This is a genomic window from Shewanella xiamenensis, from assembly GCF_024971755.1.
GTDB lineage: Bacteria > Pseudomonadota > Gammaproteobacteria > Enterobacterales > Shewanellaceae > Shewanella > Shewanella xiamenensis.
This window is the reverse complement of record NZ_CP079718.1, coordinates 346,030-461,372: the sequence shown is the minus strand read 5'-3', so window position 1 is coordinate 461,372 and position 115,343 is coordinate 346,030. Positions and strand designations below refer to the sequence as shown.

Below are 115,343 nucleotides of genomic sequence, written 5' to 3'. Positions count from 1 at the left end.
TCGCTCGCGAAGCCGCCACCACGATTTGGCGCTCACGCGAACACGCAAATTTTGGAGTTTATTATGAAAACGACCTTATTTAGTAAAATTTTCGTTGGCGTTACATTCGTCATCAGTACTATTGCTATCAGCATGACGGCGAGTGCTGCGACCTTGAAAGGCACTGATACACTCAATGTGGTCAGCATTAATGGCCAAGCTACTAAATCCTTTAAACCAGTACAACTACCTGAAGGTAAAGTGCTAATTGAAGTAAAATATCAAGATCTATTCAGTTATCGCGCCGATGATAGTGGCACTTGGGTGAAGTCTGAGCCTCTATTCTTTACCCTAGATGTTGCACCACAGTCGAATTACCAGATCAGCACTCCAACATTAACTAGCGAGGCTGATGCCAAACGTTTTATCAATAACCCTCGTATACAGCTCAGTGTAGATGGTGCCACACCACTGCCACTCGTCTTGCAAAATCACAGTCAGTTAATGGCAGAGATCTTGCGAAATCAGGTCGCTAGATAATCCAACCTTAGGAGCGATGAGCTGAGGCATTAACTAAAATGTGAGTTAACGCATTGCAGCATAATGCCTCTGTGCTAGAATCCAAGCGTTCATTATCTGGAATTATTATGCATCAAACACTTAGTCGTTATTTATTAGTCATATTCACTTTACTCGCATTGGTCGGGCAAGGTGTTGTGTCTAATGGACACGCTATGGTGATGCGCTCAATGGAAATGGGCGCTATGCAAGGAATGGATCACGCGGCAATGATGCAAATGAACACCGAGCACCACGCTGACGCCAGTGCAATGGCCAATACAAATTGCTGTAACGATCAAATGCTTCCCGGCGCAAAACAGCATTGTTGTAATGGCACCACGTCCTGTCTTAACGATTGTGGACATTGCTTGACGATCTCAGTTGCTGGTACGCTTTTCAGTCCACATCTTTGGCCCAGTGTGAGTCTGAGTGATACCCCTATGGCCACTCCTATGCCTCATTTCCACTCTATCTCTTTATCGTCGGCCTTCAAGCCACCGATAGCCTAGTCCTAGCCTCATTGTGCCCTTTTTTCAGGGCGAACCAAGCTAACTATTTATTTTGCCGTTTATTGTGGTGCCCTCTTCTCAAGCACCCAGAGTAAAGCTAAAACGTTGACTGTGCGCGATGCTACTCATTGCATCAATTTTGAGTATGCACTCAAGAAATAAGCTCAATCACGTTTTATGCTCTCATATTCGGCCCTAAAACCCGATGGAGTGAATAATATGAAAACCTTAACTAATCTTGCCTTAGTTGCATTTTTAATGACCAGCACCAGTGTGTTTGCTACAGCAACACCCCATGAGCATCACCACAACAATGCCGCGCCACAGGAACAAGCTGTAGCCTATGTCTGCCCAATGCATCCCGAAGTTACAGGTAACAAAGACGATACTTGCCCTAAATGTGGCATGAATTTAGAGCCTAAAGCGACGACAGAAAAAATGGCTGACGGTGCAATGCACAAAGATCACGCGCACCACTAAGCTAGGCTGGAGATGAGGCATATGAACCAATTTTACAAAGTAAAAAAACCGTGCACTAAGGCTGTGTTGATACTCAGTAGCCTTCTGCTGGGCACACCTTGGTTAACCCAGGCTCAGCTTGCTGATCCTGCGGCTCAATCAGAGGCGGGGCATCAGCATAACAGCAATAGCGCCAATCAAGTCAAAACATATACTTGCCCTATGCACCCTGAAGTAGAAAGCCATGAACCCGGCCGCTGCCCTAAGTGCAATATGTTCCTCGTTGAGAAGGAAGAAACAAGCAATACTGCACAACATGAGGAACATCAATCACATACACAAAATACCAACGCGGCTCAAGTGTTTGATACTCCAACGCCTAAAGCCAATAACTTAGTCAAAAATCAAAATTCTGGCGCAACGATTAAGTATGTATGCCCAATGCATGCCCACATCATTAGTGATTTTCCAGGCACTTGCCCTATTTGTGGGATGAATTTAGAGAAGGTCGAAACAGGCGGCAATACGCAGGAAATTAACATTAATGTCTCTGGCGGTATGCAACAAGCACTTGCCCTTAAAGTCGCCAACGTTGAGCGCGATACCCTATGGAAGTTTGTCGAAACCGTGGGTCAAATAGACTATGACGAGAGCCAGATCAGCCATATTCATGCCCGCGTTACTGGCTGGGTTGAAAAGCTAATGGTTAAATCCATGGGGGATACCGTCAAAAAGGGGCAGCTACTTTATGAGATCTACTCACCCGATTTAGTCAATGCTCAGGATGATTATCTGCTCGCCTTAGATACAGCGAAAACCTCCGGTAGCCAAAGATACCAAGATCTGGTTCGCAGGGCAGGCTTAAGGCTGTCGTTCTTAGGGTTTAACGAACAACAAATCAAACAATTAGCCAGCTCACGCCAAACCCAATATCGAGTACCGTTTTACGCGCAACAGGAAGGTGTTGTCGAAACACTCTCCATCCGTGACGGTATGTATATTGAGCCTTCTACTGAAGTCATGTCATTGGTCGATCTTTCTAAGGTATGGGTCATCGCCGATGTGTTTGAAAATGAACAAAGCTGGATTAGGGTTGGGCAAAAAGCCGAAGTCTCTGTGCCCGCGATGAATATCAACGGTATAGAAGGCACGGTTGACTATATCTATCCCGAGCTAGACCCTGTTACCCGTAGTTTGAGAGTGCGCGTGGTACTAAATAATACCGATGTCTCTTTAAGACCCAAGACACTCGCTAAGGTTTCGCTCTTTGGCGGCCCAAATAAGGATGTACTCGTGATCCCACAGGAAGCGCTCATCCAAACGGGTAAAGAAAACCGCGTAATAGTCAAACAAGCCGATGACAGCTTTATCGCAAAAGCTGTCACTGTAGGCATGATGAGCCAAGGCAAGGCCGAGATAGTCTCGGGCCTAAGCGAAGGTGAACGTGTCGTCACCTCAGGGCAATTCCTGCTCGACTCCGAGGCCAGCCTCAAGGGCAGCCTGATGCGTTTAAGCAGCGGTCATCAGCACTAGGAGCGCATTATGTTGAAATATATTATCGAGTCCTCGATCAGACAAAGACTTATGGTGTTAATTATCGCCATCATGGTTACTGTCTGGGGCGTGCAGGAGTTGCGTAAAACGCCACTCGATGCCCTGCCGGATTTATCCGACGTGCAGGTGATCATTAAGACCCCTTATCCAGGGCAAGCACCAAAACTGGTTGAAGAACAAGTGACTTACCCATTATCGACCGCCATGCTAGCCGTCCCCGGTGCAAAAACCGTGCGGGGTTTCTCGATGTTTGGTGACTCTTATGTGTATGTGATCTTCGAGGATGGCACCGACATCTATTGGGCACGTTCGCGGGTGTTGGAGTATTTAAGCCAGATCAGCAGTCGCTTACCTCAAGGGGTACAACCCTCACTCGGCCCTGATGCCTCAGGTGTGGGCTGGGTGTTTGAGTACGCGCTGGTCGATCGCTCCGGCAACTTAGACCTCTCGCAACTTAAAAGCCTACAGGATTGGTATCTCAAACTCGAGTTGCAAAGTGTTGCCGGTGTCTCCGAAGTCGCAACCGTCGGCGGTATGGAGCAGACCTATCAGATCGTGCTCGAGCCAGACAATATGGCGATCTATAAACTCGATATCGCCACCGTCAAAGAGGCGATAGAAAGAGCCAATAGCGAAGCTGGTGGTTCAGTGGTCGAAATGGCCGAAGCCGAATATATGGTGCGCGCCAAGGGTTATCGTCAAACATTAGCTGATTTTCGTGAAATCCCATTAGGGATTACTAGCCCTTCCGGAACAGCTTTACTACTCAAAGATGTCGCTACCGTGCGCAAAGGCCCCGCTGCTCGCCGCGGTATTGCCGAGCTTGATGGCGAAGGCGAAGTCGTGGGCGGCATTGTGGTGATGCGGTACGGTGAAAACGCGCTTTCCACTATCGATGCGGTTAAAGCTAAACTGGAAGAGTTAAAAACAGGTCTGCCTGAAGGGGTGGAAATCATTCCAACCTATGACCGCTCTCAATTAATTCAAAAGTCTGTCGACAACCTATTCAGCAAAGTCATTGAAGAAATGTTGGTAGTGGGCTTGGTTTGCCTATTATTTTTACTGCATGCACGCTCAACATTGGTCGCGGTGATTACTTTACCGCTGTCGATTCTTATTGCCTTTATTGTGATGAATAAAATGGGGGTGAATGCCAATATTATGAGTCTTGGTGGCATCGCTATTGCCATCGGTGCTGTAGTGGATGGTGCGATCGTCATGATCGAAAACCTACACAAACATTTAGAGCACTTTAAAACCGAACATCAACGCGAACCGTCGGTTAAAGAACACTGGGAAATTGTTAGCGCAGCTTCTATCGAAGTGGGCCCTGCACTGTTTTTCTCACTGATTATTATCACCTTAAGTTTTGTACCCGTATTTGCGCTAGAAGCGCAGGAAGGACGCTTATTTGCGCCACTGGCTTACACTAAAACCTTTGCCATGGCGGCAGCGGCATTATTATCCATTACGCTAGTGCCAATTCTGATGGGTTACTTTATTCGTGGAAAAATTCCTAGCGAGCGCAGTAATCCCATCAGCCGAGTGCTAATTGCCCTGTATCAACCGTCGTTGAAACTGGTGTTGAAGTTTCCAAAAGTAACCCTACTACTTGCTTTAATGGCACTGGCCAGTGCTTGGTATCCCATGACTCGTATGGGTAGCGAGTTTATGCCTGCGCTTGAAGAAGGCGATTTACTCTATATGCCAACGTCATTGCCAGGCATTAGCGCCAGCAAAGCCGCCGAAGTGCTACAACAGACGGATCGTTTGATTAAAACCGTCCCTGAAGTCGCTCGCGTATTTGGTAAAGTGGGGCGGGCCGAAACGGCGACAGATCCTGCGCCACTCACCATGCTCGAAACCACAATCATGCTAAAACCCCACAACGAATGGCGTGAAGGCATGACCTTAGATGGCATCATTAATCAGTTACAGCAGACGGTAAAAGTGCCTGGCCTCACAAACGCTTGGGTACAACCGATTAAGACACGTATCGATATGCTATCAACGGGCATTAAAACCCCCGTGGGCATTAAAATTACCGGTGCAGATGTCAATGAGCTGCAAGCCCTAGGCACCAAAATTGAGGCTATCTTAAGCAAGGTCCCACACACTAAATCGGCCTATGCAGAACGGAGTGGTGGTGGACGCTACATCGATATCACGCCAAAACTGGATGTTGCCGCTCGTTATGGTATGTCATTACAAGATATTCAGGATGTAGTGCGTTACGCCATCGGTGGTATGGATATTGGCGAGTCCGTACAAGGTGCTGAGCGTTACCCTATTAACCTGCGCTATCCAAGAGAGCTGCGTGACAATATCGAGAAACTACGTGAATTACCTGTGATCACTAAATCGGGAAATTACTTACCACTTCGCAATTTAGCCGATATCGAAATCACCGATGGTGCACCAATGCTCACCAGCGAAAACGGGCGCTTAATCTCTTGGGTATTTATCGATATTGAGGGCACTTCTATTGGGGAATACATTAACACCGCGAAGCAAGCTTTAAATGCCGAACTCAAAATGCCGCCCCGTTATAGCTACAGCTTTGCGGGCCAGTACGAGTATATGCAACGGGTCGATGCCAAACTAAAGCAAGTCATCCCAATGGCATTAGGAGTCATCTTTATCCTACTGATGATGACCTTTGGCTCTACCATGCAAGCGAGCATGATCATGCTGAGTCTACCCTTTGCCTTAGTCGGCAGCACTTGGCTATTGTATCTACTGGATTACAACATCTCTGTTGCCGTCGCTGTTGGTATGATTGCCCTTGCTGGGGTAGCAGCAGAATTTGGGGTGATTATGTTGGTCTATTTAAATAACGCCATCAAACATCGACAGGAGAAAAACCTTTACCACAGCGTTGAAGACTTAAAAGAAGCCTTGATAGAAGGTGCGGTCATGCGGATACGTCCTAAAGCGATGACAGTTGCCACCATCTTCTTCGGCCTACTCCCCATTATGTGGGGCGCAGGTTCGGGTAACGATGTGATGCAAAAAATCGCCGCCCCTATGGTCGGTGGAATGGTGACAGCACCAATACTGTCGTTGTTTGTACTGCCGGCACTGTATCTTCTCATTTACTCGCGTAAATTAAAGCAAGACGCAGTTCACTGATAGTACAGGCATAAAAAATCCCCCAAACCATAATAGTCTGGGGGATTTTTATTCAACCGCATTTAAAAGGGGTTATTGAACCGTGTTAACAAACACAGGGTTAGAATAGAACCACAGGTCGTTATAGTTACGATCATTAATCTTGTTATACCAAGACTGTACCGATTCACCTTCAGCTTGATTAATCACAGCTGACTTCAAAGGATTACCTCTTTCCGTCAGATTAGCTTGGTTATAATCTAAATTAGTCCCACGCAGACGGAAATATTGATGCCGATCCGCGATAAAACTGTAACTCATACTGTAGTAGCTATCGGCATCTTTATGCCAGTCGGCACGAGTAAAGGTTTTAACGACTAAGGTTGAATCGTTTGTTTCTTTTCTGTAAGCCGCGGTCCCAGGCTCAGCACGCTGACCCACGTTACCCGCAATCAAGTCTATGTGGTTTACACCAGGGTTAATTCCAGCATAAATTTCATTACCTATATCGGACTCTTTATTATTCAACGCCGGACTTTTAAAGCGGATAGTGAGTGTTAACTTATCGCCAGGTTTAGCCACTAAAGTTTGTCCCATGGTAACGCTATTCTTATTGCCATTTTCAAGCTTAAAATCCAAGGCATCGATCAAGTCACCAAACACAGAAAAGCTATTGCCCGAGCGTAATCCCTTCAAAAGCGCTGTAGTATCTTTGCCATCGACCCAAGTGTAACTTTTCGCATATTCACCGGGATAATAACTACTGGCGTAGGGAGTACGTGTTTTGAAGTGGATATCCGAGTTACCCATGTTCCAAATTCGACGACCTTCACCCAATAATGCATCCCACCAGCCACCAACCTCAGCAACAACCGGATCGACGCCGCCGTACACACCACTACTACGCTCACCATAGTCACCACGGTTACCACTGAACTGGCCACCGACAAGACCCTCAACCATAAAGAAAACATTCGGAGCAACATCGTTCAGCTCTCTAACATCTTGAATCGTATAACTGGATAAATAACGACGAGGATGATTTAGCATCCCGTAGCTGCTGTCTGGATAATGAGTCTCTAACCACTTCAAAGCAGCAATAGCATCCTCGTGAGTCTTATTTTGACGGGTATCCCCCGCAGCCGTCCATGCAGCAACATCTTTGGGATCAAAGTTCGTAATATCATTTTTACTACTAAATCGGTACTCAAAGGTCTTAACCGCAGACAGAACTTTGGCTTCATCACCTAAAATACCAATGTTAAAGTGCTCATGGGTTGGCATATCCCACTCAAAACTTGAATAAGCAATCTTGCCCTCATAGTTAGGCATGTTCTTCTTTAAACCGGGAATTTCATACTGAGTTAACGCATCGTAAAACAGTAATCCACCGACGTCGTTATCATCATTATCTTGACTGTTGTTACGCATATGATTTGATAATGAAACATAGTCTAAACCGAAGTCACCAAAGGCCCATTTCAAAATATCAGACTGGGTTTCACGAGCATCCTGCGAAACCGCAGTGTGAACGTGTAAGTCACCTTTTAGCCAACGCCCACTGGGCTCAATGGGTGTAGGATCAGTCTTATCAGAGTCAGAATTACAACCAGATAGCACTACTAGAGACGATAATAAAACAACATTGAGATTTATGACCTTATGCATGAATAACCTCTTTATATTCAAAAGTTTTAGCAATAAAACCCGAATATAAGTCGAATGCATGACACCCTAATGACACTGATGTTTGCGATCCATAAAATAAGCCTCTCTGTTTACAACGCTTATATGTACCATTAACGCAGCGCACCACAGAATTGACTCGACTCACTGCTGTAGAAAGGATGCCATCACATGACTAAGCCATCTTGTTTAATCATCAGCCAAATATGGCCACAAAGACTTTTCCTTAAAAAACGATTACATGTTTTACTCGCTTCGTTCAGTTTATGCTCTGCACTAATCATGTCAGCAGCACCCGCATATGCCGCCCCCGCCACAGGGGAGTTTATTGCCAATAAACGCTGTGAGTTGTTTCAGTCTAAAAATAAACAAACCAATCCCGATAATTGGCAGAGCAATATAGGGGAACGTTATCCCGTTACGGAGATTTTAGGAAACAGCGTCAATCCTGACTGGATTCGCGTCCGCACCAATGCCATCAGTTCACCGTTACGCTGGATTAAAGGTGATTGTGGACAATACAATACCAATGTAGCGGCGGCAGAGACTTATCAGCCAAACTCAACCAAAGAGCCTGCGCAAACCACTACAGCCTCTGATATCAAAGCCATCAATCGTGAAAGCCTAAAAGAACGAGGTACGCCGGAAAAACGCCAAGGCCATGTGTGTCAAATCGAGGATAATTACGACTCCCATGTGCTTGCCTTAAGTTGGCAAAGCACCTTTTGTGAACTCTATGGCAGTCGTAAAGCAGAATGCCGCGCCTTAAGCCAAACCAGTGATGCGCCTCAATGGCAACACTTTAGCCTGCATGGCCTCTGGCCTAATCGCCAGCAATGTGGCACTCGTTACGGCTTTTGCAGCAGCGTAAAACAACAACCAAGTGATTTTTGCGATTATCCTGAAGTACCACTCAATGCCTCTGTGCAAAAGAATCTGGAAGAAGTGATGCCAAGTGCTCGCTACGGCACCTGTTTAGAACGCCATGAATGGTGGAAGCACGGTACCTGTCGTAATCAAGACCCCAATGACTATTTTTTACTGGCGACTCAGCTGACGCAGGAAGTCAATGCCTCGACATGGGTACAACAATTTATCCATGAAAGAATTGGTAAAAAAGTCACACAACAAGAGTTGAATCAAAGCTTTGATACTAGCTTCGGTAAAGGTGCACACACTAAGATCACGCTTGATTGCGCCAAGGGACTCTTAAGCGAAATCCGGATTAATCTTCCACAAGAGATCAAGCTATCAGACTCAATTCCGAGCCTACTTGCTAAAGCACCCAAGGCGAAAAAGACTAACTGTCCGGACCCACTCTCTATCGACAAACCAAACTAACTTAACCTGAACTTGGGGGGTAACGAGTGTCGAAAAAATCTAAATTTAACAAACCAAATTAATAACATAAACCATTGTTTTTAAAATACAATCTTTTCTAGCTGAATGCGCAGATTTTTGTGCATATCAAGGCGCTCTGTCGTATGCCATAGCGAGCTATGGTTAGACAGAGCAACGCAGAGAGGCCCGAAAAGATGCCTATTCAGCGGCGCTACTTATCTCTGCTCAGGTTAACTTATTGGTTTTCATTTTGGGATAGGTGTATTACTGCGAAAGTAGCGCCTTGGGCGTCAGCAATCACCGCAAAACGTCCCACATCAGGGATATCGCTTGGCGGCACGCATAGCTGTGCGCCCAGCCCCTGCGCCTTAACGGCAAAAGCATCACAATCCGCCACCACAAAATAAGGCATCCAATGGGCGGGGATCTCGCCCCATTCCGGCATCATTTTCATCATGCCCCCCATAGACTGACCGTCAATTTGCCACTCGGTGTAATCGATGCCGGGCACATGACTGGGGAGCGCGGCCCAAGGAAACACTTGAGTGTAAAAACTGGCTTCAGCGCTAGGTTCACGGCAAGCCAGCTCCACCCAACACAGGGTATTTTCTTCACCTTGGCGACGTGAGCCCGAGTGGTTTTTCGCTTGCCACAGGGCAAAGCGTGCTCCTTCGGGATCGCTCACCTGCGCCATCACGCCCGCATCCCCCACCACATGCGGTCCCATGTGCAATTGCCCACCCGCAGCCAGGATGGCGGCAACCGTCGCTTCGATATCCTTAACCGCAAAATAGATCCGCCAATGGCTAGGGATCTGTGGTTCCGACTCAGGGATTTGATACATGGCCCCTAAATCGTCCCCCTCCAGATTGAACAGCGAGAAATGACCATTAGGAATTGCCATTTCCACCGCATTCCAACCAAACAGCGCATGGTAAAAACCCTGTGCACCCTGCCAGTCATGGCTCGCCAATTCGACCCAACAGGCCTGTCCCTGTGCGTACTGAGTAATCCTCATTGCAGACTCCAATCAAACAGATAATGTGTTCGAGTTAAGCTGGAGTTTATGCAACTGTCCAGTTTTGGCGGTAAAAAGATGAATACAAAGAAAAAGCCCTCTATTTGAGGGCTTGATTTGCGAGCGAAATACTTAGGAGAACTGTGGTAATAAATTCGCCATCGCGAGTAGATGACAAGCACCCGTCACGACACCAAACAACACCACAAGGATAATTAACGGCGTGCCACCAAAGACCCTAAAACCTTGATGGTTAGGGAAGAGTTGTCTCGACTTGTAGGCCATCAGCGCTGGCACGATAACAGCCCATACGGTTGCCGCTAAGGCTGCAAATCCAATGGCAATTAAAAAGCCATCGGGAAACAGCAAACCAAATATGGTGGGCGGCACAAAGGTGACAATCGCCGTTTTCATCCGGCCAGAGCGCGTATCGTCGAATCCGAATAAATCGGCCAAATAATCGAATAAACCTAAGGTCACACCGAGGAAAGAAGACGCCACAGCTAAATTAGCAAATAGGGTTAACATGCTGTTTAACCAGCTGCTTTCCATTACTTTCGACAAGGCGCCGACTAACACACCCATATTGCCACCCTGGGCAATAATCTCACTAAACTGGCTGCGGGGAATATTGCCCATAGTGGCGACCAACCAGCAGGCATAAATGATCAGCGCGATAAAAGTCCCGACAAAAATGGCTTTGAAAATGGTCGATGAATCTTTGCCATAATACTTCACCAGACTCGGCACATTTCCATGGTAACCAAAACTGGCTAGACCAAATGGCAAAGCCGCCCACAGATAAGGCATAAAGCTTTGCTTTCCATCCGGTTCGAGCAACTTAGTCACATCGATTTCGATCAGCAAATTACCAATCGCGAGGAAGAAAGTAATAATCATCCCGCCGAGCATAATCGTCGTAATACGATCCACCGCCTTGGTACTGATCAACACGATACAGGCGAGCACGACAGCAAATACTAATCCGGCGACACTTTGAGGCAGCTCAATCCCCATACCTTGGAGGCTATGGTTAACAATCGAGCCACCGCCACTGATGTAGGCGTAGGTTAAGATGTAGAGCACGAAGGCAATGGACACCCCATTCACGATGCGCCAAAACTGGCCTAAAGTTTCCTTGGTCAGGGTATCGAAACTCGCTCCCGGCTCGAAATGCAGGTTGGTTTCGAGCAGTAACAGTCCCGACATCAACATGCAAAACCAAATACCGAGTAACATCAGTACCGAGTAACCAAACCACATGCCAGCGCCCACGACAGGCAAAGAAAACATCCCCGCCCCTACTGTGGTACCGGCAATAATCATGGCACCACCGAGCAAAGACTTGCCCACCGGCTTATTCTTCGCCGCATTCATATGGTTAGCCATTAAGCGATATGCTCCGCGGTCACGCTGGCGACAATCGTCTGCCTTACAGAGGCTCTGAGTAAGCTATTAGCTTGATCGCGAATGCGCTCAACATCAGATTTATCTTCCTTACCAGAAAAATAACCTAACTCTTTTAGCTTAACACTCAAGGTGTTATAGAGTTTCTTATCGTAAAATTCTGGTGCGGTAATGCCATGCAGCGCCCCTAAACGTTGGGCAAGCAGATGGCTTTCAGACTCGAGATCCGAACGCTCCATCTTAGGTCTATGGGCCAGCAGATTGAAGATAATGGCATAGCGTTGCAAGGTCTCACTAACGCTGCCAGCCAACAATAACATTTGGCTGGTGTGCTCGGTCACAACCGACAACATATCGCTTTCCTGCACTAGACCTTGCTCAATAAACAGCTCAAGCACTTGATTCACATAGCTTGGGAGATCTTTGATCCCCATAAACAATTCCGCCTTCAATAACGGATAAAAGTCGTTCACTATCCCAAGGATTTGCGCTCTTGAAATCTGTTTATTATTGATTAAACAGCTGGCAATTAATGACGGAATAATAAATAAGTGAATGATATTATTGCGATAGTATGTCATTGACGTCGCTTGTTTTTCATCAATTGACACTATCTCACCCAAAGGATCGGCGTTGATGGAGAACTTGTTCAGCTCTAATCCTTGTTGTACTAAGTGCTTGCCATCACCTTCGGCAACCGACGTAAACGACGTGTAAGGCACACGCTTAAGCAGGGTCAGGTATAAATCTAACTGACGCTCGAGCAAACAACGCTCTAAGGCATTTTGCTCCGACGCCAACAACACTAAACTGGTCAAGGTAATAGAGCTGGCGGCAGCGGCGTCGTTAATCCGCGTCATCACCCGATTTGCTAACACGTTCACCGCTGGGGTTAACCAAGTCGGTTTTTGCTCAGGATCATCAGCCACTTCACTGCGCCAGTTTGGTGCCGTTTCATTCAAGAAATTTTGCAATGTAATCGGCTCACCAAAGTTGACATAACCTTGGCCAAAATTACCTAATTTACGAATAGCACCAAAGACTTGCCATACAGATTCTTTCTGTTTTTTCTTACCGCTTAGCTCTTTGTGATAGGTCGCCACTTCCATCACGTGATCGTAGCCTAAATACACAGGCACTAAGGTGACTGGGCGTTCGATACCACGCAACACACTGTTGATCGTCATAGCGATCATGCCCGTTTTCGGTGCCAATAGACGACCGGTACGAGAACGGCCACCTTCAGAGAAATACTCAACCGAATATCCCTTAGCAAACAGCTGATCGAGGTACTCACGGAACACGGCCGTATAGAGTTTGTTGCCGTTAAAACTACGGCGAATAAAGAAAGCCCCGCCACGGCGGAACAGCGGCCCCGCAGGCCAGAAGTTTAGGTTGATACCCGCAGCAATATGCGGCGGCACCATACCTTGGTAATACAGAATGTAAGATAACAGCAGGTAATCCATATGGCTGCGATGGCAGGGCACATACACAATCTCATGACCATCGTGGTGTAACTGCCGAATATGCTCGGCACCTTTGATGTTAATACCGCTGTAGAGCTTGTTCCATAACCACGTTAAAAAGCGCTCAGCAATACGTACGAGACTATCGGAATAATTCGCCGCAATTTCATCAAGATATTCAATTGCCGTTTCACGCGCTTGGGTTTCAGAAATCTTCTTGTTCGCGGCTTCTTCCTGAATCGCCTTACGTAAGGATTCAGATTTCAGCAAGGAATGGAATAACGCCTGACGATTAGGCAACACAGGCCCCGTCATCACCTTACGTTGGCGGCGGAAATGCACTCTCGCTACTCGAGCCAATTTATGGGCAATGCCCATATCGGTTCCATGTTCGTCGGCCATGTAACGCAGCGATACCGCATTAGAAAATTGCACAAAGTTATGACGACCTAAAAATAAGATCATCAAACACTTGCGTAACCAAGTAGGGTTCTCGCGCTCAAGCACTGCCGCCTTCATGGTGTCGTCTTCTTTACCCGGAGTACGACCCCAATACAGACTCACAGGCACCAGCTGGATATCTAACTCTGGCTTTTCCTTATGGACGGCCAACAAACGCATAAAACATTCGAGGAATGGCTCATTGCTGGCGCGTTCACCAAATAAAGGCTTACGACCTTCAAGGCATACCACCCGTGGCGCCACAACGCCATTCACCACCAGCGGCTCGTAAGGGCTTGGCAAACCAAGTTTCGTGGTGATCTCGCTTAACGCAGCAATATCACTCAGGGATTCTGTTTTCATTACATAAGCAAGCGGTCTGGAGGCATCCAGATTCAGATCGGCAAAGGGATCCTGTGGCACAACAATAGTGTGCACTAAGTGCTTTTGGATCCAACGTAATGATTTCAACCAAAGAGAGTCTTGTTTAGGCATTATTCTTATGCAATGTAAGTACGTTCATTAGCCCCATAGAATACCAGATTCTAGAGAATATACCCAAACAACCTAAAGATGCAGGATTCAGCTGCTGATTTTAATGACTTAGTAACGCACTTTAGGCGACACCATTTATTGATACCGTGCAAATGGCATTCACCCCATAGATGACGATTATGGTTATTTGCAGATCTAGCTGACCAAGTTAAAAGTGGTTAATACTTGCACTACCAATAATACTGTATATACTAACAGTAACTGTATAGAAAAACAGGAAAGACCATGAGACCGTTGACGCCACGCCAAGCCGAAATTTTAGAGCTGATTAAACGTAATATTGCCGAGACTGGCATGCCACCCACTCGGGCCGAAATTGCCACCCGTTTGGGTTTTAAAAGTGCAAATGCCGCAGAAGAACACCTTAAGGCATTGGCGAAAAAAGGCTGCATCGAGATCATGCCTGGTACTTCCCGCGGGATCCGTCTCCCTGTAGAGGAAGAAGATAACCGCGAAACAGGCTTGCCACTTATCGGCCAAGTGGCAGCGGGTGAACCTATTCTCGCCCAAGAGCATGTCGAACAGTATTACCAAGTCGACCCCAGCATGTTCCACCCTGCTGCCGATTTCCTGCTGCGCGTAAAAGGCGACAGTATGAAGAACATCGGCATCCTTGAGGGTGACCTGCTTGCCGTTCATAAAGTACAACAAGCGCGTAATGGACAAGTTGTTGTTGCTCGCGTTGACGATGATGTAACCGTAAAACGCTTTGAAAAAAAAGGTAATTTAGTCTACCTACATGCCGAGAATGAAGACTATTCACCGATTAAAGTCGATTTGAGTTTCCAAAGTCTAACAATTGAAGGGCTCGCCGTAGGGGTGATCCGCAATGGAGATTGGCTATGAACAAACTATTAGGTAATGCCCCGCGTCACCCCGGTTTATGGCTCGATACGGTTCGAGATACAGAGACCGACTGGCAGCATACATCAATAGTCACTATGCCAACTCAGAGCCAAGGGCGCCAAGAGCTGACACAGCTGAGCAAACAACTTGCCCAACTGAGCCAACAGGGAAGATGGATAGTGCTCATCAACCCACCTAGTATTGGCTACAAGCAGCTATTAGCAAACGCAGGTGTGCGTATGGATCGCGTACTATTGGTTCACGCAAAAGATGAGGTCGAAACCCTTTGGGCGATGGAAAAAGCCTTAACCAGTGGCACATCTAGCGCAGTGATTACTTGGATTAACGCCCTAGATACTCGCGATAATCGTCGCCTACAAATTGTAGCAAAGAGCGCACGTGCAATGGGTATCGTGCTTGAAGGTTCAACGAATGACCAACCTTCTAGCACCAATCTCACCCAATCGACTAAATTTACTCAACCCGCATTTTTCAGCTCTGTTCATTAAAAATTTTTCACACCGTATTTAGCCTTGAAAGCCGCCTCACCTGTGAATGTGAGGCTTTTTTTTGGCAATTTTTCAGACAATTAGAAAAAGAAGTGATCTTGATCAATTTTTAAACAGCAAGTATGTTTGATTTAGGCGCACATGATATATGGCCTGTTTAGGCAGAAATATCGCGTTATTTTCGAATATCGCTCGCCCACAAAAATTGAGAATAATGGGTTTATTCAGCAGTATGTGCCAGTGTGGCTAATACCAGCAGTAACAATACTTGATCATAAGTAAGCCGCCAACGCACGTTGAAGTCAGAAACACTTTTTTGGGAACTGAAGAGTTTGCATAGAGTTGAGACTTACTGTGTTGCTCTTCTTTGTAGTTGCTATTTGCAATTAGCAGAGGAGAAGTCTTGTGAAGCAATGGTTGTATTGTTTACTCGTGGTGCTATTCGCCCCACCGTTGGCCGCAGCAGACATGCGGTTCAATATGACGCCTGGCGTAACAGAAATCAGTGGCAAGGTATACCACCTGCACATGACGATTCTGTATATCTGCTGCGCGATAGGCTTAGTGGTTTTTGGCGTGATGATTTATGCCATGATCAACCACAGAAAATCCAAGGGCGCGGTCGCGTCACACTTCCATGAGAGTACAAAAGTTGAGATCGCTTGGACGATAATTCCCTTTATCATTCTGATCTTAATGGCGATTCCGGCAACTAAAACTCTGATTGCCATGGAAGACCCCAGCAATGCCGATCTCACGGTAAAAGTCACAGGATCGCAATGGAAGTGGCATTATAGCTATTTCGATCAAGATATTGAGTTTTACAGTATTCTCGCCACACCAAGACCTCAAATCGAAGGTAGTGAGGCCAAGGGAGAGCACTACTTACTCGAGGTCGATAAGCCCCTTGTCCTGCCTGTAAATAGAAAAATCCGCTTTCTGATGACTTCTGAAGATGTTATCCATTCATGGTGGGTACCAGATTTTGCAGTGAAAAAAGATGCTAACCCAGGGTTTATCAACGAGGCGTGGACCCGTATCGATAAACCCGGCATTTACCGTGGTCAATGTACCGAGCTTTGCGGTAAAGATCATGGATTTATGCCGATAGTGGTTCATGCACTGCCCGAAGCCGAGTTCGATGCTTGGGTTGCAGAACAAAAACAAGCTGCCAATGCCGCAGCGCAAGCCGCACAAGCCGCCTTATCACAAACACTGAGTAAAGAAGAGCTGATGACTCAGGGTGAGCAAGTCTACCTTGGTCACTGCGCAGCCTGCCATCAACCTAATGGCGAAGGTCTCAAAGGCGTATTCCCTCATCTCAAAGGCAGCCCCATCGCTACCGGGCCACTGAGCGGTCATCTTGAAATCGTGCTCAATGGTAAAACGGGTACGGCCATGCAAGCCTTCAGTAAACAATTAACGCCCCAAGAAATTGCCGCAGTGATTACCTATGAGCGTAATGCGTGGGGCAATAACACGGGGGATGCGGTGCAAGCCAAAGACGTTGATTCCCACAAATCCGGTGGCACCAATAGCGAACCAGTAGCAACAACTCCGCCCCCAGCAACCACCGATGCGCCTAGGACATCGACAGAACCCGCCACCAGTATCGACCCCGCGAGTCTTCCCACGCTTAGCCATGATGAACTGATGGCCGAAGGGGAAAAGACCTATGCCACGATTTGCGCCGCCTGCCACCAGCTAACGGGTGCTGGTATGCCACCAGCCTTCCCCGCCCTTGCTGGCAGCGCTATTGCAACGGGTCCGGTCGCCAATCACATCGATATAGTGATGCACGGTAAACCGGGCACGGCGATGCAGGCATTTGGCACACAACTCACGCCACAACAGCTTGCCGCCATCATTACCTATGAGCGCAATGCATGGGGCAACAATACCGGCGATACAGTGCAACCCGCTGATATTGCTCGCCATGGACAGTAGGGGATTAAGATGAGCACACTGACTCAAGATCAAATTGCCGCCCATGATGAACACCATCACGGTGCACCTAAAGGCATCATGCGCTGGTTACTCACCACTAACCACAAGGACATTGGCACCCTGTACCTATGGTTTAGTTTCATTATGTTTTTAACCGGTGGTGCGATGGCCATGGTGATCCGCGCCGAACTCTTTCAGCCCGGATTACAACTCGTTGAGCCTAACTTCTTCAACCAGATGACCACAGTGCATGGGCTAATCATGGTATTCGGCGCCGTGATGCCAGCCTTTACAGGACTGGCTAACTGGTTGATCCCGATGATGATTGGCGCGCCTGATATGGCACTTCCACGGATGAACAACTGGAGTTTCTGGATCCTGCCCTTCGCCTTTACTATTTTATTGAGCTCACTGTTTATGGAAGGCGGCGGCCCTAATTTCGGTTGGACCTTCTACGCACCACTCTCGACCACTTATAGCCCTGACAGCACAGCATTATTTGTATTCTCTATTCATATCATGGGGATAAGTTCGATCATGGGGGCCATCAACGTGATCGTCACCATAGTCAACCTGCGCGCTCCCGGCATGACGTGGATGAAGTTACCGTTGTTTGTCTGGACTTGGCTGATTACCGCCTTCTTGCTGATCGCCGTAATGCCCGTACTCGCGGGCGCCGTTACTATGGTGTTAACCGATAAGTTTTTCGGTACTAGCTTCTTCGAGGCGGCAGGTGGTGGTGATCCTGTGATGTTCCAGCATATCTTCTGGTTCTTCGGTCACCCCGAAGTCTACATCATGATTTTGCCTTCCTTCGGCATTATCTCCGCCATAGTTCCGGCTTTCAGCCGTAAACCATTATTCGGCTATTCATCCATGGTGTATGCCACGGCGAGTATTGCGATTCTGTCCTTCCTCGTGTGGGCGCACCATATGTTCACCACCGGTATGCCTGTGTTTGCTGAGTTGTTTTTTATGTACTGCACTATGCTGATTGCCGTGCCGACTGGGGTAAAAGTGTTTAACTGGGTAGCGACCATGTGGCGCGGCTCATTGAGTTTTGAAACCCCAATGTTGTTCGCGGTGGCCTTTATTATCCTGTTCACTATTGGCGGCTTCTCTGGCCTGATGCTCGCCATCACGCCAGCCGACTTCCAATACCACGATACTTACTTTGTGGTGGCCCACTTTCACTATGTGTTAGTCACTGGTGCGATTTTCTCCATCATGGCGGCGGCCTATTACTGGTTGCCAAAATGGACCGGCCATATGTACAGCGAAAAGCTAGGCCAGTGGCATTTTTGGTGCTCAGTAATTTCGGTCAACGTGTTGTTTTTCCCGATGCATTTCTTAGGTCTTGCGGGTATGCCAAGGCGTATTCCCGATTACTCGATTCAATTTGCCGATGTAAACCAAATCGTGTCGATTGGGGGTTTTGCCTTTGGTCTTTCTCAGCTAATTTTCCTCGTGCTGGTGATTAAGTGCATTCGGGGCGGTGAAAAGGCGCCCGCCAAACCTTGGGAAGGCAGCGAAGGCTTAGAGTGGACCCTACCCAGCCCTGCGCCCTACCACTCTTTCACCACGCCACCCGAGGTGAAATAACATGCAAGGCCAACCCCATCAGCCCAACATCAAGTCCAACCGTAAGCTCATCAGTCTGCTGGTGCTGGGCTGCCTTGGGATGTTTGGCTTTGGGTTCGCCTTAGTGCCGCTCTACGATGTGTTGTGCGAAAAACTGGGTATTAATGGCAAAACCTCTAATACTGCCAGCAGTTATCAAGCGATCACTGTGGACAAGAACCGGGTGGTAACGGTGGAGTTTATCTCGCAGGTGCAGACGGGCATGCCGTGGAAATTTGAGCCACAAACGAAACGGCTCGAAGTGCATCCAGGAGAACTTATTCACACGGCATTTCTGGCGCAAAACGTCTCGAATAGAGCGATCGTGGGCCAGGCGATTCCTTCTATTTCGCCCGGACAAGGCGCGGCTTATTTCAATAAAACCGAATGTTTTTGCTTTAACCAACAACACTTAGCCGCCGCGAGTCGCGCCGAGCTACCGTTGATCTTCTTTGTGGATCCTCAATTACCCGAGTCTATCCACACCTTAACCCTCTCTTACACCCTCTACGACATTACCGACAAGCAGTTAGCGTCTGCCATAGAGCAAGGAGCTGCAAAATGACCACTAAACATGAGACTTACTACGTCCCCGCCCAGAGTGCTTGGCCGATTGTTGGTGCTATCGGCTTGTTTTTAATTGCATTCGGGGCAGGACATTTTGTACATCAACTCAAATCTGGCGCTTCGGGTGGCGGCTATATTCTACTGGTTGGCATAGCCGTCATCCTGTTTATGCTGGTTGGCTGGTTTAGAACCGTGATCAAAGAATCGATGACGGGCCTCTATTCCCATCAAATGGATAGATCGTTTCGCCAAGGCATGAGCTGGTTTATCTTCTCCGAGGTGATGTTCTTTGCCGCCTTCTTCGGCGCCTTATTTTACGCCCGTATGGTCGCAGTGCCTTGGCTCGGCGGTGCCTCCAACAATGCCATGACCCACGAAGTCCTGTGGCCACACTTCGAAGCCGTTTGGCCACTCCTCACCACGCCTGATGGCACCAAAACCGAAGCCATGCCATGGAATGGACTACCGCTAGTCAACACCATTGTGCTGTTAACCTCCTCTGTCACGCTGCATTTTGCCCATATCAGCTTAGAAAAAGGTAAGCGTTCGGCCATCACCCTCTGGCTTGGGCTCACAATTTTGTTGGGAATTAGCTTCCTTGCTTTGCAGGCGGAGGAATATAGCCATGCCTACCATGAGATGGGGCTAACGCTCACCTCGGGCGTGTATGGCAACACCTTTTTCCTGCTGACGGGTTTCCACGGCATGCACGTCACCTTGGGTACTATCTTTCTATTAGTCTTGTTTTTCAGAGTGTTAAAAGGCCACTTTAGTGCGGATAAGCATTTTGCCTTCCAAGCAGGCAGTTGGTACTGGCACTTTGTCGACGTAGTTTGGCTCTGCCTGTTTATCTTTGTTTATGTGCTTTAAATATTCATTGAAACAATAAGTTGAAAGCTTAAGGCGTGGGATTGAGACCAAGTAGTCCAGTCCCCAAAGCCACCAGCAAGAGCAGGATCACTAGTACAGAAAATATCACCCTACGGCCCAAATAGCGGCTCATAGGCACAGGGTGATCAGCGGTTTGATCGTCACCTTTAACCATAATAATTAAGGCTCTGCCTAGGTTAAAAATGATAAACAGTAACAGCAGTACTAAAGCACACTTAAAAATGAACGGGATGTTCATACGCTATCCTTATGTTTTGCTGACCAAATTAATAGGGTTGCCAAGATATATCTGGGTGCATAGGGGAATGTTGTTACTGCTCTTATTGACTGTGGTGGTATTCGTGATTTTGGTCAAGCTGGGTTTGTGGCAAATGGATAGGGCTGCGGAAAAAACCGAACTACTCGCACAAATGGAGGCCAGACAATCCGCTGCCGCACTCAATCCCGAACAGCTCATAGCTGAATTGGCTAAAGGCATCGTTACTGGCTATCGCCTTGAGGTTCAAGCTAGCCCCGTTAATCCACAAATCTGGTTACTCGACAATCAGGTCTATCAAGGGCAAGTGGGCTATCTCGCCTTTCAATTATTGCAAATAACGTCAGAAAATCAGACAAATCATCGCGAGCAACCTTGGCTGTTACTCGAACTCGGCTTTATCGCCGCTAAATCCCACAGAGATGCCTTGCCCGAAGTTAGCCCCATAGTCGGTGAACAGGTTCTTACAGGCCGACTCTATCAAAAACAGATTAATCCCTTGAGCCATCATTTATTAGCAGAACCCTTCACCACGGAACAAGGCGAACGGATTCGGTTTCAAAATCTCAATCTACCCGAGATGGCACAAATGTTAGGGCACCCTATCCTGCCCGTGGTGTTACAACCCGATGCCTTGCCCCAATTACAACCCGCGCAGGCCTTACCCCACCCTTGGCAGCCTTTCCCGCTCTCGGCCCAAAAGCATTGGGGTTATGCATTGCAATGGTTTGCCATGGCAACCGTGTTTGCGGGGCTGATGGGTTGGCAAGCACTGAAATACCTCAAAAAATCACGACAACGGCATCGAGCCGATAAGGAAGCGACTAAAACCGAGTAACAGATACCTGCAAGATGTTAATAAAAAACAATAAAACAAAGCATTAGGGACAATAAGAGGAGCAAATATGGACTCCCAACAAACAGCCAAATACCGCGCATTGGGGTTATTGCTACTGGCCTTTATCGCGCCTGTGGTCATCGCTAAGTTAGTGCTGAGCATGCATTGGTATCAAGGCGGCTCCACCAACCACGGTGAGCTCATCAGCCCAGAAACCAGTTATACCAGTCTTGGCCTTAACAATCCTCAGCCTAAGGAATGGCAACTGCTGTATTTATTGCCCGCAAAGTGCGATGAAGCTTGCCGCGAGCGCTTGTATATATTGCGTCAGAGCCATACCGCCTTAGGGCCCGATCAGGCTCGTGTCGAACCGCTTATTCTTGTGAATCCAGACAGTGACTTAAGTGCATTAAGCAGCTTTAACTTCAACACTCAGCCCGCAAGCCAAAGCCTCATTCAATGGCTTGACCAACAGCAGTTGATTATTGTCGATCCACTCGGCGCACTCGTGCTGCGTTACCCCCAAGTACAAGGCAAGGCGGCACATTTAGCTCAGGGTAAGGCCTTGGTCGCGGATCTGCGTAAGTTATTGAAACTATCGAGGGTAGACTAATGCAACTGACTTGGCTCCTACGCGTCACCATAGTCTTTACCCTGTTAGTGATTTTAATGGGGGCTTACACTCGGCTCTCGGACGCAGGACTTGGCTGCCCAGATTGGCCCGGTTGCTACGGCCATATCAAAGTACCCACCCACGACCATGAGATCTCCCATGCCCAAACCCTGTTTCCTGACCACGATATCCATCCCGAGAAAGCTTGGCTCGAGATGATCCACAGGTATATCGCGGGCGCCTTGGGCATACTAGTGTTACTGATTTTGATCCTTTGCTTGAAAACATCCCAAGCCCCCAAGAAACTGCCCTTTGCCATAGTGCTACTCATCATCTTTCAAGCGGCGTTGGGGATGTGGACTGTGACGATGAAACTAATGCCGATTGTCGTGATGTCCCATTTAATTGGCGGCTTTAGCTTGCTCTCGCTCCTACTCTTACTTTATCTGCGAACACGTCCGAGGCGAATTTTCGAAACCGCTGATATTCGCAGTCAGCGTGGTGCGGGCGCAGGATTTAATGGCGCCCATGGTTCGCGGATAGGCTCGAGCCTTAAATTTCTCGGCCAGAGTAAACACCTGCCGAAACTGGCGCTGTTGAGTCTGCTGGTGCTGATAGGGCAGATCATGCTCGGCGCCTGGACCTCCTCCAACTATGCCGCACTCGCTTGCACGGCTTTGCCGATTTGTGAAGGTAATTGGATGGATAATCTCGCCATTGCCGATGCGTTTTCCCCTTTCCAAGGGCAACACCCAAGCTTTGAATTTGGTGTATTGGATTACCATGCCCGCATGACCATTCATATCGCCCACCGCGTTGGCGCCATTATTACCGCCAGTCTATTGTTGTTGCTCGCCTATCGATTATTTTTCAGCACCCAGCTCAAGGCCCTTAGCCTATTGTTGGTCGCCTTAGTGATACTGCAGGTCAGTTTAGGGATTTCAAACGTGGTGATGCATTTACCACTGGGGATTGCCGTTTCCCACAATGGCGGCGCGGCGTTGCTACTACTCACCTTAGTCGCGATTAACTATTTCCTTTGGCGCAGGGCACCTTAATCATCGGGGGATTTATCATGGCAAAACCACTCTCTATCAGCAGTCACCCCAGTGTCCATTTGGCTTGGCGTGCCTATTTCGAGATGACCAAACCTAAGGTAGTGGCTTTAATGCTGCTCACCGTCTTAGTCGGCATGTGTTTAGCCATGCCCACCATACTGCCAGTCAAACCTTTAGTGGCAGGCTTGCTCGGCATCGCCATGATGGCGGGGTCGGCCGCCGCCTTAAACCATCTGATTGATAGGCGAATCGACGGCATGATGGCACGCACTTATAACCGACCACTGCCCAAGGGCCGAGTCTCAGCAACGAGGGCGTTGTTGTTCGCGGCACTCTTAGGCAGCCTAGGTTTTGTGATTCTGTATCTTTTCACTAATCCGCTCACCGCTTGGCTGACCTTTGCCAGCTTGATTGGTTACGCCTTGATTTATACCGCCTATTTAAAACGGGCCACACCACAAAACATTGTCATTGGCGGTTTAGCGGGCGCGATGCCGCCGCTCTTGGGCTGGACGGCGGTAACGAATCAATTCCATGATCATGCGCTATTGCTCGTCATCATCATATTCCTGTGGACGCCGCCGCATTTTTGGGCACTGGCGATTCACAGACGCGCAGAATATGCCAAAGTGGATATTCCCATGCTGCCCGTGACCCATGGGGTAGAATTTACTAAGACCTGTATCTTGCTCTATACGATTTTGCTGGCGATAGCTTGTCTATTGCCTGTCTTAGTCGGGATGAGTGGACCGCTCTACTTTGTATGCTCAAGTTTGCTCAGCACGGGGTTTATTTATAAAGCGTGGCAGTTAAAGTATCAGGATAGCGAAGGGCTGGCGATGCAGGTGTTTCGTTTTTCGATTTATCATTTAATGTTGTTATTCATGGCATTACTGCTCGACCACTATCTTTGGGCTTAATGTGCAACAAGCGATGGGTCGAGCATGGTCAAAGGACAAAATATGCAAGCAAGAATCTCCAACAAGATCTTAGTGATAGCGATTCTGTTAATAGGATTGGGTGGACTATTTGCAGTGAAGTTCAATCCACCTAAGCCCGTTGAGTTAGAGAGTGGTTTTTTGTTTCCCGAGGCGTTCGAGCTAGCGCCCTTTGAGCTTGTCGATCAACAGCAGAAACCCTTTACTAATGCCAATTTGAAGGATCAATGGAGCCTATTCTTTATCGGCTTTACCTATTGTCCCGATGTCTGTCCGACCACCTTAAACAAGCTCGCCGCCGCCTATCCTGAGCTGAAAAAAATTGCCCCCATTCAAATCGTGTTTTTATCCGTAGATCCGAAGCGGGACACCCCAGAGAAACTCCTCACCTACGTGAATTTCTTTAATCCTGAGTTTAAGGCGGTGACGGGTGAGCAAACCCAAATATTCCCCCTCACCCGCAGCCTAGGGCTCACCTATGCCATGGTAGGCGAAGGGGATAATTATCAAGTCGATCATAGTGCTGGCTATGTACTGGTTTCTCCCCAAGGCACGCGGGTCGCGGTATTTAAACCCACGGCAGCCTTAGGTAAAGCTCCTCAAGTACTCAATCAGGCCTTGATCAGCGACTTCGATAAAATCGTCAAAAGCTACAAACCTAAATAGCCGTCGCTGACGTATTACTCTTTAACCCAAGTGCCGTCGTCTTTGGGTCTCACCCATGCCTGCGAAAACCAGTAATAGCCGTTGCGCGTCTTGCTTGGTGCCGTGCAATTGTAGCGCGAGCGACCCGCTGGCAGGGCTAAATCGGCTTGAATACTAAATTCATTATCACTGCTCCAAGTTGGTGTTTTAGCGCCTTGCCCTTGGATATAACACATGACTTGCTTGGCCGAAATGTCACTCATATCCAGCTTAACCTTAAGCTCTGGGCGCCAATGCCCACCCTTAAGCTCTGGATCGCTAGGCGTTTGCTCAAGCACTGGCATATTGAGGCTGTATAACTTGGCTTTTAGGCTCTTTAGATCCGCATATTGCCCCGCCACAGGGAAGCGCGGCAATGCCGTGAGTGGCGAATAAGGGCCTGCCGCCCCTGACTGTTGGCCAAAGGCAACAAAGCCGTTTTCGGTCAACATGTCTTGAATCGCCTGATTGTATTCACCATAGGGATAGGCCAGCATTTTAAAATTCTGCCCAGTCGCCTCGCGAATCGCATTTTCGGTGTCCTGAATATTGGCCTTAATTCGCGCCAACCATTGGCTTTGAGATTCATTGTCCAGCCTGCGGATCAAATGCTCATGGGCCCAGCTGTGGTTAGCAATATCAGCACCTTCCTTGGAGAGCGTGATGAGCTGCTCCCAAGTCATCATCTCAGTAAACTTTTGTTTAATAGGCTCAATTGCCACAAATAAGGTGTAGGGAAAACCAAATTCCTTTAGGATGGGATGCGCTGTGGTCGCAATGCTGCGATAACCATCATCGAAAGTAATCGCCACCGTTTTGGCGGGTAAATCTTGTTTGTTTTTTATCGCTTCGACCACCTGCGATAACGGAATCACCTTAAAGCCATCATCCGCCAAGAACTGCATTTGCTCACGAAATTGTGCAGGCGTGACGCTCGTCGCCGCCGGCGTGGTTTCTGACACATGGTGATACTGTAAAATGACCACGGCATTGGCCGAAAAAGTCATCAACCCGAAGAGTGCCAATAACGCACGTTTAACCATAATGTGAATACCTCCAATATCAATGACTACTGCAAAATCTACCGCACTCGCGCTGCTGTTTAATGGCGCTAAAAATCGCCAACTGTTCGCGCTTGCACTGCCGATGATCCTCTCCAATATCACGGTTCCGTTATTGGGATTAGTGGATACCGCTGTGATAGGGCATTTGAGTGACGCCTATTATTTAGGGGGCGTCGCACTCGGGTCAACGATTATCACATTAATCATTTGGTTATTAGGCTTTTTACGAATGGCGACCACAGGCTTAGTCGCACAGGCCTATGGCGCAAACGATACCGCGAGCCAATTAAAATTGCTGGTTCAAGGCGCGATGCTGGCGACTGGACTGGGTATCGCGGTGATCCTATTGCAGCTCCCGATATTGAATTTAGCGCTCGGCCTCTCCGAGGCGAGTATGGAAGTGGAGCGTTATTGCCGAGAATATTTTCAAGTCCGCGTTTGGTCGACGCCATTCGCCCTACTCAATTTAGTTATGCTCGGCTGGCTCCTTGGCCGGCAACAACCCAAGGCGGCGATGTGGCAGCTTATCCTCGCCAATTTAGCCAATATTATACTCGATGTACTGTTTGTAATGGGATTCGGCTGGGGCGTAAAAGGCGCAGCACTCGCTTCAGTATGTGCCGACATCACCGCCTTTAGCGTTGCGCTCTACATGGTATTACAACAGCTTAAGCTGTCGTCTCAATTTAAATTTGACCAATTGCGTGTCCATCTGACGTTTGCCGGTTACGGCAAACTGCTCAAACTCAATAGCGATATTTTTATCCGCAGTCTATGCCTGCAAGCTGCCTTCGCCTTTATGACCTTTCACGGTGCAGGCCTTGGGGACAATACCGTCGCAGCCAATGCAGTGTTATTGAATTTACTGCTATTAATCTCCTACGCCCTCGATGGCATCGCCTATTATGCCGAGGCCGAAGTGGGCAAAGCCTATGGTCAAAAGCGTGCGCAGCAATTGCATGAAGCCGTGGTGCTGGCTTGGTGTTGGTCTGCCATCACAGCAGTTGGGTTTACACTGATCTTTAGCCTTTGGGGAAGCCATATTATCGAACTGTTGACCAGTATTGATAAGGTCAGAACCACAGCACAGACTTATCTGATTTGGTTGGTATTGCTACCGCTTTGGTCTTTTAGCTCTTACCTATTCGATGGAGTTTATATCGGTGCGGCGCAGGGTAAAGTGATGCGTAATAGCATGATTATCGCGACATTTGGCGCCTTCTTTCCGACATGGTATTTACTACAATCGCTATTGCCTTCTGAGCAGGCTAACCATGCTCTGTGGGCGGCCATGACGGCCTTTATGTTAATGCGAAGCCTGACCCTTGCTGCACATTATCGCTTTAGTAAGACATTTATTGTTAGTTAACTCAGTAAAGACAGTAGCTTACTTAGGTTTGACCGATTAATATACGCACAACTTTTGTAATATAAATGTGATATAAAATGAAAAGGATTTTACCTCTACTGCTCCTGTGGCTAAGCCTGCCACTGCTTGCCCAAACGGTACCACAACTTCCCGTCGAGGCTTTTGCTAGTATTCCCGATGTCAGCTCTGTGCAATTGTCACCCGATGGTAAAAAAATTGCCTCCATTGTTCGTGTCGAACAACCTAAACTCAAGGGAACCGTTGTCAGCATTCTCGATTTAGAAACGGGTGAAAAAGACGTTGCAGTTCATACTGATAACCAAAAATTTGTAATGCTGTCGTTAAGGTGGGCAAACAATACTACATTGTTAATAAAAGCTCAGTTTCCAGCAAATCGTTATGGAACACCAACAACCGAAACCCGCCTAGTTAAGTACGATTTAACCACTCGAAAGACTTCGAGTGTACTTGCTCCTAGTGTTATCGATCGACTCAGTTGGATCCCCCAACATCAAGGGCAAATTATTGATATGATGCCAGATGACTCGGAACATATTCTGCTATCCCTTGATGGCATGGGCCAAAATGTAGGGGAAGACAGCGTACTCAAAGTCAATCTGTCACAGGGAAAGTCCTCCTACATTCAAAATGCTAAGCGTAATATCATCGGCTGGGTTACCGACAGGCAGCACAAGGTCCGAATTTCCATCTATAACGATGATACTGAATACCGCATCTACGAACAGCCCGAACAAAAAGCAGAGTCTCGCTTGCTTTGGAGCTTTAAAGCTTTCTCTGAAGAGAGTGTCTGGCCACTGGGGTTTGATGCCGACCCGAATATTCTGTACGTACGCGCCTATCACCAAGGATTTGAAGCTATCTTTAAGGTGAATTTAACCGATCCTAAGCTCACCAAGGAGCTGGTGTACGCCAACGAAAATACCGATGTCGAAGGCGATCTCATCTATTCAGAATTAAAGAAAAAAGTTATTGGGATCAGTGAGGGTGATGGCGAAGAGTATACTTTTTGGGATCCTGAATATGCGGGCCTACAAAATGGGCTGAAAGCGGTATTACCCAATGCTCACAACTACATCACCCAATTTAGCGCCAATGAACGCCGCTATATCGTCTACTCCACCAGCTCGACTCAGCCCGGCACCTATTACTTTGGCGATAGGGATGAGAAGGCGCTGTTTCCGATTGCTGAGAGATATAGCAAGCTCAGCAGCGAGCAACTCGCCGACACGCAATACTTAAGCTACGAAGCGCGGGATAAACTCAAAATCGATGCTTACCTGACAGTGCCAAAGGGCCTCGAAGCCAAGCAACTGCCAACCATTATCTTCCCCCACGGCGGCCCCATTAGTTACGACAGTAATGACTTCGATTATTGGGCACAGTTTTTTGCCAACCGTGGCTACGCAGTATTCAGAATGAACTTTCGGGGTTCAGCAGGCTATGGCTATGAGTTTATGAAAGCCGGCCTAAAAAGCTGGGGGCTCGAAATGCAAAACGATGTGGAAGATGGCACGCGTTACCTAATCAATCAAGGGATTAGCGATCCGCAACGTATCTGTATTGTCGGCGCGAGTTATGGTGGTTATGCAGCACTGATGGGCGCCGCAATGACACCCGAACTGTATCGCTGCGCAGTCAGTGTTGCTGGGGTGACAGACGTGGCTTACCTGGTAAAATCCAGTCGCCGTTTTACCAATTATGAAGTCGTCAAAGAACAAATTGGCGATGACTTTAACGTCCTCTATGAACGCTCGCCCATCAGCAAAGCCGATAAGATCACCATCCCAGTATTACTACTGCATGGCGATAAGGACCGAGTGGTCAAGGTACAACACAGCCGCGAAATGTTTGACGAGCTAAAATCTCGTAAGAAAAACGTCGAATATATTGAGCTTGAAAATGGTGACCATTATTTGAGTAACAATGACCACAGATTAACCACCTTTAAGGCGCTGGATAAGTTTTTAGCAGATAACCTAAAAACTCAGTTGTAGCATCAAAGCCAAATATAAAAAACGCGACTCAAGGTCGCGTTTTTTCATTTAGCTCAACTCAAAAGATTAAGCGTAAGAATGCTCACCGTGTTGGTGATCGGTTACGTCACGCACACCCGTTAATTCACCAGGGAACATATCTAACAGTTGTTTTTCGATACCATCCTTTAAGGTGATATCCACTTGCGAACAACCGTTACAACCACCGCCAAACTGCAATACCGCAACGCCTTCTTTGGTGATCTCAACCAACATAATGTTGCCGCCATGGCTAGCTAATTGTGGGTTGATTTCTGATTGAATCACGTATTCGATACGCTCCACTAAAGGCGCATCACCCGCAACTTTACGCATTTTCGCATTTGGCGCTTTAAGGGTTAATTGCGAACCTAATTGATCGGTCACAAAGTCAATTGAGGCTTCTTCTAAGAAAGGTGCACTCTTTTCGTCTACCATAGCGCTAAAGCCATTGAATGCTAATTCAATATCATCGCTTTCAACGGCATCAGGTGGACAGTAAGACACGCCACACTCAGCTTGTGCGGTACCTGGGCTTATCACAAATACACGAATATGAGTGCCTTCAGGTTGATCTGCTAACAACTTTACAAAATGGGCTTGAGCCGCATCGGAAATCGTAATCATGGAAACCAGCTCCGTCAGGGGATACCTGAGTGTTTTAGTAAGAATTAGCCGTATGATACTCCTAGTCACTCGCGCTTTGTAGTCCCCTTGGGCGCAAGTTTATGGATTTTTGCCATAGTGATCACGATTCAAGCCTTATTTAGCAATTTATAAATAACACTTAAACATCAGCATTATGCATGAGTAAACAAGCATTAATAAAAAGAAAAGCGACTCAATTGAGTCGCTAAAAAGATCCTATAAAAGACAAATTATTTTGCGGCTTCTTGTCCGGCGATACGGCCAAAAACAATGATATCTGTATAAGCATTACCACCGAGACGATTGGTTCCATGGGTTAACCCCGTCACTTCACCCGCAGCAAATAAGCCCGGAATGACTTTTCCTTGTTCATCCAGTACACGAGTACGTGTATCAACCACAAGGCCGCCCATCGTATGGTGCACAGAAGGTGTCGCTTTTAAAATCCAATAAGGTCCTTTACTTAAATCGACTAATCCTGAGCGATGATTAAAGGCCTCATCCTTTCCTGTTGCGGCATAGTGATTAACGTCTTTAATCGTTGATAACAGCTTATCTTCAGGAATATTAAAGACTTTAGCGGCTTCTTCTAGGGTATCGACCTTGTACATTAGCCCATCTTTTGTGAATTCCTTCAGTTCACCTTGATGCATTTCAACTGTATGGGCAACGTTTTCAATGTCTTGATTCCAAAGCACATAAGTATAGCGGCCAGGCTGGGCTAGAATGGCATGCGAAATCACATCTCGGCGCTCCAATTCCTCAACAAAACGCTCACCCTTCTGGTTGATTAACACCGCACCAAAAAAACGAGAGTCTGCAATCAAGGCAATCGCGCCGGAGGTTGGGCTACAAATAGGATATGACTGGATATATCCCATGTTTTTAGCCGCTGCGTGAATTTTCTCTGCCATTACAATGCCATCACCAGTGCCGCCCGCATGGCCTGTACTACCATAGCGCTCGTCGAGTTCTGGATTGTATTTCTTACGCATCTCCATATTAGAGGAGAAACCACCCGTCGCAATCACAACACCGCGTTTAGCATGGTAAGTGATGGTTTTGCCATTATGTGTCGCTTCTACACCTACAATGCGACCCGTTTGATCTTGGATTAACTTTTCAGCCTTAGTATTGGTATGGATCGGTAAACCGACTTCATCAGCTTTAATCGAAAACTTACTAATGACCTCAGCCCCAGTATGACCTTTAGGGATTAATGCCCGTTTAACGCTGTGTCCACCAAACTGAAATAATTGATCTGGGTAGAATTCTACTTTGACGTAATCCCTTAGCCATTCAGCTGCGCCGACGGCATTATCGACCATGGTTTTAACCATTTCAGGATCACCTTTGAAATCACCACCTTTCAGCGTGTCGCTGATAAACAGCTCTTTGCTATCGGTAATTCCCATATTTTTTTGCACCCAACTACCGGCCACATTCATCTCAGCGCCAGAGATCAATGAGTTACCACCAATAATTGGCATTTTTTCAATAATAACAGCGGAGCGACCCGCAGCTTTCGCCTCTAAACCAGCGCTAAAACCTGCTCCACCCGAGCCAATAATCACCACATCATAGGTATATTCTGCTGGGGTTAACGCCTCACTTTTCTTAGCAGAAGCCGTTGCAACAAGAGTGACTCCCGCGGCTTCAATACTTTTACCCACGGCTTCTTTGAGCGCTTTAGACGTTACTGTGGCGCCAGCAATACCGTCAACCTCGATAGAGTTATTATCAATAATTGCCTGTTTAACATCTTTAAATACGGCACCAGCAAGGACTTTATTTTCCTTTTGCTTGAGTACATCAATCGCTACAATATGTCCGTCTTTGAATGTGGTTTCGACCTGCACTTCGCCATGCTTACCTTGAGCAGTGCCTTGGCTTTTTACTATTTGATGGGTCACTTGACAGCCGGCAATAATTGCTGTTGCAGTGACAGCAATACCAATAATGGATTTTTTATAATGCATTATAATTCCCTTATTATTTTTGATAAAAAATAGAACAACACCAAATGAAATGAGATTCTACTTATTAAAAATTCAACCTATTTGACAAACCGTTAAAACTGATAACCAATAGATACACCGTATTCAATCCCATCATTATATTGTGATCCCCAGCTATCATAATGAGTGACATATATTTTTGAAAAAATTGAATCAACAAGGTTTGTTTGTAATGTTGTGATTATCTGATGACCATAGCTGTCGTATGAAAATAATGCTTGATGCGCTTTATCCCTATCAATTTGCGCCTCATAATTCAAACTTAAACTATGTTTAAACCCTAGTAACTCAAATGGATACTTTGCATTTAAAACTACAGCATAACCTGATAGGTCGTTAAACTTCTCAGAGGTAGGGGAAAAGCTACCAATGGTATAGTTTAAACCGACCCCATAGTTTAGTGATAACTTTTGAATTTTTACATTGTGGGTAACACCTAAATAAAGATTATCTTCAACCAGCGTTTCACTCGCAGAGATAAAGTTCTGAGTCCAAAAGTTGAACTGCGATTCTCCGAGCTTATTTTCAAGTATTAATAATGACTTAATGGTAGTTTTACCATCAAGATGTTTCTGGTTTTCTGCAATTTCAGCCGGGTTTTCGAGCTTAAGATTAGCAAAGTAAGTCCCCCAGTCAGCAATTCCCAAATGATTCAACTTAACAAAAGGTTGATTAAAAACACCTGGGTTATCATTTTTTGTGTCACCGGTATAAAACTTATAACCTAAATCCACACTCGTTTTATTCACGTCAGCATATACTGAACCACTAAATACTATTGCGCTAACTAAAATAGATGCCACACTTTTTTTACACATAGATCCCCTCTCAACCATGTATTCTAGGAAGTATTTTCAAATACCTACCAACCAGTAAACCTTATATAATAACGTTACTACGAATATCATGATGACTATGTGATCTAAGCCCAACGGCGCTTTTGCATTTTAAAAGTGTGTGGTTTAATGCAGTAAATTTATCGTTTACATTATTTAGCCGTTAGATATTTCCAACCTGGCGGAAAATAAATTATTTGCAGATGAGATAGTAAAAATCCAACCCAATTGATTTGCGAGACGTTTCACCAGTAAAAGTCCTAAACCAAATCCATGCCGGCCATTACTATTGTAGAAATTAGTTATTTCTATACAACAAGCATCTTGAGTAATGCGAATATCCATCCCACCATGTTCAATACTATTCCTTAATAAATTGCTTAATATTATTTTTAGTGGATGAAGCTGAACGGGCAAACAAGTATCGTCAGAAAATAATTGAATTTTTTGCTCATGACCATGAACCCGTTGCTGCTCCTCGATAATACTGGCAAGCAAAGGCGATAACGCTACTTTTTCCTTTTCTAAGCTGGAACACTCTTTATTGGTCAACCACAGTAAGGTTTCAATGAGTGACTTCATTTGATTGGTTGCTTGGGAAGCATACAGCGTTGGTCCTGTAAGCTCACCTTGTTGTAATGTGAGGATTTCGAATGAAGATTGGCATATGGCGACTGGCGTTCTTAACTCATGGCTAGCAAAGCGTAAAAAATTAAGTTCGCGTTGCTGGGCCTCTTGAAGCTGTAAAATCGAGTTATCTAAAGCATCAACAATGGCTTTAAGTTCAGCGTATTCTTGTTGCGGTAAACTCAGTTTGCCTCCGGCTTCCCAATCATGCTGCTTAATCGCATGGCTAATTTGATGCACAGGCGTAATCACTTTACTTTGCATATAAAACGCTAAGCTTGCGCTTGCACAAAAGGTGATCAAGACAAGCAGCAAAATAGCCGTCATATTCTTAGGGGCAAAGTGCAAATCATGGGTAACGCTAAACTGTAGCCAAACGTAAAGCGGCTGGCCAGTTTGGGGGTAGTACACACTTAGCGCGTTAACAATGGGACCTTCTGCATGCTCATAGCGAATTGTGCTCGCATCTGTTAAGACTTCATTGTTATTTAACTTACGAATTTGCAGCGGAATATCTCGCCAATGAGCATAGACAGTTAAGTTATCGGTTTTTAGAATCGGCTGCTGTAATGGTTGCTGAGTTGGCTGTGCCGCCTTCAGTAATGCTTCGGCAGCTTGTCCTGCATTGTGCATTGTGACTTCATGCATAGAAATCATACCTGCACACATCATGCAAAGCGGGATAAAACTATTCACGCCTAAGGTTATTAAAAGAAAAATAACTCCCCACACTTGATAGCTACGCTTAAGGCTAAATTTAGGCGCTTGCATTGATTTCATCCCTAAGGCTTAAGCCAACGCCACGAATTGTATGTAATATTTGCCGCTCAAACGGGCGATCGATCACTCGGCGTAAAAGATGAATATGGCTGCGTAAGCTGTCACTATCTGGTGCACAGTCGGGCCAAAGCATTCGCTCAATCTCTTCTCTAGTCACCGTTTCTGGACTACGACGCGCCAATAAAGCTAGGATCTGCCATCCGGTTTTAGACAAAGCCAGCAGTTGCCCTTGCCGATACACCATGTGGTTTGCAAAATCGATTTCTAGGTCACCAATAATCAACCTTTGGGGTGCGGGACGACGCTGGGCTACCACCTTCAGCCGCGCGACCAGCTCCTCCATCGCAAAGGGTTTTATTAAATAATCGTCTGCACCCACAGTAAACCCACTCAAGCGATCATTCAGACTACTACGTGCAGTTAACATGATTACTGGTGAGGTAATGCACTGTGCTTTCCAGCGTTCACACGCTTCAATGCCATCCCCATCCGGCAAATTTAGATCGAGAATAATAGCGTCAAATTGCTGCTGGCTAATGAGCATCTCTGCTTGCGCTAGGTTGAACGCGTAATCGCACTCTATGCCACTCAATTCAAGATATTGAATGATGTTGTTAGAGAGCAGCCGGTTGTCTTCAACCAGTAATACCAACATATTTAGATCAACTCATATTGATGGGCGAGATGAATTAAGTTTGCTCGATTCGTCGCCCCAAACTTCCTACGCATTGATTCCATATGGTATTCAACTCCCCTAATGCTTATCGGGAGCTGGGTTGAAATTTCGTCATTCTGCAGGCCGTTTGCGACCATAACTAAGATATCTCTCGCATTATCTTTCAGTAGAGAACTTTGAAGAAACGGATTAAACAATGACTTATTACATTCAAATAGCTTGTTTTGGGCATCCTTTAAGGTCGCGCTCAAATCCGTTAATTGGATGTCCGAATCATCCAAATGACTCAGTAGAATAAAGCGACCCGCCCAATGTCGATTGCTATGGCATGCAACGGGCCAACTTAATACGGTTTGAATATGGTGCTTATTAAAAAGTCGGCGAGTCTTGTCACTTTTCTCACACGACAAGCGATACATATAAGATTTTGATGTATCTAACGAAAAACCAAAATTAAAATCACTAGCGGCAATCTGACTTAAATAAAAACGCTGCAATTGGGCAACTTTTGGGGATGAAGCTACGCTGGCAGTGGGTTTACGCAGCGAGGCTTGCGAGAACAAATTGGTTTCTTTTGGGAAGTGATAGTTTTCATACGCACAATGTGCGACCCCTTGAAACCAGAATCCACTAAAACCGTGCGGTTTCAAAGCAGCACTTATCGCCTGAATAACGTCTTGTAATGTCGATGCCATATTGGCATTTGATAGCGCTCGTTTAGCGTCCATAAATACCCCCAAACAAAATATGATTAGAAGGTATCTCAATACAAGTAACAAACAAAATCTATAGATACATATACTTACATTTGATCGCAAAATTAAAAGTTATTTTTTATATTCCATATTTTTGACATAGTTTTGACGTTCGTAACGCTACACTGCAACGATCTTTGTTAACTATAAGTTAGTTATCTCCAACAAGCCTGGCGCTTCGGCTCGTGCAAGACACCATATTTGAACATGCACGTAACGCGCTTCGAATAACTGGGCGATTTCCGCAACCGTCGTGCCTGTCGTCACCACATCATCCACTAATGCAATGCGTTGATAGGCAAAATCAGCATTTAACTCAAAGGCATCCTGTAGATTTCTTCGCCGCTGCGCACCATTGAGTCCAGCCTGTGGGCGGGTATCCTGCCGCCGTGTTAATCCTTGATCAACTAAGGGCAACTGTAAGCGTTGCGATAACTCATGGGCGATTAACCATGCTTGATTAAATCCACGTTGGCGCAGCCGATTAGGGTGTAAAGGGACTGGCACTATGGCCTGCGGTAGCGTGATTAATCCTTGCTGTTCAAGCTGACCAATGCGCGCCACTAAGGCTTGGCACAGAATGGGTAAGGCAGCGAGTTGCCCCTGATATTTAATAGCCGCTATCCAAGGGCCAAAGCCTTGATGATAACTACAGGGTGCGATGACTTTTCGCGGTTGATGACGTTGGCATTCACCGCAATACTCGAGTTCAAGTTGCATGGATTTGCCACAACCTAAGCAAATTGGGCTGTGATACAAACCCGTTTGCAGGCATATCTGGCAAAATCCGGCTTCCGTTGAATTTAGTGATTGGTGGCACAGTAAGCAACGGTTAGGTAAACTGCCTGCCAAGTAACGCTGCCCCCAATACGAAACTAAGCGTAAAAACTTCGCCCCTTGCTGCGACCAAATCCATTTGCTATCGCCTGACATACAACATCCTATTAGAGGTATTTTAGTGAACGCTACAACGTCTGCTCATCATCCACTGCATATCGAAACCATTGGCCAAGGGCCAGATCTGGTGATGATCCACGGTTGGGGGGTTAATAGCGCCGTGTTTACGCCGCTCCATGAGCAACTGTCTGAGTATAGGGTGCACTATGTCGATCTGCCTGGCTTTGGCTTAAGTCAACCAATCGTAGGCGATTTATCGACTTGGGTGGATGCCCTAATCCATGCCTTGCCCGCCAATGCAATTTGGGCTGGCTGGTCACTAGGCGGATTAGTCGCCACTCAAGCCGCCATAAGCTATCCCTCCCATGTCAGAGGATTAATAACTATCGCGTCCTCGCCCTGTTTTATGGCAAGGGAGGAAGAAGCATGGCCCGGTATTCCGCCACAGGTGCTCAGCATGTTTGGCGAGCAGCTTGGGCAAAATTTACCTAAAACGATTGAGCGCTTTTTAGCGATTCAGGCCATGGGCAGCGAAACCGCCAAAGACGATATTAAGCAGCTGCGGGATTTAGTCTTGGCACGCCCGCTACCCAATGCTGCGGCCTTAACTCAAGGTTTGGATATGTTGAATCAAATCGATCTTAGGCCACAGCTGTCGGCGATACAGCAACCTTGGCTACGGATTTGGGGCAGGCTCGATGGACTCGTGCCCAAACGCGTGCAACCTCAAATGCCCACCGCAAGCCATATCACAGATGTGATGCTCGCCAAGGCATCCCACGCACCGTTTGTGTCCCACAGGAAAGAATTCTTGCAAGCAATCACACCTTGGCTGGCGCAATTCAAGGACTAGCGCTTTATCTTTGAGCAATAAATGGCTAGTATTTAACCATTAAGGCTACAAGGAATTTTTCATGCTGCTTGTCAGTAATTACCCCCAAGTTCCGCTAGCGACCACCAATGTCGCGACGGACTCGGCTCGGGTCGACAATCAGCTAAAACCAGTGGTAATCCCACCTCAGGCTGCGACTAAAGGCCATGAAGAACGCGCCTTTAACCCGCAAAATGAACGTACTGCTGACCAAGCTCAGCAACAGGCTCGATTACTTGAGCAAAATCAGCAACAAGTTCAACAAAAGCAGCAGCAACAGCAATCCTCGCAGCAACAGAGTCAACAACAGCAAGAAAAACAAGCTCCAGTTGTGGCTGCTGATCGCGCACTTCCTAAAACGCTTAGGGTGCCAGTCCGAGGTCCTGCGGCCTTGCAACGCAAGGATATTCGCTTAAAGGTTGGCCAAAACAATACTCCGCCAACAAATACTAATGCAAAAACCAATACCAGCGCCGCTCGTCAACCTATACAAGGGGAGTCACCTCAGTTTTATCAACAAGTTGGGCAACGTATTAGCCAATATTATGCACAGCAGACTCAACCAGAGGCCGAGCCCGCCATGTCGTCATGGATTTGATGGGTTATGGCGTGTAGAAATAAAAATGCCGCTGATTAAACGGCATTTTTTATGCGGTTATTTGCTCGAGTTACCCGAGCGATACAGCTCTTGCTGGTAGGCTAGGCTGCCCCACAGAGCCCAACTTAAGGCCTTTTTCTCTAGCGCCTGCGCCGCGGGCGCATAAGGCGTTAAGTGCTCAGTTTTTTCATCATATTGGAAACCTTGCGCCGCTTTCTCTGGCTGCAGGATCACCACATCCTTGCCTTCCATCAACGCAAAATTTTTGTCGTATTGCATCAGTGCACGTCCAGGCCAATCATCGCTGACCTGAGTTAAGTCACGCCCTAACATAGGGTAAGAGTCTGAAATACCAATCAAAGATAACAAGGTTGGCGGTAAGTCGATTTGACTCACGATACGGTGATCGCGTTTTGGTGCAACATTATCCCCAAGGATTAACCCAGGAATACGGAAACGCGATACTGGCACCAGATCCGCACCACCGACTCGACTGTCATGGTCAGCTACCACAATAAAGACTGTGTCCTTCCAGTAGTCGGCATTTTTGGCCAGCTTAAAGAACTCACCAATCGCATAATCGGCATATTTTGCCGCGTTATTACGGGTTTGTTTTGGTTGCTCATACAGCTCAATACGGCCATCGGGGAATTCGAATGGATCGTGGTTACTCGAGCTAAACACTAAACTAAAGAACGGTTTACCTTCGCTATGCAGACGCTCAAACTCACTATTTGCCTTACGCATTAAATCTTCATCAGAAGCACCCCAAGAGCCGACAAACGCAGGAGATTTATAATCCTTCTGATCGATAATGTCGCTAAAACCATTCCCGAGGAAGAAGCTACGCATATTGTCAAAATGGCTCTCACCACCATAGATAAATTGGGTGGTATAGCCGTGATTTTTTAACAATTCAGCGATACTGAAGAAACCCGTCTGGCTCTTGCCTAATTTCACCACCGCACGGGCTGGCGTAGGGGTAAAACCAGTCGTGACAGCTTCGATTCCGCGCACAGAGCGTGTGCCAGTGGCGTAGAGATTATCGAAATACCAGCCTTCCTGTGAGAGGGCATCGATATTCGGCGTTAACGGCAAACCGCCTAAACTCCCCACAAAACGGGCTCCCAGACTTTCTTGCAGCAAGATCACTAAATTTTTAGGCTTTCCGGTATAACTGGCTTGGTTAAAACTCAGAGAGGGAAGTTCATTTGAGGTAAACGCACTCTCAGGGCGACCGCTCTCCTGCCTAATGACCTTGATAATCTCATCTTTGTCCAAGGAGCCATACACCTTAGAAGCATCTTCCTCACTGCCCATTTGTTTGATCGCAAACACTAAAGAATAAGCGGAGTTGATCACTAAGGAGTTTACTAATGGATCATCGGCAAATGCCACCATCGCTGGGTTAATCGGTCTATGACCTAAGGTTGAACGCGCACCCAATAGGGTCAAAACGATAACCAGCACGGCTAACACCGGGCGCCAATACCAACGGGGGAAACGCAGGTTTTTACACAACTTACCGCTCAATACCCAGCCACCCCATAGGGTTGCGATACTCAGCACCACAGAAAAAATCAGCTCAAGCTTGCGTCCCGCCCACAGCATCGACAGCACTTCTTTGGGATAAATCAAATACTCCACATACAAACGATTAGGGCGAATGCCATATTCCTCAATAAAAGCGGGCGTCGACACTTCGAGGAATAAGATAGTCCAGAGGCCTATGGTTAGCCATAAACGCAGAATCCATTGCCATGCTCGGCCAATCAAATGATCGCCCGAAAATATCGCCGTACCTAAAGCAGCCACACCCCATAACCAACATAGGGTTGCAATATCGACACGAATACCTTGCAGCAACAAATGCGACCAACCGTCAACAGCGGCTACACGTTCGCCCTGCCACAGGCCTAAACTGATTCGGCTAGCGGTAGCTATAGCTAGAACTAACAGACTGAAAATAAGAATGACGCGAAAGGGCCCGTGGGCGCCCTTGCGTCCACCAGCAGATAAACCTGACTGCATGTATTACCCCAAAAACATTAAACGCACACTCAGCTTTGGAGTGTCAATTTGAAAAATTACCAGAAGTTGCTATATGACAACCGATCTGGCTTAAGGTTGCATTAAATTGCCGCCTTTATATTACCTGTCGTAGCAAACATGCAACAATTTTGTGATTGAGGGGTAAAAAATGTCGACTCGGGCACATGCTAACACCCGAGTCGCATCGAGATGACTTACTTTTTCAGCTTAGCGAAAGCATCAGCAAAGGCATTGCCCATCGCCGCATTGACAGGGGCTGGCTTGGGTGCTGACCGCCCAGACTGAGGTTGTGATGATTTGTGTTGTGACGCTTTGTGCTGATTCGGCTTGCTACCCTGATGCTTACCCTGCACTGGCGTGCGAGTTTGCGACTTACTCAGATCAATCGCCTCATCCAGACGCATACTCAGGCCAATTCGGCGGCGCTCCACATCCACTTCCATCACCTTCACTTTTACCACATCACCCGCTTTGACCACGGTATGGGGATCGGTAATAAATTTGTCGGTTAATGACGAGATATGCACTAAACCATCTTGGTGCACGCCGATATCCACAAAGGCACCAAAGTTAGTCACGTTGGTGACAACGCCTTCAAGAATCATCTCAGGTTTCAGATCCTTAAGCTCTTCAACCCCATCTTTAAACTTAGCGGTTTTAAACTCGCCACGGGGGTCGCGGCCAGGTTTATCTAGCTCGCTAAGGATGTCGGTCACTGTCGGCAGACCAAACTCAGGAGTCGTAAACTCCTGCGGTTTGATGTTGCGTAATAATTCTGAATTGCCGATAAGGCTCGCCACATCGACTTGTTTGGTCTTGGCAATCGTTTCGACCAACGAATAGGCTTCGGGGTGAACCGCTGACATATCCAATGGATTATCGCCGTCACGAATACGTAAAAAGCCTGCGGCTTGCTCAAAGGCTTTAGGGCCTAAACGCGGCACTTTTAACAGCTCTTTACGATTTTTGAAGGCGCCGTTGGCGTCGCGGTAATCCACCACGTTTTTGGCCAAGGTTTTATTTAAACCTGCAACTTGCGATAGCAAAGGCACAGATGCCATGTTTAAGTCCACGCCCACACCGTTTACGCAATCCTCGACCACGGCCTCGAGCGAGCTAGAAAGCTGGCTTTGACTCACATCGTGTTGATATTGACCAACGCCAATAGACTTAGGCTCAATCTTCACCAGTTCCGCTAATGGGTCCTGTAAACGACGGGCAATTGAGACCGCGCCGCGAATCGAAACGTCTAGCTCAGGGAATTCCAGCGCCGCCAGCTCTGATGCGGAATACACCGAGGCGCCCGCCTCGCTCACCATCACTTTGGTCAGCTGTGGTTGGCTATCCTTGAGGCTGGCGATCAACTCAGCCGCTAATTTATCGGTTTCACGGGAGGCGGTGCCGTTACCAATCGCGATTAACTCTACCTTATGCATTTGCACTAAGTTGGCGAGGGTACGAATCGACTTGTCCCATAAATTCTGTGGTGCATGGGGGAAAATCGTGGTGTGTGCCACCAACTTACCCGTGTTATCCACCACGGCGACTTTAACGCCAGTACGTAGACCTGGGTCTAGGCCCATGGTTGCCTTGGCGCCCGCTGGCGCGGCCATCAGCAAATCACCCAAGTTACGGGCAAATACGTTAATGGCTTCCGCTTCGGCGCGCTCACGCATTTGCGAGATAAACTCGGTTTCCATTTGCAGGGCAATTTTAATTCGCCACGTGGCAGTAACGACCGTTTTGAGCCACTGATCCACACTGCTATCGCCCAGCTTTAAGCCTAAATGCTCACTAATAATGACTTCGCAGTAACTGCCTTGACCCGCCTCTGCGCCAGGATCGGCATTCATCGATAACGACAGGAAGCCTTCATTACGGCCACGGAGCATAGCTAAGGCGCGGTGAGATGGCACTTTGGCCAAAGGTTCGTTGTGCTCGAAATAATCGCGAAACTTCGCGCCTTCCTTCTCTTTGCCGGCAATAACACGGCTCTCTAACACACTGTTTTGGCTTAAATGTTCGCGAACTTTACGCAGTAATTCCGCATCTTCGGCGTAACGCTCCATCAGAATGTAACGGGCGCCTTCCAATACCGCTTTGGTGTCGGCAAAACCCGCTTCCAGATTCAGATAACCCGCAGCCAATGCTTCAATATCGGCATTGCGATCCGCTAACAAGGTTTCGACCAGCGGCTCTAATCCCGCTTCAATGGCAATTTGGCCCTTAGTGCGGCGCTTAGGTTTGAAGGGAAGATACAGATCCTCGAGACGCGTTTTACTATCGGCGCCTTCGATTTCCCGTTGCAGCTCAGGCGTTAACTTACCCTGCGCTTGAATGCTGGATAAAATCACCTGACGTCTGTCATTTAACTCACGCAAATAACCTAAACGGCTGTACAGCGTGCGTAACTGGGTGTCGTCTAAACCACCAGTCGCCTCTTTACGATAACGGGCGACGAAGGGAACAGTGGCACCATTGTCGAGCAAATCTATGGTGGCAGTGACTTGATGCTCACGAACATTGAGTTCCTGAGCAATAATTTGGGCAATAGTCTGCATAAATAAAGTATCGTGCCTAACGGTTTGATTAATCCTAATTGCGCCCAAGATACCACAGGCGCAGTCGTTGTTTCATATGATGCGAGCGATTTGCCGCTGAAAATCGCCGAGAGTTTGATCTCGCGAGGTTTATTCCCCCTCGTCCGCGAGCGACGAGTCAAGCAAGGTGTCGAACGGCGTATAACGGATTTCGTTGATATACCATGTCTTTGGGCCAGAGGGCGTTTGCACCACCACTTCATCATCAACTTGTTTGCCAATAAGCGCCCGCGCCATGGGGGAATCAATAGTGATATAACCCAGTTTAGTATCGAGCTCATCTTTACCGACAATCCGATAACGCACCCGCTCACCCGCGTCGTTTTCAAGCTCAAACCAAGCACCAAAGTAAATTTTGCCTTCCTGCTGCGGAGAATAGTCGACAATTTTGAGTTCTTCGAGACGCTTAACCAAATAGCGAACACGACTATCTATCTGACGCAAAAGCCTTTTATTATAAGTGTAATCCGCATTTTCACTTCGATCGCCCTGCGCGGCGGCCTCTTGCACTTTGAGGGTGATCTGCGGGCGATATTCCTTCCACAGGTATTTTAATTCTTTATCTAAGGTCATCCAGCCTTGGCGGGTGATCAAATGCGCTTTCATGTTAAGACTCTATAGTTAACTAACAACGAGCATAATTTTAAACAGGCATGGCACTGATGATACTCAGAGTCGACGCCAAAGTTAAGGACTAGCAAAAAGCACCGCTGCCAGAAATGCCAATTTAGTTACAATTTCATATGTATAGTGAATATATTCAACGATTCCCATGCAATTTCATTTGCTTAGTATTAACATGAGTTGGCAATTTGTCGCATTCGACCGTGGTTGGCTTACATCATGAGCTAGTCGCTCAGATTGAATCCAGCTATATTAAGCGCATTCTTGGCAGATTCGTTTTCAATTTCAGCCAGTTAATCTTTGTTGTATGACGGCATAAAAAATAAAAGCAATAATCCGAGCAATTTAAGGACATCCCATGGGACAAGAAACCTCGAAAATCCTCGTTGTCGATGATGATATGCGCCTACGAGCACTACTCGAGCGTTACCTGATGGAGCAAGGCTATCAGGTACGCAGTGCGGCCAATGCTGAGCAGATGGACCGTTTACTGGAGCGAGAAAACTTTCATTTGATTGTGCTCGATCTGATGTTGCCCGGGGAAGATGGCTTATCTATCTGCCGTCGTCTGCGCCAACAGGGCAGCACCATTCCGATTGTGATGCTCACCGCCAAAGGCGATGAAGTCGACCGCATTATCGGCTTAGAACTCGGTGCCGATGATTATCTGCCAAAACCTTTTAATCCGCGTGAATTGTTGGCGCGGATTAAAGCGGTGATGCGCCGCCAAATACAGGATGTGCCCGGCGCGCCCGCGCAGCAAGAAGCCGAAATTAGCTTTGGCGAGTTTTCACTCGACCTAGCTACCCGTGAGATGTACCACGGTGATGAAGCCATCGCGCTGACCAGTGGCGAATTTGCGGTATTAAAAGTGTTAGTCACCCATCCACGGGAACCGTTATCGCGGGACAAACTGATGAACCTCGCCCGTGGTCGTGATTATTCGGCGCTCGAGCGCTCGATTGACGTGCAGGTATCGCGTCTACGGCGCTTAATTGAAAAAGACCCCGCTAATCCGCGCTACATTCAAACCGTGTGGGGATTAGGCTATGTATTTGTACCCGACGGTGCCGCCCGTCGATGAGCTGCTTTTGGCCTGTTGTTGACGCTTTTTTGGCACGACTATGAAACTTAAGTGGTGGCAGCGACTCCTTCCGCGCAGCGCCTTTAGTCAAACGGTACTGCTGATTGGTTGTTTGCTGCTGATCAATCAGCTGGTGTCCTATGTCACTGTCGCAGTGTATGTGTTAAAACCCAGCTATCAACAAATCAACCAGTTAATCGCCCGTCAAATCAATCTGTTATTTGTCGATGGTGTCGATATCGGCCGCGAGCATTTAACCATAGTCGATGCACTCAATGCCAAAGTCCGCGACGATGGCATGAAGGTGTATAACCAACAGCAAGCCCGTGAAGCGGGCATCGAACAAGCCACCTACTACGGTTTTTGGTCATCACAGATGTCGGAATATCTCGGTGGCGATGCCGAAGTCCGTGTCACCCACGGCAGTGTTTTGCAAATTTGGATCCGCCCACCGCAGGCGCCGTCTGTGTGGATTAAAGTGCCGCTGATTGGGCAAAATGTTTCCGACTTGTCGCCACTGACCTTGTACTTGATGGTGATCGGCGCACTCAGTGTTGCCGGCGGATGGTGGTTTGCTCGCCAGCAAAACAGACCATTAAGGCGCTTACAAAAAGCCGCGATCTCGGTGTCCCGTGGCGAGTTTCCCGATCCTTTGCCGCTTAAAGGCTCCAGCGAACTGGTGGAAGTGACCAACGCCTTTAACCAGATGGCCCATAGCATGAAGCAGCTAGAGCAAGATCGTGCACTGTTGATGGCGGGAATTTCCCACGATTTGCGCACGCCGCTGACCCGCATCCGCCTTGCCTCTGAGATGATGGTTGAAGAAGATCAATATCTTAAAGACGGTATCGTCAACGATATTGAAGATATGGATGCCATTATCAGCCAATTTATTGCCTATATTCGCCAAGATCAGGAAGCCAGCCGCGAGCCCGGGCAAATCAATAAACTCATTCAAGATATTGCCCAAGCCGAAGCCAACCGCGACGGTGAAATTGAAGTCGTGCTGAGCGATTGCCCCGAGGCCTTATTTCAAGGGCTGGCGATTAAGCGGGTGTTGAGCAACTTAGTTGAAAACGCCTTTCGTTATGGCTCCGGCTGGGTGCGGATAAGCTCGCAATTTGATGGCAAACGCATCGGCTTTAGCGTTGAAGATAATGGCCCAGGGATAGATGAATCACAAATTCCTACACTCTTCCAACCTTTTACCCAAGGTGATATTGCCCGTGGCAGTGTCGGCTCAGGGCTTGGGCTCGCCATCATCAAACGGATTATCGACCGCCACCAAGGCCAAATTACCCTCTCGAATCGCGCCGCAGGCGGTTTAAAAGCCCAAGTTTGGCTACCGCTAGAATAATCCCAAAATCATAATGACAACGCTGACATTTGATTGGTTCTGTCATATTTATGTCACGCGAAATTCATAAACTTTAGGCAGTTAACTTACCTTAAGTTTCCAATGAAGATTGCATCATGAAGATTTCGACCTTGTCACGTACTGCTTCAGCGCTGTTGTTATTGCTTGCGGGATTATTAGCAGCAGTAGTACTTTGGAGTAGCGATCAAAGACAGCAGATTGAGCAACAAACCCAAGTACTCCAAGGCCTGCAACAGGACTTTCTCGTAGGTGTGCGCCGCGATCTTGATGGCTATTTAACCAGCGGCAACGCGACCCAACTCGAAGAAGCCAAAGCCAAGCTGAGCAAAATCAAAAACCAACTCAGCGAACTCAACCTTGCCGCATCAGGTAATGCCGATGAGGAATTACAGGCCGGCCTGAATCAATTCATTCAAGACTTAGACACTAAATACCGCGCGGCGGGCAAACTCGCAGGTAACCCAAGACAACTGCTGGCCCACGCCGAATCCGAAATGCTCGACTATAACCGTAGGCTTGGTAGCTATGCCGACAAAGGCTTAGCCGTTAATGCAGCAATAGCCGAGCAATATTTGCAATTAAGCCGTGACTTTCCCAGCATTGTTTATCAACTGTCGCAGCTTACCGATGGCTATCTCATTGATAAAAATCAGCAACTTAAGAATATTCTCGACAGCACCAGTAAAGCGCTTAACCAATGGCGCGATCAACTCAACACCCTGCCATTAATCGGCGTATATGAACAACAGGAAGCCGATGAATTTGCCCTCGGCGCAAGTGAGCCAGAGCAAATTGAAGTGGGCGAAAATGATCGCAACGAGCTGTTAAGCCTTGCCAATCGATACAATAAAGAAGTCGCCAACACCCACCAATTGCTGCAAGCCAATCAGGAGATGCAAGCGCAATTAATTCAAGCGATTGGCAGAGTTGAACAGCAGCTCATTGCCCTCGGTGAAGCACAGGCCGCCAAAAACCAACAGCTCAAATATGAGTTACAAGTCATTCTTTATGCGATGGTTTCGATTATGGCGCTGTTTGCTATCGGCTATTTAATCCTGCAACAGAACCGCGTGGTTAACCCCCTCAAACGCCTCAATCAAGCCTTTATGCAATTAAGCGAGTCCAACAGCCGTGAACGTTTGGACATCAATCGCCGCTGCGAAACTGGCCAAATTGCAGGGCATTTTAATCAGCTACTGCATCGCTTTGAACAGGAAGATGAACTGCAGCGCCAACAAATGACTAAGGTTTCTCAATCCTTAAGTCAGCTGGTCGCGCGCATTACTCAACTGTCGCAGCACACCGAACACACTCAGACCATAGTCGCCGACACGCAGTCGCAAACCGAGCATATCCGTAGCCTCGCCAATGAGGTCAGCCATACCTCAGCACTGGTTGAACAAAGCGCAGCCGAAACCATGCGCCAAATGCAGTCGAGCCAAACTGAGGCCGAAGCGGTACTGAGTGCCACAGAGCAAACCCAAACGGCGGTTGGCCTTTGCCATGCCTCGCTCGAAAGCCTGAATAACTCAGTGGCAGATGTGGCAAAAATCATTGATGTAATTGGCAATATCGCCGAGCAAACTAATTTACTGGCACTTAATGCCGCCATTGAAGCCGCCCGCGCAGGCGAGCAAGGTCGCGGTTTTGCCGTGGTCGCCGATGAGGTGCGCAGCCTTAGCCAACGTACTCAGGTGTCGTTAAATGAAATTGTGAAAATCCTGCATCAGCTCACCCAATCTAACCTTGCTCTCGGCGAGAGTGTCGATGGCATTGCCCAAGCGACCGATAGCCAAAAACAGCGGGCACAGAGCCTATGGCAAATGGCACAAACCGTACAAAATCAAGCGAGTGAAATGGCCAATACCGCCAAACAAGGCTCGCTCAACGCCAAGGAACAGGTGGATTACCTCGATGAATTTGTTCGCAGCATGGATAACCTGAAAGACCAAGCGCAAACCAGTTCGCAGCAGAGCGAAGTCATCGCCCAAGAAGTGCAGCAAAGCGTGGAAAATATCGAAACCAGTTTAGGTATTGCCGACAGTCGTGTCGTGCCAATGCGCGCGGCTTAAGCTTAAGCACATAAAAATGGCAGCAAGAGATCAATCTCGCTGCCATTTGCAGGGGTCGTTAACAGGCATTAGTCGTCAATGCGACAACTGTGGATTTGCATGCCATCAAACTGACATTCCACATTAACCCATTTACCATCAAAGGTTGCTAATGAGGCATCACTAGCATGGTAACCCCACAGACTGTTCTGGCTCACCTTTCCGGTTAACTCCAGTTCATTACTCTGCTGTTCAAGATCAATTTCCTTCACTAGCCATTGGCCATCGGCTAATTCAACACCTTCAATTTGCAGCCATTTTTGATCAAGGGTTGCAAGGGTTAAGCCATCATCAAACTGGGTTCTCGCGTCGATAATAAAGGTAAAGCCATTGATTTGTAGCTGGTTATTGCTATCGAGCGTAGCTCGCCCTTCAAGCTCAAACTTGTTACCTAAATCGGGTAATGGGCCACCCGCATCTGAACTTTCAAAGTCGACCTCTTTGGCCCACAGGCCCTGCGCAGTAGATTGAATATCCACCTCTAGGCGCTTACCTTCCAGCAAATTGGTGCGATTACCATCTTCAAATTGAGTCTGTTCAGTCACATAGAGTCGTGTGCGGCTATTAAGCTCAAACTGGCTCTTGTCTTGGTTAACCCAAGTTACTGTGCCCTCTAACTCCATCTCGTTGAATGTCGGCACATCACTCGCATCTTCTACGTCGACTTCATGGGCCTTAAATACGGCGCCATCCTGTTGACCTTCAACCTCAACCCACACACCTTCGGCTAACTGCCCTTCTAACTCGGCATTGGCGTAATCGATCAAGGCTGAGCCTAGGCGGAATTGCTGCATAACTGGATCAAGCTCTGTTACTCGACCTTCAATTTCAGCAATTGCGAGATTAGGGAAAAGGTTAATCGACTCTACCTGCCATTGTCCGACCACTGTGGGGTAGCCATTTACCGCTACCCAATCGCCCTTTTTATATTGGCTAGCTGATGCAACGGCTAACTGTATGCTATTGACCGTAATATTATTTTGATTGATGGCACTGATTTCACCAACCAGCGCAGGATCGACCTCAACCGTTTTAGCCTGCTGACCTTGGTTAACCAAATCTAGGCGCATCCCCACTTGAATTGCTTTGGCATCCAGTGGTTGTTGTTGATAACGAATGTCTGCATTGGCGATATTAATCTTGTATCCATTCACAGTGATCTGTTGATGGTCTGCGGACACTTGAGTCACAGTCCCCATCACTTTAGCGGGTAAATTCGCGGGAGGTGGCGTCACATCCGTTGATGAACCGTCGCCACCACAAGCGGTTAATAGTAATGCGCTAATACCTACTAAGTGCTTATTCATTTTTTTCTCCCTTATTTACCTTGTTAAATCAACGGCTGGCATCTTAGTATGGGAAACGTCAAGCAAACGTGAAGAAATGAAGATAACGAATGAAAGTATTAATTGTTGATGACAATCATGATGTTATAGAAACAATCATGGACTATTTAACCCTCGAAGGCATTATTGCTGACTGCGCCTATCACGGTGAAAGCGCCATCAATTTAATACAGCAAAACCATTATGACGTGATCATTATGGATATTATGATGCCCAAATTAGACGGTATTCATACGGTCAAAAAACTGCGCGAAGAGCTGTTTTGTAATACGCCGATTTTGTTTTTAACCGCCAGAGATAGCCTGCAGGACAAAATTGACTCCTTTACCTCGGGCGGTGATGACTTTTTAAATAAACCCTTCGCCATGGAAGAACTATGCCTGCGTCTACGGTCACTGCATAACCGCGGGCCGCGTTTAGATGTAGGTATATTGCGCTTTGGTGAAATCAGCTTAAATGTCGCAACGCAGCAAGTATGCCGCGCGGGTAAGGAAATCAAGCTGAGTAAAATCCAACGCACGATTTTGACGCTACTGCTCAAACATGCCCCCGCTATTGTGAGTAAAGAACAAGTTATCGATGCAGTTTGGGGTGACGAAGCCCCCTGTAGTGACGCGCTTCGTAGCCATATTTACGGCCTGCGCAGTGCATTGGACAAAGGCTTTACAGATTCCAAACTAGAGACAATTCATGGCCAAGGTTACCGACTCCTCCCCTAAGCCATTACCGAGCTTATATAAAAAAATCCGCCTAACGTTTTTAGTGCTCACTAGTCTAATGTTCGCGATTTTCTGGGGTTTGATTTATATCGCCGAAGAACAAATTGAGGTCATTAGCCTTGAACACAAATTGGCGACCGAAACCCGCGAATACCAAAAAAACTATCAACGATTTGGCGATAAAGCTCAGCTCCCCGATATCCACGAACTCACCACCTATTGGAGCAAAGAGTTTGTGCCGCAATGGCTGCAAGCTTATCAACAAACGGGTTTTTATGAGCACCAATTGGGCGCCGAAGATAAGCACTTTTTGATTTCGCCGCACCCATCAGGACAAGGTTTATTGTATGTGGTGTATAAGGATGATGCGGATGACTTTCTCGATGGATATGAGGACAGGCTGCATATTTTGATATCCCTCTTCGGAGTAGGTTTACTGCTGTTCATCATGGCCTATGGCTTATATTTTGTGCGGCTACTATCGGCACCATTTTTTGAAATTGAACGCAAAATCAATGCGCTGACGCCAGAGGAGCCAAGCTTTATCCCTAGCACGCCCTACCGTGAAACCCGCCATATCGAACAAACGCTACTGGAAAATAAAGCCAAAATTGCCGCCTATTTTACTCGGGAGCAGGAGTTTAGCCGCTTTGCCTCCCATGAACTGCGCACGCCCATTATGGTGATCCAAGGCTCGACAGAATTACTTAAAAAACTGCCAAACAACGGGAACGAAGCCCAGCAGCGGATCGCTAACAAAGCCATTGCCCGCATTGATTACGCAAGCCAACAAATGAAAACCCTCACCGAAACCTTTTTGTTATTAGGTAAGGAACAGATTGAATCGCAACACTATGACCAAGTTGATTTAGCCGCACGACTTACGCAGCTATTAAGTGAAATGGCGCAGCATTTTGCCAAACACGAAATCCGCTATCAGCTCAGTGTTAACCAAAATACCGCCATTTGCGCACCGGTGAGTTTTGTGGACATAGTGATAGGCAACTTAATTAAAAATGCCTTTAACTACAGCAGTGGCGATATTGAAATCACGCTGAATAACAATCAACTAACCATAAAAAATCCGCTTAGTCCCCACAGCACCGAGCCCACGGGCTATGGCTGTGGTTTGATCATTATTGAACGGATAAGCGAGCGCATGGGGTGGCACTTTTCGGCCCAAAGTCTAGGGAATGACTATCTGGCAACTATCCAATTTATGGATAACGGCGAGCCACAACAGCATCTAAATGAATCAGCTTAAATTCTTCACAACTGCTTCACGCTCGTCTTGGCATGATACACGCCGCAGATGAGTCGCCCAGCGGCGTAAGATTAGAAAGAGGACATTTAGATGAATAAAATCACCTTAAGTATGTTAGCAATCACATTGTCATTGAGTGCCTTGTGCAGCCAAGCTGGATTTCAACCAACAACGGGCGAACCCCAATTACGTGGCGGCTTTCAAGGCCCTAGTGCACGGCAAATCATTCATGATGTCGTCAGTGCGCTCAATGCCAGCGATGACACTCAAGTGGAGTTAACCGGCCATATCATGTCTTCAATTGGCCACGATGATTATATTTTCCGTGACAGCACGGGCGAGATTAAAATCGAAATTGACGATGATCTGTGGCTCGGACATACCGTCACACCAGAAACCCAAGTCATTATTCGCGGTGAAGTGGATAAGGACTGGTCAGAAGTCACTATCGATGCCGACAGCATTCAACTCGCTCAATAACCGTATAAAAAAGCCCGAATAAAAAAGCCAGCCTCATCTAGGCTGGCTATTGTTCTCGCTCAAGCAAGCGACACATCAGCCCCATAAGTTCAGGGGCATCCGCTTAACATCTTAACTTAAAGCCGCCAACACCACTTCGGCTTTGCTCACTTCAAATGACTTAGGCGCTTCAACATTCAGTAACGTCACCACGCCGTTATCGATAATCATCGCATAACGTTGTGAGCGCACACCGCCAAAGCCTGCGGTATCCATCTCTAATCCGAGCGCCTTAGTAAAGCTGGCATCGCCATCTGCTAACATTAGTAGTTCAGACGCATTTTGCGCTTCGCCCCAAGCTTTCATCACAAAGGCATCGTTTACCGATACACAGGCAATTACATCAACGCCTTTGGCTTTAAACTGATCGGCCAGCACCACATAACCGGGCAAATGTGCTTCAGAACAGGTTGGTGTGAAAGCACCTGGCACTGCAAATAACACCACTTTTTTACCCGCAAACAGCTCAGTAACTTGATGATTTACCATGCCATCTTTTGTTAATTGGCTTAGCGTCGCCGCTGGTAATGTTTGACCTTGAGCAATCATGTCTCTCTTCCTTTAGTTAACGTAACTCGCCCATACTAGCCCGAATCCGACAGGATAAACACCGAGAGAAAAAGGGGGGATTGACCATTGTTACTTCCAACCAGATGATAGATTGATTCTTACCTTCAAATCCTCAAACTGTGACGGAACGCTACCAATATTTATAGTGAGGCTTAGTGAACCAGCATCACTAGCAAAGAAATTAAAATATCGCATACTTTTTGTTTTAGCTGGCATTTCAATTGATGAAAATGGTACAGCTCGATCACTCACATCTTGGTTTTTATAGCAATATCTTCCATTCCACTCATATTCATTAGCCCATGATGCTTCTTTAAGTTCTTGCATCCTTTTGAAATGAGCATTTAAAGGAGATTTCCTGTAAAAAAAGGTAACGCCTAAATCATTTACAATTTTAAGCTCAACTTCGGTATCAAGCTCAGCAAAATCATGTTCATTATCACTGAATAGCTCGATACTTATAGTCGAAGTTTCATGAGACTTATAACCTTTTAAATCAAACTTATGCTTTGATCCAGTCTCAAAAGGAAAATCGGGCAAAGTAAGCTCGTACGTGATAAGTGGCCAATAACCATATGATTTAAAATCTCCATCCCCCTTATATCCGCAAGACATAAGGAAAAAGCACAAAGAGAGTAATATCCATTTTTTAATCAAAGCAAACTCCATGCTTCTAAATTTAACGTCCACCAAAATAAATTAGAGAACCCAAGATAAAACAAAAACATAATGTACTTTAGATTTGCCTACAACTTACTCAGGCTAAAGTGGCTTGAATAGGGCCATTAAAAGCACTTGAGCAGCATCATAAGCAAAAAATCGACGTTTTAGGATAGGTGTACACTTTCTTCGTTTGAGATCACTTCCATGTTATGGGGCCCAACTGAATAAAATTTTCTGGAATATCAACACCGTTAGACAAAAATAGCGCTCTAATTACCTCGCGGGGCGATTGACGCCAGATCCAGAAGGCTTGCTCAAGGCGAGTACCAGGAAACTGTACAATCTTTTCAATACCTTGAAACTTCTTGCATGTTTCAATATACCTATCGCTTAAAAAATAATACTTGTTTGAAAGTATTCCTCGTTCAAAAGCATCTGCTGCTAGATAACCAAGGAGCTCCACCATTAGTTCAATATTTTCTCCACCCTCGGCGTCCATAGGCTGTTGAAGATCTGGCACGCGATTAAAGATTCTGTGAACTTCTTTATGGCAGGATAGACAAAGTGTAATGCCATTTCCCGGTTCGAACCTTGCTCCAGATAGAAAGCTTTTACGGAGAATATGATGCGCCGCCACTCGCTTAGAACTATTACACACCACGCAACGGTTGAGGTCACGGAGACGAATAAAATTACTCCACAAACGATGGCAGTACGCTGTGCTGCACCCTTTTGACACAGCATTACTTAAGCGATGCAAAGCTTTATCCAGCTGTTCAAATTCCATACATTCTCTATCCTTGAATATCTTGCTCAATACGCTCTAACGTCTCAATAATCGGCGCGTATATTTTGCGCGTCCGACACCGAAGGCGCGAAGTTACTTAACTTGTTAATGGGCATACTGCTCGATCTTCGTTATTTTACGGATCCACCAATCAATTGCTTGCTTGAGCACATCTCTACAATCTTCACCTTCATACTCTCCTGACGCAATAGGAGAATATAGGCCTTCGTCAAGTTGACCAAGATAAGTTGAACCACTAACCACACCGAATGAACCTGAGATATAACCAACTTCATACTCTTTAAGGATCAAGTTCCTTTCTTTTTCAATGAATTCGTGAAATATTAAATTATCCTGTCGATTAGCTTTAATTTCACGCCACTGCTCTTCTATCTTTACAGAAAGATCCAGAGACCTTTTTGAATCAATTTTGTTCAGAACTTGACCTACAGACCTACAAAGCGAGATAGCTGCGATCCACATTATCCTGAACTTTTGAGGATCAGATTCTGTTTCCAGCATGTCGTATGCTGAAATGACATCATCCAATACTATTCGAGCAGATAGCTGCATTATAAGTTTCCAATTAACGGCATAAAAATGGCTGAGACACTTGTTAGCTGTTTACACTAGCATAGAATTCATTTTCTATACGATATAAAAATCATTAAATTCCTCGTAAGAAAATTTTATCTCTTCTTTTTTTTGAATAATGTATAACTCATTTCATCGATTAAAAACTTATTATGATCGATTGAATCAAGAATTATTTTAATTTTATTAACACCTCCTTCCAGCTTTATTCCTAAATTCTTATACTCTCCCTTCATAAGAATTAATTGGAGTAACCTATAAATACCAAAACTTTTATTTAATAAAGGTTGAAGCGTTTGAAATCTGCTTTTAAACTCAAGTCGTAGTTCACCTAATGTCATATAATCAGAACGACGATCAAAGGCAGATAACAGAAATTCTACATATTTCAAATGAGCATTTACGTTTAATATATCTTTCACTTTTATCCCTTTCTGCTCTATGACGGCTAACATTTCTATTGTGCGTATACGCCCAATCTCACAGCTGCTCACTTAGCAAAATCACTCACAAGCTGCTGATTTAAAATTTGATTTCCACAATAGCAAAAATCATTCTGGGTAGAAAGTGCGCAAACGCATGATTTCTGCTTGTTTTGCGGTGTGCATTTTGAAATAAAAAAGCAGCGTATCGATGGATACGCTGCCATGTTAAGGTGAGACCGACTTCTTACTCTGCGTGTATAGTCAGTATGGCCTTTGATAAACTCAGTCAAATTGCACATCAAAATCAAATCTTAAATAAACTCTTCACGTTTACGCAGTACAGCCAACAGTCCTAAACCAAGCAGAGCAAAGAAAGAAATAGCGCCGCCTTCTTCGACAATAATTACCTCACCAGAGCTATCGCGGTCACGACTTTCTAGCGGCAAGGCATATAAGCCATCGGTATCATCGGCGCTAATGGTGGCGACAATATCGCTATAACCAACCTCATAGACATCGATTAATACATCGTAGTGATCCGTTTGATAGCCAGTGTAGAGGGTCGTCAGTACTTCGTAATCATCCTGAGTCGAGTCACCGTAGATGGTAAACACGTCCGTGGTGTAGTAATGCACCCAAGGGCCACCGTTACGACTGAGGTATAACTCGGCAAACAGGTCGGCGCGCTCATTAAGATATGCGCCAAACACATCCACATCGAAGGTTACGCTAAAGGTTTGATAAAACCCATCGTAATCAAAGTCTTCAAACAAACGGCTGCTGGCATCAAAAATCGCAAAGCTGTGATAAATAGGGGCGCGATAGGGATCTTCAGTGGCGGCGCTTGAACTGGGGATCGGCTGACTCGTATGTTTGGCGATCACTTGTTCGCGAGTCATGGGGGTTGCACCCATCAATTGTACTCGCTGAACATTCGAACCTTGTGCCGAGAAGGACGGTGCCAGCGATTTAACCGCAGCGGCAGTAGCTTCCGCTACACTTTGGGCGGGAGCCGACTGTTGCAATAGGCTTAAGGCTTGCTGCTCTTGCTTGACGGCTTGCTCGGCATCGGTCTTTTTCATCATACCAATACTTGCTGCACTAAAGGGCGCCAAGTTTGACTCGTCGCTCGGCTGCGCGCTCACCATTGTCGATGCCAGTAATGCACTGGCCAATACTACAGCCTTCACATAAGTCGTGGTTGCGATAACTTGTTGTTTCACTGTGTTCATCTTGAATACCCCATTGGATAATCCGCTCAAATTGGTGACATTAGAGGGCACTCAAGGTGAACATAAGCTGAACATTAAAATCTGCTGTATTTCAGAGCAACACTACTGTTCAGCCTTAATTCATCTGCTGTGGTTAACACTACTAATATGTCACAGGATATGACTCCTGATATGTAAAGAGGTTCGATGAGGATTAACTCGATAAAATCTCACGAATCACAGTGAATTTTAAAGGAATTGTGTTTACCAATTGGCTGATCTCTATGTGTTTGTTATGGTGATGAGGTATTCTTAGTCGACTCGATAAGCTATCAAGCTCGCCACTTACTTAAGATCGCCGAACCTGTACGGGTAACAGATATGAAACTTGGTTTGACACTGACCCTAGTCGCTTGTTTATGTGCCTCCTTTGGTTGCATAGCGGGCAATGATAAACACGATGATCGCAATCAATCGCGCGACCAAGGCGTTAAGAATGAGCAGCGCCGCCTTGTGGTGAATAGTCCAGACCAAGCCGTGGCTATGGCGCAGCGACAATATCGAGGAAAAGTGCTCAGCGTGCAGTCGAGCGGCTCAGGCTATAGAGTCAAAATCCTCAATAATGATGGCCAGGTTTTTTCAGTTTCGGTGGATGCCGCCACAGGACGCGTGTCGAGGAATTAATATGCGACTCTTACTCGTTGAAGACGACGTAGCACTGCAAGCCAACTTAAAACAGCACTTGCTGGATGCCCATTACAGCATTGATGCCGCCAGCGACGGTGAAGAAGGCTTGTTTCAAGCCGTTGAATATAACTATGACGCCGCCATTATCGATGTCGGTTTACCTAAACTCGACGGTATTAGCCTTATCCGCCGCATTCGCCAAAAAGAGCGCGCTTTCCCTATCTTAATTTTAACCGCGCGCGACAGCTGGCAAGATAAAGTCGAAGGCCTCGATGCCGGTGCCGATGATTATCTCACTAAACCGTTTCATCCCGAGGAATTGGTTGCCCGCCTTAAAGCACTGATCCGACGCTCGGCAGGTAAAGCAAGTCCAATCATCACTAACGGTCCCTTTAGTTTAAATACCAGTAGCTTAGAGGTGCGCAAAGGGGATGAACTCGTCACGCTAAGCGGCTCTGAATACAAACTATTTGAGATTTTTATGCTGCATCAAGGCGAAGTGAAATCTAAAACAGCACTCACCGAACATATTTATGATCAGGATTTTGACCTCGACTCTAACGTTATCGAAGTCTTTATCCGCCGTTTACGCAAAAAGCTCGACCCCGATAACCAATACAATCTAATCGAAACCCTGCGCGGCCAAGGCTATCGTTTAAGAGTCATTGCTCCTGAGCAAGGTACTGATGAGTAAACGCGCGCTTGCCTGGCAGTTGCTCAACTCCTTAAAGACTCGGCTCGTCCTTAGCGCGCTGTTGTTTATATTGGTGCTGCTGCCGCTGATTGGGGTCGCCCTCAATGACGCCTTTGCTGAACAGGTAAAGAGTGCCGCTAAAAATGAGCTAAGTGCCTATGTATATTCAGTATTAGCGGTGACTGAAGTCGAAAATAAACGGATTTTTATTCCTGAATTAGTGCTCGAGAACCGCTTTAACCTTATTCAATCAGGCCTCTATGCCATAGCCACCACCGAAGATGCGGAGCATAAACAGAGCATCGTCTGGCATTCGCAATCCTTTATGGGCATCACGCCACCAGCACAGTTCACCATTCCGCCAACGGGCCAAAGTGCCTTCGATCAAATCGACCTCGCGGGCGCGCCACACCTTATCTATAGCTTTAGTGTGAGCTTTGCCAGCCTGAATGAAAATGTGCCGGTGACTATCCATATCATTAAAGATGAACAGGAGTTTCAGCAGCAGATAGCTCAATTTAATCAACAGCTTTGGACTTGGTTACTGATCTTAATTCTCGTGATGCTGATATTTCAGCTGAGTTGGTTGATTTGGACCATTAGACCACTGGCACGCTTTACCCAAGAGCTGCACGATGTGGAACAAGGTAAATCAACCCAGCTGAGCAGCCAGTACCCCAGCGAGTTACAAGCGGTGGCGAGGCAGCTCAATATCTTGCTCAATACCGAACAAACCCAGCGTAAGCGCTACCGCAACGCCCTTGCGGATTTAGCTCATAGTCTCAAAACACCACTGGCGGTGATTAAAAGTCAGGTGGATTTAAGTGAAGCCTCGAGTGAGCAAGTGTCGAACATCAGTCGCATCATCAGCCACCAGCTTAAACGCGCCCAAACTGCGGCGGCCGCCTCATGGCATTTAGGGATTAAGGTTGATGAGGTGGCCAATAAACTGCTACGCACCTTAGCCAAGATTTATCGAGAACCGCAAATTAACCTCGGTGGCGAAATCGCTGAACAAGCGGTTTTTAAGGGCGATGAAGCCGATCTCACCGAGATTTTAGGTAACTTACTCGACAATGCCTGCAAAGCCGCTAAATCAACGGTCAAATTAACCGTCACCGGCGATGCTTATCAATTGCAACTTTGTATCGAAGATGACGGCCCAGGGATCAGCGAACCCCTACAAACGCAAATCTTTGAGCGCGGGATCCGCGCCGATTCCTATCATCAAGGTAACGGCATAGGTTTAGCGATTGTCCGCGATTTAGTGGATAGCTATAACGGTCGAATTTCTGTTTCCCGCTCAGAAAATTTAGGTGGCGCCAAGTTTACCGTTAACTTTACCCATTCTGCTTAATCTTTTATTTTCAATGCCATATATCGTTTTATTGGTAAGAAAATAAATCTACAACACGCTTTTGCCGCACAATATACTTTCAGCTTATGTTCATATTCACGCGCCTATGATGCCAATAACATCCGCAAATAGGATTATTGGAGCGAACCATGAACAGATTATATCGATGGAAATGGCTAGTGTTATCGGCGGCTTTAGTTGCTCTGCCTTTCACCGCGCCGACGCAAGCTGCGGGCGTATCCATTAGCCAAGGTTCAAGTGCTTCATTGAGCCAAGCCGAACTCGAGCAGATGCTTGCGCCTATTGCCCTCTATCCCGATAGTTTGTTGAGCCATATTTTGATCGCCTCAACCTATCCACTCGAAGTAGTACAAGCGCAACGTTGGTTGGAAGATCATCCTAAGTTGTCGACTGATCAAGTGATGTCTCGCACCGAAGACAAGGACTGGGACCCGAGTGTTAAAGCACTAATGGCTTTCCCCAATGTCTTACAGAAAATGAGCGAAGATTTGGATTGGACCCAAAGGCTTGGCGAAGCCTTCTTGGCCGATGAGGCGCAAGTGATGGACGGTATTCAATCACTCAGACAACAGGCGGATAAAGCCAACAGTTTAGCCAGTATGGAGAATATGGCGGTAACTCGCGCCAATAACCAGATCATCATCGAGCCTGTACGCCGCGAAGTGGTATATGTGCCTTATTATGACCCCCGCGTAGTTTACGGTACTTGGCGTTGGGGCGTGGCCTATCCGCCTGTATATTGGGAGTTTGGCGGCTATGTTGGCTACCCTTACCGCCCAAGCCATAGCTACTTTTACTGGTCGCCTGGGATCCATATTTCCTTTAACTACTTCTTTAGCTCATTTCATTGGCATCGCCATAAAGTCGTCGTGATAGATCACCATCACTCCCACCATTATCGTCCACGGGAAAGGTACTCGGTCAGCCATGGCGCTCAACCTTGGAAGCATAAACCCGAGCACAGACGCGGCGTGGTTTACCATAATCCCGTGGTAAAAGAACGCTACTACGCTGACAGCAAGTTCCGTGGCCGCGACTCCCACTCCAGTGGCAGCAGCCAGCACTTTACCAGCCAGTACTCGAAATCAAGGGAACACCAAAACGCACGTTATAACCGAGACAGCAAGGGCTATGATAAAAGCCATGATAAGGATAGAGGCAATAACTTAAGCCGCGACAACAACTATAGCCGCGAGCGGGCGCCCAGCTTTCAGAATACTCAAGCCGAGTTAAAAGAGCGCCGTGTGGCACCGACGAATTCGGCGCAAACCAAAAGGGAAGGTTACCAAAAAGAGCGTAACGACAATGCCCGCAATGATAATCAGGTAAGGCAAATGCAGGCTAAGGCATCGCGGGAACAAGCTAAGGATATCTCGCAAAGGCAGTATCAGAGTCGAGACCAGCAGCCGCGTAACGTCGAGACTCGCTCTCAGCCACAAAGACAGGAAACGCGCCCCGAGGTGAGACGCTCCGAACCACAACGTATGGAGCAGCCCCGTCAAGCACAGCCAAGACAAAGGGAAGAGACGAGAGTAAGGCAGGAACCCCGACAAAATATGCAAGCATCACGCAGTGTGGAGCGTAATCAAGGCCGCTCAACTCAGAGCCAAGAACGTCGCCACCGGGAATAAGCAAAGATCAAATATAGAAAAAGAGCGCGAAGATTCGCGCTCTTTTTGATAGCTCAGTCGTTAAAACTTTAAGGTCAAGGACTGGCCTTCACCCATGCCTTGCCACTCGATGGTCAACTCCATTATCTCATTGATAATATGTTCAAAGTCAGATTGTGATATCTCAGGTACGGCTAATTTACGGTTACTACAGGCCTGCTCGAGTAAATAGATAAATCCCGCATAGCTAGGCGTATCAGCAGACCATAGCAGAGATTGCAATGCTTCGACGATCGATTCGGTTTGCCAAATGTCAGTTTTATCAGCAACCGCTAAAGAAGCTTCGTTATGCTCAAGGGTGAAATTGATATCGGCACCAGCACGTATTTGCGCGAAAAAAGCGCCTTGAATCCGCAGGCGTTTTTCAACGACGTAGTGAATCATATCGTGGGGAGCAATCCCCTGCTCAGGCATCTGAGTTTGTGTGGCACTACCATCCATGCGAACACAACGTAATTGAGCGTAACGGGTCGAACCTTTAGTGAAGATAACTTGCATAGCGCTGTCCTTAATGTATCCATGTCCTATCGCCAGACTGACTCAAGTATAGTGCTAAATGGATAAAAAACGGCCTAAAAATTGCGTTCAATAAAACGCAAACAATCATCTGCAGATAAGGGTTTACTGAAATAATATCCCTGCACCAGATCGCAACCCATGCTCGAGAGCAACACCAGTTGTGCCTCGTTTTCCACTCCTTCAGCCACCACGGTTAACCCTAACTCATGGGACATCGAAATCGTGGCCGCGCTGATTGCCGCATCGTTTGGATCATTTTCAATATCCTTGACAAAGGAACGGTCGAGCTTAAGCCGATCTAAGGGCAGCAACTTCAAGTACGAGAGTGACGAATAGCCGGTGCCAAAATCATCAATAGCCAATTCAATCCCATATTGACGCAACTCGGCCAGCAACTTGGCATTTTGCTCAGGATACTGCATGGCGACACTTTCAGTGATCTCAAGCTCCAATGCTCCCTTGCCAAGATCATATTGAGCTAACACATTGATAATATCAGCAACTATGGTCTCTTTACGCAGCTGATGCGCCGACAGATTAACCGCCATTCGCAAGTCTTTCGCGCCTTTTTTACGCCACTGCGCCAGTTGTGCTAGTGCTTGCTCTAATACCCATTGGCCGATGGGGATAATCATGTCGATCTCCTCGGCAATAGGAATAAAGCGATCGGGAGCAACCAATCCCAATTCGGGATGCTGCCAGCGGATCAACGCCTCAACACTCACCATTTGTCCGGTGTTGATATCGATCTGCGGCTGATAATGCAGCAGTAACTCATCACGGGCAATGGCTTGCCTGAGCCCAGTTTCAATTTGCTGGCGCTCAGTCACTAAGGTATTCATTGCAGCGGTGAAAAACTGATAGTTGTTTCGCCCCGCCGCCTTGGCGCGGTACATGGCCATATCGGCATTTTTCATCAATGCCTCAACACTGTCACCATCGGTTGGGAACAGGCTGATGCCTATGCTAGGTGATGAATGTAAGGGCTTGTTATCTATGATGTAGACTTGATTCAGACCGCTGCGCAAGGCTTCCGCCACCTTAGCGACGCTATCGTGATTCGTATCGGACAACACCACGACAAATTCATCACCGCCTAAGCGCGCGACGATATCGTCACTGCTTACAATACTCTTTAAGCGCCGCGCCACTTCGAGCAACAACATATCGCCGACATGATGTCCCAGGGTGTCGTTAATATTTTTGAAATGATCCATATCGATAAACATTACGGCAATCTGGGTTTGGCTGACAAAAGCCTCCTGAAAAACCATCTCCAAACGCGATTGCAGACTCAAACGATTCGGTAGCAAAGTTAAGGAATCATGATGCGCTAAGAAGTGAATGCGTTCCTCATTCACTTTGCGTTCGCTGATATCGGTAAAACTGCCGATGTAATGGCTGATTGCCCCAGTTTCGTCGCGAACCACAGACATCATCAGCCATTTCGGGAAATCATAGCCATCTTTGTGGCGATCCCACACTTCTCCTTGCCAAAATCCCGTTTGCTCAAGCGCAGCTCGCACTTGAGCATCAATGTTTTTATCGGTTCGAGCGGCTTCAATAAAACGACAGTTTTTACCTATGATTTCATCCCTTGAGTAACCAGTAATTTGGCTAAAGGCGCTATTAACATCCACGATGACATCATTGGCATCGATAATAGTGATACCTTCCCCACTTTGCTGGAATACCTGTGCCAACAAGTTAACTCGGGCAATAGTGCGCTCTTGCGCGGTAATATCTTCCACAATAAACAGGATAAGCGGCTCACCATTAGCTGCGGCCACTAAGGAGCCATTCAGTCTGACGGCCACTAGCTGTCCGTCTTTATGCCGATAGTGCTTCTGATAAGGACCATAACGGCGTGTTTGCTTGAGGCGTTCGAGCTGCTCAGCCTCAGTCACTTGGTAACGAATCGGGGTAAGATCCCAAGGATCAAGCGCCTGAAGCTCCTCAAGTGTGTAGCCCGTAATTTCAGTAAATGCTTGGTTAATGGCGACAAAGTGCCCATCCTCAAGACGTTTTAACACATGGCCAACGGGTGCCTTATCGAATAGGTTACGGTATTTTTCTTCGCTCTCAACGAGGGTGGCTTGAAATGCTTGATTACGCGCAATCTCCTTCGAAAGTGCCATAGTTTTTTCTGCCACTTTATCCGCAATCCGATGACGCTCACCGGAAGAGATTAATGTCACACCACTCACAACGGCACAGGTGATAAAGGCTAAAAGTAATAGCAACAGTGACAGACTGTAAGATTCACCCATCAGTTGAGCATACGACTCGTAAATAACAATATGCCATTGCCTATCGGCAAGCGTTAAGTGGGCCTGATAGTATTGGCCTGTTTTATCGCTATGTAACTTACCAGAAAAGGTAGGAAATTCTTTCTGACTATTCGCATAGAGCAAGGCTCCATCAGCACTCATATCCGTTAGCCGCCAATGCAAACCTTTTACCTGTTCGACTTTATTGATGATGCTTTGGATATCGATCACCGCCGAACAAAATCCTTTAATGTTACCGACGCGATCGAAAGAAGGCACCAATAGTAGCGTGCCTCCAAGGCCATGAGGATCTTCAGCTAATTGGATTTTGCCTGTGATCACCGGCGCAAGCGTTGATCTCCCTTTTGCTATGGCTGCCGCCCTCGCAGACTCGCTGTTGAGATCTAATCCAAGTACGGCACGACTGCTATACATAGGTTGCACATACTTAACAGGCACAAGCCAGCCGTCGGCGTTTGGTTTGCCCCCCTCTAAATATTTGATATTGAAAGGTCGCCCCAGCTCAGCTGTGGTTGCAGACTCAAAACTCTGTTTATCGCTCGCCGCAACCAATGGTGACCAAGCCCAAGCCTTAAAGCCATCTAATTGGAGTCGATTACGTTTACCGAACTGAATAAATTCATCTTCCGTGACTATTTCACTGTTATCAAACAGGCTGGCAAGGGCAACTAATTGTTGTAGATTGGTTCCCTGAAAAGTTTCCACACTACTGATAATCGCATTGGATTGAATTTGAAACTTATCCTGCAGTTGCTGCCGCTGGTTCATATCTGCGTAATAATAAATCCCCACGCAAAGTAAAAAACCAATCACCAAAGGTAGTCCTGTTTGAATCCGCCTTGAGCGCCAAATGGGTCGCCGATCAAACACTAATATGGTTAGCGGGATAAAAATGACCGCTCCAAGGAAATCGCCCATCCACCAATTGAGCATACTGGTAACGAGATCCGAACTTGGAATCATGCCGTAAACTGCAAGTGCAGCATTACCCAATAGAGAGGCAATAATACAACCAGCACTGAGACTAGCCATTGATTTTATAACAGTTTCTGGTTTATCAAAGGTCAGTAAAGGATCGATGTATCGAATAATTCGAGCAGAAATAATGGTCTGTAGTAACGTGCCCAAGGCAATACTGACGGGCAACCAACCGAGATGTAGTTGCCCACCAATATTAATATTAATCAGCAATGCCCCTATAAAAACCCCAATCCAAGGCGCATATGCTTTCCATAAAAGACAAGCAGCGATTGCGATCCCTGCCGCGGGCCAAATTGCCGCAGAATATCCGGGAGGTAAGGCAATCATCAAACCCATTTTACCGACAATAAAGTAGGCTAAGGCTATGAATAAATTGACCTTAAAATAATGCGCAAATGCGTTGATATTTAATCCCTTGTATTAATTGGGTTGATAATCAGAATGGGCCCATAATGCCTTAATCTGCAAATCAATCTCAAGAGTAGTCAAACCGTTAGCTCATTGGGAGTTGAAAGCCAAAGCGGTACCATGATGTAAAAATTATTTTTACGCTGTCTAACCAGTTAAACTGCCACAAAACACCCTAGGGTGATAGCTACGCTTTATTGTAGGATTCAGCATTGAATATCGGCAAGGCATCACTAAAATCAGAAACTATAAACAACCAACTCGGCAAATAAGCGCGCTAAACGACTCACAGTGAAGCCAAGACATTTGCATATCTTCATCACATTTTCCACACAGAATGTGAGTGAAATCAGTTTGTATTTAGTTAAATATGTAACCATTATGTTTAATTTTGGTTTAAATTAAGGTTTTTTTAATGCAAAAGCCCTTTTGTGACCTAGATCTACTTTCAATCAATCCCCGCTTCTTGTTATCCTCCCGCCCGCACAAAAAAGTTGCAGCTTGAATTTTTATTCAGCCAACAATTTCCTCTCGTTTAGCCGGACCTGTTAATTGAAATTCGCACTCAGCCAATTTATCGCTGAAGGATTGAATCTCGTAGCGAGGTTCTCCCACTTCAGTATGACAAACTTAGCCCTGATCTTCGGGTTACTGTTTGTGCTGCCCGCTGCTGACTTAGTGTCGGTGATGGTCGGTGGCTGTATCGACATAGGTGAGTTAATCACCCTGAGCGATGGATTTTTAATCGAGTTTTTCGGCGCCACGCTGCTGAGCATTTTGCTGCTCAACCCCCAGATTATTAAGCAATTGTGGAATCTGTTCGACAATGGCTTCAAGTTTTTCAACAGCTTAGATTTAACTAATGCTGCCCAGTTTTTAGCACCCCCAAGGCTAAAATCCCTCGAGCACCTTGCGCACGGTTGTCGCGCCCCACCATTGTAACTCTCTGTTTTAAAATTCAAATTTAGCATTAAGCGCTGAAAGTCGATCCTCAATCTTGCATTGGGGTGGCAGGCATTTTTTGTGCCGCGCTCGAGCCACTTTCGGATTTGCCTTCGGATAACGCCGCTCAATGCTACTGCCAATCTCTCTGGGCAGAGTTGTAAACCTTAGGGTTAGAGGAATCTTCCTTTGTTAATTCGAAATTTAAGTAAAGTAGCATTCGCGGCGATAGCCCTGATGCTCGCAGGCTGTGATGGCGGCGTATTGGATCCCAAGGGCCAGATCGGTGTCGATGAAAAGCACCTGATCATCATCGCTACCCTACTCATGCTGATTGTGGTTATCCCCGTGATCTTCATGACTTTGTTCTTCGCATGGAAATATCGCGATGGCCGAGATCATGAGGTTTACGCCCCTAAATGGTCCCATTCAAGCGCGATTGAAACCGTGGTTTGGATTGTGCCTATTGTGATCGTATTGATTTTGGGCGTGATCACTTGGGGTTCAACCCATGATCTCGACCCTTACAAACCACTCGAACACGAGGCCAAGCCAATTACGGTTGAAGTGGTTTCTATGGACTGGAAATGGTTGTTTATCTATCCAGAACAATGTGTTGCATCGGTAAACGAACTGGCTTTCCCAGCGAACGTACCAGTGAACTTTAAGATCACCTCTGATACCGCTATGAACTCTTTCTTTATCCCGCAATTAGGTAGCCAAATCTACTCAATGGCTGGGATGACGACTAAGTTGCACCTGATTGCCAACGAACCCGGTACCTATGACGGTATTTCCGCTAACTATAGCGGCGCAGGTTTTGCGGGCATGAAATTTAAAGCCATTGCCACGCCAACGGCGGCCGACTTCGATGCTTGGGTAGCCAAGGCAAAACAACAGGCGACTAAGACCTTAGACTCTGCGACTTACCAAGCCTTAGCACAGAAGAGTGAAAACAATCCTGTTGAATACTTTGGCTCAGTTAGTCACGGCATGTTCGATCAAATCGTTATGCAATACATGCACATGGACTCAAACGAGCACATGGCAGGCCATGAAGGTATGGAACACATGAGTGCCGACCACAATATGGCTGGCATGCACCACGATATGGCGCATATGGCGAGCGAACAGAAGATGGCCGACATGGAAAGCTCAACCCATTCTGACACTTCATCAACAGAACACTCATCCACTCACCCAGTGGAGGCGGAGTAATCATGTCTTTTCTCGGTAAATTAAGCTTAGATGCGATCCCGTATCATGAGCCTATCATCATGGTGACCCTTGCGGTTGTTGCCGTGATAGGCCTGTACGTCGCAGCCTTGATCACTAAACACAAAAAATGGGGCGTGCTTTGGCACGACTGGTTAACCTCGGTTGACCATAAACGCCTAGGTATCATGTACATAGTGCTTGCCTTCATCATGTTGATCCGCGGTTTTTCCGACGCCATCATGATGCGTACCCAGCAGGCTCTGGCCACCAATGGCGCCGCAGGTTATCTGCCGCCAGAACATTACGACCAAATCTTCACTGCCCACGGCGTGATCATGATTATCTTTATGGCGATGCCATTTATGATCGGTCTAATGAACTTAGTGCTGCCACTGCAAATTGGTGCCCGCGACGTTGCCTTCCCCTTCTTGAACAACCTCAGCTTCTGGCTTACCGCCTCGGGAGCCGTGCTGATCAATATTTCATTAGGTTTAGGTGAATTCGCCCGTACCGGTTGGGTAGCTTACCCGCCGTTGTCTGAGCTGGCTTACAGTCCGGGGGTTGGGGTCGATTACTATATCTGGGCACTGCAGATTTCGGGGATAGGGACAACCTTAACCGGGGTCAACTTTATCGCGACTGTGCTTAAGATGCGCGCGCCAGGCATGAAGCTGATGCAAATGCCCATCTTCACTTGGACTTGTACTTGGGCCAACATCCTGATCGTGGCGTCGTTCCCAATCCTGACCGCGGTTTTAGCACTGTTAACACTCGATCGCTACATGGGTTTCCACTTCTTCACCAATGATGGTGGTGGTAACGCCATGATGTATATCAACCTGTTCTGGGCTTGGGGTCACCCTGAAGTGTACATCCTGATTTTACCTGCGTTCGGTATCTTCTCGGATGTGATTTCAACCTTTACCTCTAAGCGTCTGTTCGGCTATTCCTCAATGGTATGGGCCAGTGGCGCGATTTCGATCCTCGGTTTTATCGTGTGGTTACACCACTTCTTTACTATGGGCTCGAGCGCCAACGTCAACGCCTTCTTCGGTGTGATGACCATGGTGATTGCGGTCCCGACTGGGGTAAAACTGTTTAACTGGTTGTTCACCATTTACCGCGGCCGCCTGCGCTTAACTGTGCCAGTGCTGTGGACCTTAGGCTTTATGGTGACTTTCACCATTGGTGGTATGACGGGCGTGTTATTGGCCGTACCTGGTGCCGACTACGTACTGCACAACAGCTTGTTCCTGATCGCTCACTTCCATAACACCATTATCGGTGGTGCCGTATTCGGTTACTTAGCTGGTTTTGCTTACTGGTTCCCAAAAGCGACGGGTTTCCACTTAAATGAGCGTTTAGGTAAAGCGTCATTCTGGTGCTGGCAAATTGGTTTCTATGTGGCCTTTATGCCGCTGTATGTACTCGGTTTTATGGGTATGACTCGCCGTATCAACCACATTGATAACCCAGCATGGAACATGTGGATCTATATCGCTGCCGTGGGTGCTTGCATCATCATGGTCGGTATCATTCTGCAATTCGTGCAACTGTACGTAAGTATCCGTGACCGCGACCAAAACCGTGACACCACTGGCGACCCATGGAATGGCCACACGCTGGAATGGTCAACCGCATCACCACCACAGTTCTACAACTTTGCTAAGTTGCCACAAGTGTCTGATATCGATGCCTTTACCGATGCGAAAGAAAAAGGCACCGCCTATCAACGCCAAAAACACTATCAGCCAATCCATATGCCGAAAAATACCCCAAGCGGTATCTTAATGGCGCTGGGCATTACTGCCGCTGGTTTTGCTGCGATTTGGCACATTCTGTGGCTCGCGATTGTGGGCATGGTGGGCGCGTTTATCGTGTTCTTATTCCGTGCTTATAACAACGATGTCGACTATTACGTTCAACCCGATGAAGTGGCACGCATTGAAAATGCTCACTTAAACAATGTAGTAAGGGGCTGATATGAGTGTTGCAATCCCAGCTGATTTAGAAGTTGCTCACGCCGAGGAGCACCACGAGCACCATGACACGGGTGGCAACACCCTGTTTGGTTTTTGGCTCTACCTGATGACCGACTGCATCCTGTTTGCATCCGTATTCGCCACCTACGCCGTGCTCTATATGAACACCGACGGCGGTGTATCGGGTAAAGACATTTTTGAACTGAACTTTGTGCTGATCGAAACCGCAGCCCTGCTGCTCAGTAGTATTACCTATGGCTTTGCCTTGATTTTCGCTAAGCGCCACAACAAGGCGGCAACCCTCACTTGGTTAGCCATTACCTTTGCACTGGGCTGTGTGTTTATCGGCATGGAAGTCTATGAGTTCCATCACCTGATCGAACATGGCAACGGCCCACAACGCAGCGCCTTCCTGTCATCTTTCTTCACCTTAGTGGGCATGCACGGCTTGCACGTGACCGCAGGGTTAATTTGGATGGCAATCATGATGATTGAAGTCGCCAAAACGGGCTTAGGCAACCGCAGCATCACTCGCCTGAGCTGCTTAAGCTTGTTCTGGCATTTCCTCGACATAGTGTGGATTTGCGTATTTACCGTTGTGTACTTATTGGGAGCATTGTAATGGGCGCACATACTCATTCGCATGATCATAGCCATGGCGCAGACGATCTGGCCGCCAGCATCAAGTCCTACTTAGTCGGTTTTGTGCTATCAGTGGTGTTAACTGCCATCCCATTCTGGGCGGTAATGACCCATCACTTCGAGCAATCGACGACGCTTGCCATCGTCGTTGTCACGGCACTGGTGCAGATTTTGGTACACCTTAAGTACTTCCTGCACTTGGACTTCTCTAAGGAAGGCAAGATCAACACCTTCTCCTTCCTATTTACCGCACTGATCATCGTGATGGTGGTTGGCTTGTCGGTATGGATCATTCTCGAAGCTAACGCTTTGATGATGTAACGAGACACAGCAAATGAACACACAAGCTAGATTGACATCGACGCAATGGAAAGCACGCTTCAAAGGGTATGTACAGGTAACTAAGCCTGGCATCATTTTCGGGAATCTGATTTCCGTTGCTGGCGGCTTCCTATTGGCCGCGAAGGGCGATGTGGATCTGGTCTTGATGCTGGCAAGCTTAGTGGGATTATCCTTAGTCGTCGCCTCAGGCTGTGCGATTAATAACTGTATTGACCGTGACATTGACGCCAAAATGCAGCGCACCTGCAAACGCGTCACCGTCACGGGCGAAATTCCCCTAAGCCATGTCTTGCTGTTTGGCATCGCCTTAGGCGTGCTTGGATTTAGCATCTTAGCTCTGTTCACTAATGCCTTAGCCCTGCTGTTTGCCGCTATTGGCTATGTCGTTTATGTCGGGATTTATAGCCTCTATATGAAGCGAAACTCGGTTTACGGCACCTTAGTCGGCAGCTTTTCGGGCGCAGTACCGCCCGTGGTGGGCTATTGCAGCGTAACGGGGCAAATGGATATGGGCGCAGTGATTTTATTGCTGATGTTCAGCCTCTGGCAGATGCCACACTCCTACGCCATCGCGATTTTCCGCTTTAATGACTATGCAGCCGCGAAGATCCCCGTGCTGCCAGTCGCCGAAGGGATGGCCAAGGCGAAGCACCATATAGTGCTCTATATTGCAGTGTTCGCCTTGGTCAGCACTATGCTGCCACTCGCAGGTTACACAGGCACCGCCTTTATGGCCGTGACCTGTGCCACCAGCCTCTGGTGGCTAACTATGGCCCTCAAAGGTTATCGTCAAGATGTGGATATGCCACGTTGGGCCAGACAAGTGTTTGGTTTTTCAATTATTACCATCACAGCACTCAGTGTAACCATGGCGCTGGATTTTCAAGCGGTCAGTCAAACCCCACTGTTTACCTTAGTGCGATAAACATAACCTTTATTCAAAAACAAAAGCGCTAACCTAGGTTAGCGCTTTTTTATTTGAACACTTTTGAAAGCACCATGCAGTTTCAAGGAAAAGCAGAGTCGCAGGGCTTATACACAGACTTTATGATGTCTATTTGCAGATCTCAGTGATCAGTTGATAGTTTGGATCCTCGGTCTTAACAAAATTACCTTTATCCTCAACAATATCAAACAGTTTAATTGTGCACTGATCTTTTCCGTTAATCTTATCCACAAAATACTGAGCTTCATAATTTGCTCCAGCCTTGGGCGTAAAACTGACTTTTTTCACACAATAGGTATAACCATCAATTCGCGTGTTAGCGCCGTCAACCCATACACCTGCAAAATAGAAAGAAAGTGGTACTCCAGCCTCTACTTTTAACTCAGTTTGTTGCTTTTCATGGACATCTGAACGATACAACGGCATCCCGATTTTCCGGCCTGCTTGGCGATTTGCCAATAAATTCGCCTTCATACCTAATACAGCAATTTCACCACCTGGAATGAAATTATGCTTGATACAACCTTCAGTGTTATCAATCCATACCGACGTATTAGCGCTGTCAGTCGATAAAACACGAAGCGAGGCAGTTTCTTTTTCTGGCGCAACTTTATAGCCGCTAGTTGCACAAGCCGTTAAAACTGAGGACATTAATAAGACAGATATTGTCTTTAACTTCATAATATTTCCTTTTATATAAAGCACAGATAAGATTGTGCAATCTGCCAAGAAAGCACAAAAATAGTCACATCAAATAGTTAAATAATTCAATCGAATAAAAAACGAATGAAATTCACGACTTCATTGCCGATTTTATATATACATCGAAGCGGTTTTTCTTAGTTTCGATAACCATGCTGGGCTTAACGCCGGCGAGGTCTTCGGCATAATCGGGGCGCTTCACCACTACACGCTTACTGGCTAGGGCCATGGCGGGGGCGAGCAAACCATCGGCGTCAAGATCCGCGCCGACTAAGGTTTGGAAGACTCGCATTTCTTTTTTTACTAAGGCTGATTTGTCACGGTGGGGGTACATAGGGTCGAGGTAGACGACATCGACCTCTTGCTCCAATTTTGCGAGTGCTTCGAGGCTGGAACCATGGAAAAGCTGCATACGTTCACGCATCCAGTCGCCGATTTCGGCATCTTGATAGGCGCGGCGTAGGCCGTCTTCTAATAATGCGGCCACTACAGGATGGCGCTCTACCATAGTCACGGTGCAGCCTAAACTTGCCAGCACAAAGGCATCGCGGCCGAGACCCGCAGTACCATCGACCACTTTTGGCGTAACGCCCTGCTTTAACCCAACAGCCTTGGCAATCGACTGACCACGACCGCCACCAAACTTGCGTCTATGGGCAACCGCGCCTGCCACAAAATCCACCACTATGCCATCGAGCTTAGGCTCATCACGCTTATGTAGCGTCAAGGTGTCTGATTCAAAACGCAACTCAAATGGCGCATCGACATCAAAAACCAGTTGCCAGCGGGCACAAATGTCCACAAGTGTTGGAAATTGCTGATTAAAAAAGACTGGAATAGGCAAAGGGATCACTGTTTAACGGGTAGAAATTGCGGCCATTATGCCAAAGAACCGCCTTGATGAACATGCAAGCAAATCACCTTGTTTGCGAGTATTAAGTTGTTGGTCAATTTGTCTAACTGCTCCTATAAAAACTCAAACATCAATCACAATGTAATTGACTGATTTATAATGGAAGAAATCTATTTATGTAACAAATTAGCGATTTATGTTATATGTCTTATTCCCAGTCAACCTTAGCGACTTCCGTATGGAATAAGGACATTTTTTGCTTAACTGGCTGAAAGGTTTTTTGTTTATCAGAGAGCAAGACTTTTTAAACCCTGATAGAACCATATTAAAAACCAGTTTATTGCGGATTATTTTGCTAAGTGGTGCAGTATTGACCACCAGCATAGTGCTGCACAGTTCATTGATCGCATATGAACTCAACCTCAGTTTTATTATTGGCATTACGGTCAGTTTTTTAACTGTGCTATTTCTTGCGCTATGGTTTACCCGTCGATGTTTACTGGCGAGTTCAATCAGTTTGCTGGTCATGGTGGTTGCAGCCTGTTTGTCTATCTTGTTGTTTGTACCTAATTTCAATTTGTCGCAGGCGGGTATTACTTTTCTGTATACGCTGCCGCTGATGGCGCTTTTTCTGTTTGGCAGAAAAGTCGCCTGCTGGATGATGTGCTTCAATGTGTTGCCTTTTTTATTATTGCTGCGTAACCAAAACCTCCCGCCCCTTGTCGATGTGGATATTAGCCTGCCCGCAACTCACGCCTATCTAAACGGGTTACTGTTTATGTTTTTTAATATCTGTATCCCCTTATCGGCAATGCGGCTGTTAAAAACCCAAAAAATCCATGCACAGCAGATGATTAAGCATCAAAAGGCACTGCAACATACCTTAGATCAATATGCTGAGATTTTTGAGAATAATGGCACAGCGTCTTTCTTCTGTAATGAGGATGGGGTGATTCTCAACCTAAATAATGCGGCAAAGAACATTGCTGCCGATATCACACTCAATAGCACTCGCCTATGTGACATTTTTGATTTAACTGAAGATGCCAGCGTCAATTTACTCGCCGCGTCATTTCAGACCCGTTTAAAAAACAACCAAAGCAATCGATATCTCCTGCAAAAAGCCTCATTGGAGCACCACGATACCTTGTTATTTCACTGTCACGATATCACGGCGCAAACCAATCATGCGCTTGAATTAACTCGACTTAAAAAGCACCATATCAGCACTCATTATTATGATTTAGTCACGGGTTTACCCAACGAGAACCATTGGTATAACCCCGCTCCAAGCGCGACTCATCAAGCAATGACCGTCGCCTTAGTTAAGATAGATAATCTCAGCCAAATCAATGCAGCATTTGGGATCAGCGTTGGTGATGCGATCCTAAAAGCCTTTGCCTTAGAACTGAAAGAACGTGTCGGCCATCAGGCCAAAATATACCGCTTTAGGGGCGCATCCTTTGCCCTAGAATTCACCGAACTACCGTTAATCTCCCCAGAGACGCTTGCACAACAATTACGGCAACGCATACCAACCAGTTTAAAACTGAAGCAAGAACAGCAGATTGAATATCATCTCGAATGTCGAATAGGTTGCTGTTCAGGTAATAAATCCGCGCCGCAGCAAGCCGCCGAGCAATGCTTAATTGCCATCAAACAAACCACCCAAGCTAACCCTGTCATGGTGTATTACGTTGGTTTGATTAACAATTTACTTGAGGCCTCCTCGCAAGAAAGTAAAATCCGCGATGCGTTAAAACACAACCGTCTTGAAATGTGGTTACAGCCTAAAGTGATGGCTGATGGCCATATCATTAGCTTTGAAGCGCTCGCCAGAATGTTCGATAAAGACGGCAGCATGATCATGCCAAGCACCTTTATCCCCATTATAGAGTCGTCACAATTACAGGCGATTTTTGCGATGAAAGTGCTTAGACAGTTACTCCAATTGATCCGCTCTTGGCCAAAAAATGTCCCTATGGTCAGGATAGCTTTCAACTTGTCAGGGCAAGATATACTGTCGGATCGCTTCTTTAAAGTCTTGATCCAAACCTATATGAATCATCCTGAACTCATCCCATTATTAGAAATTGAAATTACAGAAACTTCAGTATTTTCAACATATAAAGAAACTGGCAGACGTTTAAACACTCTTGCTCGTATGGGCGTATCCATTGCGATTGACGATTTTGGCACTGGCCATGCGTCACTAAGCCAGTTAATCGATATCAGTGCCGACACCATTAAGATCGACCGTTACTTTGTGAGTCAGCTAGGTATTAGCGAGCGCCATACTCAAATTGTCAACGCCGCAATTTTATTAGCTAAAAGTTTAAACCTGAATGTCATTGCAGAGGGGATCGAAACCGAAACGCAATTAATGCAACTGACCGCACTAGGGTGTGAACAGTTTCAAGGTTACTTATTTGGTAAACCCGCCCCTGCTGGGCTTTGGCTAAAAACCTTCCAGATGCAAACCCCTTCACATTGGCTCACCCATAAAAAACGGGCAAAGTGAGGCATTAATTTTACGCCATAGGGCATCCTAGGTATAATTGCCGACATGCATTTGCCTCCCTTTGCTTTGTTTGCAAATAACTAGGATCCCCCATGTTAAGTTACCGTCACGGTTATCACGCCGGCAATTATGCCGATGTGCTGAAACACGCTATGTTGCTGCAAACCTTGCAGTTAATGCATAAAAAAGACAAACCGCTCGTGTATATCGACACCCATGCGGGTGCAGGCGGTTATGCGTTAACGGATGAGTTTGCCCAAAAGACAGGTGAATATCTCGACGGGGTAGCAAAACTGTGGGACAAAACCGATCTGCCCAAATCCTTGCAAGATTATATAGATGCGGTGCGTCATTTTAATGAAGACAATCCAGAAGAACTGAACTTTTACCCAGGTTCGCCAGCCTTTATCGATATGGATCTTGGGCCAAAGGATCGTATGCTGCTACACGAGCTGCACGGTACCGATCATCTGCTACTGGATGAGTATTTCGAACAAGATAAGCAAGTTAAAGTGATTAAAGGCGATGGCTTAAAAGGGCTGATTGCCGCAGTACCGCCACTAGAGCGCCGCGCACTGGTACTTGTTGACCCCAGTTATGAGATTAAGACCGACTATCAAACAGTGGCCGACACGTTAATCAAGGCGCACAAACGCTTTGCCACGGGCGTATTTATGCTCTGGTATCCGGTAGTCAACCGCGCGCAAACAGAAGAAATGCTCTCCCGCTTAGCCACTAGCGGTATTAAGCGCCAACTGCGTATCGAGCAAGCCATCAAGCCCGATTCTAACGAGTTTGGCATGACAGCCGCAGGACTATGGGTGATCAATCCACCTTGGCAACTGGATGAAATTGCAACCGAAGTGCTCGATTACTTAGGTAAAACCTTAGGCCAAGCAGATGGTCATGTCAGCGTAAAATGGGAAGTTGGCGAATAAGCTCAGCCAGATTGGCTTCAACATTATGAAGCTGCAACATAGCGCAGCGGATACTTTACTTGTCCCGCTGCGTTTGTTGTTAAAGCAGAATATCGATAGTTACAGCGAACCTTATACCTTAGTGCTGCGGTAACGCTTGAGCAGAATTTGCACCCGTTCTACGTAGGCTTGGGTTTCTGGATAGGGCGGAATACCGTTGTACTGAGTCACAGTTGTAGGCCCAGCATTATAGGCCGCACAGGCCAGCGCAATATCCCCATTGAACTGTTTTAGCATTTGCGCCAAATACTTACTGCCACCGAGAATATTCTCCTCTGGCAAAAAAGCATTAGTCACACCCATCTCTTTGGCGGTTTCGGGCATCAATTGCATTAACCCCATAGCCCCCGAGCGGGATATCGCTCTAGCATTAAATGCTGACTCAGCATGGATAACCGCACGGATAAGTGCAGGATCTAACCTATGTTTATGGGCCGCGCGGCTGATTAAACTCTCGTAATTACGGGTAAACAACCGAATACCATTCCAATCGATAGTCGAGTCTGGGCGACAAGCAAAGCAATCGTACAGTAGGATCTGGTAGTCGCTGCTCGATGGCGCTTTATCGGTAAAAACCGTTACGCCATTGGCCTGTTGATATTGATAAACCTTAAATTTTTCTTGGCCTTCCGCGCTGACGATGCCACTGTCAGAATAGCGCGCCACAATGCGCGGCTTAGTCGGTTTGACCTCTTCGGCGAACACGGTTGCAAAGCTCCCCCAAGTTAACAATAAGCCGAGCCCATATAGCGCAATCGACTTAAGGTAAGTAGGTGGTTGGTGCATTGCTATCATCAAAGTCCCGTGTATTCGTTTAGTTTAAGTATTTCAATAATAGCAAAGAGTTGCTTCATCTCACGGTTTAACTGGCTAAATTCTGTCGAAAAATTCGCAGTATCAAAGATAGAGCGCATTTGGAAACGACTCCTACGATTGGGCAAAAATAGGATCAGCCGGTTGCGAAAGAAAGCACATTGGATATCACCAGCAAAGACCTTTGCCAGTTGCTGTAATCGCTCCATAAAAGCGGTGTTGAGCAAATAACGTGATTCAATTTGATCTGTTGAAAACACATCAAACTCTTTTTCAAACAATGGGTCTTCTAGTCGCACTCTTTGCAGCCCCGAATGACTGTCGGATAAGAAATTTGCCAGCCCACCGCGATCCTTTAATACCACGGTATGGCCGATAAACTGCTTGTGACTACTGAGCTCGACCACTGTGCCGCGAAAACGGGTTTCAGTGCGGGTTACGGTTCTGCGTTTATTACCGTCCCACTCTTCCACTCGCACATCTTTGGTCAGGGTTAACTCATTGACGATTAGTTCTACCCCTTTGTATTGACCGTGAATATAGTCACCAAAACTCACCTTGTCGTAATGAGGTAAGACTTTTGCCGCCGAGAGCCGATTCATATCAAGGCGCATCTCGCGATTGTAGATAAAGTCTTCACCAAAATACTTAAACATGATGGGATAGATTTCTTGCTGCACTTGACGCGTAAACTGCCTTGTCGGGGTAAAACTCCAAAAACCTAATAGCAGTAGTGCAATTATTGGTAGCGGAAACAACACCAGCCCACGGCTATGTCCCAATATCGTTAATAGTACGAGACCCGCAACAATCACTAAACTGAGATACAAGCGTTGACGTGTTGCCTTCAGGCTGGCTACGCGCTTGGTTTCATAACGGGCAGCAAGCGGTGCAAGGTGGGAATCATAATACTGTTGCAGCGATTCCCTATCCGCAGGCTCTGCAGACAGTTTTACCGTCTGTCGCTGTGCCTTAATGGGACTACCTAAGATAAAGGTGAGTATATTCATTGAGATCGTTATTTTACGGGGGCATTTTGCCCCCGCAAATATTAAAGATTACAGATAATCTGCGGCGTCTATTGGTGCTTTAGATGCCTCACTGACTTCATAAAATGGCATCACTTTAATCTTAGCCATTGACGCAATAATCGACCCGGGAAAAATTTCAACGGCTGTATTTAACTCCGATACCGCTGAGTTATAGAAACGACGAGCCGCCGAAATATGTGCTTCGACCTCGTTATAGGTTTGCATGGCTTCAAGCATAGTGTTGTCGGACTTCAGCTCGGGATAGTTTTCAACATTAACCATCAAGGTAGCCATTTTGTCGTTTAATTGCTCGGCTTGTGCAATATGCTCTTTAACCGCATTGGGGTCAGTCTTGTTGTAATGACGGGTTAATTGCGTGCGTAGCTCAGTAATTTCAGTGAGCAATGACTTTTCATGATCCATAAATCGCTTGGCGATTTTGAGGATATTGGGCACGAGATCGGCGCGTTTAGCCAACTGCACATCGATCCCCGACAGAGCCTCAAGGGCGGTATTGCGTTTTTTGACTAGGCTGACATACCAAAGATAGGTCACGATAAAAATCAGCGCTAATCCCAGTAACAGTTTGTCCATCTTCCATCCTTAGTGTTTATTATTGTTTTTAATGGCTACAGCTAACCATAAATAAGCAAGAATTTCATCTAAAGCGTTAGCTAGCGCAATGAAATGTTATCTTTTACTGCACAGGTAAGAGCATCTGACCCAAGATTTTTTGTGACAAGATTAAACCCGAATTGATTGAAAACATTCAGCTTGGATACAGAAAAACTAAGCTATAGTTAATTTGCACAACGTTTAGAGCAACCTTTTTGCTCGTGAATACTGGACTCCCCGTGAGTCCATTTTTTTATCCAAAATCTGCCTACATACTGCTCTAGCCACATTTAAGTTTTATTTAAAGCACAAGCATCATACTTTTCGGCCAATTTTTCACTTTTACCTTAGCGTTAATCCAATCACTTGAGCGAGAGGCTCCTCAGCCAAGTCACGCCGCATCGATTCAGCTCACGGATAAAAAATGCGCTAGCAAAGGTCGACAGAGGCAAGGCATGAGTTTGAAATCCAATCATATTCCCATAAAGACACCGCCCCCACATGACATCAGCTCAAGTGGCTGGTTTCTACGCTTTCTGAATATTGTCGAACGGTTAGGTAATTTATTGCCACATCCTATTACCCTGTTTGCTCTATTTTGTGTCGCCGTGATTCTGGTGTCTGGCATTGCTGGTTACTTTGAGTTGACGGTGGCCGATCCACGCCCCGAGGGCGCGCACGGCCGAGGTGCCGATGGACTTATCCATGTGGTCAGCCTGATGAATGCCGAAGGCTTGCGGATGATAGTGTCCAACTTAGTCACTAACTTTACCGGTTTTACCCCCTTGGGCACGGTTCTGGTTGCCCTACTGGGTGTGGGTATCGCCGAGCGTTCAGGACTATTATCCGCCGCCATGCGTGCACTCGTCATGGGTGCATCTAAGCGTTTAGTGACAGTGACTATCGTGTTTGCGGGGATTATGTCAAACACCGCGGCAGAGCTAGGGTATGTGGTATTAATTCCCATGGCGGCGATGATTTTTCATTCCTTAGGCCGTCATCCGTTAGCAGGCTTAGCCGCCGCATTTGCAGGAGTATCAGGGGGATACAGCGCAAATCTATTGCTCGGTACTGTCGATCCACTGTTATCGGGCATAACTGAAGCGGCGGCGCGGATGATCGACCCCGACTACAACGTCGGCCCTGAGGTTAACTGGTACTTTATGTTTGTCTCGACCTTTGTGATCACTTTCCTCGGCGCCTTTGTAACCGAGAAAATTGTCGAGCCCAAACTGGGCAAGTATCAGGGCGATGATGCCGATGAAACCGTGCATCAATCCATGGGCAATGTCACTGAGTTGGAAAAACGCGGCCTCAAGTGGGCGGGGTTATCTATGCTGGTGCTAGCGGTAATCCTTGCGCTGTCAGTCGTGCCAGAGGGTGCACCACTGCGCGATCCTAAAACCGGTCTGGTTTCGGGCTCACCCTTCCTCAAAGGCATCGTCGCCTTTATCTTTATCTGTTTTGCGATCCCGGGTTTTGTCTACGGCAAGGTCGTTGGCAGCATTAAAAACGATAAAGACGTTATCAATGCCATGTCGCACAGTATGAGTACAATGGGACTGTATATTGTACTGGTGTTCTTTGCGGCACAATTTGTGGCCTTCTTTAACTGGAGTAATCTCGGCGCCGTGTTAGCCGTGCTGGGCGCAGATGCCTTGCAATCCATAGGGTTAACTGGGCCAATCCTGTTCCTGTTTTTTATTATGCTGTGCGGTTTTATCAACCTAATGCTGGGCAGTGCTTCAGCACAGTGGGCCATTACCGCGCCCATTTTTGTGCCCATGCTGATGTTAGTTGGCTATGCGCCCGAAACCATTCAAGCGGCCTACCGTATTGGGGATTCGGTAACTAACTTAATCACGCCAATGATGAGTTATTTCGGATTGATTTTAGCGGTGGCCTGTCGCTATAAGAAAAACCTCGGCATAGGCACACTGATCGCCACTATGTTGCCTTATACCTTAGTGTTCTTCATCGGCTGGACGGCGTTTTTCTTTCTGTGGGTATTCGGTTTTGGTTTACCAGTAGGGCCAGGGGCAGCAACTTACTATACGCCTTAGGCACGAGTGATGCCTGAAGCACAAGTTTAACTTTCGCTAGGTTGATTAGGGCTTCGCAGCTAGTCTCGGCGCCTTTTTCATGGACAGATTTAACGGGCTAGTCGTACAACCATTCCATTAAAAAGCCACAAATCAGTAAGAAAACCCCAAAGTTAAACACCATCGTTTGTAATTTCGACTTAGGCGACTTATCGTCGGCTTGGGTTATGACCTGACTTAACGGTGTAAAAAACATATTGGGTTCGAGTCCCATGCCGATAAAAAATACCGCTACGGCAACACTACGGATGAGCTCGGGGACGACAAGCTGCTCAAGATAAAACTCATAGGCACCATAGGCCAAAATGCCAATAGCGATAGCATGGCAAATCATCGCTACGACAAGTTGCTTAGTGATAAGACTGCTCACCGATGACACGATTTTGCTCCTACGCCAGCGCTATGTATTGATTATGGACGATATTTGCCGCGCAGTTTATCTCTTCTGTGATTTAACTGCATCCATAGCGTCCAGCCAAATAGCACGCCACTCGCGGGATAGATATATAGTGCGACTTTCATTGCCAGCCAAAATGGTGTCTCAGCGGTGAAGTATTGAAACCCCGCCACCAAAAGTGACGTCACACTCCCCCAATACAGTACGCCAATCACCAAAATGAAATACCACTTTCCCTTTGCGAGAGATGCCTCTAATTTGATTAATTGATCCTTACTGACTGCCGACATCACCTGCTCCCTTTTTATCTTGACTCATTTAATATGCCCGAATTGATTCAAGGTAGCTATCCATCCTTGTAACGATAATATTTTTCGCCCAACAAAAAGCCCTGTAAATACAGGGCTTTGATTAGAACGTTAGATTACTCCGCCGATGTTGGCTTTTCGTCTTTCGCTTTTCTCTCTCGTTTACTAAAGATCCGCTCAACAATAACGAAGAACAGTGGCACGAAGAAAATACCTAAGAACGTCGAACTCATCATACCGCCAAGTACACCAGTACCGATGGCATTCTGGCTACCTGAACCTACACCTGTACTAATGGCTAACGGCACAACCCCCAAACCAAACGCGAGCGATGTCATCAGAATCGGACGCAAACGCACACGTACAGCATGTAACGTCGCTTCCACCAGACCCGCCCCTTTCTCGTAGAACTCTTTCGCAAATTCCACAATCAAGATGGCGTTCTTGGTTGCCAAGCCAACGGTCGTCAGCAGACCTACTTGGAAGAACACGTCGTTTGGCAAGCCGCGGCCATTCATCGCCAGCAGGGCACCGATAATACCTAGCGGAACCACTAGGATTACCGCAAACGGAACTGACCAACTCTCATACAGTGCAGCCAATACGAGGAATACCACCAGAATCGACAACGCATATAGCGCAGGCGCTTGGTTACCCGATAAACGCTCCTCATAGGATAAGCCGTTCCACTCGATGCCAAAGCCCGGTGGTAACTGTTTAACTAGGTCTTCCATAATATTCATGGCCGCACCAGTACTAAAGCCAGGTGCTGTTGCGCCTTGAATATTCACCGCAGGTAAACCGTTAAAACGTTCTAGACGTGGTGAGCCGTATTCCCAAGAACCTGTCGCAAAGGCTGAAAACGGCACCATATCGCCCTTGTTGTTACGCACATACCAAGTGTCTAGGTCTTCTGGCTGCATACGGTATTGAGCATCACCTTGCACAAATACCTTTTTAACACGACCACGGTCAATAAAGTCGTTAACATAAGAACCACCCCACGCCGTTGCCAACACATTGTTAACGTTAGCAATCTCAACGCCTAATGCGCTCAACTTAGCATGGTCAATGTGCAATTGATAAATTGGCGCATCTTCCTGACCATTAGGGCGAACCCCCACAAGGTTTGGATTTTGAGCTGCCATACCCAGCAATTGATTACGCGCCGCCACTAACTTATCGTGACCTTGGCCGTTTTTATCTTGCAGGTACATATCGAAACCATTGGCCGTACCCAACTCGATGACCGCTGGCGGTACGAAGGCGAATACGAAGGCTTCTTTCATTTGGCTGAATACACCCATAGCGCGGCCCGCAATGGATTGTACATCCATACCTGGCGCTTCACGCTCTGACCAATCCTTCAAACCAACGAAGGCAATACCCATGTTCTGGCCTTGACCCGCAAAACTGAAGCCCGCAACACTAAATACCGACCTTACGCCTTCTTCAGCCATAAAGTGATCAGAGACTTTCTCTAACACTTTCATGGTGCTTTCTTGGGTAGAGTTGGTTGGCAAAATTGCCTGCGTGAACAAGATACCTTGGTCTTCGTCTGGTAAGAATGCCGTTGGCATGCGCATGAAAATCCAGCCCACTGCCACCACTAATGCAGCGTAAATCATCATGACCCTGAAGCCACGCTTCACAATGCCAGCCACGCTCGATTCGTAACGGTTCGTTAAGCGATCGAAACCACGGTTAAACCAACCGAAGAAACCCGTTTCGATATGGCCATGACCCTTCTTCAACGGTTTGAGCATAGTCGCACAGAGTGCGGGGGTTAAAATCAAGGCCACCAGCACAGACAGCGCCATCGCAGAAACGATAGTGATCGAGAACTGACGGTAAATTACCCCAGTAGAACCCGACATAAACGCCATAGGTACGAATACCGCCGACAAGGTCAGACCGATACCGACTAACGCGCCAGTAATTTGATCCATCGACTTACGGGTCGCTTCGAGTGGACTTAAGCCCTCTTCGGCCATCACCCGCTCAACGTTTTCAACCACCACAATCGCGTCGTCCACGAGTAGACCAATCGCCAGTACCATTGCAAACATGGTAAGGGTGTTGATGGAGAAGCCCGTTGCCGAGAGAATCGCAAAGGTACCCAGCAATACCACAGGTACTGCAATTGTTGGAATTAAAGTCGCACGGAAGTTCTGCAGGAAGAGGTACATGATGACGAACACCAGTACGATCGCTTCAAGCAGAGTGTGGACTACGCCTTCAATCGATTTATCAACGAATGGTGTTGTATCGTAGGGGTAAACCACATCTAACCCAGCAGGGAAGAAGGGACGCAACTCTTCCACTTTAGCGCGAACCGCTGCCGCCGTATCTAACGCGTTAGCACCGGTTGCCAGCTTAATCGCAATACCCGAGGCTGGTTTACCGTTATACAGAGACTCTACGGCATAACTTTCTGAACCCAACTCGACACGCGCCACATCACCCAAGAACACGTTCGCACCCGACGTATCGGATTTAAGAATAATCTTGCGGAATTGTTCTGGCGTTTGCAGACGGCTCTGTGCCGATACAGTCGCGTTTAGCTCTTGTCCTGGCAGTGATGGCGTACCACCGAGTTGACCAGCAGATACCTGTGCGTTTTGCGCGCGGATAGCACTCACCACATCTAAGCTAGTGAGGTTATATTGAGTCAGTTTCAGCGGGTCTAACCATATACGCATCGCGTACTGAGCACCGAAAATCTGAATTTCACCCACGCCCGGTACACGGCTCATAGGATCTTGGATGTTAGCGCCCACATAGTCGGCGATGTCACCCTTGTCCAAAGAACCGTCGGTCGATACGAAGCCCAATACCATCAGGAAGCCAGAGCTTGACTTGTTAACGTTAACCCCTTGAGATTGCACCTCTTGTGGTAACAAGGTCATTGCGCCCTGTAACTTGTTTTGTACCTGAACCTGCGCGATATCCGGATCGGCCTCAGCGTTAAAGGTTAAGGTAATCGATGCGTTACCAAAGCTATCACTGGTTGAAGCGATATAACGTAGGTGGTCGATACCCTTCATACGTTGCTCAATCACCTGAGTTACTGAGTCTTCAACGATTTTGGCCGATGCACCTGGATAGTTCGCACTGATCACTACTGTCGGTGGCGCAATACTGGGGTACTGCGAGACTGGCAGGGATCGGATCGATAAAATCCCCGCCAACATAATGATTAAGGCGATCACCCACGCAAAGATGGGACGATCAATAAAAAAACGTGCCATAGCTATGCCCTATTTTGCTTGGGTTTCAGAAATAACTTTGGTGGTGACTGGTGCACCTGGACGGATCTTTTGTAATCCTTCCACAATCAACTTATCGCCCGCTTCTAAACCAGCAGTAATACGCCATTGATTGTCGATAACTTCAGCTGTGGTAACAATTTTTGCTTCCACTAGACCTTGATCGTTCACCACCATCGCCACGGCCTGACCCTTAGCGTTACGGGTAATGGCTTTTTGCGGCACTAGGATGGCTTGAGGATCGGTACCGGTATTCAATACAGCACGAACATACATGCCAGGCAGTAAGATGCCATCTGGGTTAGGGAACTCGGCGCGTAGGATCACTGAGCCAGTATTTTCATCCACGCTCACTTCAGCAAATTGCAGCTTACCGTTGTGACCATAAATCGTGCCGTCTTCTAAGACTAACTGCACGTCAGCATTATCCGCCGCCTGCAGCTTACCTTGCTTCAGTTTGGCTTTTAGGCGTAACAGCTGAGCACTCGATTGAGCGATATCCACATTGATAGGATCAAGCTGTTGAATAGTTGCCAGAGTTTGGCTTTGGTTAGCCGTTACTAGCGCACCCGCTGTTACACTCGACTTACCGATACGGCCTGAAATCGGCGCTAATACTTCAGTGTATTGAAGATTGATTTTCGCAGTATTAATCGCCGCTTCCGCCACAGTCACACTGGCCAGCGCTTCTTTGTAAGCGGCTTCGGCTTCGTCGAAATCTTGTTTACTGATCGCGTTAGTTTTAACTAACTGCTGATAACGAGCCGCTTTTGCCTTGGCAGAAGCAAGGCTTGCATTTGCTCGAGCTAAGTCAGCATTTGCACTGACAAGTGCAGCTTTATAAGGCGCAGAATCAATTTGATAAAGAGATTCGCCTTGCTTCACATTGCCGCCTTCGACAAAGCTACGCTTAGTGATAATGCCATTCACTTGAGGACGAACTTCGGCTTCAAGAAATGCCTTGCTACGACCCGGTAACTCGACTTGGATAACCTGTGGCTTAGCCTCCACTTTGATTATCCCAACTTCCATGCTCTGCGGCCCCGCGCCGCCATGAGCGGCTTTATCCTCTTGAGGGCTACAAGCTGCCATCCACAACGCCACGCTGATTACTGAGGCAAGTTTAATTGTCTGCCGCATGAGAACTCCTTTAAATTTTAACGCCACCGTGTTCACACAATATGGATGATTTCACGGCCATAATTATAACTAAAATCAAAGCTATTACTTATCGTATACCCTATAAGGATCAACAAGAAAGATAAACAAACAAAAGTGTAAACTAATGAAAATATTCACACCTTTGCCAATACCTTATTAGTAGAATTGTTATCCTATTTAAGAAGTATGTTAACTGTAGATAAGATTGTTAGCGTTATACGATACAAAGCACTTATTCAGCCTACTCTATATCAAAAATGTTGCAAACATGTTTGGCGACACAAATGTTTATACTCGATTAACCTGAGTAAACATTTATTTGATACAGCTAGGGCATATTAGCACAAGCTTTTACATAAGGTTTTGTGCATATATAACCCTTGTGTGGTCATATTGGATCAAGCATGGAATGACCATACCTTGCTATCCGAATGCCTACTATTGCTACGTAAATCCTTGTTACAAATGGGTCAGGGAAACGAATAGATATTCAAACCTTTGGACGCGACATTTTATGACCAAGCGTTGTATAGCGCAAATTGGATATTACATTTTGCACCCCATTTAATGAAACTCAGCTTCCCAAAAAAAATGCAGTTTTATAAATTACGCTTTTATTGACCCTGTTATTTCGCTGCTTATTCACATTCATTCATATCTTTTCGTTATTGGTTCATCCCAGGCGGCACCGCTATTAACAATTTATTTTTACGATATAGGTGCGCTAACAATTTCCAATCACTTTGAGATGATGATTATGAAGACTCGTACTAAATTGCTGCTCACTGGGGCGTTACTTTCTTTGGCGGCCAGCTCCCACGCTGCTGAAGATAATCAACTCTTTGGTGGCACCCTTAACGGCAATGTTAATTTTGCTTCGGACTATGTGTTTCGTGGTGAATCCGAGACCTTAGATGGCGATATTCCGGTCGTCCAAGGCACATTAAGTTGGAACCACAATCAAGGTTGGTATGCTGGGGTATTTAGCTCCAACATTAAGTTTGCTGACCCAAACTTAGAAATTGTTACCGCGCCTTTTATTGGTAAAGCGGGAGAGTTTGGCGATTCTGGCTTTACCTATGATGTCATGCTGTTTTCATACCTTTACCCCGGAGCTTCCTATTCCAACTACACCGAATTATGGCTAAAAGTGGGTAAACAATTCGGTCGAGCCAATCTGCAACTCGAAGTCACCCCAACGGTGGATGACTGGTTTGGTGTCGATGGCTGGCACGGGGTGAACTACGCTCTACACCCCAGCTATAGCTTTGACAACGGTGTAAAAATCTCAGCATCTGTGGGTTATCAAGATCTCACTGGTGATGGCGCCGAAGGTTGGGGCCACTGGAACATAGGTTTAAGCAAAGCCTATTACGGTCTTAACTTCGATTTACGCTACCACGGCAGCACTGTCGACACTGACCATAAAGTCTATGGTACACAAACTGAAATCTTCGATGACAGAGTCGTCATTGGGATCAGTAAAAGTTTCTAATCCTGTTTTTTTGCTTATACGTTCATCCCGCTGCTTCCCTGCAGTACTCCAATTGCTTGAAATATCGAGCCTTGACCAGCCAAATTTGGCTGGTCTTTTTTTTATCTAAATACGATTATCACCCACGCTACAGGCTAACACCCGGCTGATATCCGCAAGACAACGGCCCGACTCCTGTTGCCATTGATTGAACACGGCCTGTACCTGTTTTAACGCCGTTTGCGAGCTAAAGCCGGCATCTACCAGCTTATGCGCTTTAAAATAGCCTTGCACATCATCGGTTAACAAAAAGGTATCCTTACCGATTCCACGTAAGAAATACGGCCCCGTATTGCCACCGAGACGAGCGCCGCGCTTCTTTAAGAACGCCCAGAGTCCGACGATATCTTCGGTCGGCCAGTCAGCAATCAGCTTAGCCAAGCTGCCATGTTCGCGGGCAATATCATGGATCATCAAAGCATTATCATAAATTGCTTGGGTTTTCTTTAGGTGGCGAATCAAGGTCGCATCCGCAGCGCGAGCTTGGATCTGCTCGGGTGACAACATTAATACCTTCTCGGGCACAAAATGAAAGAAGGATTTTTCGTAAGCAGGCCATTTATTATCGACCACGCGCCAGACAAAACCACTCTGGAACACTTGTCGGCTCATGGCCGAAAGCAGCGTAGCATCATCGTATTGACGAATTTCAGCACTCGTTAGACACCCAGGAAGTAAGGCTTCGAGTCCCTTTTTACCGCCTTTGCGCTCACTCGCTCTGGCATAGATGGATGAGAAACTTTCTAATTGGCTCATGCTGTTACCTTTGATTATCGATATTTCACTAGCGTTTCTAGGCGTTAATAGTACCGAATTTGAGCCCACGGGGATCATTCCGTATGGAAAACCTGTTTTACGTCCATTTCTGGCCCTTTGAAGAAATTCCCACTGCACGCATGTTGATACCGACTAAAGTTAAGGCGTAGAGTCAAAAAATGCAGTGGTTATGGGGTCGGTACCTATGGAGCTTTTCTATCATCCGTTATCACGATATTCACAGAAAGTATTAATTGCTCTCTATGAGAAACAAGCGAACTTTTATCCGCGGATCACTGATTTACGCGACCCACTGGCACGCAAGGCCTTCCAGCAATTTTATCCTCCTGGCAAACTGCCATTGCTCAAAACGCAAGAAGGCCAACTGATCCCCGAATCCAGCATTATTATTGAATACTTAGACAGGCATTTTCAAAACGGTACAGAGTTATTACCCGCGGAGGCTGAACGGAATTTGGCGGTGCGCCTATTCGATCGCATTATTGATTTTGATATCAATAACCCACTATTCCAATTAGAAAAATTAAAGTATGCCCCTGATGGGCATGAGTTCGAAATCAAGCAGATTGAAAAACAAATGCTTACCCAATTTCAACGCTTAGATAGCCATCTTAGTCAAAATCATTGGGTGTGTGGCGACAGTTTTACCTTAGCCGACTGTGCACTGATCCCCTGCTTAAGCTACAGCTTTGCTCACTTAAACCTATTGGATTTAGATGAGTTAGTCCGTTATTGGCAACAGGCGCAGCTTCGCGGCGCCTGGACACTCGTGCTTGAAGAAGTGCTACTAGCCGAAATGGAAGAAGACACTGGGATTAGGAGTATTCCCTAGTACCAGCGCGTCCTAAAGATTGCGCTCTTTCTTTAATTGTAAAAATGCTTTCCATTTCACGACTTCGGGCGGTAACTCAGGAGCTGGATCGGTATAGCCTGCTTCTTTAACTAATACCTCTAAAGGCACTTGCTTACCTTTACACACAAATACACCACGCACATGCACTATACAATGCAGGCCGCGCTCACTGATAAAGCGTTGTTCAATATAGAAATATTTTTCATCCCAGCCCACGACCTTGGTTTCAATCTCAAACTTTTTTAAGGGCTTGATATCGCGGATATAGGTAAATTCGGCGGCGTTAACAATTGGCATCCATTTTAATTTGAGGAAACGCTTCAGCAACCCCATTTCGGCCAACATATAGGTGCGGGCCAGATCCATAAACGCTGGGTAACGGGAGTTAGTAAGATGGAAATTGATATCGCAATCACTGGGCAACGCGCGATAAGTAATGCGGCTCGTCCCCAAAAAATCAATCTTACGGCAATGGCGCGTGCGCCAAAATAACAACCAAAACAAACGGAAATACAGATTCATATGCAGTCGCCCTAAAAAGAAGAGCCACAGGCTAACAGAGGTCATACCAGAGGGCAAGCGAGATCTAGCTCACAAAAAAGGCGCCATTCGGCGCCTTTTTATGCTCAAGCACAGCTATTTAGTATGGCTTAAGCGGCAATCCCAGAGTGGCGCAGCAGCGCATCAATACTTGGCTCGCGTCCCATAAACTGTTTGAACAAGTCCATAGGCTCAGCAGAACCGCCCATTTCGAGGATGTTGTGCAGGAAGCTACGGCCCGTATCAGGATTGAAGATGCCCTCCTCTTCGAAGCGAGAAAACGCATCCGCCGACAGCACTTCGGCCCACTTGTAGCTGTAATAACCCGCAGCATAGCCACCGGCAAAAATATGCGCAAAACCATGTTGGAAACGGTTAAATGCTGGCGGAATTAACACGGCCACCTGACGACGCACTTCGTCCAAAGTCTGTTGAATACACGCGCCTTTTGCAGGGTCATATTCGTGGTGCAGCCTAAAATCGAACAGTGAAAACTCCAGCTGGCGCAACATCATCATGCCGGATTGGAAGTTTTTTGCCGCTAACATCTTATCTAACATCGCTTTTGGTAAAGGTTCACCGGTTTCGTAGTGACCGGAGATCTCCGCTAAGGCTTCTTCTTGCCAGCACCAGTTTTCCATGAACTGGCTAGGCAATTCGACCGCGTCCCAAGGCACACCATTGATACCTGATACGCCAGCAACATCGATTTTGGTCAGCATATGATGAATGCCATGGCCAAACTCATGGAATAAGGTCGTCACTTCATCGTGGGTGAAAAGCGCAGGCTTACCATCCACAGGGCCATTAAAGTTACAAGTGAGATAGGCAACGGGTTTTTGTAGGCCATTGGCGGTTTGACGACGCACGCGGCAATCATCCATCCAAGCGCCGCCGCGTTTACCAGTGCGGGCGTATAAGTCTAAATAGAAACTGCCTCTGTGCTCGCCCGTTTCGTCAAAAATATCGAAGAAACGCACGTCTTTATGCCAACGGTCAAACTCGGTTTGCTCAACAATCTTTAAACCAAATAGGCGTGAGACAGTGTAAAACAAGCCTGATAGCACTTTATCTTCAGGGAAGTAAGGGCGCAGCAACTCTTGCGAAATCTCATACTTATGTTGCTGTAACTTCTCAGCGTAGAAACTTAAATCCCAAGAAGCCATCTCGCTCACACCATAATGCTCCAGCGCAAAGGCTTTAAGCTCGGCTAATTCGGCCTTGGCTTGGTCTTTTGAACGCAGCGCCAATTCATTTAAGAAGGCCATCACCTGCGCAGGCGTTTCAGCCATTTTCGTGGCGAGGGATTTTTCGGCAAAGCTATCAAAGCCTAACAACTGTGCCAATTCATGGCGCAGTGCGAGAATTTCATCCATCAATGGACCGTTATCGAATTCGCCCGCATTTGGACCTTGATCCGAGGCGCGAGTCACGAAGGCTCGGTAACACTCTTCACGCAAGTTGCGGTTTTCGCTGTAGGTCATCACAGGTAAATAGGAAGGGAAATCTAAGGTAAATAGCCAGCCCTCTAATTCGCGGGCCTCGGCCATCGCTTTTGCGGCCGCTTTAGCTGAATCGGGCAAGCCAGCGAGTTCTGCCTCATCGGTAATTAACTTAGTCCAGGCTTGGGTCGCATCGAGCAGTTGATTGGAAAAGCCGCTGGTAAGTTCAGAAAGACGTTTAACGATTTCACCATAACGCAGTTTTTGCGCATCGTCTAAGCCGATACCCGAAAGCTCGAAGTCCCGTAAGCTGTGCTCAATCACCATCTGTTGTGCTTGGCTTAATTGAGCAAACTCTGCCGATGCACGCAGCGATTTGTAGGCCTCGTATAACCCTTGGTGTTGGCCAACGTAAGTGCCGTATTCGGATAACAGTGGCAAACAAGCATCATGGGCCGCGCGCCATTCATCTGTGCTCACCACTGAGTTCATATGGGAAACGGGTGACCAAATCTGGCTTAACTCATCATCTACTTGCTCCAGAGGGGCGACTAAGTTATCCCACGTAAAAGGCCCAGGGTTTTGCAGCACTTCATCAATCTTGGCACGACACTGAGCAATGGCTTGCTCAACGGCAACTTGAATATGTTCAGGTTTAATCTGTGAAAAAAGCGGTAATGCAGCGCCGTTAAGCAAAGGGTTGCTCATAATGATTCCTCTACAATCTGTGTAGCTAATAAATAAGGGCTTATGTTCAATTTATCAAGGCGAGAAAACCGATTGCTATCTTCGTTTGTAGGCCTAACGCCATTTCATCAATAAAAAAGTGAACCAGCTCTCAATTAGGATTTACACTAAATTTACCCTTTGAATCTTGATAGTTTGATCGCAAATCAAATCCATTCTCATTAACGCTTATATGTATATAGGCTAACATCAGTGCATATTCTATATTTTCAATTAGATTGGCTTATTTATGGCAGCATCAGTTAAATCCATCATTAGCGCCGTAGGCGCCATTAGCTTAGTTTGCTTTAGCCATCCATGTTTGGCCAACGAGAGCTTGGCGCAAACCGAAGGGATATTAAACAGCAAATTATCTGCGGCTAACGTGCCTTTAACTGCTAACATCGATTTAGGCTGGGATAGCAAGTATGTTTCGCAGGGGCGCAATAACTTGGCTAAAGGCGGTATTTATTGGATGAATACCAGTATTCAATACGGCAATCTCACCACCTATGCCCTCGTTGGCCGTGGTGATAGCCAAGCCTATACTGAGTGGAATATTGGCCTAGAATACGCTTTGGATTTAAGTGAACATTTAGAAGCGAATCTTGGCTATCAACGTATTGAAGGCTATAGCAGTAGCCGCTGTCAGGATAACGAACTGTTTGCTGAATTGGCTTACACCGCCAAGCCTTGGCTAGTGCCTTCCGTGAGTTATGTCTACTCCACCGAGGCGGCGGGCTATTTTGTGGAGCTGAGCCTACACAGCTATTGGCAAGTTACAGAGCAATTCACACTCTCCCCCTACGTAACACAAGGCGTTGATTTTAAATATCGAACAGAAGAGCACAATGGTAGAAATCATCTCCAGTTTGGGCTAGAAGCAAGCTATAACCTTACCGAGAATATGAATATTAGTGGCCATATTAGCCACAGCATTGCGCAGGCAGATATAGAGCAAGAAGCGGCCACGAATGGCGACTTTAGCTCACAGGATCAAACCTATGCGGGCATCCACTTCAATATCAGCTTCTAAGCGTTACTCGGCCTAACTCCCTTCGGCTTGGCAAACCGTTCCCGTCCAAACTACACTCAAGATGTCGATGGAACGACCTTGATTTAGCGAGGCACAGGGAATGTTGGCTCATCAGTTTAAAATACTCACGAACACATTTATTACACTAGCATTTTGTACTCTGCCATCCTTAGCGGCACCCGAGAGCGAGCCTGAATTAGTATTAGAATCTCTGTCAAAAAGTAGTACGACTGACTCACTACCACTGGGGACCCTGCTCGACAGTCAAGGTAAACCGCTGCCCATTCCTGCAGAGCAAAGCGCTTTGGATTATTCGCCTCCCACCGTCAATGTTGACAATACGTCCCCAAAAACAAAGACCAACAAGACGCAATCCACTAAGACTAAAAATAAAAAATTGAGTCGAAAGCAACAACTCGCCAGCAGAGATAAAGTCGCTAACGATCCTAGTTGCCGTTGGCTTGATGCGCGCATGTCACAGCTCGAAACCCAGATCGGCAATAAGCGAGAGCAAGCCGCCGACTATCATAGCGATGAGCTCAATGCTCGCAAGCAGGAGTGGCAATGCCTTAAATGCGGCGTAGAAGGACCAAACCCTGATGATTACCATCGCTGCCAATATCGCCGTTAAGCTTAAGCTAACCGCCAAGGGATAAAATCTCCGCTTCATGGAGATTTTTTGTGGCAAACCAAGGTCTATACCCTGGCGACTTAATGGGCTGGTCTGCAAACCCATTCCAACCTACAATGACCTTCTGCTATTAAGCACCTCATTCTTAGAGTTAGACGGAGAAACTCATGGCTCAACATTTTGACTATATCTGCCTAGGCGCAGGCAGCGGCGGTATCGCCTCAGCTAACCGAGCTGCCATGCGTGGCGCTAAAGTGCTACTCATCGAAGCAAAACACGTTGGCGGCACCTGCGTAAACGTGGGCTGCGTACCCAAAAAAGTCATGTGGTATGGCGCGCATATCGCCGAAGCCATGAACCTCTACGCCAAAGATTATGGCTTTGATGTTTCAGTCAACAAATTCGACTGGAACACCTTAGTAAACAGCCGCGAAGCCTATATTGGTCGCATACACGAGGCCTACGGTCGCGGTTTTACCAATAACAAAGTCACCCTGCTCAATGGTTATGGCCGTTTCGTTAATGGCAACACCATTGAAGTGAATGGCGAGCACTACACGGCTGACCATATCCTGATCGCCACCGGCGGCGCGCCAACCATCCCAAACATTCCTGGTGCCGAATACGGGATTGATTCCGATGGTTTCTTCGCCCTGCGCGAACAACCTAAACGTGTCGCAGTCGTCGGCGCTGGCTATATCGCCGTCGAAGTCGCGGGCGTGTTACACGCACTTGGCAGTGAGACTCACCTGTTTGTGCGTAAACATGCGCCGCTGCGTAACTTCGATCCTATGCTGATCGACGCCCTAGTCGATGCCATGAAGACCGAAGGCCCAACCCTGCATACCAACAGCGTCCCACAATCTGTGGTCAAAAATGCCGACGACAGCCTGACTCTGAGCCTCGAAAATGGCGAAAGCGTGACCGTCGATTGCCTGATTTGGGCCATTGGCCGCTCACCAGCAACGGGCAATATCGGTTTAGAAAACACCGATGTGCAACTGGATAACAAAGGCTATGTGATTACCGACGCGCAGCAAAATACCACCCACAAAGGCATTTATTGCGTGGGCGATATTATGGCGGGCGGTGTGGAGCTGACTCCTGTTGCAGTTAAAGCGGGTCGTTTACTCTCCGAGCGCCTATTTAACGGCATGAGCGATGCCAAAATGGATTACAGCCAAATCCCAACCGTGGTCTTTAGCCATCCACCGATTGGCACTATGGGCTTAACCGAGCCAGAAGCCCGCGCGCAATATGGTGATGAGAATGTGAAGGTCTATACCTCAAGCTTTACCTCCATGTATACCGCTGTAACAAGCCATCGCCAAGCCTGCAAGATGAAGCTAGTCTGCGCCGGTAAAGAAGAGAAAGTGCTTGGTATTCATGGCATTGGCTTTGGTATGGACGAAATTCTCCAAGGCTTTGGCGTCGCCATGAAAATGGGCGCCACCAAAGCCGATTTCGATGCCGTTGTCGCTATCCATCCCACAGGAGCTGAGGAATTTGTCACCATGCGCTAAGCGCATGACTCAAGTTTTAAATCAGGCTCTATAGCCTGTGAATATTACATTTTATAGAAGCGGTTCTGATATTCTCAGCGCCGCTTTTTTTATGTTCAACGCTAGGTCATTCCGTCTATTTATCCGCTCTTAACATCCCACTCTTTAGCCCCAATTTTCGGTTAAAAGCATAGATAAATTTATCAGTATTCAAATCAATTTCCCTTGCTTTACGCCAACCGAAAGTATGCAAAATGGGCATTTCAACTTGATATTTTGCTAATAAAGAGCTTATTATAGTTATAACACTAACTATTATTCACCCTAAATACATCAAGGAGGCATTATGTCAGCTAAGCATGCTGCAGATGAAAACCCCATCTCACAGATCATCCGTTCCACTCGGGAACGCCTGCATGGAACACTACAATATTTCTGCCTGTTCGCCATTCTAAGTACCTATCTCTTTGTCATTTTGAAACCGAGCTTCATTCAAAATAACAAAGCGTTAGGAGGAAAATAATCGATGAATTCCCTCTCTTACGTTTCATTGGCAATTTACTTTATTGCCATGCTCGCCATTGGTTTGTTCGCCTATCGCAAGTCGACCGATGATGTCTCTGGCTATATTTTGGGTGGCCGCCAAGTGAGCCCACAAGTGACAGCACTCTCGGCTGGCGCCTCGGATATGAGTGGCTGGATGCTGATGGGCCTACCCGGCGCTATGTTTCTGGTGGGGTTTGAAACCCTATATATCGCCCTCGGATTATTAATTGGTGCTCTAATCAATTATTTGGTAGTTGCCCCCAAATTGCGGGTCTACACAGAGGTCGCCGATAACGCGCTGACTATTCCTGAGTTCTTTGCCAAACGCTTTGGTCAAGCCGATAACAGCATTCGTATTATTGCCGCCGCCATCATAGTGATCTTTTTCACCCTCTATACCTCGGCGGGCTTAGTCGCGGGCGGCAAGTTGTTCGAATCCGCTTTTGGGCTGAACTATGATATTGGCCTAATCGTTACCTTAGCCGTCGTGGTGTCGTACACTCTGCTGGGGGGATTTTTAGCCGTTAGCCTCACCGACTTTGTGCAGGGCTGCATTATGTTTGTCGCCTTGGTATTAGTGCCTTTTGTGGCATATCAAGAATTTACCAGCGCAGATCGTATGATGAACTTTGCCTATCAGTCGATTCCGCATTTTACCGACGCGATGCAAAATGTGACTCTGCTAAGCTTAATCTCGAGCCTGTCGTGGGGACTCGGATATTTCGGCCAGCCGCATATTATTGTGCGTTTTATGGCGATCCGCTCGGTCGCCGACATTAAAACCGCACGCCGCATCGGCATCAGTTGGATGACAGTGACCATTATCGGCGCCTTAGCGACGGGCTTGGTCGGTATCGCCTACGCCAATAAATTTGGGATGAAACTGTCAGACCCTGAAACCATCTTTATCGTGTTTTCAGAGTTACTGTTCCACCCCTTAATCAGCGGCTTCCTGCTCGCTGCGATTCTCGCGGCCATTATGAGCACAATTTCATCGCAGTTATTAGTCTCGTCGAGTTCGCTGACCGAAGATATTTATCGCACCCTGTCGAAGAAACAAGCGAGCGAGCAAGAGATGGTAAAAATGGGCCGTTACGGGGTTGCTGGTGTTGCCATTGTCGCAACGCTATTGGCGCTTGATCGCTCTAACAGCATCCTCTCCCTCGTGAGTAATGCGTGGGCAGGCTTTGGTGCTGCCTTCGGTCCGCTGGTGCTGTTTAGTTTGTATAAAGCCAATCTCACCCATAAAGCGGCGATTGCGGGGATTATTTCGGGCGCGCTCACGGTACTCTTTTGGATTTACGCCCCCGTGCTTGCCGATGGTAAGGCATTGAGTAGCTTAGTGTATGAGATGATTCCAGGCTTTATTGTCAGCAGCACAGTGATTTATCTGGTGAGCAAATTCGATAACGACCCGTGCGCTAAAACCACGAAGCAGTTCCATCAGGCCGGTCGTGTATTGGCCGAGGAAAGCTAAGGAGGCGCTATGACAGACTCTCCCCGTAAACGTATCGTCGTCAAAGTGGGGAGCGCCTTAATCGCGCCCCACAAGCAAGGTTGCAGCAGCCATTATCTCTTGGGTATCGCGCAGTTTATTACTTACTGCCGCGTCCAAGGTATTCAAGTGGTACTGGTTTCATCCGGCTCGGTTGCCGCTGGTTGGCATCATTTTGAGGGCCAAGTTCAGCCGAGTGTTACGGTGAAAAAGGCCATGGCGGCTGCGGGTCAGGCGGATATGATGGCGACGTGGAATAAGCTATTTGATTTCCCCACAGCCCAACTGCTGCTGACCCATGGCGACTTACGTAATCGCGAGCGTTATATCAGTATTCGAGACACCATTTTTAGCCTGCTCGAACACGGTTTAATGCCGATCATCAATGAGAATGACGCCGTGACCGCCGACAAACTTAAGGTTGGCGATAACGATAATCTCTCGGCCATGGTGGCGGCTGCGGCCGATGCCGACACCTTAGTGATTTGCTCGGATGTGGATGGGCTCTACGATCAAAATCCCCACGAATATCCCAATGCCAAGCTGATAAAGCAAGTCACTGAAATCAATGCCGATATCTATGCGATGGCGGGAGGCGCCAGCAGCGATGTTGGCACCGGAGGCATGCGCACTAAGATCCAAGCCGCCGAAAAAGCCATTTCCCACGGCATTGAGACCTTTATTATCAATGGCTTTAATGCAGATTCTTTTAGCCAACTGCTAAAGGGGCAAAATCCGGGTACCCTCTTTACCCCCTACGAAAAACCGATGCAGGAGCATTTGCATTGGATGACCCACACCTCGCAAGCGCAGGGCGAAGTGATCGTCGAGGATGATTTTGACCTCGCACTCGATCAGCACAGCGAGCAATTAACCAGCGATGATGTAGTTGAAGTCAAAGGGGATTTCTCAGTGGGCGACACCATTCTGGTGCGTAAAGGCGATGGCACTAAGTTGGCGAAAGCCAAATCTAACTACAGCAGTTGCCTACTGAGTTTTATTACCGAGCAGGATGATCAGGCGTTTGCCAGTGAATTCCAGCAAAAAACCGGCCCCATCATTTCCGATAAGAATATCGCCATTCTTAAATCCATTTGAGTGGAGAAACTATGAGCCTAATTAAACAAATATCTGCCGATGCCGCCCATGCGGCCCGTACACTCGCCCAACTCGATGAGTCGCTTAAAAACACCGTATTACTGGATATGGCGCGCTCATTAAGGGAAAAAACCTATGAAATCCAAAGCGCGAACCTGATTGACGTACACCGAGCGACTCAGGATAACTTAAGCCCTGCAATGGTCGATCGCCTCACGCTGAACCAGCATCGTATCGAGGCGATGGCGCAAGGAATCGAAACTATCGCCGCCCTGCCCGATCCCGTTGGGCGCGAGCGTTTTATTGGTAAACGCCCCAATGGTTTATCTATCAGTAAGATGCGCGTGCCACTCGGCGTGGTGTGTATGATTTATGAGGCGCGCCCGAATGTCACCGCCGATGCTGGTGCCCTTTGCTTTAAATCCGGCAATGCGGTGATCCTGCGTGGCGGTAAGGAAGCACTGCACACCAGCAAAGTGATCGCCAGCATTTTACAGGCGGTACTGACCGCCTATGGTTTGCCTAAAGCACTTATCAGCGTAATCCCCGATCCTGACCGCGCCCTAATGCTCGAACTGATGCAGCAGCGGGAATTTATCGATGTGATCATCCCCCGCGGTGGCGAAGGACTGATTAATTACGTCACTGAAAACAGTAGCATTCCGGTTATTCAGCACTTTAAAGGCGTGTGCCATTTATATGTGGATAAAGACGCCAATCAAGATATCGCCTTGGATTTGCTGCTCAATGGTAAAACCCAACGCACAGGCGTGTGCAACGCCCTCGAGGGCTTGTTAGTACATAAGGATATCGCACCGCGATTCTTGCCCCGCGTCGCCAAAGCACTGGCCGAGCATCAAGTAAAAATCAACGCATGCCCTCCGGCCGCCGCGTATTTCGACGCCTGCACTTATATGGCAGAAGAAGATTTTGGCCAAGAATACTTGGACTTAGAAATCGCCATTCGCCAAGTCGACAGTTTTGAGGTCGCCACCCAACATATCGCTAAGTTTGGCAGCCACCATACCGAGGTGATTTGCACCGACAATGAACTCACCGCCGCCCGCTTTCAACGCGCAGTGGATGCCTCGGTCGTTATGGTGAATGCCTCATCACGTTTTTCCGATGGCAGCGAACTCGGCCTCGGCGCCGAAATCGGCATAGCCACCACTAAACTGCATGCCTACGGCCCCATGGGACTCGAAGCCCTAACCACTGAAAAATATCTGGTTTCAGGCACAGGACAGATTAGGGCTTAGTGATTACGTCGGCGATGTGATTAATTAAATAATAAAGCCCAAGGCATTGTCCCTTGGAGCTTTGGTTGAAGCTGTATCTTACTTATCAAAAGATACAGCTAATTCAACCCAGTTTTTATAGTCAATTTTATTCGCAGAAAGTTTTAGCAAATCAATCTTATATAATAGAAAAACTTTCTCGGTGTGGTTTGATACTCTGTGATAGTCATAATTCAGGCTTTCTAATATTTCGTTTCTATCTTCTAGGCATAAGCTATTCATATCAGACAAAACCATTGCTAATCTAGAACTTAATCTTACACAATTACTATTTCCAACCTCTCTTGCAAAAAAACCTCCGCTAGAACCATATAAAACAAAAAAATTATCTATCTTATAGTCAATTCGACCTATTAAATTATCAAAATGAGTATGGTTAGTACTTGTTGTATCTAGCCAATCTGCATAAAGATAATAATGCTTATCTCTTAAAACAAATAAAATTAGTAACAAGTAAGGATTTAATGTTTTGGCTGTATTGCTTAAAACAGCTAAAAATTTATCAGTTAACTGTTCCGTTTCTCTTAACGATAGTCTAAATCTATCTGCCACAATAGAAACCACATTAGTAAAGTCATCTAATTCAGCTAGGCTAGGTACAAATTCCTTCCACTTAGGATTATAAGTGACTTTATTTTCAGTAATATGGCTTACAAATTCATAGCGAGAAAGCTCGGTTAACGAGTAGCGCCGCCTAAAGAACCGACCTAAATAGGTTTGAGCATCAAAGCCTTCACCATAAACTGCTTTCACCGCATGCTGTAGTTGTTCAGTATCAGTCGCCACAATAAAGGCAATATTATCTAATTCAAAGAAGTGCTTAACCACTTCCAACATTTCTAAGGCATAACTAGGTCGACAGCGATCAAGCTCATCAATGAAGATAAAAGCAGGCACTTTTAAAGCACCTTGCTTATGTGCAATGACTGCAGTAATTAATGCTTTAATTTCGTTTCGCAAATATTCGACTGACTGCAATTTATCGTTATGGTCTTTTACTAAGCATTGTGCAACTGCGGCGGCAGATTCACTTAAAGTATCAGAAATAAATTTATCATCACTTTTTGGCTCACCTTCAACTTTAATATCATCTAAATTCAAACCAACAGCCTTTTTCACCAATCCTTTGAGTAAAGCAGGCGCAGCTGCTTTGATAAATCGGGCTGATTTTTCAGTAATATTTGACAGAATTTCATTTTCAACAGGCAATTGCTCACTTAAAGCATTTATCAAAGATGAAATAACGGTAAGCATAGGATCGTCAGAGTAATCCTGCTTCCATGCATCAATGTAAACAACAGGGTGCGTATCTTTAATGCTTTCCATCCAGCGATTAATAAAGTAGGTTTTACCAGACCCCCACTTTGCATTTAGGTTTAAAACATAGCCGCCATCGATAGCATTAACTGCCAAATAATTGTGTAAAAAAGAAGCGTATCTAGCGCGATCTAATGTATCCCTTGGAAATAGTTCCATTCCTTCTGCGCAAAACACAGGCTCTTTCCAGTTAAACTCTACAATATCATCAGACATAAAATCCCTTTTTATTAATTAGTTACTCATACCTCAGAATAAAGCCGTTATGTGTGCACTATCAACTCAATGAGCAATACAGACATCTGAGTTCGCTGAGTTAAACATTCTCGCGACAGTGACCATTGGCGACATAGCCGCTCATTCACATCCATGTGATCGCGGCATTCGCACATCCATATGCTGCAGACGCCGCCGTCGAGCCCTCAGGGACGACTTCTTATAAAATAAAAGGGCGACGTGTCACTGAAGTGAGAGTGCTTAATAGCAGCCATTTACTAAACCCTATGCAAAACTTCGAGGCATAGTTTACTCCACCCCATCACACTGAGATTTCCCCGCTTGATAACAGCTGGGTTGCCGTGGGCAGACGGCGCCGCGGGAGCAGATAAGCCGGGCATCATTTTTAATGCCGCGCTCAATCCAGTTGATATTCAATATCTTAGCCACGCTGACGAGATCGCTTTTAATATGCTTGGGAATCGGGACTGAGCCACCGCCAGAGACACAGGCGGCTTTTAAATCATGGGCTATAGAGAGTGCATCTTTACCTTGGGCTTCAATGGCCGGATTCAAATCGATACCGGCACAAAGCACATGGGGGTTGCCCGCCGAGTCTTCGACCTTAATCGACTCGCAGCAGTAAATCCGTGGTTCATTGCCCACATTTAAAATCGAAATTTGCGCCGATGTCCCAACTGAAGGTTCACTGATCATTCTAAACACCGCCCAGTGCTGGCAAGGGTCTTCCACCAGCCGCATATTGCCCCAAGGCAGGGGAATGCCATTACCACGGTAAACGGCTTTGAGTTTGCCCGGCGCATAGGCATCAAAATAATGCCAATGGGGATAAGGCGATACCACAGTCATCCGTCGCATGGCGACCGAGGCCGACACTTGCAGCTGTTTATGCACCTCAATTTCGTAACCGTGGCGGTCGAGTAATTGTCGATACGGCACCTTAGGGCATAACAAGGCTCCGGCAAAGAAGCTGGACTCAAAGTCGCGCCACGCATGCAAAATATCCTGCGCGTTCAGGGTATTAGACTGCATGGTCACTTCTTCATCCATCTCCAGTTTTCGGCCGGAGATCATCACACTCTTAAGCCCATCTTTGTTGTGCAATACGCAATGACCGATATGGGCGGCGAGATCGTACTTCAGCCGACTGGGGCGATTTTTAAGGACTTTATTGATGTAAATCGTGCTGGGCGGCTCGAAGAAAGAGGTCACTAACTGATGGGAGCTTACGCCACGCTCGTCGATCACCTCCTGGGGCGTACTATCTATCCATTTGATTTTTAAGCCTACTCCCTTGGCAATATCCAACATATCCTCGAGGGATAAGGGCATTCGTTTTAACCCAACCTCTTCGGCTGCACGTTCAAGATCGGGGAAATGGTTTTGATGGTGCTCCTGATGGGCGCGAATTAATAAGTGGGCGAATTGTCGACCCGAGATCCCCGTCTGGGATAGCATTTCAGGAATCGCTATTTGCAAAATATCATTTGAAAACAAAAAGCTGGGTTCGAGTGCCATGCCACTGATCCCACCACGGCGGCCCTTGTCCGGCGTGATGGCACTCTCCTCGGGCACGTCGTCTAAAAACCAGTCAACGTCCTTTTGAAATACAGTGGCAATCACGGCCAACATTTCGGCACTCGGCACGCGTTTTCCGCGTTCGATCATCGACAAATATGACACAGAGGGCGCACTGCCTGCATCGACGCGGATGCAACGCGCGGATAAATCTTCCATGGTTAAATTGTTACGTTTCCGTAGGTTACGTATTTTTGTTCCAAGGAAGTGTGATTTTCTCATCAAGCTCTGGTCATTGCGCATTTTGTAAAATTCACATTGTAAAATTTTTATTGTGAAATTGTAGTCAAAAAAAGACTAGACTACAAATTAAGCAATCGAGGAAGGGTTATCCACCTAGCACTGCTTAACGATTAACGCTGTTGGACAAGCTAAAGTGAAATCAAGGCCCTAATTTTTAAATTGGAAAGTGTAGAGGAACTAGCGATGAATATGTCAATTATCAAGAGCAACCAGATCCAATCGAATCTTAACAGCTTCATCGCAGAAGAAGTGCTTGCCGTCGCCCAAGTGAACGTGGCCGAGCATGAAAAACTTGCCCAAGCGAAGCAATTCCTCGACCGTCATTTCCCGCTGGATGCGGGTTCGCACCAGGATGTGATCAGCTATGTGGTTTACTACCAACACCTGCTGGCATTTTTTGCCGACGGCAGCCACAGCGGATTACGCCAAACCAAGCAGTTTGTTGCCTTCAACGGCACTAAAGATGCACCAAGCGCCATAGTGTTACAGGACCAAGGCTGCCATGTAGAGTTATGTTTCGACCGCACTGGCATGATAGGCGCGCGGGATTTAGCGAATTTGGAAGATGTACAAATCGAAACCCCAATGGCACAAGCGACTGAGCCAAAGGACACTCGCAACGCCACATCTCGCCACTGGTTAAGCCTGTTACATGCGGGAATGCCAAGCGCCAACGATATTCAAGACAAGTTGTTTACCGCTAAAGACGGTGGTGATTACAGCCTGCAAAGCATTGTTAATCTTTAATTTAATCCTACAGTTGGAGGAGATGAAACCATAGGTGAATCTCCTCAGCTTTCCTTGATGTTCATTCCATCGGCCCAATAGTCAGTAAAACTGACTCTCAAAATAAATTAAATTGATTTTATTGAAGATTAATTCCATCGCTATAATACCCGCTTTTATCAGCGTCTCAGTTCTAACCTCGTTGCCATATAAAACCGCGCTCCAGTAGTTAGAACCAAACACTCAGTCGCAAACCTAAGGCGTTATGAATTTTTCATCGATAGTCTCGCAACTTAAGCAACCCCATCGCCTTATGTTTATCTGCGCTGCGCTACTGTGTCTCGCGCCTGTTATCTCATCCCCTATGGCACTTGTGCTCGGTTTTACCTTAGCCAGCCTAGGTTGGGTACCAAACGACTGGAATATCGCCGCCCTCACCAAAAAATTACTGTCCTATTCGATTATCGGCTTAGGCTTTGGCATTAACTTCAATGCCGCGATTGAGGCCAGTAGCCACAATCTCGGGCTGATTGTCGGCTCGATTATTTTTACGCTGTTCTTGGGCTTTATGGTGACTCGCGCTTTAAAGTTTGACCCGATCACAGGGCACTTAATCGCCTCTGGCACCGCTATTTGTGGCGGTAGCGCGATTGCTGCCGTATCGCCCGCCATTAATGCCAAACCAGACCAAACCGCTACCGCATTAGCCTGTGTATTTGTACTCAACTCGGTGGCTTTGTTTTTATTCCCCGCCCTCGGGCATTTACTCAATATGAGCCAATACGATTTTGGCGTGTGGAGTGCCATCGCGATTCACGACACTTCCTCAGTTGTCGGCGCGGCCTCTGCCTATGGTGATGAAGCACTTAAAACCGCCACAACCATTAAACTGGCGCGCGCACTGTGGATTATCCCTATCGCCCTTGTCAGTGCGCTGATCTTTGGCGGCGATAAACGTAAGCTTAACCTACCGTATTTTATCGGATTTTACTGTTTAGCCATTGCAATCGCCCATTGGTTGCCGCAGTTTCAGCCGCTCTACGACACGCTGTTTATGGTGTCGAAACGTACCTTGGTTCTGTGTCTATTTTTGATTGGCGCGGGGATTACGGTGCAAAAAATGCGGGCAAGCGGTCCTAAGCCTTTGCTGCTGGGCGTGATCCTGTGGGCAGCGATAGGAATAACGTCTTTAGGTTATATTCTGTATTTTCAATAGATTGGATTTGAGTCTAACGACTCTGATTGACGCGCTAACGCGGGAAGCTTTATTCGGCGTTGGGTTTAATCCGCCAAGCCAACCCCAGTACGCCTAAAAAGGCGGAAAACTCAATCAGCGAGCGGAGTAATCCTGTGGTTTGCGTGGATGCAACGAGGGCAATAAAGCAAAACACAATCAGTAGCGAGTTTTTCAATTGCATCATCCGACAAACTTAGGGGATGATCATTATTGTTTAGAACTAAAAAGCCAGCCAATATCGATTTTCAATAACAAATAGCTATAAAAACTAAGCCTGAGAGTTTAGCTTAAGCGGCTTTATGGGCGCTATCGGACTCGTTTGCCGCCAGTTCTTGGTTATGTTCTTGAATAAAATCCTCCATAAACCAAGCACAAAAGGTGTGGCGGCCATCCACATCGGCCTTGCCATAAATGGTCGACGCCTGTTGGCGCACGGTTTTCTCTTTTGTCTGCCTAACTTCGGCAATTTCTTTAAAACTCAGCCCCTTAAGCAATAAAAATGCGACTTGCTGCTCGCTCTTGGTAAAACCCCAAGTATCAAACTGGTTCGATACGGCTTGGCTGTATTCCTGTCTGGCGGAGCGCATTTGGGTCGACATATTGTCGATTTTCTTATCGGCGTACTCGAGGCGTTTTGCTAAGGCTTTAACCTCGCGCGAGCGGCGCATTAAATCGTAACTGAGGTAGATGGCACCGACAGCGGTGAGCACTAAGAGTATGGCTTCCTGCACTAAGTGCCATTGCGGAATGCCTAATTGAATGTCGGAACTAATGTCAAAAAGCTTAAAGCACATGATGAGTGCCAGCAGACCAATAATGACAATATCCTTCATCTAAAACTCCTAAATAAAAGCAAAATCAATCAATTACTTTATGGGACATATGTACCATAGGCGGATTTATGATACAGGTCCCCGATGACTTTCACCCGTCAATCCCTACACTGACAGCATTGTTTAATACCACAGAATCATCTCATGTCTGTCAGTTCGTCTTGTATCAAGTTATGTCTGTTGACCAGCTTAGTCGGCAGTAGTTTCCTGTGTCTTGCGGCGGAAGCCGAACTTTCCCAAGCGCTGTCAAGCAGCCAAGCGAGGTTGACTCATCTCACTTCGTCGAATACCCAATCGGCAAATTTATCCAGCTCGACCTGGCTCACTGGCCTGCCGAGCATTAGCTTAAGTCACCTCGGGAGTTTGGATAATAGTAACAGCTACGAGCAGGAACTCTCAGTCAATTTGCCATTTAAATCGCCCGCGCTACACAGCAGCGATAAGCAAATAAAACAACTCGCCGAGCAAATTCATCAACAACAAACAGCGCTGCAAGGCTTGTATCTCTCGGGATTATTAAGGCAGAGCTTGTGGGAATACCGCCAGAGCGAAGTCAAACTGTCGCAGCTTGAGCGCAAACAGCAGTTGCTCGATAAACTCCATCGCCAGCAAAAACAACTGACCGATGCGGGGGAACTGCCACTGGCCAACACTCTGCTACTGGAGCGGGAAAGTGTCGATATCGCCTTAAGCCGCGCCGACATTCTGCAGCAACAAGCCCAATCTTTAGCCCTGTATCAACAGCTGACGGGTCAAGACCGAATGCCGAGCGCGATAGAAGAAACTGACCGCCCGCTTGGCAAGGGCGCCGAGACCTTAGCCCAACATCCCCTATGGCAATTGCTAAAGCTGCAACAACAGCAACACCTGCTGCTGATCCAAACTCAGCAAGCGGGTGAGCGTGATCCTTGGACCGTCTCACTCACAGCAAAAAATACCGCGGATACGGGCGTGGATGATCAGCAGTTAGGCATCGCCGTGTCAGTGCCCTTAACCTTGGGCTCGGCGCTGTCCCAGAGCGATTTGTCCCAATGGCAACAAGCGAATACCGAGCAAAGTCTCAATCTTGACCGCAGCGCCCTCGAGCTTAAAAACCAATGGGATCAATTAGTCCGCCAGCAAACTAACCTCGTCGAGCAACAGCGCCTACTCACCCAAGCGCTCGCCCTCAGTCGCACCATTACCGAGGAACTCGCCAAGGTAAAAGATCAAGATCAGGTGAGTTATGAAGTCTGGCTACGCCGCTATATGGAGGCGCTCGACACCGAATCCCGCTTGGCGCTCAACCGCGTCAGTTTACAACAACTGCATTCCCAACAACTCCAAGCCTTAGGAATTTCATTATGATGGCCAAGTACGGCGCATGCCTTCTCTGTTTATCCACGAGTGTTGTAGGTTTGGCACAGGCCGAAAGCTTAGCCATTAGCGCCTTAGGTAATCTCGACCTCAGTTACACCCAACCCCAAAGAGTCGCCAGTTATGAGGGCAGCCCACTGCCGGCGCAGGTTGAAATTCTCCCCGGCAATGATTACTGGATCAGCACGCCCGAGAATATCCAGCAGGTGCACTTTCTCGTCGGCCAAGGCCAGCGCGTCAGTAAAGGCCAAGCGATAGTTAAACTCACAGGGCCAGAAGTGTTCCACTACCTCGCCCAAGTCGAGGCCGCGGCGAGCCTGTATCAACTCGCCAAGAGTCGTTATGAGCGCAACAAACCTTTGCTCGCCAATGGCAGCATAAGCGCCGAAAAATGGCGTGAGATCAGTCAGGACTATTTCACGACTCACCTCGAATACGAGCATATGCAGCACTTTATGGAGCGCGTCCACAGCACGGATGCGGCAACTGACTCCTTAGTGGTCGCCGCGCCCGTTGACGGTATCGTTAAACTCAATGCCATCAGCGGCCCTTATATGGCGGGGGATCAGCTATTTTCACTGGTGCCCAATAACAGCATCCGCGTCAAAGTCAATGTGCCGACGGGGCAGTCACATTCCTTGTCGGCCATCAACATTAATCAATGCCATATCGCGATTGAGTCACTGTCGGCGATTGCCGAAGGCGCCTTTGTTACGGCTTGGTCATCGGCGGTGCCGCAGGAATGTAACCTGTTGTTAGGCCAGCAAATGACAGTGGTTCCCGAGTATCAAAAGGCCGTGTATTTACTCCCCAAAAACAGTGTGTTTAGTTGGGAGCAAGACAGCCAAGTGTTCACTCGGTCCGATAGCCAGCTCAATGCGCTAACGGTCGATATTTTAGGCTCAACGCCGGAGCAATATATTGTCGCCAGCGATCAAGACTTGAGTCAGCTGCAAGTCCTATCCCAGTCGGTTGCCGCGGTGAAAGGCATCATGCTCGGTTTAGGAGGCGAATAAGATGCTCACCTCTGTGATCCGTTTTTCGCTCACTCAGCGACTTTTTGTGCTGATTGTGGCGCTGATCCTCATGTTGGCTGGCGCACGAGCTTGGTTTGCCATTCCCTTGGATGCCTTTCCGGATATTTCCCCAACCCAAGTGAAGATCATCCTCAAGGCTCCCGGCATGACGCCGGAGGAAATCGAGGCCCAGATTACCGTCCCGATTGAAACCGAGCTGCTCGGCATTCCGCAGCAATCGATTCTACGCTCGACCACTAAGTATGCCATTAGCGATATCACCCTCGATTTTGAAGAAGGCACGGATATCTATTGGGCGCGCCAACAGGTGAGCGAGCGCCTCTCGGCGGTCTGGGACAGTTTTCCCGAAGGCGTGAGTGGCGGTGTGGCGCCCATGAGCACGCCGCTCAGTGAAATCTTTATGTTTTCACTCGAAAACCCCAATCTTTCCCTGCTGGAGCGACGTCAATTACTCGAGTGGGAAATTCGGCCGCTGCTGCGCACAGTGCCGGGTGTTGCCGATGTGAATATCCTCGGCGGTTATGCCAAGAGTTTTAGTATCAGCCCCAATCCTGCGGCGATGGCGGCTGCGGGCGTGAGCTTTGCCGCGCTGCAACAGGCGATTGTGGAGAATAATCACAACGAAGGTGCTGGTAAGCTCACCATAGGTACAGACACCATCATAGTGCGCTCCGAGGGACGCATCGATGATATCGACGAGCTTAAACAGCTAGTGATCAAAGCCGATAATGCCAAAGTCTATCGCTTGCAGGATCTCGCCGATATCCAGATAGGCCACCTTGCGCGATACGGCGCCGTCACTAAGGATGGCAACGAAACCGCCGAAGCTTTAATCATTGCCCTCAAGGACGCCAATACGGCACAAGTGGTTAACAACATTAAGGAAAAGCTGGCGCAAATCAGCCTGACTCTCCCTGAAGGCAGCCAGATAAACACCTTTTACGACCGCGCTAACCTGATCAATACCGCTATTGAGACTATCTCCAATGCGCTATTCGAGGCCGTAGTGCTGGTCATCGTATTGCTGGCGCTGTTTTTAGGTAATGTGCGCGCCGCGTTAGTGGTGTCCCTGTCGCTACCGCTAGCCGCACTGTTCACCTTTTTGATGATGGATTACTTCAATCTCTCCGCTAACTTGATGAGTCTTGGAGGCCTCGTTATCGCTATCGGCATGTTGGTGGACTCCTCCGTGGTCGTGGTTGAAAACATGGTGAATTTAATCGCCACTAAACAGCGTTTGCCGCGTTTACACTTGATCTTTCGCGCCACCAAAGACGTCGCCATTCCCGTAGTCTCGGGCACGGTTATCGTCATCATAGTATTCTCGCCACTGCTCACTCTCAGTGGTTTAGAAGGCAAACTCTTTACCCCAGTCGCCATCACCATAGTGTTTGCCATGCTGTCGGCGCTGGTGTTATCGCTGACTGTGATCCCCGTGATTGCCTCATACCTCGTTAACGAAAAGGCCGCGAAAGAACCTAAGGCCATCGAAAAGCTCAAGCATCTTTACCTTGGCAGCCTAAAGGCCTGCTTTGGTTGGCAAAAACCTTTTATGCTCACCGCCTTTAGCTTGCTGATCGTCAGTCTGGGCCTATTTAGTCTGGTGGGGAAAACCTTTATGCCGACCTTAGATGAGGGCGACATCATTCTCCAGTTAGAGAAATCCCCTTCGATTTCCCTCGACGCCTCCATCGCTATCGATAAACAGATCCAGCAAACACTGCTAAGCCAAATCCCCGAAATCAAACAGATGGTGGCACGCACTGGTGCCGATGAGATTGGTTTAGATCCCATGGGATTGAACGAAACCGATGTGTTTTTAGAGCTGGCGCCCCGCAGCGAATGGCGTTTTGCCACTAAAGAGCAGCTTATCGATGCCATCCGCACTGTGCTGCTTAAATATCCCGGCGTGAACTTTAACTTTACGCAACCGATACAGATGCGCGTCTCCGAAATGCTCACAGGCAGTATTGGGGATGTCGCGATTAAAGTATTCGGTAATGATATCGAGACCTTAGGCAAACTCACCGGAGAGATAGAGCAATTGGTCACCGCCACTCAGGGCAGCGTCGACGTTAAGATGGCAATGATTGAAGGCAGCCCCTTTATCAATCTCACCTTAGATAACGAGCTGGCCCGTGGGTTTGGGATGAGCACTATGGAGTTTGCCCGTTACCTCAAGAGCCAACTCGAAGGTGTGGTCGTCACCGAGGTGCTGCAAGGGAAGAAGCGCACGCCTGTGCTTATCGCCAATAATCAGGCGCAGATCAGCAATATCAACGAACTGCAAAATCAGCTATTGGTAATGCCTGATCATTCCCTAAAACGCCTAAGCGATGTGGCCGTTTTGAGCTATAAACAGGGCCCAATCCTGATCGAGCGGGAACAGGGAAATCGCTTTTCGGTAATCACCACCAACGTTCAAGGGCGGGATATTGTGGGCTTTGTGGAAGAGCTTAACAGCAAAATCGCCAAGGAAATCAAACTACCAAGCGGCTATAGCGTCAGCTTCGGTGGCGAGTTTGAAAACCAGCAGCGCGCCACCAGCAATTTGTTGCTGGTGATCCCCATAGCTATCGCACTGATCACTTTGATTTTATTCACCACCTTCGGCTCGCTAGCAAAATCGGGATTAATCCTCGCTAACGTCCCGTTCGCTATGATGGGCGGTATCGTCAGCTTGTATCTCTCGGGGGAGTACCTCTCGGTGCCCGCTTCAGTAGGTTTTATCGCCCTGCTAGGTGTCGCGGTGCTTAACGGCGTAGTGATGGTCAGTTATTACGAACAAACCAAATACTTATTTGGCAGCCTCAGGGAGCGAGTCGAACAGGGTGCCGCGCGGCGACTCAGACCCATTCTGATGACGGCCACCACCGCCATGTTTGGTTTGATCCCCTTAGTGTTCGCCTCGGGCCCTGGTGCTGAAATCCAAAAACCCTTGGCCATTGTGGTGATCGGTGGCTTGCTCACATCGACCATTACGACCCTGTATTTACTGCCCATGTTGTATTTTTGGCTGGAGAAACGCCGATGAGCACCGAACAACTGCTAGTCCTGATCGCCCAAAACGATATCAAGGACGATATAGTCGACACTCTGATTGAGTTGGAGTTTTTATCCGGCTTTAGCTTGGGCAATATTTGCGGATTTAGCCGAGAGCACAGCCATTTCAATATCAAGGAACAGGTGGAAGGTTATCGGGAGTTTTGTAAGTTTGAGATTATGCACCCTGCAAGCCAGCAAAGCGCCCTGCTTGAAGCACTAGCAAAGGTCTGTAAACACAACCGTTGCCGTTATTGGATTATGCCCATCTATCAAAACGGCACGCTTTCCTAACAATAAAGGGCATACAGAACCGGCTGTATGCCCTTTGATTGACTACAGAATCGGGGTTGGACGACGCACTAAGTAACCACTGACGATGGAGAGGATGCAATAGGCGGTAAAGAAGTAAAATCCGCTCTCAAACTCCGCCTTGGTCTTTAGCATTTCACCCATGCCACCAGAGGCATTACCCGCCAAAAAGGTAATGATCAGAGCCACCACAAACACATCGGCCATCGACCATTTCGCCAGCGCAGACACTAGATGATGAATACGCCACTGCAGCGCAATCGAACTCACGGTTTGTTGTACCAACATTAGACTGAGTTTTACCGCAGGGATAATGATACTAAACAGCATCACCAGTCCTGCAACTAAGCCATTACCAGTATTATATAATTCGGTGACTGTGCTCCAAATACTGCGGGTTTGCTGCAATACTTCTACCTCACCTTTAAGGTTATTTAGCCCTAGCAGGCCACTAACCATATTCAACATGCCGCGGGCACTGTCGCGCCCCGAGTCATCATCGAAACTTTGGGCAACCTGCTCAATCCCCTGTTCGGCTAATTTGGCCTTATTTATGCTGCCGTTAAGGCTCAAAATGGGCTGAGTTACGCCGGGAATTAACAACGCCAAAGACAGCAGAATAACGAGAATGGGAAGGGGAGATTGACGAACACTGTTCATAACTAAGCCCAAAGCAAACTTTTACCCAGTGTAAGGCTTTTGGCGCAGCGGGGGCAATGAATGGCACTTAAGATCTTGGTAGATATCAAGTGCAACTTGGGCAATCAATAAAAGGGTGATGGATCTATATCTAAGGAGCTTGGCGATACGCCACGCTCAATGTGAAGTTCTGATTTAAGAAGGTCTACCATGGCGACTTCAGTGTAACGCTTTGCTTTTAGAGAATAAAAACACTTCACAATTGGATGTAATGCATCTCTATCCTTGGAGGTCCAAACAATACCAACTCGACCATCGGACAATTCGACTAAAGAGCCTACAGGATATACACCGATACAACGAATAAACTCATAAACCAGCTCTTGATCTAAGTGAAATGGCGTCAAGCTCAGTAAGATCTTAAAGGCGGCCGCAGGACTCATGGCCTCTTTGTAGCAACGCGTCGCGGTTAAGGCATCAAATATATCGACAATACAACTCATCCGACCGTGGCGAGGTATCTCATCTCCCTTTAACCCCCTTGGATAACCCCGCCCATCTAATTTTTCATGGTGCATTAGGCAGATATCTTTACTTATCTGCGACAACCCTTTGGTTTCGTTCATTATTTCAAGTGCATATACTTGATGCAACTTCATATGCTCGAATTCTTCAGGCGTGAGCTTGCCCGGTTTATGCAGGACTTTATTGTCGACCTTAATCTTGCCAATATCATGCAAAATGCCGCCCACCGCCATTTCTCTTAACATAGCGCGGTCGAGTTTAAGGTATTTACCGAAAGTAACGAGTAGGAAGGCGACATTCACTGAGTGCTCTAACAGATAAGCATCTTTAGTGCGCAGTGCTGACATACACTTTAGGGCGTCTTCATCCAACAACACTGACTCGATCATGCTGTCAGCAAGTGCTTCAAAAGGAGCGACTTCAATCGCTTTACCCTCGAATGTTTCTGAAAGTACTTTGCGAATGAGATCCTTCGCTTCGGTCAAAATGACCTTCGCCTGCGCTTGTTGCTTCTCACGGGTCAGTAGGGATTTTTTAACTTCTGATAGGCTATCGTTGCTGGCTTTACGTTTAAAACCACAATGTTCAGCCGAACGCTCCGTATCGACCCAAACATATTTGATGCCACTCTTTGATAATTTTAGAATCGAGTCCTTGTGCTTGATTTGTCCAGCATTTGCAATTGCCAACCGGCCCTGATCATTTCTGTCAATTGCTGTGACAAACATTCCCAACGTCAATTTCGACACTGGCAATTTGATTAGGTCAACCGATTCTGCCGACTCACTCATACTAGCAACCCCAAGGCATAGAGAATATTACTGCTATCGACTACGTAACATGCCGCACTATTGGGCGCACGATGCCGTTGTTTACTTCCTGGAAGTATAGGACAGTATAACGCGCATTCTATGCTGAGGAAGATAAAAGCACCATATGCTTTGATGATTAGCATCAAAGAACAAGACAAAAACCTAGTAGAATCCTATGCCATTACTCAAGAGCGAGCTAATCGTCTAATAATATAGCATTTTTTAATATTACACATTCGAAGCTTGCCACCATCCAACGGCGATATTGGCAGTTATAGCAGGAATGAAGATCATCATCTATCTGCTCATCTTCATCATCTGGAGCAAAATGAGTGCACAACCGCGCCGCCCGCCTTGCTTCTGAATATTGCTGTAAACCCGCCCGAAAAATCCAACGTTCAGTCTCATATTCAAACAGCTTGAGTAACTTTTGATCCATTCCCACCTCAATAGTCCTGCAAGGCTTGCTTGCCAGCATTACGCCACAGCTCACCGTCCTTCGCGACTAATAAAACAAATTGATGTTCAAGATAGACAGCTTTTACTTTGCCTTTGAGTTGGACTTTTTCGTCTGCGGCCAAGCGGTATTTATCGGTACTCATCACCGCATCCAAGCCGGTTTGTTCAAGGATATCCGCCACAGGTAGCTCAAGGGAAACCTCTTCAAGTTGACCGAGTTTGATTTGGCCCTTCACTCGCCCATCATTGCCCATTAACCGCAATCCAAGCCCAGCCAAAGCACCAATCACACCTTGACCAGTACCACCGTGTTCAGTCAGATGAATCTGTAACTGCTCAGCAAGCTGATAGGCGGCCGCTTTGGTAATGACTTCACACTTGGCTCTGAGCCCAAAGTCTATCAGCGCGTTCACATCATAGTCGGAATCGACATCCAAAATTGCAATCCCAGGATCTGCCTTAGGTGCAGATTCAGCCACCAGATGCGCGACCGCCAGACGATAGATCTCGGCCTGTGATAACGGCGACTGCAACGCAAAACACATGGCGCTATTGTGAGAGGTGTAAGGAATATCAGGATGCACAAATAATTGGTGCCGCGTCACAAAGGAAGCCTTGCCACCCGAGTTTTGCGCGAGCAAATGTGCAATTTCCTCAGCTATCTCGCCTGTGCCTTTAGTGCCAATGTCGTCGGTATCATCGATACAAATAAGCCAATTTTTCATCGGTATTCCTAGCAGTTAAAACTTGTCACGGTGGAGGAGGTCATGGGCCTTAAGCCTATGCAGCACGGGAGGCACCAGCAGGGCACCTAAGGTGGCAAAAAATCCACCCTTAAGCACGCTCGCACCCCATTGGATCAGCACAACATCGAGCGCCATGCCCGCCAACACATTCGTGAGTGCCACTTTGATCGCCCAGGCCATACAGCCAATAATGCCTAAAATCACGCAGCGCCAGTACAGGCTTAAGGTGAGAGGTAGCAACAAGGCCACCAGATCCATCGCAATAGCAGGTAAGATAAACTTCAATAAAATCATTGGGCCGCCCTTACCAACACCGAGCGCCATCGCGACTAGCCCTGCAACACCACCACAGGCAATCATGCTGCCAAAACGCCCAAGTACGCCGTAGCAAATCAAATAGAAGAAACTCATCAAAAACATGCTATGGCCAGAAATCCCGAGCTTAAGCCTTAACATACTCGTCAATGCCACCAGCAAAGTGGCGCAAAAACCAATAAACAGCGAGTCCTGCAAACTCAGAGGAAGTTTTTTCTTCATTTTTTGTCTCTCGGTGAGTGCCAATGGGTGACACGCGTACTCTTGCCAAAGTGACGACTCTGGGCCGCAACCGCCATCTGGCGAGATAATTTAAGTAATTGGATTAATACAGGAAACAGCACGCAATACACTAGCTCAGGCCAATTTTTAGGATTTCGCAGCGCCTTAGGGGTAATACGCGCGCCTCGCAGACATTGGATCTGGTAAATCTCGCGCACTTCGTCCGCCATATAGGGCAGCAAACTCAAAGATGCGGCCACCACAAAGGCCCATTTGCTCGGCAAAAATGCACTTAATACTTCACCAATGCGCTCGGGCGCCGCCGTGATACACAACCACCAGCCGGGGATAGTCGCTAAAATAATGCGTCCCACCACCACGGCGCCTTGGGCGAGGTGATCAACGCCATAGAGCAATAAATAAAGACTTAAAGTAATCGTCAGTTGAATCACACCGAGTTTAACCACGCCCATAATACTGCCCCGGCGCGCTAAGCCATGGAGCACTAGCAAGCCATTCACGGCCGCCAGCGGCAGCAATAAATCGGCGGGCAATACAAAAGCGCAGGCGGAAAGTACGCAGACGAAAAACAGCGACAGCGCGCATAGCGTAGTTTCTTGCTTCTCGCGACTCCAACGCCGGCGGGCACGTAGTCGCCATCGACGACAACTAACCCACATAGCGCTCCTCCATCAGAGTGTCTTCCGTCAACAACCCATTGTGTAAACTGAGTTGCCGAGACACGGCACTATGCACGACTACTCTGTGACTACTCATTAGAATGGCGCAACCTTGTGCACTGAG

Annotated in this window: 103 protein-coding genes (1 of these 103 running past the window's edge); 55 read left to right on the top strand and 48 right to left on the bottom strand. The window is 47.1% G+C overall.

Annotated elements, in window-relative coordinates; translation table 11 throughout:
- The first annotated feature begins 63 nt into the window (after window positions 1-63).
- From KXJ80_RS03115 to KXJ80_RS03095, 5 genes are all read left to right on the top strand, one after another.
- On the top strand, window positions 64-519 hold the full coding sequence (locus KXJ80_RS03115; RefSeq protein WP_047537918.1) for a DUF2057 family protein: 456 nt from the start codon (window positions 64-66) through the stop codon (window positions 517-519).
- Between the two features lie 107 nt (window positions 520-626).
- Window positions 627-1,049 carry a hypothetical protein gene (locus KXJ80_RS03110; protein WP_218737801.1) on the top strand — a complete coding sequence of 141 codons (423 nt, stop codon included), beginning with the start codon at window positions 627-629 and terminating at the stop codon, window positions 1,047-1,049.
- Window positions 1,050-1,268: 219 nt separating this feature from the next.
- A complete protein-coding gene (locus KXJ80_RS03105; RefSeq protein ID WP_037423654.1) occupies window positions 1,269-1,529 on the top strand; it encodes a heavy metal-binding domain-containing protein in 261 nt (86 codons plus the stop codon).
- Between the two features lie 21 nt (window positions 1,530-1,550).
- Window positions 1,551-3,041, top strand: a complete 1,491-nt coding sequence (locus KXJ80_RS03100; protein WP_218737800.1) for an efflux RND transporter periplasmic adaptor subunit — start codon at window positions 1,551-1,553, stop codon at window positions 3,039-3,041.
- A 9-nt stretch (window positions 3,042-3,050) separates the two neighbouring features.
- Window positions 3,051-6,194: an efflux RND transporter permease subunit gene (locus KXJ80_RS03095; RefSeq protein ID WP_218737799.1), complete on the top strand. Its 3,144-nt coding sequence runs from the start codon at window positions 3,051-3,053 to the stop codon at window positions 6,192-6,194.
- Window positions 6,195-6,266: 72 nt separating this feature from the next.
- On the opposite strand, the gene KXJ80_RS03090 is transcribed toward KXJ80_RS03095, so the two are convergent.
- Window positions 6,267-7,841 carry a CehA/McbA family metallohydrolase domain-containing protein gene (locus KXJ80_RS03090; RefSeq protein ID WP_218737798.1) on the bottom strand — a complete coding sequence of 525 codons (1,575 nt, stop codon included), beginning with the start codon at window positions 7,839-7,841 and terminating at the stop codon, window positions 6,267-6,269.
- Between the two features lie 189 nt (window positions 7,842-8,030).
- Here KXJ80_RS03090 and KXJ80_RS03085 point away from each other — a divergent pair, with 189 nt between their 5' ends.
- Window positions 8,031-9,200, top strand: a complete 1,170-nt coding sequence (locus KXJ80_RS03085) for a ribonuclease T2 (protein ID WP_218737797.1) — start codon at window positions 8,031-8,033, stop codon at window positions 9,198-9,200.
- A gap of 235 nt (window positions 9,201-9,435) precedes the next feature.
- Here KXJ80_RS03085 and KXJ80_RS03080 read toward each other — a convergent pair whose 3' ends face one another.
- The 3 genes from KXJ80_RS03080 to plsB form a co-directional block, all read right to left on the bottom strand.
- A complete protein-coding gene (locus KXJ80_RS03080) occupies window positions 9,436-10,218 on the bottom strand; it encodes a VOC family protein (RefSeq protein WP_218737796.1) in 783 nt (260 codons plus the stop codon).
- A 132-nt stretch (window positions 10,219-10,350) separates the two neighbouring features.
- On the bottom strand, window positions 10,351-11,607 hold the full coding sequence (mtr, locus tag KXJ80_RS03075; protein ID WP_037423680.1) for a tryptophan permease: 1,257 nt from the start codon (window positions 11,605-11,607) through the stop codon (window positions 10,351-10,353).
- Window positions 11,607-14,030, bottom strand: coding sequence for a glycerol-3-phosphate 1-O-acyltransferase PlsB (gene plsB, locus KXJ80_RS03070; protein WP_218737795.1), 2,424 nt, complete (start codon window positions 14,028-14,030; stop codon window positions 11,607-11,609). Before plsB ends, mtr begins: the two co-directional genes overlap by 1 nt.
- A 285-nt stretch (window positions 14,031-14,315) precedes the next feature.
- Here plsB and lexA point away from each other — a divergent pair, with 285 nt between their 5' ends.
- The 6 genes from lexA to KXJ80_RS03040 all read left to right on the top strand — a co-directional run bounded on the left by lexA (window position 14,316) and on the right by KXJ80_RS03040 (window position 20,449).
- Window positions 14,316-14,936, top strand: a complete 621-nt coding sequence (lexA, locus tag KXJ80_RS03065; RefSeq protein ID WP_037423686.1) for a transcriptional repressor LexA — start codon at window positions 14,316-14,318, stop codon at window positions 14,934-14,936.
- Window positions 14,933-15,445, top strand: coding sequence for a cell division inhibitor SulA (locus tag KXJ80_RS03060; RefSeq protein WP_099457237.1), 513 nt, complete (start codon window positions 14,933-14,935; stop codon window positions 15,443-15,445). The genes lexA and KXJ80_RS03060 overlap by 4 nt, the downstream gene beginning before the upstream one ends.
- A 405-nt stretch (window positions 15,446-15,850) precedes the next feature.
- Window positions 15,851-17,392 carry a cytochrome c oxidase subunit II gene (coxB, locus tag KXJ80_RS03055; RefSeq protein ID WP_218737794.1) on the top strand — a complete coding sequence of 514 codons (1,542 nt, stop codon included), beginning with the start codon at window positions 15,851-15,853 and terminating at the stop codon, window positions 17,390-17,392.
- A gap of 9 nt (window positions 17,393-17,401) precedes the next feature.
- Window positions 17,402-18,994, top strand: coding sequence for a cytochrome c oxidase subunit I (ctaD, locus tag KXJ80_RS03050; RefSeq protein ID WP_011624513.1), 1,593 nt, complete (start codon window positions 17,402-17,404; stop codon window positions 18,992-18,994).
- A 1-nt stretch (window position 18,995) separates the two neighbouring features.
- Window positions 18,996-19,577 (top strand): cytochrome c oxidase assembly protein, encoded by a 582-nt coding sequence (locus KXJ80_RS03045; RefSeq protein ID WP_011624514.1) that lies wholly within the window; start codon window positions 18,996-18,998, stop codon window positions 19,575-19,577.
- On the top strand, window positions 19,574-20,449 hold the full coding sequence (locus KXJ80_RS03040; protein WP_218737793.1) for a cytochrome c oxidase subunit 3: 876 nt from the start codon (window positions 19,574-19,576) through the stop codon (window positions 20,447-20,449). The genes KXJ80_RS03045 and KXJ80_RS03040 overlap by 4 nt, the downstream gene beginning before the upstream one ends.
- 28 nt (window positions 20,450-20,477) lie before the next feature.
- Here KXJ80_RS03040 and KXJ80_RS03035 read toward each other — a convergent pair whose 3' ends face one another.
- Entirely contained in the window at window positions 20,478-20,708 is a 231-nt protein-coding gene (locus tag KXJ80_RS03035) for a DUF2909 family protein (RefSeq protein ID WP_218737792.1), read from the bottom strand.
- Between KXJ80_RS03035 and KXJ80_RS03030 the strand changes: the two genes are divergently transcribed.
- From KXJ80_RS03030 to KXJ80_RS03010, 5 genes are all read left to right on the top strand, one after another.
- Window positions 20,653-21,564, top strand: a complete 912-nt coding sequence (locus KXJ80_RS03030; protein ID WP_218737791.1) for an SURF1 family protein — start codon at window positions 20,653-20,655, stop codon at window positions 21,562-21,564. The genes KXJ80_RS03035 and KXJ80_RS03030 overlap by 56 nt on opposite strands.
- 67 nt (window positions 21,565-21,631) lie before the next feature.
- The gene (locus tag KXJ80_RS03025; protein ID WP_023266448.1) at window positions 21,632-22,177 is read left to right on the top strand and encodes a redox-active disulfide-containing membrane protein; all 546 of its coding nucleotides are present in this window, start codon (window positions 21,632-21,634) and stop codon (window positions 22,175-22,177) included.
- Window positions 22,177-23,235 (top strand): COX15/CtaA family protein, encoded by a 1,059-nt coding sequence (locus KXJ80_RS03020; protein ID WP_218737790.1) that lies wholly within the window; start codon window positions 22,177-22,179, stop codon window positions 23,233-23,235. The genes KXJ80_RS03025 and KXJ80_RS03020 overlap by 1 nt, the downstream gene beginning before the upstream one ends.
- 17 nt (window positions 23,236-23,252) lie before the next feature.
- Window positions 23,253-24,155, top strand: a complete 903-nt coding sequence (gene cyoE, locus KXJ80_RS03015) for a heme o synthase (protein WP_218737789.1) — start codon at window positions 23,253-23,255, stop codon at window positions 24,153-24,155.
- 54 nt (window positions 24,156-24,209) lie between these two features.
- Window positions 24,210-24,839 (top strand): SCO family protein, encoded by a 630-nt coding sequence (locus KXJ80_RS03010; RefSeq protein ID WP_161629207.1) that lies wholly within the window; start codon window positions 24,210-24,212, stop codon window positions 24,837-24,839.
- Window positions 24,840-24,853: 14 nt separating this feature from the next.
- On the opposite strand, the gene KXJ80_RS03005 is transcribed toward KXJ80_RS03010, so the two are convergent.
- On the bottom strand, window positions 24,854-25,900 hold the full coding sequence (locus tag KXJ80_RS03005) for a polysaccharide deacetylase family protein (RefSeq protein WP_218737788.1): 1,047 nt from the start codon (window positions 25,898-25,900) through the stop codon (window positions 24,854-24,856).
- Window positions 25,901-25,922: 22 nt separating this feature from the next.
- Here KXJ80_RS03005 and KXJ80_RS03000 point away from each other — a divergent pair, with 22 nt between their 5' ends.
- Window positions 25,923-27,290, top strand: a complete 1,368-nt coding sequence (locus KXJ80_RS03000; RefSeq protein ID WP_218737787.1) for an MATE family efflux transporter — start codon at window positions 25,923-25,925, stop codon at window positions 27,288-27,290.
- A 77-nt stretch (window positions 27,291-27,367) separates the two neighbouring features.
- The gene (locus tag KXJ80_RS02995) at window positions 27,368-29,305 is read left to right on the top strand and encodes an alpha/beta hydrolase family protein (protein ID WP_047537869.1); all 1,938 of its coding nucleotides are present in this window, start codon (window positions 27,368-27,370) and stop codon (window positions 29,303-29,305) included.
- A 66-nt stretch (window positions 29,306-29,371) separates the two neighbouring features.
- Here the strand turns inward: KXJ80_RS02995 and nfuA are convergent, their stop codons facing one another.
- The 7 genes from nfuA to KXJ80_RS02960 form a co-directional block, all read right to left on the bottom strand.
- Window positions 29,372-29,950, bottom strand: coding sequence for a Fe-S biogenesis protein NfuA (gene nfuA, locus KXJ80_RS02990; RefSeq protein WP_037423725.1), 579 nt, complete (start codon window positions 29,948-29,950; stop codon window positions 29,372-29,374).
- Window positions 29,951-30,201: 251 nt separating this feature from the next.
- Entirely contained in the window at window positions 30,202-31,950 is a 1,749-nt protein-coding gene (gene urdA / locus KXJ80_RS02985) for a urocanate reductase (RefSeq protein WP_218737786.1), read from the bottom strand.
- A 92-nt stretch (window positions 31,951-32,042) separates the two neighbouring features.
- On the bottom strand, window positions 32,043-32,807 hold the full coding sequence (locus KXJ80_RS02980; protein ID WP_218737785.1) for a nucleoside-specific channel-forming Tsx family protein: 765 nt from the start codon (window positions 32,805-32,807) through the stop codon (window positions 32,043-32,045).
- Between the two features lie 174 nt (window positions 32,808-32,981).
- Window positions 32,982-34,223, bottom strand: coding sequence for a sensor histidine kinase (locus KXJ80_RS02975; protein WP_218737784.1), 1,242 nt, complete (start codon window positions 34,221-34,223; stop codon window positions 32,982-32,984).
- Window positions 34,210-34,887, bottom strand: coding sequence for a response regulator transcription factor (locus tag KXJ80_RS02970; protein ID WP_218737783.1), 678 nt, complete (start codon window positions 34,885-34,887; stop codon window positions 34,210-34,212). The genes KXJ80_RS02975 and KXJ80_RS02970 overlap by 14 nt, the downstream gene beginning before the upstream one ends.
- 2 nt (window positions 34,888-34,889) lie before the next feature.
- Window positions 34,890-35,636 (bottom strand): response regulator transcription factor, encoded by a 747-nt coding sequence (locus tag KXJ80_RS02965; RefSeq protein WP_218737782.1) that lies wholly within the window; start codon window positions 35,634-35,636, stop codon window positions 34,890-34,892.
- A gap of 171 nt (window positions 35,637-35,807) precedes the next feature.
- Entirely contained in the window at window positions 35,808-36,596 is a 789-nt protein-coding gene (locus KXJ80_RS02960) for a ComFC family protein (RefSeq protein WP_218737781.1), read from the bottom strand.
- A gap of 25 nt (window positions 36,597-36,621) precedes the next feature.
- Here KXJ80_RS02960 and bioH point away from each other — a divergent pair, with 25 nt between their 5' ends.
- Together bioH and KXJ80_RS02950 are read left to right on the top strand one after the other, a co-directional pair.
- Window positions 36,622-37,413, top strand: coding sequence for a pimeloyl-ACP methyl ester esterase BioH (gene bioH / locus KXJ80_RS02955; RefSeq protein ID WP_218737780.1), 792 nt, complete (start codon window positions 36,622-36,624; stop codon window positions 37,411-37,413).
- A 61-nt stretch (window positions 37,414-37,474) separates the two neighbouring features.
- The gene (locus tag KXJ80_RS02950; protein WP_047537845.1) at window positions 37,475-38,029 is read left to right on the top strand and encodes a hypothetical protein; all 555 of its coding nucleotides are present in this window, start codon (window positions 37,475-37,477) and stop codon (window positions 38,027-38,029) included.
- A gap of 57 nt (window positions 38,030-38,086) precedes the next feature.
- Here KXJ80_RS02950 and KXJ80_RS02945 read toward each other — a convergent pair whose 3' ends face one another.
- From KXJ80_RS02945 to greB, 3 genes are all read right to left on the bottom strand, one after another.
- The gene (locus KXJ80_RS02945; RefSeq protein WP_218737779.1) at window positions 38,087-40,060 is read right to left on the bottom strand and encodes an LTA synthase family protein; all 1,974 of its coding nucleotides are present in this window, start codon (window positions 40,058-40,060) and stop codon (window positions 38,087-38,089) included.
- 215 nt (window positions 40,061-40,275) lie between these two features.
- A complete protein-coding gene (locus tag KXJ80_RS02940) occupies window positions 40,276-42,642 on the bottom strand; it encodes a Tex family protein (protein WP_218737778.1) in 2,367 nt (788 codons plus the stop codon).
- A 129-nt stretch (window positions 42,643-42,771) separates the two neighbouring features.
- A complete protein-coding gene (gene greB / locus KXJ80_RS02935; RefSeq protein ID WP_037423740.1) occupies window positions 42,772-43,287 on the bottom strand; it encodes a transcription elongation factor GreB in 516 nt (171 codons plus the stop codon).
- A 376-nt stretch (window positions 43,288-43,663) separates the two neighbouring features.
- Between greB and ompR the strand changes: the two genes are divergently transcribed.
- The 3 genes from ompR to KXJ80_RS02920 all read left to right on the top strand — a co-directional run bounded on the left by ompR (window position 43,664) and on the right by KXJ80_RS02920 (window position 47,839).
- Window positions 43,664-44,389 (top strand): osmolarity response regulator transcription factor OmpR, encoded by a 726-nt coding sequence (ompR, locus tag KXJ80_RS02930; RefSeq protein WP_037423742.1) that lies wholly within the window; start codon window positions 43,664-43,666, stop codon window positions 44,387-44,389.
- A gap of 40 nt (window positions 44,390-44,429) precedes the next feature.
- Window positions 44,430-45,746 carry a two-component system sensor histidine kinase EnvZ gene (envZ, locus tag KXJ80_RS02925; RefSeq protein ID WP_037427393.1) on the top strand — a complete coding sequence of 439 codons (1,317 nt, stop codon included), beginning with the start codon at window positions 44,430-44,432 and terminating at the stop codon, window positions 45,744-45,746.
- A 116-nt stretch (window positions 45,747-45,862) separates the two neighbouring features.
- Window positions 45,863-47,839: a methyl-accepting chemotaxis protein gene (locus KXJ80_RS02920; protein ID WP_218737777.1), complete on the top strand. Its 1,977-nt coding sequence runs from the start codon at window positions 45,863-45,865 to the stop codon at window positions 47,837-47,839.
- 68 nt (window positions 47,840-47,907) lie between these two features.
- On the opposite strand, the gene KXJ80_RS02915 is transcribed toward KXJ80_RS02920, so the two are convergent.
- Window positions 47,908-49,185, bottom strand: coding sequence for a DUF5666 domain-containing protein (locus KXJ80_RS02915; RefSeq protein WP_218737776.1), 1,278 nt, complete (start codon window positions 49,183-49,185; stop codon window positions 47,908-47,910).
- Window positions 49,186-49,274: 89 nt separating this feature from the next.
- Here KXJ80_RS02915 and KXJ80_RS02910 point away from each other — a divergent pair, with 89 nt between their 5' ends.
- The 3 genes from KXJ80_RS02910 (at window position 49,275) to KXJ80_RS02900 (ending at window position 51,687) form a co-directional block, all read left to right on the top strand.
- Window positions 49,275-49,943, top strand: coding sequence for a response regulator transcription factor (locus tag KXJ80_RS02910; RefSeq protein WP_218737775.1), 669 nt, complete (start codon window positions 49,275-49,277; stop codon window positions 49,941-49,943).
- Window positions 49,915-51,207: a sensor histidine kinase gene (locus KXJ80_RS02905; protein WP_218737774.1), complete on the top strand. Its 1,293-nt coding sequence runs from the start codon at window positions 49,915-49,917 to the stop codon at window positions 51,205-51,207. Before KXJ80_RS02910 ends, KXJ80_RS02905 begins: the two co-directional genes overlap by 29 nt.
- A gap of 90 nt (window positions 51,208-51,297) precedes the next feature.
- On the top strand, window positions 51,298-51,687 hold the full coding sequence (locus KXJ80_RS02900) for a YgiW/YdeI family stress tolerance OB fold protein (RefSeq protein ID WP_047535597.1): 390 nt from the start codon (window positions 51,298-51,300) through the stop codon (window positions 51,685-51,687).
- 111 nt (window positions 51,688-51,798) lie between these two features.
- On the opposite strand, the gene KXJ80_RS02895 is transcribed toward KXJ80_RS02900, so the two are convergent.
- From KXJ80_RS02895 to KXJ80_RS02870, 6 genes are all read right to left on the bottom strand, one after another.
- The gene (locus KXJ80_RS02895; RefSeq protein WP_218737773.1) at window positions 51,799-52,275 is read right to left on the bottom strand and encodes a peroxiredoxin; all 477 of its coding nucleotides are present in this window, start codon (window positions 52,273-52,275) and stop codon (window positions 51,799-51,801) included.
- Between the two features lie 90 nt (window positions 52,276-52,365).
- A complete protein-coding gene (locus KXJ80_RS02890) occupies window positions 52,366-52,953 on the bottom strand; it encodes a hypothetical protein (RefSeq protein ID WP_218737772.1) in 588 nt (195 codons plus the stop codon).
- Window positions 52,954-53,155: 202 nt separating this feature from the next.
- A complete protein-coding gene (locus tag KXJ80_RS02885) occupies window positions 53,156-53,746 on the bottom strand; it encodes an HNH endonuclease (RefSeq protein ID WP_218737771.1) in 591 nt (196 codons plus the stop codon).
- A gap of 105 nt (window positions 53,747-53,851) precedes the next feature.
- Window positions 53,852-54,319 (bottom strand): hypothetical protein, encoded by a 468-nt coding sequence (locus KXJ80_RS02880; protein ID WP_218737770.1) that lies wholly within the window; start codon window positions 54,317-54,319, stop codon window positions 53,852-53,854.
- A gap of 116 nt (window positions 54,320-54,435) precedes the next feature.
- Window positions 54,436-54,762, bottom strand: a complete 327-nt coding sequence (locus tag KXJ80_RS02875; protein ID WP_218737769.1) for a hypothetical protein — start codon at window positions 54,760-54,762, stop codon at window positions 54,436-54,438.
- Window positions 54,763-55,076: 314 nt separating this feature from the next.
- Complete coding sequence (locus KXJ80_RS02870; protein ID WP_218737768.1) at window positions 55,077-55,997, bottom strand: choice-of-anchor H family protein; 921 nt, start codon at window positions 55,995-55,997, stop codon at window positions 55,077-55,079.
- Between the two features lie 360 nt (window positions 55,998-56,357).
- Here KXJ80_RS02870 and KXJ80_RS02865 point away from each other — a divergent pair, with 360 nt between their 5' ends.
- From KXJ80_RS02865 to KXJ80_RS02850, 4 genes are all read left to right on the top strand, one after another.
- On the top strand, window positions 56,358-56,660 hold the full coding sequence (locus KXJ80_RS02865) for a PepSY domain-containing protein (protein WP_037423775.1): 303 nt from the start codon (window positions 56,358-56,360) through the stop codon (window positions 56,658-56,660).
- A gap of 1 nt (window position 56,661) precedes the next feature.
- Window positions 56,662-57,357 carry a response regulator transcription factor gene (locus KXJ80_RS02860; protein ID WP_218737767.1) on the top strand — a complete coding sequence of 232 codons (696 nt, stop codon included), beginning with the start codon at window positions 56,662-56,664 and terminating at the stop codon, window positions 57,355-57,357.
- Complete coding sequence (locus KXJ80_RS02855; protein WP_218737766.1) at window positions 57,350-58,714, top strand: ATP-binding protein; 1,365 nt, start codon at window positions 57,350-57,352, stop codon at window positions 58,712-58,714. The genes KXJ80_RS02860 and KXJ80_RS02855 overlap by 8 nt, the downstream gene beginning before the upstream one ends.
- Before the next feature lie 149 nt (window positions 58,715-58,863).
- Window positions 58,864-60,366: a DUF3300 domain-containing protein gene (locus KXJ80_RS02850; RefSeq protein ID WP_218737765.1), complete on the top strand. Its 1,503-nt coding sequence runs from the start codon at window positions 58,864-58,866 to the stop codon at window positions 60,364-60,366.
- A 60-nt stretch (window positions 60,367-60,426) separates the two neighbouring features.
- Here KXJ80_RS02850 and KXJ80_RS02845 read toward each other — a convergent pair whose 3' ends face one another.
- Both KXJ80_RS02845 and KXJ80_RS02840 read right to left on the bottom strand, forming a co-directional pair.
- On the bottom strand, window positions 60,427-60,903 hold the full coding sequence (locus tag KXJ80_RS02845; RefSeq protein WP_037423787.1) for a hypothetical protein: 477 nt from the start codon (window positions 60,901-60,903) through the stop codon (window positions 60,427-60,429).
- A gap of 74 nt (window positions 60,904-60,977) precedes the next feature.
- Complete coding sequence (locus KXJ80_RS02840) at window positions 60,978-64,601, bottom strand: EAL domain-containing protein (protein ID WP_218737959.1); 3,624 nt, start codon at window positions 64,599-64,601, stop codon at window positions 60,978-60,980.
- A gap of 624 nt (window positions 64,602-65,225) precedes the next feature.
- Between KXJ80_RS02840 and KXJ80_RS02835 the strand changes: the two genes are divergently transcribed.
- The 6 genes from KXJ80_RS02835 to cyoE (KXJ80_RS02810) all read left to right on the top strand — a co-directional run bounded on the left by KXJ80_RS02835 (window position 65,226) and on the right by cyoE (KXJ80_RS02810) (window position 70,655).
- Window positions 65,226-65,546 (top strand): hypothetical protein, encoded by a 321-nt coding sequence (locus KXJ80_RS02835; protein ID WP_089068811.1) that lies wholly within the window; start codon window positions 65,226-65,228, stop codon window positions 65,544-65,546.
- 189 nt (window positions 65,547-65,735) lie between these two features.
- Entirely contained in the window at window positions 65,736-66,764 is a 1,029-nt protein-coding gene (gene cyoA / locus KXJ80_RS02830) for a ubiquinol oxidase subunit II (RefSeq protein WP_218737764.1), read from the top strand.
- 2 nt (window positions 66,765-66,766) lie between these two features.
- Window positions 66,767-68,746 carry a cytochrome o ubiquinol oxidase subunit I gene (gene cyoB / locus KXJ80_RS02825; protein WP_218737763.1) on the top strand — a complete coding sequence of 660 codons (1,980 nt, stop codon included), beginning with the start codon at window positions 66,767-66,769 and terminating at the stop codon, window positions 68,744-68,746.
- Between the two features lies 1 nt (window position 68,747).
- Window positions 68,748-69,368, top strand: a complete 621-nt coding sequence (gene cyoC, locus KXJ80_RS02820; RefSeq protein ID WP_218737762.1) for a cytochrome o ubiquinol oxidase subunit III — start codon at window positions 68,748-68,750, stop codon at window positions 69,366-69,368.
- Window positions 69,368-69,709, top strand: a complete 342-nt coding sequence (gene cyoD, locus KXJ80_RS02815; protein WP_023266130.1) for a cytochrome o ubiquinol oxidase subunit IV — start codon at window positions 69,368-69,370, stop codon at window positions 69,707-69,709. Before cyoC ends, cyoD begins: the two co-directional genes overlap by 1 nt.
- A gap of 13 nt (window positions 69,710-69,722) precedes the next feature.
- Window positions 69,723-70,655, top strand: a complete 933-nt coding sequence (cyoE, locus tag KXJ80_RS02810) for a heme o synthase (RefSeq protein WP_218737761.1) — start codon at window positions 69,723-69,725, stop codon at window positions 70,653-70,655.
- A 129-nt stretch (window positions 70,656-70,784) separates the two neighbouring features.
- Here cyoE (KXJ80_RS02810) and KXJ80_RS02805 read toward each other — a convergent pair whose 3' ends face one another.
- Together KXJ80_RS02805 and KXJ80_RS02800 are read right to left on the bottom strand one after the other, a co-directional pair.
- A complete protein-coding gene (locus KXJ80_RS02805) occupies window positions 70,785-71,357 on the bottom strand; it encodes a hypothetical protein (RefSeq protein ID WP_144345335.1) in 573 nt (190 codons plus the stop codon).
- Between the two features lie 112 nt (window positions 71,358-71,469).
- Window positions 71,470-72,222 carry a class I SAM-dependent methyltransferase gene (locus KXJ80_RS02800; protein ID WP_218737760.1) on the bottom strand — a complete coding sequence of 251 codons (753 nt, stop codon included), beginning with the start codon at window positions 72,220-72,222 and terminating at the stop codon, window positions 71,470-71,472.
- Window positions 72,223-72,487: 265 nt separating this feature from the next.
- On the opposite strand from KXJ80_RS02800, the gene KXJ80_RS02795 reads away from it, so the two are divergent.
- Window positions 72,488-74,752 carry a GGDEF domain-containing phosphodiesterase gene (locus KXJ80_RS02795; RefSeq protein ID WP_259474523.1) on the top strand — a complete coding sequence of 755 codons (2,265 nt, stop codon included), beginning with the start codon at window positions 72,488-72,490 and terminating at the stop codon, window positions 74,750-74,752.
- A gap of 92 nt (window positions 74,753-74,844) precedes the next feature.
- Window positions 74,845-75,690 carry a 23S rRNA (adenine(2030)-N(6))-methyltransferase RlmJ gene (locus KXJ80_RS02790; RefSeq protein WP_055648535.1) on the top strand — a complete coding sequence of 282 codons (846 nt, stop codon included), beginning with the start codon at window positions 74,845-74,847 and terminating at the stop codon, window positions 75,688-75,690.
- A 111-nt stretch (window positions 75,691-75,801) separates the two neighbouring features.
- Here the strand turns inward: KXJ80_RS02790 and KXJ80_RS02785 are convergent, their stop codons facing one another.
- From KXJ80_RS02785 to KXJ80_RS02775, 3 genes are read right to left on the bottom strand one after another with little or no spacing between them, the layout of a single operon-like run.
- The gene (locus KXJ80_RS02785) at window positions 75,802-76,524 is read right to left on the bottom strand and encodes a lytic transglycosylase domain-containing protein (RefSeq protein ID WP_037423814.1); all 723 of its coding nucleotides are present in this window, start codon (window positions 76,522-76,524) and stop codon (window positions 75,802-75,804) included.
- A complete protein-coding gene (locus tag KXJ80_RS02780) occupies window positions 76,524-77,552 on the bottom strand; it encodes a DUF3137 domain-containing protein (RefSeq protein WP_218737758.1) in 1,029 nt (342 codons plus the stop codon). The genes KXJ80_RS02785 and KXJ80_RS02780 overlap by 1 nt, the downstream gene beginning before the upstream one ends.
- Before the next feature lie 48 nt (window positions 77,553-77,600).
- A complete protein-coding gene (locus tag KXJ80_RS02775; RefSeq protein WP_037423819.1) occupies window positions 77,601-78,167 on the bottom strand; it encodes a LemA family protein in 567 nt (188 codons plus the stop codon).
- 476 nt (window positions 78,168-78,643) lie between these two features.
- Here KXJ80_RS02775 and KXJ80_RS02770 point away from each other — a divergent pair, with 476 nt between their 5' ends.
- Entirely contained in the window at window positions 78,644-80,251 is a 1,608-nt protein-coding gene (locus KXJ80_RS02770; protein ID WP_256930987.1) for an AbgT family transporter, read from the top strand.
- Window positions 80,252-80,348: 97 nt separating this feature from the next.
- Here KXJ80_RS02770 and KXJ80_RS02765 read toward each other — a convergent pair whose 3' ends face one another.
- The 4 genes from KXJ80_RS02765 to KXJ80_RS02750 form a co-directional block, all read right to left on the bottom strand.
- Window positions 80,349-80,669 (bottom strand): hypothetical protein, encoded by a 321-nt coding sequence (locus KXJ80_RS02765; protein WP_080612354.1) that lies wholly within the window; start codon window positions 80,667-80,669, stop codon window positions 80,349-80,351.
- Between the two features lie 32 nt (window positions 80,670-80,701).
- Window positions 80,702-80,977 carry a hypothetical protein gene (locus tag KXJ80_RS02760; RefSeq protein ID WP_069453948.1) on the bottom strand — a complete coding sequence of 92 codons (276 nt, stop codon included), beginning with the start codon at window positions 80,975-80,977 and terminating at the stop codon, window positions 80,702-80,704.
- A gap of 134 nt (window positions 80,978-81,111) precedes the next feature.
- The gene (locus KXJ80_RS02755) at window positions 81,112-84,246 is read right to left on the bottom strand and encodes an efflux RND transporter permease subunit (protein WP_037423831.1); all 3,135 of its coding nucleotides are present in this window, start codon (window positions 84,244-84,246) and stop codon (window positions 81,112-81,114) included.
- A gap of 9 nt (window positions 84,247-84,255) precedes the next feature.
- Window positions 84,256-85,404: an efflux RND transporter periplasmic adaptor subunit gene (locus tag KXJ80_RS02750; RefSeq protein WP_037423834.1), complete on the bottom strand. Its 1,149-nt coding sequence runs from the start codon at window positions 85,402-85,404 to the stop codon at window positions 84,256-84,258.
- A 769-nt stretch (window positions 85,405-86,173) separates the two neighbouring features.
- Here KXJ80_RS02750 and KXJ80_RS02745 point away from each other — a divergent pair.
- Complete coding sequence (locus tag KXJ80_RS02745; RefSeq protein ID WP_099458477.1) at window positions 86,174-86,920, top strand: TorF family putative porin; 747 nt, start codon at window positions 86,174-86,176, stop codon at window positions 86,918-86,920.
- 105 nt (window positions 86,921-87,025) lie between these two features.
- Here KXJ80_RS02745 and KXJ80_RS02740 read toward each other — a convergent pair whose 3' ends face one another.
- Window positions 87,026-87,715, bottom strand: coding sequence for a DNA-3-methyladenine glycosylase I (locus tag KXJ80_RS02740; protein ID WP_037423837.1), 690 nt, complete (start codon window positions 87,713-87,715; stop codon window positions 87,026-87,028).
- Window positions 87,716-87,920: 205 nt separating this feature from the next.
- Here KXJ80_RS02740 and KXJ80_RS02735 point away from each other — a divergent pair, with 205 nt between their 5' ends.
- Window positions 87,921-88,568, top strand: coding sequence for a glutathione S-transferase family protein (locus KXJ80_RS02735; RefSeq protein ID WP_037423840.1), 648 nt, complete (start codon window positions 87,921-87,923; stop codon window positions 88,566-88,568).
- A 12-nt stretch (window positions 88,569-88,580) separates the two neighbouring features.
- On the opposite strand, the gene KXJ80_RS02730 is transcribed toward KXJ80_RS02735, so the two are convergent.
- Together KXJ80_RS02730 and prlC are read right to left on the bottom strand one after the other, a co-directional pair.
- Entirely contained in the window at window positions 88,581-89,111 is a 531-nt protein-coding gene (locus tag KXJ80_RS02730; RefSeq protein WP_037423843.1) for a thioesterase family protein, read from the bottom strand.
- 128 nt (window positions 89,112-89,239) lie between these two features.
- A complete protein-coding gene (gene prlC, locus KXJ80_RS02725) occupies window positions 89,240-91,279 on the bottom strand; it encodes an oligopeptidase A (RefSeq protein ID WP_144345341.1) in 2,040 nt (679 codons plus the stop codon).
- Between the two features lie 268 nt (window positions 91,280-91,547).
- On the opposite strand from prlC, the gene KXJ80_RS02720 reads away from it, so the two are divergent.
- The 7 genes from KXJ80_RS02720 to KXJ80_RS02690 all read left to right on the top strand — a co-directional run bounded on the left by KXJ80_RS02720 (window position 91,548) and on the right by KXJ80_RS02690 (window position 98,864).
- Window positions 91,548-92,333, top strand: a complete 786-nt coding sequence (locus KXJ80_RS02720; RefSeq protein ID WP_037427432.1) for a hypothetical protein — start codon at window positions 91,548-91,550, stop codon at window positions 92,331-92,333.
- A 100-nt stretch (window positions 92,334-92,433) separates the two neighbouring features.
- Complete coding sequence (locus KXJ80_RS02715) at window positions 92,434-92,964, top strand: hypothetical protein (protein WP_172588788.1); 531 nt, start codon at window positions 92,434-92,436, stop codon at window positions 92,962-92,964.
- Window positions 92,965-93,131: 167 nt separating this feature from the next.
- Window positions 93,132-94,487 (top strand): glutathione-disulfide reductase, encoded by a 1,356-nt coding sequence (gene gorA, locus KXJ80_RS02710; protein WP_218678147.1) that lies wholly within the window; start codon window positions 93,132-93,134, stop codon window positions 94,485-94,487.
- 325 nt (window positions 94,488-94,812) lie between these two features.
- The gene (locus KXJ80_RS02705) at window positions 94,813-94,989 is read left to right on the top strand and encodes a hypothetical protein (RefSeq protein WP_023266152.1); all 177 of its coding nucleotides are present in this window, start codon (window positions 94,813-94,815) and stop codon (window positions 94,987-94,989) included.
- A gap of 3 nt (window positions 94,990-94,992) precedes the next feature.
- Window positions 94,993-96,489 (top strand): sodium/proline symporter PutP, encoded by a 1,497-nt coding sequence (gene putP / locus KXJ80_RS02700; RefSeq protein ID WP_218678146.1) that lies wholly within the window; start codon window positions 94,993-94,995, stop codon window positions 96,487-96,489.
- A gap of 9 nt (window positions 96,490-96,498) precedes the next feature.
- Window positions 96,499-97,605, top strand: a complete 1,107-nt coding sequence (gene proB / locus KXJ80_RS02695; protein WP_218678145.1) for a glutamate 5-kinase — start codon at window positions 96,499-96,501, stop codon at window positions 97,603-97,605.
- Between the two features lie 11 nt (window positions 97,606-97,616).
- Complete coding sequence (locus KXJ80_RS02690) at window positions 97,617-98,864, top strand: glutamate-5-semialdehyde dehydrogenase (protein WP_259474522.1); 1,248 nt, start codon at window positions 97,617-97,619, stop codon at window positions 98,862-98,864.
- Between the two features lie 78 nt (window positions 98,865-98,942).
- Here the strand turns inward: KXJ80_RS02690 and KXJ80_RS02685 are convergent, their stop codons facing one another.
- Both KXJ80_RS02685 and KXJ80_RS02680 read right to left on the bottom strand, forming a co-directional pair.
- On the bottom strand, window positions 98,943-100,436 hold the full coding sequence (locus KXJ80_RS02685) for a KAP family P-loop NTPase fold protein (protein ID WP_218737756.1): 1,494 nt from the start codon (window positions 100,434-100,436) through the stop codon (window positions 98,943-98,945).
- A 309-nt stretch (window positions 100,437-100,745) separates the two neighbouring features.
- Window positions 100,746-102,278 carry a DUF3612 domain-containing protein gene (locus KXJ80_RS02680; protein WP_218737755.1) on the bottom strand — a complete coding sequence of 511 codons (1,533 nt, stop codon included), beginning with the start codon at window positions 102,276-102,278 and terminating at the stop codon, window positions 100,746-100,748.
- A 183-nt stretch (window positions 102,279-102,461) separates the two neighbouring features.
- Between KXJ80_RS02680 and KXJ80_RS02675 the strand changes: the two genes are divergently transcribed.
- On the top strand, window positions 102,462-103,025 hold the full coding sequence (locus KXJ80_RS02675) for an aldolase/citrate lyase/malate synthase family protein (protein ID WP_037423939.1): 564 nt from the start codon (window positions 102,462-102,464) through the stop codon (window positions 103,023-103,025).
- Between the two features lie 244 nt (window positions 103,026-103,269).
- Window positions 103,270-104,220 (top strand): YeiH family protein, encoded by a 951-nt coding sequence (locus KXJ80_RS02670; RefSeq protein ID WP_069453938.1) that lies wholly within the window; start codon window positions 103,270-103,272, stop codon window positions 104,218-104,220.
- A gap of 49 nt (window positions 104,221-104,269) precedes the next feature.
- Here KXJ80_RS02670 and KXJ80_RS02665 read toward each other — a convergent pair whose 3' ends face one another.
- Together KXJ80_RS02665 and KXJ80_RS02660 are read right to left on the bottom strand one after the other, a co-directional pair.
- Entirely contained in the window at window positions 104,270-104,425 is a 156-nt protein-coding gene (locus KXJ80_RS02665) for a hypothetical protein (protein ID WP_162531799.1), read from the bottom strand.
- Between the two features lie 103 nt (window positions 104,426-104,528).
- Window positions 104,529-105,074 (bottom strand): helix-turn-helix transcriptional regulator, encoded by a 546-nt coding sequence (locus tag KXJ80_RS02660; RefSeq protein WP_037428372.1) that lies wholly within the window; start codon window positions 105,072-105,074, stop codon window positions 104,529-104,531.
- A gap of 144 nt (window positions 105,075-105,218) precedes the next feature.
- Here KXJ80_RS02660 and KXJ80_RS02655 point away from each other — a divergent pair, with 144 nt between their 5' ends.
- Genes KXJ80_RS02655 through KXJ80_RS02640 form a run of 4 tightly spaced genes read left to right on the top strand, consistent with a single transcriptional unit; the run spans window position 105,219 to window position 110,803 of the window.
- A complete protein-coding gene (locus KXJ80_RS02655) occupies window positions 105,219-106,421 on the top strand; it encodes a hypothetical protein (RefSeq protein WP_055647185.1) in 1,203 nt (400 codons plus the stop codon).
- A complete protein-coding gene (locus KXJ80_RS02650; protein ID WP_069453937.1) occupies window positions 106,418-107,446 on the top strand; it encodes an efflux RND transporter periplasmic adaptor subunit in 1,029 nt (342 codons plus the stop codon). The genes KXJ80_RS02655 and KXJ80_RS02650 overlap by 4 nt, the downstream gene beginning before the upstream one ends.
- 1 nt (window position 107,447) lies before the next feature.
- Window positions 107,448-110,501, top strand: a complete 3,054-nt coding sequence (locus KXJ80_RS02645; RefSeq protein ID WP_069453936.1) for an efflux RND transporter permease subunit — start codon at window positions 107,448-107,450, stop codon at window positions 110,499-110,501.
- The gene (locus KXJ80_RS02640) at window positions 110,498-110,803 is read left to right on the top strand and encodes a DUF3240 family protein (RefSeq protein ID WP_099457210.1); all 306 of its coding nucleotides are present in this window, start codon (window positions 110,498-110,500) and stop codon (window positions 110,801-110,803) included. Before KXJ80_RS02645 ends, KXJ80_RS02640 begins: the two co-directional genes overlap by 4 nt.
- A gap of 42 nt (window positions 110,804-110,845) precedes the next feature.
- Here KXJ80_RS02640 and KXJ80_RS02635 read toward each other — a convergent pair whose 3' ends face one another.
- The 7 genes from KXJ80_RS02635 to KXJ80_RS02605 form a co-directional block, all read right to left on the bottom strand.
- Complete coding sequence (locus tag KXJ80_RS02635) at window positions 110,846-111,481, bottom strand: paraquat-inducible protein A (RefSeq protein ID WP_218737753.1); 636 nt, start codon at window positions 111,479-111,481, stop codon at window positions 110,846-110,848.
- A 104-nt stretch (window positions 111,482-111,585) separates the two neighbouring features.
- Window positions 111,586-112,776 carry a cyclic di-GMP phosphodiesterase gene (locus KXJ80_RS02630; RefSeq protein WP_037423961.1) on the bottom strand — a complete coding sequence of 397 codons (1,191 nt, stop codon included), beginning with the start codon at window positions 112,774-112,776 and terminating at the stop codon, window positions 111,586-111,588.
- A gap of 217 nt (window positions 112,777-112,993) precedes the next feature.
- Window positions 112,994-113,236: a hypothetical protein gene (locus KXJ80_RS02625; protein ID WP_055647188.1), complete on the bottom strand. Its 243-nt coding sequence runs from the start codon at window positions 113,234-113,236 to the stop codon at window positions 112,994-112,996.
- A 7-nt stretch (window positions 113,237-113,243) separates the two neighbouring features.
- Window positions 113,244-113,981 carry a DNA-binding protein gene (locus tag KXJ80_RS02620; RefSeq protein WP_037428353.1) on the bottom strand — a complete coding sequence of 246 codons (738 nt, stop codon included), beginning with the start codon at window positions 113,979-113,981 and terminating at the stop codon, window positions 113,244-113,246.
- Window positions 113,982-113,996: 15 nt separating this feature from the next.
- Entirely contained in the window at window positions 113,997-114,539 is a 543-nt protein-coding gene (locus KXJ80_RS02615; protein ID WP_088586415.1) for a core component of ECF transporter, read from the bottom strand.
- On the bottom strand, window positions 114,536-115,219 hold the full coding sequence (locus tag KXJ80_RS02610) for an energy-coupling factor transporter transmembrane component T (RefSeq protein WP_069453932.1): 684 nt from the start codon (window positions 115,217-115,219) through the stop codon (window positions 114,536-114,538). The genes KXJ80_RS02615 and KXJ80_RS02610 overlap by 4 nt, the downstream gene beginning before the upstream one ends.
- Window positions 115,209-115,343 carry the final stretch of an ATP-binding cassette domain-containing protein gene (locus tag KXJ80_RS02605; protein ID WP_218737752.1) on the bottom strand. It continues 1,230 nt past the right edge of the window, so 135 of the gene's 1,365 nt are visible here — the last part of the coding sequence; the start codon falls outside the window, past its right edge — the gene reads right to left on this strand; it ends in the stop codon at window positions 115,209-115,211. Before KXJ80_RS02605 ends, KXJ80_RS02610 begins: the two co-directional genes overlap by 11 nt.

Excerpts from the sequence above, each read along its gene's own strand:
- KXJ80_RS03115 (WP_047537918.1), top strand. The coding sequence starts at position 64 with ATGAAAACGACCTTATTTAGTAAAATTTTCGTTGGCGTTACATTCGTC.
- KXJ80_RS03110 (WP_218737801.1), top strand. The coding sequence starts at position 627 with ATGCATCAAACACTTAGTCGTTATTTATTAGTCATATTCACTTTACTC.
- KXJ80_RS03105 (WP_037423654.1), top strand. The coding sequence starts at position 1,269 with ATGAAAACCTTAACTAATCTTGCCTTAGTTGCATTTTTAATGACCAGC.
- KXJ80_RS03100 (WP_218737800.1), top strand. The coding sequence starts at position 1,551 with ATGAACCAATTTTACAAAGTAAAAAAACCGTGCACTAAGGCTGTGTTG.
- KXJ80_RS03095 (WP_218737799.1), top strand. The coding sequence starts at position 3,051 with ATGTTGAAATATATTATCGAGTCCTCGATCAGACAAAGACTTATGGTG.
- KXJ80_RS03090 (WP_218737798.1), bottom strand. The coding sequence starts at position 7,841 with ATGCATAAGGTCATAAATCTCAATGTTGTTTTATTATCGTCTCTAGTA.
- KXJ80_RS03085 (WP_218737797.1), top strand. The coding sequence starts at position 8,031 with ATGACTAAGCCATCTTGTTTAATCATCAGCCAAATATGGCCACAAAGA.
- KXJ80_RS03080 (WP_218737796.1), bottom strand. The coding sequence starts at position 10,218 with ATGAGGATTACTCAGTACGCACAGGGACAGGCCTGTTGGGTCGAATTG.
- mtr (WP_037423680.1), bottom strand. The coding sequence starts at position 11,607 with ATGGCTAACCATATGAATGCGGCGAAGAATAAGCCGGTGGGCAAGTCT.
- plsB (WP_218737795.1), bottom strand. The coding sequence starts at position 14,030 with ATGCCTAAACAAGACTCTCTTTGGTTGAAATCATTACGTTGGATCCAA.
- lexA (WP_037423686.1), top strand. The coding sequence starts at position 14,316 with ATGAGACCGTTGACGCCACGCCAAGCCGAAATTTTAGAGCTGATTAAA.
- KXJ80_RS03060 (WP_099457237.1), top strand. The coding sequence starts at position 14,933 with ATGAACAAACTATTAGGTAATGCCCCGCGTCACCCCGGTTTATGGCTC.
- ctaD (WP_011624513.1), top strand. The coding sequence starts at position 17,402 with ATGAGCACACTGACTCAAGATCAAATTGCCGCCCATGATGAACACCAT.
- KXJ80_RS03045 (WP_011624514.1), top strand. The coding sequence starts at position 18,996 with ATGCAAGGCCAACCCCATCAGCCCAACATCAAGTCCAACCGTAAGCTC.
- KXJ80_RS03040 (WP_218737793.1), top strand. The coding sequence starts at position 19,574 with ATGACCACTAAACATGAGACTTACTACGTCCCCGCCCAGAGTGCTTGG.
- KXJ80_RS03030 (WP_218737791.1), top strand. The coding sequence starts at position 20,653 with ATGATAAACAGTAACAGCAGTACTAAAGCACACTTAAAAATGAACGGG.
- KXJ80_RS03035 (WP_218737792.1), bottom strand. The coding sequence starts at position 20,708 with ATGAACATCCCGTTCATTTTTAAGTGTGCTTTAGTACTGCTGTTACTG.
- KXJ80_RS03025 (WP_023266448.1), top strand. The coding sequence starts at position 21,632 with ATGGACTCCCAACAAACAGCCAAATACCGCGCATTGGGGTTATTGCTA.
- KXJ80_RS03020 (WP_218737790.1), top strand. The coding sequence starts at position 22,177 with ATGCAACTGACTTGGCTCCTACGCGTCACCATAGTCTTTACCCTGTTA.
- cyoE (WP_218737789.1), top strand. The coding sequence starts at position 23,253 with ATGGCAAAACCACTCTCTATCAGCAGTCACCCCAGTGTCCATTTGGCT.
- KXJ80_RS03005 (WP_218737788.1), bottom strand. The coding sequence starts at position 25,900 with ATGGTTAAACGTGCGTTATTGGCACTCTTCGGGTTGATGACTTTTTCG.
- KXJ80_RS03000 (WP_218737787.1), top strand. The coding sequence starts at position 25,923 with ATGACTACTGCAAAATCTACCGCACTCGCGCTGCTGTTTAATGGCGCT.
- KXJ80_RS02995 (WP_047537869.1), top strand. The coding sequence starts at position 27,368 with ATGAAAAGGATTTTACCTCTACTGCTCCTGTGGCTAAGCCTGCCACTG.
- nfuA (WP_037423725.1), bottom strand. The coding sequence starts at position 29,950 with ATGATTACGATTTCCGATGCGGCTCAAGCCCATTTTGTAAAGTTGTTA.
- urdA (WP_218737786.1), bottom strand. The coding sequence starts at position 31,950 with ATGCATTATAAAAAATCCATTATTGGTATTGCTGTCACTGCAACAGCA.
- KXJ80_RS02980 (WP_218737785.1), bottom strand. The coding sequence starts at position 32,807 with ATGTGTAAAAAAAGTGTGGCATCTATTTTAGTTAGCGCAATAGTATTT.
- KXJ80_RS02975 (WP_218737784.1), bottom strand. The coding sequence starts at position 34,223 with ATGCAAGCGCCTAAATTTAGCCTTAAGCGTAGCTATCAAGTGTGGGGA.
- KXJ80_RS02970 (WP_218737783.1), bottom strand. The coding sequence starts at position 34,887 with ATGTTGGTATTACTGGTTGAAGACAACCGGCTGCTCTCTAACAACATC.
- KXJ80_RS02965 (WP_218737782.1), bottom strand. The coding sequence starts at position 35,636 with ATGGACGCTAAACGAGCGCTATCAAATGCCAATATGGCATCGACATTA.
- KXJ80_RS02960 (WP_218737781.1), bottom strand. The coding sequence starts at position 36,596 with ATGTCAGGCGATAGCAAATGGATTTGGTCGCAGCAAGGGGCGAAGTTT.
- KXJ80_RS02950 (WP_047537845.1), top strand. The coding sequence starts at position 37,475 with ATGCTGCTTGTCAGTAATTACCCCCAAGTTCCGCTAGCGACCACCAAT.
- KXJ80_RS02945 (WP_218737779.1), bottom strand. The coding sequence starts at position 40,060 with ATGCAGTCAGGTTTATCTGCTGGTGGACGCAAGGGCGCCCACGGGCCC.
- KXJ80_RS02940 (WP_218737778.1), bottom strand. The coding sequence starts at position 42,642 with ATGCAGACTATTGCCCAAATTATTGCTCAGGAACTCAATGTTCGTGAG.
- greB (WP_037423740.1), bottom strand. The coding sequence starts at position 43,287 with ATGAAAGCGCATTTGATCACCCGCCAAGGCTGGATGACCTTAGATAAA.
- ompR (WP_037423742.1), top strand. The coding sequence starts at position 43,664 with ATGGGACAAGAAACCTCGAAAATCCTCGTTGTCGATGATGATATGCGC.
- envZ (WP_037427393.1), top strand. The coding sequence starts at position 44,430 with ATGAAACTTAAGTGGTGGCAGCGACTCCTTCCGCGCAGCGCCTTTAGT.
- KXJ80_RS02920 (WP_218737777.1), top strand. The coding sequence starts at position 45,863 with ATGAAGATTTCGACCTTGTCACGTACTGCTTCAGCGCTGTTGTTATTG.
- KXJ80_RS02915 (WP_218737776.1), bottom strand. The coding sequence starts at position 49,185 with ATGAATAAGCACTTAGTAGGTATTAGCGCATTACTATTAACCGCTTGT.
- KXJ80_RS02910 (WP_218737775.1), top strand. The coding sequence starts at position 49,275 with ATGAAAGTATTAATTGTTGATGACAATCATGATGTTATAGAAACAATC.
- KXJ80_RS02905 (WP_218737774.1), top strand. The coding sequence starts at position 49,915 with ATGGCCAAGGTTACCGACTCCTCCCCTAAGCCATTACCGAGCTTATAT.
- KXJ80_RS02900 (WP_047535597.1), top strand. The coding sequence starts at position 51,298 with ATGAATAAAATCACCTTAAGTATGTTAGCAATCACATTGTCATTGAGT.
- KXJ80_RS02895 (WP_218737773.1), bottom strand. The coding sequence starts at position 52,275 with ATGATTGCTCAAGGTCAAACATTACCAGCGGCGACGCTAAGCCAATTA.
- KXJ80_RS02885 (WP_218737771.1), bottom strand. The coding sequence starts at position 53,746 with ATGGAATTTGAACAGCTGGATAAAGCTTTGCATCGCTTAAGTAATGCT.
- KXJ80_RS02880 (WP_218737770.1), bottom strand. The coding sequence starts at position 54,319 with ATGCAGCTATCTGCTCGAATAGTATTGGATGATGTCATTTCAGCATAC.
- KXJ80_RS02870 (WP_218737768.1), bottom strand. The coding sequence starts at position 55,997 with ATGAACACAGTGAAACAACAAGTTATCGCAACCACGACTTATGTGAAG.
- KXJ80_RS02865 (WP_037423775.1), top strand. The coding sequence starts at position 56,358 with ATGAAACTTGGTTTGACACTGACCCTAGTCGCTTGTTTATGTGCCTCC.
- KXJ80_RS02860 (WP_218737767.1), top strand. The coding sequence starts at position 56,662 with ATGCGACTCTTACTCGTTGAAGACGACGTAGCACTGCAAGCCAACTTA.
- KXJ80_RS02855 (WP_218737766.1), top strand. The coding sequence starts at position 57,350 with ATGAGTAAACGCGCGCTTGCCTGGCAGTTGCTCAACTCCTTAAAGACT.
- KXJ80_RS02850 (WP_218737765.1), top strand. The coding sequence starts at position 58,864 with ATGAACAGATTATATCGATGGAAATGGCTAGTGTTATCGGCGGCTTTA.
- KXJ80_RS02845 (WP_037423787.1), bottom strand. The coding sequence starts at position 60,903 with ATGCAAGTTATCTTCACTAAAGGTTCGACCCGTTACGCTCAATTACGT.
- KXJ80_RS02835 (WP_089068811.1), top strand. The coding sequence starts at position 65,226 with ATGACAAACTTAGCCCTGATCTTCGGGTTACTGTTTGTGCTGCCCGCT.
- cyoB (WP_218737763.1), top strand. The coding sequence starts at position 66,767 with ATGTCTTTTCTCGGTAAATTAAGCTTAGATGCGATCCCGTATCATGAG.
- cyoC (WP_218737762.1), top strand. The coding sequence starts at position 68,748 with ATGAGTGTTGCAATCCCAGCTGATTTAGAAGTTGCTCACGCCGAGGAG.
- cyoD (WP_023266130.1), top strand. The coding sequence starts at position 69,368 with ATGGGCGCACATACTCATTCGCATGATCATAGCCATGGCGCAGACGAT.
- cyoE (WP_218737761.1), top strand. The coding sequence starts at position 69,723 with ATGAACACACAAGCTAGATTGACATCGACGCAATGGAAAGCACGCTTC.
- KXJ80_RS02805 (WP_144345335.1), bottom strand. The coding sequence starts at position 71,357 with ATGAAGTTAAAGACAATATCTGTCTTATTAATGTCCTCAGTTTTAACG.
- KXJ80_RS02790 (WP_055648535.1), top strand. The coding sequence starts at position 74,845 with ATGTTAAGTTACCGTCACGGTTATCACGCCGGCAATTATGCCGATGTG.
- KXJ80_RS02785 (WP_037423814.1), bottom strand. The coding sequence starts at position 76,524 with ATGATAGCAATGCACCAACCACCTACTTACCTTAAGTCGATTGCGCTA.
- KXJ80_RS02780 (WP_218737758.1), bottom strand. The coding sequence starts at position 77,552 with ATGAATATACTCACCTTTATCTTAGGTAGTCCCATTAAGGCACAGCGA.
- KXJ80_RS02775 (WP_037423819.1), bottom strand. The coding sequence starts at position 78,167 with ATGGACAAACTGTTACTGGGATTAGCGCTGATTTTTATCGTGACCTAT.
- KXJ80_RS02770 (WP_256930987.1), top strand. The coding sequence starts at position 78,644 with ATGAGTTTGAAATCCAATCATATTCCCATAAAGACACCGCCCCCACAT.
- KXJ80_RS02760 (WP_069453948.1), bottom strand. The coding sequence starts at position 80,977 with ATGTCGGCAGTCAGTAAGGATCAATTAATCAAATTAGAGGCATCTCTC.
- KXJ80_RS02755 (WP_037423831.1), bottom strand. The coding sequence starts at position 84,246 with ATGGCACGTTTTTTTATTGATCGTCCCATCTTTGCGTGGGTGATCGCC.
- KXJ80_RS02750 (WP_037423834.1), bottom strand. The coding sequence starts at position 85,404 with ATGCGGCAGACAATTAAACTTGCCTCAGTAATCAGCGTGGCGTTGTGG.
- KXJ80_RS02745 (WP_099458477.1), top strand. The coding sequence starts at position 86,174 with ATGATGATTATGAAGACTCGTACTAAATTGCTGCTCACTGGGGCGTTA.
- KXJ80_RS02740 (WP_037423837.1), bottom strand. The coding sequence starts at position 87,715 with ATGAGCCAATTAGAAAGTTTCTCATCCATCTATGCCAGAGCGAGTGAG.
- KXJ80_RS02735 (WP_037423840.1), top strand. The coding sequence starts at position 87,921 with ATGGAGCTTTTCTATCATCCGTTATCACGATATTCACAGAAAGTATTA.
- KXJ80_RS02730 (WP_037423843.1), bottom strand. The coding sequence starts at position 89,111 with ATGAATCTGTATTTCCGTTTGTTTTGGTTGTTATTTTGGCGCACGCGC.
- prlC (WP_144345341.1), bottom strand. The coding sequence starts at position 91,279 with ATGAGCAACCCTTTGCTTAACGGCGCTGCATTACCGCTTTTTTCACAG.
- KXJ80_RS02720 (WP_037427432.1), top strand. The coding sequence starts at position 91,548 with ATGGCAGCATCAGTTAAATCCATCATTAGCGCCGTAGGCGCCATTAGC.
- KXJ80_RS02715 (WP_172588788.1), top strand. The coding sequence starts at position 92,434 with ATGTTGGCTCATCAGTTTAAAATACTCACGAACACATTTATTACACTA.
- gorA (WP_218678147.1), top strand. The coding sequence starts at position 93,132 with ATGGCTCAACATTTTGACTATATCTGCCTAGGCGCAGGCAGCGGCGGT.
- KXJ80_RS02705 (WP_023266152.1), top strand. The coding sequence starts at position 94,813 with ATGTCAGCTAAGCATGCTGCAGATGAAAACCCCATCTCACAGATCATC.
- putP (WP_218678146.1), top strand. The coding sequence starts at position 94,993 with ATGAATTCCCTCTCTTACGTTTCATTGGCAATTTACTTTATTGCCATG.
- proB (WP_218678145.1), top strand. The coding sequence starts at position 96,499 with ATGACAGACTCTCCCCGTAAACGTATCGTCGTCAAAGTGGGGAGCGCC.
- KXJ80_RS02690 (WP_259474522.1), top strand. The coding sequence starts at position 97,617 with ATGAGCCTAATTAAACAAATATCTGCCGATGCCGCCCATGCGGCCCGT.
- KXJ80_RS02685 (WP_218737756.1), bottom strand. The coding sequence starts at position 100,436 with ATGTCTGATGATATTGTAGAGTTTAACTGGAAAGAGCCTGTGTTTTGC.
- KXJ80_RS02680 (WP_218737755.1), bottom strand. The coding sequence starts at position 102,278 with ATGCGCAATGACCAGAGCTTGATGAGAAAATCACACTTCCTTGGAACA.
- KXJ80_RS02675 (WP_037423939.1), top strand. The coding sequence starts at position 102,462 with ATGAATATGTCAATTATCAAGAGCAACCAGATCCAATCGAATCTTAAC.
- KXJ80_RS02670 (WP_069453938.1), top strand. The coding sequence starts at position 103,270 with ATGAATTTTTCATCGATAGTCTCGCAACTTAAGCAACCCCATCGCCTT.
- KXJ80_RS02665 (WP_162531799.1), bottom strand. The coding sequence starts at position 104,425 with ATGATGCAATTGAAAAACTCGCTACTGATTGTGTTTTGCTTTATTGCC.
- KXJ80_RS02660 (WP_037428372.1), bottom strand. The coding sequence starts at position 105,074 with ATGAAGGATATTGTCATTATTGGTCTGCTGGCACTCATCATGTGCTTT.
- KXJ80_RS02655 (WP_055647185.1), top strand. The coding sequence starts at position 105,219 with ATGTCTGTCAGTTCGTCTTGTATCAAGTTATGTCTGTTGACCAGCTTA.
- KXJ80_RS02650 (WP_069453937.1), top strand. The coding sequence starts at position 106,418 with ATGATGGCCAAGTACGGCGCATGCCTTCTCTGTTTATCCACGAGTGTT.
- KXJ80_RS02645 (WP_069453936.1), top strand. The coding sequence starts at position 107,448 with ATGCTCACCTCTGTGATCCGTTTTTCGCTCACTCAGCGACTTTTTGTG.
- KXJ80_RS02640 (WP_099457210.1), top strand. The coding sequence starts at position 110,498 with ATGAGCACCGAACAACTGCTAGTCCTGATCGCCCAAAACGATATCAAG.
- KXJ80_RS02635 (WP_218737753.1), bottom strand. The coding sequence starts at position 111,481 with ATGAACAGTGTTCGTCAATCTCCCCTTCCCATTCTCGTTATTCTGCTG.
- KXJ80_RS02630 (WP_037423961.1), bottom strand. The coding sequence starts at position 112,776 with ATGAGTGAGTCGGCAGAATCGGTTGACCTAATCAAATTGCCAGTGTCG.
- KXJ80_RS02625 (WP_055647188.1), bottom strand. The coding sequence starts at position 113,236 with ATGGATCAAAAGTTACTCAAGCTGTTTGAATATGAGACTGAACGTTGG.
- KXJ80_RS02620 (WP_037428353.1), bottom strand. The coding sequence starts at position 113,981 with ATGAAAAATTGGCTTATTTGTATCGATGATACCGACGACATTGGCACT.
- KXJ80_RS02615 (WP_088586415.1), bottom strand. The coding sequence starts at position 114,539 with ATGAAGAAAAAACTTCCTCTGAGTTTGCAGGACTCGCTGTTTATTGGT.
- KXJ80_RS02610 (WP_069453932.1), bottom strand. The coding sequence starts at position 115,219 with ATGTGGGTTAGTTGTCGTCGATGGCGACTACGTGCCCGCCGGCGTTGG.